Origin of the sequence: Pseudomonas sp. IT-232MI5, from assembly GCF_949767845.1 — a bacterium.
Classification (GTDB): domain Bacteria; phylum Pseudomonadota; class Gammaproteobacteria; order Pseudomonadales; family Pseudomonadaceae; genus Aquipseudomonas.
On record NZ_CATKQE010000033.1, the window covers coordinates 172,867 to 288,209 of the forward strand.

At 59.7% G+C, this 115,343-nt stretch carries 91 protein-coding genes and 1 pseudogene (2 of these 92 only partly in view); 43 read left to right on the forward strand and 49 right to left on the reverse strand.

The features are described from left to right. Together ACM6JQ_RS16785 and ACM6JQ_RS16790 are read right to left on the reverse strand one after the other, a co-directional pair. Positions 1-135, reverse strand: partial view of an SDR family NAD(P)-dependent oxidoreductase gene (locus ACM6JQ_RS16785; RefSeq protein ID WP_102899789.1) — the 5' end (the start) only. Its footprint begins 609 nt before the window's first position; 135 of the gene's 744 nt are visible here — the first part of the coding sequence; the start codon lies at positions 133-135; its stop codon lies off the left edge, out of view. A gap of 12 nt (positions 136-147) precedes the next feature. Further along, positions 148-555 carry a DoxX family protein gene (locus ACM6JQ_RS16790; RefSeq protein WP_102899788.1) on the reverse strand — a complete coding sequence of 136 codons (408 nt, stop codon included), beginning with the start codon at positions 553-555 and terminating at the stop codon, positions 148-150. Positions 556-651: 96 nt separating this feature from the next. Between ACM6JQ_RS16790 and ACM6JQ_RS16795 the strand changes: the two genes are divergently transcribed. Beyond that, positions 652-1,032: a winged helix-turn-helix transcriptional regulator gene (locus tag ACM6JQ_RS16795; RefSeq protein ID WP_090455787.1), complete on the forward strand. Its 381-nt coding sequence runs from the start codon at positions 652-654 to the stop codon at positions 1,030-1,032. Between the two features lie 91 nt (positions 1,033-1,123). Here the strand turns inward: ACM6JQ_RS16795 and ACM6JQ_RS16800 are convergent, their stop codons facing one another. The 3 genes from ACM6JQ_RS16800 to ACM6JQ_RS16810 all read right to left on the reverse strand — a co-directional run bounded on the left by ACM6JQ_RS16800 (position 1,124) and on the right by ACM6JQ_RS16810 (position 3,917). Next, a complete protein-coding gene (locus ACM6JQ_RS16800; RefSeq protein ID WP_258014136.1) occupies positions 1,124-1,639 on the reverse strand; it encodes a cupin domain-containing protein in 516 nt (171 codons plus the stop codon). 303 nt (positions 1,640-1,942) lie between these two features. Continuing rightward, positions 1,943-2,812 (reverse strand): isocitrate lyase/PEP mutase family protein, encoded by an 870-nt coding sequence (locus tag ACM6JQ_RS16805; protein ID WP_102899786.1) that lies wholly within the window; start codon positions 2,810-2,812, stop codon positions 1,943-1,945. 175 nt (positions 2,813-2,987) lie between these two features. Continuing rightward, positions 2,988-3,917 carry a LysR substrate-binding domain-containing protein gene (locus ACM6JQ_RS16810; RefSeq protein ID WP_102899785.1) on the reverse strand — a complete coding sequence of 310 codons (930 nt, stop codon included), beginning with the start codon at positions 3,915-3,917 and terminating at the stop codon, positions 2,988-2,990. Positions 3,918-4,146: 229 nt separating this feature from the next. On the opposite strand from ACM6JQ_RS16810, the gene ACM6JQ_RS16815 reads away from it, so the two are divergent. Next, positions 4,147-5,433, forward strand: coding sequence for a dicarboxylate/amino acid:cation symporter (locus ACM6JQ_RS16815; RefSeq protein WP_110718693.1), 1,287 nt, complete (start codon positions 4,147-4,149; stop codon positions 5,431-5,433). Positions 5,434-5,443: 10 nt separating this feature from the next. Beyond that, positions 5,444-6,943, forward strand: a complete 1,500-nt coding sequence (locus tag ACM6JQ_RS16820; protein WP_102899784.1) for an amino acid racemase — start codon at positions 5,444-5,446, stop codon at positions 6,941-6,943. Positions 6,944-7,072: 129 nt separating this feature from the next. Here the strand turns inward: ACM6JQ_RS16820 and ACM6JQ_RS16825 are convergent, their stop codons facing one another. Then, positions 7,073-7,729, reverse strand: coding sequence for a dTMP kinase (locus ACM6JQ_RS16825; protein WP_007913190.1), 657 nt, complete (start codon positions 7,727-7,729; stop codon positions 7,073-7,075). Positions 7,730-7,786: 57 nt separating this feature from the next. Beyond that, the gene (locus ACM6JQ_RS16830; protein WP_414894261.1) at positions 7,787-8,968 is read right to left on the reverse strand and encodes a XylR family transcriptional regulator; all 1,182 of its coding nucleotides are present in this window, start codon (positions 8,966-8,968) and stop codon (positions 7,787-7,789) included. A 176-nt stretch (positions 8,969-9,144) separates the two neighbouring features. On the opposite strand from ACM6JQ_RS16830, the gene xylA reads away from it, so the two are divergent. The 4 genes from xylA to ACM6JQ_RS16850 all read left to right on the forward strand — a co-directional run bounded on the left by xylA (position 9,145) and on the right by ACM6JQ_RS16850 (position 14,458). Beyond that, positions 9,145-10,461, forward strand: coding sequence for a xylose isomerase (gene xylA, locus ACM6JQ_RS16835; RefSeq protein WP_007913192.1), 1,317 nt, complete (start codon positions 9,145-9,147; stop codon positions 10,459-10,461). 149 nt (positions 10,462-10,610) lie between these two features. Next, entirely contained in the window at positions 10,611-11,612 is a 1,002-nt protein-coding gene (gene xylF, locus ACM6JQ_RS16840; protein WP_038361368.1) for a D-xylose ABC transporter substrate-binding protein, read from the forward strand. Positions 11,613-11,764: 152 nt separating this feature from the next. Next, positions 11,765-13,321 carry a D-xylose ABC transporter ATP-binding protein gene (xylG, locus tag ACM6JQ_RS16845; protein WP_414894262.1) on the forward strand — a complete coding sequence of 519 codons (1,557 nt, stop codon included), beginning with the start codon at positions 11,765-11,767 and terminating at the stop codon, positions 13,319-13,321. Then, a complete protein-coding gene (locus ACM6JQ_RS16850; protein WP_414894263.1) occupies positions 13,322-14,458 on the forward strand; it encodes a sugar ABC transporter permease in 1,137 nt (378 codons plus the stop codon). It begins immediately after the preceding gene. Positions 14,459-14,468: 10 nt separating this feature from the next. Here the strand turns inward: ACM6JQ_RS16850 and ACM6JQ_RS16855 are convergent, their stop codons facing one another. Continuing rightward, on the reverse strand, positions 14,469-15,386 hold the full coding sequence (locus ACM6JQ_RS16855) for a LysR family transcriptional regulator (protein ID WP_102899779.1): 918 nt from the start codon (positions 15,384-15,386) through the stop codon (positions 14,469-14,471). Positions 15,387-15,480: 94 nt separating this feature from the next. After that, entirely contained in the window at positions 15,481-16,680 is a 1,200-nt protein-coding gene (locus ACM6JQ_RS16860; protein WP_414894264.1) for an MFS transporter, read from the reverse strand. A gap of 295 nt (positions 16,681-16,975) precedes the next feature. Between ACM6JQ_RS16860 and ACM6JQ_RS16865 the strand changes: the two genes are divergently transcribed. From ACM6JQ_RS16865 to ACM6JQ_RS16885, 5 genes are all read left to right on the forward strand, one after another. After that, positions 16,976-18,256: a c-type cytochrome gene (locus tag ACM6JQ_RS16865; protein ID WP_414894265.1), complete on the forward strand. Its 1,281-nt coding sequence runs from the start codon at positions 16,976-16,978 to the stop codon at positions 18,254-18,256. Beyond that, positions 18,253-18,726 carry a (2Fe-2S)-binding protein gene (locus ACM6JQ_RS16870; RefSeq protein ID WP_414894266.1) on the forward strand — a complete coding sequence of 158 codons (474 nt, stop codon included), beginning with the start codon at positions 18,253-18,255 and terminating at the stop codon, positions 18,724-18,726. Before ACM6JQ_RS16865 ends, ACM6JQ_RS16870 begins: the two co-directional genes overlap by 4 nt. Continuing rightward, a complete protein-coding gene (locus ACM6JQ_RS16875) occupies positions 18,723-20,957 on the forward strand; it encodes a molybdopterin cofactor-binding domain-containing protein (RefSeq protein ID WP_414894267.1) in 2,235 nt (744 codons plus the stop codon). The genes ACM6JQ_RS16870 and ACM6JQ_RS16875 overlap by 4 nt, the downstream gene beginning before the upstream one ends. A gap of 169 nt (positions 20,958-21,126) precedes the next feature. After that, complete coding sequence (locus ACM6JQ_RS16880; RefSeq protein WP_150774241.1) at positions 21,127-22,239, forward strand: alkene reductase; 1,113 nt, start codon at positions 21,127-21,129, stop codon at positions 22,237-22,239. Positions 22,240-22,492: 253 nt separating this feature from the next. Continuing rightward, entirely contained in the window at positions 22,493-23,452 is a 960-nt protein-coding gene (locus tag ACM6JQ_RS16885; protein WP_123375253.1) for an EamA family transporter, read from the forward strand. A 29-nt stretch (positions 23,453-23,481) separates the two neighbouring features. Here the strand turns inward: ACM6JQ_RS16885 and ACM6JQ_RS16890 are convergent, their stop codons facing one another. From ACM6JQ_RS16890 to ACM6JQ_RS16930, 9 genes are all read right to left on the reverse strand, one after another. Beyond that, a complete protein-coding gene (locus ACM6JQ_RS16890; protein ID WP_414894268.1) occupies positions 23,482-24,411 on the reverse strand; it encodes a ZIP family metal transporter in 930 nt (309 codons plus the stop codon). Between the two features lie 63 nt (positions 24,412-24,474). Further along, entirely contained in the window at positions 24,475-24,723 is a 249-nt protein-coding gene (locus ACM6JQ_RS16895) for a hypothetical protein (protein WP_368965933.1), read from the reverse strand. A gap of 204 nt (positions 24,724-24,927) precedes the next feature. Beyond that, entirely contained in the window at positions 24,928-26,418 is a 1,491-nt protein-coding gene (locus ACM6JQ_RS16900) for an aldehyde dehydrogenase (RefSeq protein WP_414894269.1), read from the reverse strand. Position 26,419: 1 nt separating this feature from the next. Further along, positions 26,420-27,322 carry a dihydrodipicolinate synthase family protein gene (locus tag ACM6JQ_RS16905; RefSeq protein WP_095112152.1) on the reverse strand — a complete coding sequence of 301 codons (903 nt, stop codon included), beginning with the start codon at positions 27,320-27,322 and terminating at the stop codon, positions 26,420-26,422. Positions 27,323-27,452: 130 nt separating this feature from the next. After that, complete coding sequence (locus ACM6JQ_RS16910; protein ID WP_095112151.1) at positions 27,453-28,769, reverse strand: NAD(P)/FAD-dependent oxidoreductase; 1,317 nt, start codon at positions 28,767-28,769, stop codon at positions 27,453-27,455. Positions 28,770-28,895: 126 nt separating this feature from the next. Further along, a complete protein-coding gene (locus ACM6JQ_RS16915; RefSeq protein WP_095112150.1) occupies positions 28,896-29,954 on the reverse strand; it encodes a GlxA family transcriptional regulator in 1,059 nt (352 codons plus the stop codon). A gap of 87 nt (positions 29,955-30,041) precedes the next feature. After that, positions 30,042-31,064 (reverse strand): glycine betaine/L-proline ABC transporter substrate-binding protein ProX, encoded by a 1,023-nt coding sequence (gene proX, locus ACM6JQ_RS16920; RefSeq protein ID WP_163004748.1) that lies wholly within the window; start codon positions 31,062-31,064, stop codon positions 30,042-30,044. 43 nt (positions 31,065-31,107) lie between these two features. Then, positions 31,108-32,061, reverse strand: coding sequence for a glycine betaine/L-proline ABC transporter permease ProW (gene proW / locus ACM6JQ_RS16925; protein ID WP_102899766.1), 954 nt, complete (start codon positions 32,059-32,061; stop codon positions 31,108-31,110). A 50-nt stretch (positions 32,062-32,111) separates the two neighbouring features. Then, the gene (locus tag ACM6JQ_RS16930; protein WP_414894270.1) at positions 32,112-33,146 is read right to left on the reverse strand and encodes a quaternary amine ABC transporter ATP-binding protein; all 1,035 of its coding nucleotides are present in this window, start codon (positions 33,144-33,146) and stop codon (positions 32,112-32,114) included. Positions 33,147-33,513: 367 nt separating this feature from the next. Between ACM6JQ_RS16930 and ACM6JQ_RS16935 the strand changes: the two genes are divergently transcribed. The 4 genes from ACM6JQ_RS16935 to ACM6JQ_RS16950 all read left to right on the forward strand — a co-directional run bounded on the left by ACM6JQ_RS16935 (position 33,514) and on the right by ACM6JQ_RS16950 (position 38,593). Beyond that, the gene (locus ACM6JQ_RS16935) at positions 33,514-34,473 is read left to right on the forward strand and encodes a LysR family transcriptional regulator (RefSeq protein WP_034154055.1); all 960 of its coding nucleotides are present in this window, start codon (positions 33,514-33,516) and stop codon (positions 34,471-34,473) included. A 141-nt stretch (positions 34,474-34,614) separates the two neighbouring features. Then, positions 34,615-35,988 (forward strand): MmgE/PrpD family protein, encoded by a 1,374-nt coding sequence (locus ACM6JQ_RS16940; protein ID WP_414894271.1) that lies wholly within the window; start codon positions 34,615-34,617, stop codon positions 35,986-35,988. Positions 35,989-36,066: 78 nt separating this feature from the next. Then, positions 36,067-37,302: an aromatic ring-hydroxylating oxygenase subunit alpha gene (locus ACM6JQ_RS16945; protein WP_176472299.1), complete on the forward strand. Its 1,236-nt coding sequence runs from the start codon at positions 36,067-36,069 to the stop codon at positions 37,300-37,302. A gap of 139 nt (positions 37,303-37,441) precedes the next feature. After that, the gene (locus ACM6JQ_RS16950) at positions 37,442-38,593 is read left to right on the forward strand and encodes an MFS transporter (RefSeq protein ID WP_095112145.1); all 1,152 of its coding nucleotides are present in this window, start codon (positions 37,442-37,444) and stop codon (positions 38,591-38,593) included. Positions 38,594-38,601: 8 nt separating this feature from the next. Here the strand turns inward: ACM6JQ_RS16950 and ACM6JQ_RS16955 are convergent, their stop codons facing one another. The 3 genes from ACM6JQ_RS16955 to yddG form a co-directional block, all read right to left on the reverse strand. Next, a complete protein-coding gene (locus ACM6JQ_RS16955; protein WP_095112144.1) occupies positions 38,602-39,165 on the reverse strand; it encodes a hypothetical protein in 564 nt (187 codons plus the stop codon). 18 nt (positions 39,166-39,183) lie between these two features. After that, positions 39,184-40,116: a hypothetical protein gene (locus ACM6JQ_RS16960; RefSeq protein WP_095112143.1), complete on the reverse strand. Its 933-nt coding sequence runs from the start codon at positions 40,114-40,116 to the stop codon at positions 39,184-39,186. Positions 40,117-40,207: 91 nt separating this feature from the next. Next, positions 40,208-41,146 (reverse strand): aromatic amino acid DMT transporter YddG, encoded by a 939-nt coding sequence (gene yddG, locus ACM6JQ_RS16965; RefSeq protein WP_095112142.1) that lies wholly within the window; start codon positions 41,144-41,146, stop codon positions 40,208-40,210. A gap of 279 nt (positions 41,147-41,425) precedes the next feature. Here yddG and ACM6JQ_RS16970 point away from each other — a divergent pair, with 279 nt between their 5' ends. Beyond that, complete coding sequence (locus ACM6JQ_RS16970; protein ID WP_347710353.1) at positions 41,426-42,769, forward strand: MFS transporter; 1,344 nt, start codon at positions 41,426-41,428, stop codon at positions 42,767-42,769. Positions 42,770-42,811: 42 nt separating this feature from the next. Here the strand turns inward: ACM6JQ_RS16970 and ACM6JQ_RS16975 are convergent, their stop codons facing one another. Together ACM6JQ_RS16975 and ACM6JQ_RS16980 are read right to left on the reverse strand one after the other, a co-directional pair. Continuing rightward, on the reverse strand, positions 42,812-43,927 hold the full coding sequence (locus tag ACM6JQ_RS16975; protein ID WP_414894272.1) for a Rieske 2Fe-2S domain-containing protein: 1,116 nt from the start codon (positions 43,925-43,927) through the stop codon (positions 42,812-42,814). Positions 43,928-44,011: 84 nt separating this feature from the next. Further along, a complete protein-coding gene (locus ACM6JQ_RS16980; protein WP_095112140.1) occupies positions 44,012-44,623 on the reverse strand; it encodes a dTMP kinase in 612 nt (203 codons plus the stop codon). Positions 44,624-44,750: 127 nt separating this feature from the next. Here ACM6JQ_RS16980 and ACM6JQ_RS16985 point away from each other — a divergent pair, with 127 nt between their 5' ends. Next, a complete protein-coding gene (locus ACM6JQ_RS16985; protein WP_414894273.1) occupies positions 44,751-45,884 on the forward strand; it encodes an alanine--glyoxylate aminotransferase family protein in 1,134 nt (377 codons plus the stop codon). Between the two features lie 185 nt (positions 45,885-46,069). Next, the gene (locus ACM6JQ_RS16990; RefSeq protein WP_414894274.1) at positions 46,070-47,191 is read left to right on the forward strand and encodes an SMP-30/gluconolactonase/LRE family protein; all 1,122 of its coding nucleotides are present in this window, start codon (positions 46,070-46,072) and stop codon (positions 47,189-47,191) included. Between the two features lie 115 nt (positions 47,192-47,306). Here the strand turns inward: ACM6JQ_RS16990 and ACM6JQ_RS16995 are convergent, their stop codons facing one another. Beyond that, positions 47,307-47,816, reverse strand: a complete 510-nt coding sequence (locus ACM6JQ_RS16995; RefSeq protein ID WP_095112137.1) for a nucleoside deaminase — start codon at positions 47,814-47,816, stop codon at positions 47,307-47,309. A 31-nt stretch (positions 47,817-47,847) separates the two neighbouring features. Beyond that, positions 47,848-49,179 carry a nucleobase:cation symporter-2 family protein gene (locus tag ACM6JQ_RS17000; protein ID WP_414894275.1) on the reverse strand — a complete coding sequence of 444 codons (1,332 nt, stop codon included), beginning with the start codon at positions 49,177-49,179 and terminating at the stop codon, positions 47,848-47,850. 215 nt (positions 49,180-49,394) lie between these two features. Here ACM6JQ_RS17000 and ACM6JQ_RS17005 point away from each other — a divergent pair, with 215 nt between their 5' ends. Further along, complete coding sequence (locus tag ACM6JQ_RS17005; RefSeq protein ID WP_122607364.1) at positions 49,395-50,309, forward strand: LysR family transcriptional regulator; 915 nt, start codon at positions 49,395-49,397, stop codon at positions 50,307-50,309. Positions 50,310-50,360: 51 nt separating this feature from the next. On the opposite strand, the gene ACM6JQ_RS17010 is transcribed toward ACM6JQ_RS17005, so the two are convergent. The 4 genes from ACM6JQ_RS17010 to ACM6JQ_RS17025 form a co-directional block, all read right to left on the reverse strand. Further along, a complete protein-coding gene (locus ACM6JQ_RS17010; protein ID WP_414894276.1) occupies positions 50,361-53,450 on the reverse strand; it encodes an efflux RND transporter permease subunit in 3,090 nt (1,029 codons plus the stop codon). Continuing rightward, entirely contained in the window at positions 53,447-54,556 is a 1,110-nt protein-coding gene (locus ACM6JQ_RS17015) for an efflux RND transporter periplasmic adaptor subunit (protein WP_414894277.1), read from the reverse strand. Before ACM6JQ_RS17015 ends, ACM6JQ_RS17010 begins: the two co-directional genes overlap by 4 nt. Positions 54,557-54,880: 324 nt before the next feature. Further along, positions 54,881-55,507, reverse strand: a complete 627-nt coding sequence (locus tag ACM6JQ_RS17020; RefSeq protein ID WP_414894278.1) for a TetR/AcrR family transcriptional regulator — start codon at positions 55,505-55,507, stop codon at positions 54,881-54,883. 58 nt (positions 55,508-55,565) lie between these two features. Beyond that, positions 55,566-56,732 (reverse strand): MFS transporter, encoded by a 1,167-nt coding sequence (locus tag ACM6JQ_RS17025; RefSeq protein ID WP_414894279.1) that lies wholly within the window; start codon positions 56,730-56,732, stop codon positions 55,566-55,568. A gap of 94 nt (positions 56,733-56,826) precedes the next feature. Between ACM6JQ_RS17025 and ACM6JQ_RS17030 the strand changes: the two genes are divergently transcribed. Both ACM6JQ_RS17030 and ACM6JQ_RS17035 read left to right on the forward strand, forming a co-directional pair. Continuing rightward, complete coding sequence (locus ACM6JQ_RS17030; RefSeq protein ID WP_414894280.1) at positions 56,827-57,732, forward strand: LysR family transcriptional regulator; 906 nt, start codon at positions 56,827-56,829, stop codon at positions 57,730-57,732. Positions 57,733-57,817: 85 nt separating this feature from the next. Next, positions 57,818-59,071 carry an MFS transporter gene (locus ACM6JQ_RS17035; RefSeq protein WP_414894281.1) on the forward strand — a complete coding sequence of 418 codons (1,254 nt, stop codon included), beginning with the start codon at positions 57,818-57,820 and terminating at the stop codon, positions 59,069-59,071. Between the two features lie 257 nt (positions 59,072-59,328). On the opposite strand, the gene ACM6JQ_RS17040 is transcribed toward ACM6JQ_RS17035, so the two are convergent. Next, on the reverse strand, positions 59,329-59,838 hold the full coding sequence (locus tag ACM6JQ_RS17040) for a hypothetical protein (protein ID WP_414894449.1): 510 nt from the start codon (positions 59,836-59,838) through the stop codon (positions 59,329-59,331). A 237-nt stretch (positions 59,839-60,075) separates the two neighbouring features. On the opposite strand from ACM6JQ_RS17040, the gene ACM6JQ_RS17045 reads away from it, so the two are divergent. After that, complete coding sequence (locus tag ACM6JQ_RS17045; protein ID WP_414894282.1) at positions 60,076-60,888, forward strand: DUF1206 domain-containing protein; 813 nt, start codon at positions 60,076-60,078, stop codon at positions 60,886-60,888. A 134-nt stretch (positions 60,889-61,022) separates the two neighbouring features. Beyond that, positions 61,023-61,925, forward strand: a complete 903-nt coding sequence (locus ACM6JQ_RS17050) for a bestrophin family protein (protein ID WP_007913263.1) — start codon at positions 61,023-61,025, stop codon at positions 61,923-61,925. A gap of 43 nt (positions 61,926-61,968) precedes the next feature. Here the strand turns inward: ACM6JQ_RS17050 and ACM6JQ_RS17055 are convergent, their stop codons facing one another. Together ACM6JQ_RS17055 and solA are read right to left on the reverse strand one after the other, a co-directional pair. Further along, complete coding sequence (locus ACM6JQ_RS17055) at positions 61,969-62,748, reverse strand: MetQ/NlpA family ABC transporter substrate-binding protein (RefSeq protein WP_095112128.1); 780 nt, start codon at positions 62,746-62,748, stop codon at positions 61,969-61,971. Next, positions 62,745-63,923, reverse strand: a complete 1,179-nt coding sequence (gene solA / locus ACM6JQ_RS17060; RefSeq protein ID WP_414894283.1) for an N-methyl-L-tryptophan oxidase — start codon at positions 63,921-63,923, stop codon at positions 62,745-62,747. Before solA ends, ACM6JQ_RS17055 begins: the two co-directional genes overlap by 4 nt. Before the next feature lie 373 nt (positions 63,924-64,296). On the opposite strand from solA, the gene ACM6JQ_RS17065 reads away from it, so the two are divergent. After that, complete coding sequence (locus ACM6JQ_RS17065) at positions 64,297-66,702, forward strand: glucose/quinate/shikimate family membrane-bound PQQ-dependent dehydrogenase (protein WP_414894284.1); 2,406 nt, start codon at positions 64,297-64,299, stop codon at positions 66,700-66,702. 86 nt (positions 66,703-66,788) lie between these two features. Next, the gene (locus ACM6JQ_RS17070; protein WP_414894285.1) at positions 66,789-68,087 is read left to right on the forward strand and encodes a carbohydrate porin; all 1,299 of its coding nucleotides are present in this window, start codon (positions 66,789-66,791) and stop codon (positions 68,085-68,087) included. A gap of 63 nt (positions 68,088-68,150) precedes the next feature. Here ACM6JQ_RS17070 and ACM6JQ_RS17075 read toward each other — a convergent pair whose 3' ends face one another. Then, entirely contained in the window at positions 68,151-68,402 is a 252-nt protein-coding gene (locus tag ACM6JQ_RS17075; RefSeq protein WP_007913274.1) for a hypothetical protein, read from the reverse strand. Between the two features lie 176 nt (positions 68,403-68,578). Next, positions 68,579-69,226 (reverse strand): hydrolase, encoded by a 648-nt coding sequence (locus ACM6JQ_RS17080; protein ID WP_038361513.1) that lies wholly within the window; start codon positions 69,224-69,226, stop codon positions 68,579-68,581. 178 nt (positions 69,227-69,404) lie between these two features. On the opposite strand from ACM6JQ_RS17080, the gene ACM6JQ_RS17085 reads away from it, so the two are divergent. After that, on the forward strand, positions 69,405-70,328 hold the full coding sequence (locus ACM6JQ_RS17085) for a LysR family transcriptional regulator (protein WP_414894286.1): 924 nt from the start codon (positions 69,405-69,407) through the stop codon (positions 70,326-70,328). 31 nt (positions 70,329-70,359) lie between these two features. Further along, positions 70,360-70,821, forward strand: a complete 462-nt coding sequence (gene alaE, locus ACM6JQ_RS17090) for an L-alanine exporter AlaE (RefSeq protein WP_095112122.1) — start codon at positions 70,360-70,362, stop codon at positions 70,819-70,821. Positions 70,822-70,827: 6 nt separating this feature from the next. Here alaE and ACM6JQ_RS17095 read toward each other — a convergent pair whose 3' ends face one another. The 4 genes from ACM6JQ_RS17095 to ACM6JQ_RS17110 all read right to left on the reverse strand — a co-directional run bounded on the left by ACM6JQ_RS17095 (position 70,828) and on the right by ACM6JQ_RS17110 (position 75,641). Next, on the reverse strand, positions 70,828-71,481 hold the full coding sequence (locus tag ACM6JQ_RS17095) for a DUF1266 domain-containing protein (protein WP_007913282.1): 654 nt from the start codon (positions 71,479-71,481) through the stop codon (positions 70,828-70,830). Positions 71,482-71,491: 10 nt separating this feature from the next. Next, complete coding sequence (locus ACM6JQ_RS17100; RefSeq protein WP_414894287.1) at positions 71,492-72,712, reverse strand: hypothetical protein; 1,221 nt, start codon at positions 72,710-72,712, stop codon at positions 71,492-71,494. After that, complete coding sequence (locus tag ACM6JQ_RS17105; protein WP_095112120.1) at positions 72,703-75,027, reverse strand: hypothetical protein; 2,325 nt, start codon at positions 75,025-75,027, stop codon at positions 72,703-72,705. Before ACM6JQ_RS17105 ends, ACM6JQ_RS17100 begins: the two co-directional genes overlap by 10 nt. Before the next feature lie 317 nt (positions 75,028-75,344). Next, a complete protein-coding gene (locus tag ACM6JQ_RS17110) occupies positions 75,345-75,641 on the reverse strand; it encodes a DUF3144 domain-containing protein (protein ID WP_007913288.1) in 297 nt (98 codons plus the stop codon). A gap of 151 nt (positions 75,642-75,792) precedes the next feature. Here ACM6JQ_RS17110 and ACM6JQ_RS17115 point away from each other — a divergent pair, with 151 nt between their 5' ends. Further along, entirely contained in the window at positions 75,793-75,924 is a 132-nt protein-coding gene (locus ACM6JQ_RS17115) for a hypothetical protein (RefSeq protein WP_256588341.1), read from the forward strand. 23 nt (positions 75,925-75,947) lie between these two features. Here the strand turns inward: ACM6JQ_RS17115 and ACM6JQ_RS17120 are convergent, their stop codons facing one another. The 5 genes from ACM6JQ_RS17120 to ACM6JQ_RS17140 all read right to left on the reverse strand — a co-directional run bounded on the left by ACM6JQ_RS17120 (position 75,948) and on the right by ACM6JQ_RS17140 (position 81,310). Next, the gene (locus tag ACM6JQ_RS17120; RefSeq protein ID WP_414894288.1) at positions 75,948-77,294 is read right to left on the reverse strand and encodes a glutamine synthetase family protein; all 1,347 of its coding nucleotides are present in this window, start codon (positions 77,292-77,294) and stop codon (positions 75,948-75,950) included. A 21-nt stretch (positions 77,295-77,315) separates the two neighbouring features. Continuing rightward, positions 77,316-77,873 (reverse strand): helix-turn-helix domain-containing protein, encoded by a 558-nt coding sequence (locus ACM6JQ_RS17125; RefSeq protein ID WP_095112118.1) that lies wholly within the window; start codon positions 77,871-77,873, stop codon positions 77,316-77,318. A 25-nt stretch (positions 77,874-77,898) separates the two neighbouring features. Continuing rightward, complete coding sequence (locus tag ACM6JQ_RS17130) at positions 77,899-79,188, reverse strand: NAD(P)/FAD-dependent oxidoreductase (RefSeq protein ID WP_095112117.1); 1,290 nt, start codon at positions 79,186-79,188, stop codon at positions 77,899-77,901. Positions 79,189-79,256: 68 nt separating this feature from the next. Continuing rightward, positions 79,257-80,591, reverse strand: coding sequence for an ATP-binding protein (locus ACM6JQ_RS17135; RefSeq protein ID WP_007913295.1), 1,335 nt, complete (start codon positions 80,589-80,591; stop codon positions 79,257-79,259). Continuing rightward, positions 80,591-81,310: a response regulator gene (locus tag ACM6JQ_RS17140; RefSeq protein ID WP_414894289.1), complete on the reverse strand. Its 720-nt coding sequence runs from the start codon at positions 81,308-81,310 to the stop codon at positions 80,591-80,593. The genes ACM6JQ_RS17135 and ACM6JQ_RS17140 overlap by 1 nt, the downstream gene beginning before the upstream one ends. Positions 81,311-81,457: 147 nt before the next feature. Here ACM6JQ_RS17140 and ACM6JQ_RS17145 point away from each other — a divergent pair, with 147 nt between their 5' ends. The 4 genes from ACM6JQ_RS17145 (at position 81,458) to ACM6JQ_RS17160 (ending at position 84,423) form a co-directional block, all read left to right on the forward strand. Next, complete coding sequence (locus tag ACM6JQ_RS17145; protein ID WP_007913297.1) at positions 81,458-81,775, forward strand: hypothetical protein; 318 nt, start codon at positions 81,458-81,460, stop codon at positions 81,773-81,775. Further along, positions 81,775-82,434, forward strand: a complete 660-nt coding sequence (locus ACM6JQ_RS17150; RefSeq protein WP_095112114.1) for a DUF3313 domain-containing protein — start codon at positions 81,775-81,777, stop codon at positions 82,432-82,434. The genes ACM6JQ_RS17145 and ACM6JQ_RS17150 overlap by 1 nt, the downstream gene beginning before the upstream one ends. 249 nt (positions 82,435-82,683) lie before the next feature. Beyond that, on the forward strand, positions 82,684-84,186 hold the full coding sequence (gene proP, locus ACM6JQ_RS17155; protein WP_038361543.1) for a glycine betaine/L-proline transporter ProP: 1,503 nt from the start codon (positions 82,684-82,686) through the stop codon (positions 84,184-84,186). A 93-nt stretch (positions 84,187-84,279) separates the two neighbouring features. Further along, positions 84,280-84,423 carry a hypothetical protein gene (locus ACM6JQ_RS17160; protein ID WP_176472278.1) on the forward strand — a complete coding sequence of 48 codons (144 nt, stop codon included), beginning with the start codon at positions 84,280-84,282 and terminating at the stop codon, positions 84,421-84,423. On the opposite strand, the gene ACM6JQ_RS17165 is transcribed toward ACM6JQ_RS17160, so the two are convergent. Continuing rightward, the gene (locus tag ACM6JQ_RS17165) at positions 84,424-84,990 is read right to left on the reverse strand and encodes a hypothetical protein (protein WP_123375301.1); all 567 of its coding nucleotides are present in this window, start codon (positions 84,988-84,990) and stop codon (positions 84,424-84,426) included. 1 nt (position 84,991) lies between these two features. Further along, complete coding sequence (locus ACM6JQ_RS17170) at positions 84,992-85,780, reverse strand: DUF2092 domain-containing protein (RefSeq protein ID WP_095112112.1); 789 nt, start codon at positions 85,778-85,780, stop codon at positions 84,992-84,994. 251 nt (positions 85,781-86,031) lie between these two features. Between ACM6JQ_RS17170 and ACM6JQ_RS17175 the strand changes: the two genes are divergently transcribed. From ACM6JQ_RS17175 to ACM6JQ_RS17195, 5 genes are read left to right on the forward strand one after another with little or no spacing between them, the layout of a single operon-like run. Then, positions 86,032-97,344 (forward strand): VCBS domain-containing protein, encoded by an 11,313-nt coding sequence (locus tag ACM6JQ_RS17175; RefSeq protein WP_414894290.1) that lies wholly within the window; start codon positions 86,032-86,034, stop codon positions 97,342-97,344. A 45-nt stretch (positions 97,345-97,389) separates the two neighbouring features. Continuing rightward, entirely contained in the window at positions 97,390-98,928 is a 1,539-nt protein-coding gene (locus ACM6JQ_RS17180; protein ID WP_038361564.1) for a TolC family protein, read from the forward strand. Continuing rightward, the gene (locus tag ACM6JQ_RS17185) at positions 98,909-99,682 is read left to right on the forward strand and encodes an efflux RND transporter periplasmic adaptor subunit (RefSeq protein ID WP_414894291.1); all 774 of its coding nucleotides are present in this window, start codon (positions 98,909-98,911) and stop codon (positions 99,680-99,682) included. Before ACM6JQ_RS17180 ends, ACM6JQ_RS17185 begins: the two co-directional genes overlap by 20 nt. Then, positions 99,679-101,025 carry an efflux RND transporter periplasmic adaptor subunit gene (locus ACM6JQ_RS17190; protein ID WP_414894292.1) on the forward strand — a complete coding sequence of 449 codons (1,347 nt, stop codon included), beginning with the start codon at positions 99,679-99,681 and terminating at the stop codon, positions 101,023-101,025. Before ACM6JQ_RS17185 ends, ACM6JQ_RS17190 begins: the two co-directional genes overlap by 4 nt. Then, positions 101,025-103,121, forward strand: a complete 2,097-nt coding sequence (locus ACM6JQ_RS17195) for an HlyD family efflux transporter periplasmic adaptor subunit (RefSeq protein ID WP_414894293.1) — start codon at positions 101,025-101,027, stop codon at positions 103,119-103,121. Before ACM6JQ_RS17190 ends, ACM6JQ_RS17195 begins: the two co-directional genes overlap by 1 nt. A gap of 9 nt (positions 103,122-103,130) precedes the next feature. Here the strand turns inward: ACM6JQ_RS17195 and aspT are convergent, their stop codons facing one another. From aspT to ACM6JQ_RS17210, 3 genes and pseudogenes are all read right to left on the reverse strand, one after another. Then, positions 103,131-104,822, reverse strand: coding sequence for an aspartate-alanine antiporter (gene aspT / locus ACM6JQ_RS17200; protein WP_007913321.1), 1,692 nt, complete (start codon positions 104,820-104,822; stop codon positions 103,131-103,133). Between the two features lie 24 nt (positions 104,823-104,846). Continuing rightward, entirely contained in the window at positions 104,847-106,460 is a 1,614-nt protein-coding gene (locus ACM6JQ_RS17205; protein ID WP_414894294.1) for a mechanosensitive ion channel family protein, read from the reverse strand. Positions 106,461-106,556: 96 nt separating this feature from the next. After that, positions 106,557-107,677 (reverse strand): annotated as a pseudogene (locus tag ACM6JQ_RS17210) (AI-2E family transporter). 132 nt (positions 107,678-107,809) lie between these two features. On the opposite strand from ACM6JQ_RS17210, the gene ACM6JQ_RS17215 reads away from it, so the two are divergent. Next, positions 107,810-109,087 (forward strand): OmpP1/FadL family transporter, encoded by a 1,278-nt coding sequence (locus ACM6JQ_RS17215; protein ID WP_414894295.1) that lies wholly within the window; start codon positions 107,810-107,812, stop codon positions 109,085-109,087. A gap of 9 nt (positions 109,088-109,096) precedes the next feature. Here the strand turns inward: ACM6JQ_RS17215 and ACM6JQ_RS17220 are convergent, their stop codons facing one another. Beyond that, the gene (locus tag ACM6JQ_RS17220) at positions 109,097-109,702 is read right to left on the reverse strand and encodes a TetR/AcrR family transcriptional regulator (RefSeq protein ID WP_414894296.1); all 606 of its coding nucleotides are present in this window, start codon (positions 109,700-109,702) and stop codon (positions 109,097-109,099) included. Between the two features lie 157 nt (positions 109,703-109,859). Between ACM6JQ_RS17220 and ACM6JQ_RS17225 the strand changes: the two genes are divergently transcribed. The 4 genes from ACM6JQ_RS17225 to ACM6JQ_RS17240 all read left to right on the forward strand — a co-directional run. Further along, positions 109,860-111,242: an aspartate aminotransferase family protein gene (locus tag ACM6JQ_RS17225; protein ID WP_414894297.1), complete on the forward strand. Its 1,383-nt coding sequence runs from the start codon at positions 109,860-109,862 to the stop codon at positions 111,240-111,242. Positions 111,243-111,612: 370 nt separating this feature from the next. Beyond that, positions 111,613-113,316, forward strand: coding sequence for an amidase (locus ACM6JQ_RS17230; RefSeq protein WP_414894298.1), 1,704 nt, complete (start codon positions 111,613-111,615; stop codon positions 113,314-113,316). Between the two features lie 424 nt (positions 113,317-113,740). Next, positions 113,741-115,036 carry an OprD family porin gene (locus ACM6JQ_RS17235; RefSeq protein WP_414894299.1) on the forward strand — a complete coding sequence of 432 codons (1,296 nt, stop codon included), beginning with the start codon at positions 113,741-113,743 and terminating at the stop codon, positions 115,034-115,036. Between the two features lie 222 nt (positions 115,037-115,258). Continuing rightward, positions 115,259-115,343, forward strand: the 5' portion of a protein-coding gene (locus tag ACM6JQ_RS17240; protein WP_414894300.1) for a TonB-dependent siderophore receptor. Its footprint extends 2,144 nt past the window's final position; 85 of the gene's 2,229 nt are visible here — the first part of the coding sequence; its start codon is at positions 115,259-115,261; its stop codon lies beyond the right edge, outside the window.

Consider the following 115,343-nt stretch of genomic DNA (forward strand, 5'->3'; position numbering starts at 1 on the left):
ACCGGCCACATTCTCAGCCGTCCTTGAAACAACGGCGACCTTTGCACCTTCTTTTGCAAAGAGCTCTGCGGTAGCGCGACCAATACCACGACCGGCTCCGATGACAATGGCTACTTTTCCGTTTAGTCGGGACATTACGATCTCCAGTTATTTAGAGGTTAATGAATGAGCCGCAGCTACTTGTACGTAAGGTGACGGCACGTCACGAGCGGCATTTTGGGTGACAAAAGAAGTGATCAGCAGCGCGAGACAGATAGCCGCCGGTAAGGCTCCGCTAGGCTTGCGGACATTTAAATGCGCGAACGCTGAGAGCAGTAGGTGATAAAGCATGCCGGCGTAGGCGAGATCACTAAGCGAGACGTTAATGCGTAGAAGGATGGCAACCACGGCCAGGATCTTCACCGCAATGAGCAGCGGCATCAGGGTGGCGGGATATCCAAGGTCGGCGAGTGCTTGACGAACCCATTCCCTTTTGACCAGGTACATCGTCGCCGAAGCCAAATACAACAACGACAGAAGTGTTGTGCTGATCCAGTAAATGTAGATTTCAATCATGAGACTTTTCCTAAGCAGGCATTGATGCGTCGACTTAGGTCTACGATGTCGCCTAATATGAAAAGCTACAAGTAGGATGAAAAAGTGGTGCTTAGTATGGAAAACCAGACTATTGATGACGATCAGATCAACATGCATGAGGAAATGCGCCGTGCATTCGCGCTCCTCTCAGGCAAGTGGAAGCTGGAAATCATGTGGTTGTTGAACCAGCGAATCTATCGCTTCGGAGAACTGCGTAAAGCGATCAGCGGTATCACTCAGCACATGCTGACAGCACAGCTTCGTGAACTTGAAAACGATGGCCTGGTATCGCGAACAGTCTTCGCAGAAGTCCCCCCACGCGTCGAATATGAGATGACGGCAAAAGCCCGTGCGCTAGGGCCAACGATGGAGGCACTCGCGCTATGGTGGAGTGAGTATGGTAAAAGCGTACCGATGAAACCAAGCTCGCGGGGTCGTAAACCTAAAAGCGGTTGAGCCTGAGTGTCTCGCCCGATTGATCTTCGAATCGCTCTGAAGCAGGTATGCGCAAATCGCGACCAATACTGCGTTACCTGCCCTGGTCAATCTACCTCGTCCCTCTACACGGCAAGCACTTCCAATATTTACGTAAGGGGCCATGTGCGCCTTGCACCGGGTCTAGATCTGGAAACGGCAGTTCGTCAATCTTCACCAGTTGCGACTTGCTTGGTGCCGCGCGACAGATGTCCGCGTGCTGTGCCGCCGGGCAAGCGGAGACCACCAGAAAGTCGTCGCTGGAGCTCAAGTTGCACAGACCTGTGCCTGCGGGTAGCAACAATGCATCACCGGCCCTGGCTTGGATTACAAAGCCATCAGGGCCGCCCAGCATCAATCGAGCGTGGCCATTGGCGATGCCAAGCACCTCGTGCCCTTCAGCATGATAATGATGATAACCGTATACCCCGTTACGCCATTGCAGAGGCCAGCCATTAGTGCTGAAAGCTGCCTCAAACTGTGAAGCCAAATCGATGTGCTGACTTGCGATTGCGTTGAGGTATACGAGTACAGGTAGGTTCGGATTGTTGGGAATCCAGCCATTGTGCTCAAGCATCAGAATTTGCATAGCAACAGCTCCTGCTTGTGAGCCGAACATTGCTAGATCTCCGGAGCATGACAACGCTCGCTAGCAGTTAAAGTCATCTGCCGTACCCATTATCGAGCAGGCAGAAACACTCAGGGCTTCGAGCGCTTATTTGAAAAGAAAAAAGCTCCCGGATCGCTCCGGAAGCAAACTGCTGAATACGCAACTGAGGGTGACCAAACCGCATGAGTGCGAGTGCTCTTCTCGGCACGCAAATCATGCCTGCGGATTCAAGCAGGAGGAAACTTGTCGGCAGAGCAACAGGAGCTGATCAGGAGATTTTCATCACTCCTGAACATCCATGAAGTCCCTGGCCCAATTCAAATATGTTTCCGGCAATGTGTAGGTATAGGCCAGCTCGGTTGCGCTTAAGTTTGATGTGCTGCGAGTGAGCTGGCGTTGTTCACGAAGGCAGTCGTAGGTAGCCTTGATGGACGCGAAATATGCGCTATGACCTGCAACGATGATCCGCACTCCTAGCTTCGCTAGCCGTTCGTTATCGTTGAGTTTTGGGTTTCCGTAGGTGACCAACATTAATGGAATAGAGATGTACTCTGCGACCTGCTCAAGATGGGCAACATCTTGTATGCCAACGATACAAATTCCGTCCGCGCCAGCTTGTTCATAAGCACGCATACGGTGAGCGACCTCCTGCACCGATAAAGCTGATGCGTTAGTTCGAGCAATAATCGAAAGCTCCGGATCGACGCGTGCTTCTAGTGCTGCCCGAATTTTCCCTACCCCCTCATTAGTGCTAATGAGGTCTGTTGATCTACAGCCAAATTGAGCCGGAAGAAGAGTGTCCTCAATCGTGAGCGCGGCCACCCCTGCACGCTCCAACTCCTGAACAGTTCGCATGACGTTGAGTGCATTCCCATAACCGTGATCAGCATCAGCGATGACAGGCAACTGCGCCACACGGCCTATCCTGGCCGCCTGCTCGACAAATTCAGTCAAGGTAATCAGTGCGAAGTCTGGCGCGGCTAAAACCTGCAGTGATGCAACTGACCCACCCAGAATGCCCACTTCAAATCCGAGGTCGGCGGCAATGCGTGCTGACATCGGATCAAAGACAGAAGCCGTCTGAAAACAGTTACCGGACGCCAGCAGCACGCGAAATGAACGGCGTAATGCTTGATGGGAAACTCTGGGCACGATCGCTCCTCACTATGGCCTTCATCGTGGGAACGATCAGTGCCAATTCAAAAGTGCGACGAGACTATCACGCAGAAAATTGAGGGTGATGACGTTTCAGAATGGTTCGATGCGCAGATGTCATTACCATTGCTTGAGGGTACGATTTCACGTGATTCGAACCTTGGAGCTTCGATCAACTGGCTGCTTTTCCATGAAGATCGCGGGAGGCGCCTTCGAGTGTTTTCCATAAGCTGCGCATCGTAGGATTCTCATTAGTTATGGAGCAGTAGGAACGTATCTCCAGTCGTGTACTCCATTCATCACCACCCGCTTTCACCAACTGACCTCGCTGAAGCTCGTCAATTACAGCGCTCTGTGGCAACCATGCAACGCCGTATCCCTCTATCGCCATTCGCATCAAAAGCATCGCCATGTCTGCTTCATAGCAGCGCTCCAACACGCTCACAGATGGCCCATTTTTGATGACGATGTCTGCAACGCGTCCTAAGAAAGTGGTGGCCGTGTAGGCCAGGTGTGGAACAGGTTTGGTTGACGTGCCAGGCAAGCGATACAGCGGATGCCCTTTCTTGTCTGGTGCGCACAATGGAATGAAGGCGTCATGTCCCAACGTCAGGCTGCCGAACTTTGCTGGATCTAGAAGTATGGGCGCCAAAGGGTGGTGATAGACGATCATCAGATCGCACCCCCCTTCCTCCAACGCGATGACCGCGTCATGAATGTTCGCGGCGACGACTCGCGCATTAAACTGTTCATTGTGCTGCTGAAACTGAGTTAGCCACTTCGGTAAAAATGTCATCGACAAGCTGTGCCCGGCGGTCACCTGAATGGAGCGCCCTGGCATCCGCTCTACCTCCCGCAGACTCGAACGCAACCTCATTAGTCCCGCCAATGCTTCGCGGCTTTCCTCACAAAATGTGCGACCAGCTGGAGTCAGTTGGACAGGATAGGTACCACGATCCACCAACTCTGCGCCCACCCACTCTTCAAGCGACTTTATGCGCCTCGACAACGCCGACTGGGTCACACAGCGAACCTCGGCAGCCCGAGAGAAATTCTTCCACTCCGCGACCGCTAAAAGATCATCCAGCCATTTGATTTGCATAACCACACCTCATGTCCCGAGTGAGCAGTTTACGGCCCCGGAGTCAGCGCAAAGCAGCGATTTCGAAAACTATTCCAAAAACGCATGAGCCTATCGGGATTACTCATCATGCCCCTGCAAACCCGACCATAGAATCGAAATCGTAGAAGCGAGGCCGAAGAGCTTCGACCGAATGAGACTTGTCTCCTGCCAAGTAAAAAAAGCAAAAAAACCACTTGAGGATAGCTCCGTGAAGAAAAATAAACTTCCGCGTCGGATCGCAATTGGCATCGCCTTAGGCGTGCTTGTCGGTTGGGCGTGCCATCACTTCGCAGGGAGCGAACAAAACGCCAAAGAGATAGCGTCTTACTTCTCGATGGTCACTGACATCTTTTTACGCATGATCAAGATGATCATCGCTCCTCTGGTATTCGCCACCTTGGTCGGCGGAATTGCCAGCATGGGAAACTCTCGCTCCGTTGGCCGCATTGGCCTAAGAGCCATGGTCTGGTTCGTCACCGCTTCGGTGATCTCGCTGGCAATCGGCATGGGCCTGGTGAACCTGTTTCAGCCTGGCGCAGGACTGAACATGGGGGTCGTCCAGCACGCGGCGAGTCCCGTTGTAAACACCGGGGATTTCAGCCTCAAGGTTTTCATCAGCCACGTGTTTCCACGCAGCATCGCTGAAGCAATGGCCAACAACGAAATCCTGCAAATCGTGGTCTTCTCGTTGTTCTTCGGTTTTGCCTTGGCGGGTGTGAAGCGAGCAGGTTACACAACGATAGTCGATGGCATCGAAGAACTGGCCAAGGTGATGTTCAAGGTCACGGACTTTGTCATGGCCTTCGCGCCCATCGGTGTATTTGCAGCCATCGCATCAGCTATCACCACTCAAGGCCTCGGATTGATTGTTGATTACGGCAAGCTAATTGCCGAGTTCTACCTGGGCATTGTGATTCTGTGGTGTGTGTTGTTCGGTGCTGGCTACCTGTTCTTGGGCCGCTCGGTATTTACATTGGGTAAGCTGATTCGCGAACCTGTTCTGTTAGCGTTTTCTACTGCCAGTAGCGAGTCTGCATATCCCAAAACCATGGAGGCACTAGAGAAATTTGGTGCGCCAAAACGCGTTTCCAGCTTCGTTCTACCGCTGGGCTACTCATTCAACCTTGATGGTTCAATGATGTATCAAGCATTCGCCATCATGTTCATTGCCCAAGCCTACAACGTCGACCTGAGCTTCACACAGCAACTGCTAATCCTTCTGACGCTGATGATCACCAGCAAGGGGATGGCAGGTGTAGCGCGAGCATCGGTGGTTGTGGTGGCGGCGACGTTACCCATGTTCAACCTTCCCGAAGCAGGCATTTTGCTGATCCTCGGCATTGATCAATTCCTCGACATGGCCAGAACTGCCACCAACGTGGTTGGCAATAGCATTGCAACTGCAGTGGTTGCCAAATCAGAGGCACATGAAGAGGCTGAAGACGAGCCCGAAAACGCATCTGCAATCCCTACCCAAACTGTAGCCAGCGCTTGAGAGCATAGAGATGAAAGGTAAATCGAAGCCGTCCAGCAAGTCATCGTTTGCTCGCAAATTAGGTATCGTCGGCGGACTTGGATCACTGGCCGGCGGCGATCTTTTCTACAAGTTGGTGAAGTCCAGAGCGGTTTTGGAAGATCAAGGCCGCTACCACTTCCTGTTTGAGCAACACCCCTTCAAGGACGTCCTTATGCCCCTTGATCAGGGCGCCAACATGAGCTCCAGAAAGTTCTACGTGTTCCAGGTTTGCCAGACATTCGAGGCCAGCGAAGTAAACGCAGTATTACTGCCTTGTTTCGCCAGTCACACGTTTCGTGAGGAGATCCAGGAAGAGATAGGAATACCTGTCTTGGACATGATGACGGCATTGCGCAAGCACATCGATCATGTCGCGGAGCCTGGTACCACGTTGGGCATCGTCGCTTCGGACTATGTCAGGCACTCCGGGTTGTTCGAGCGCTATTTTGGCACCGACTTCAAGCTGGTCTATCCCCGTGACACCGAGCAGTCTGGGTTAATGGACGCCATGTATGGTGTCAACGGCATCAAAGATGGACACCTTGATGGTGTGCCAGTGGAGTGCGTGTATCAGGCATGCCTCTCACTTCAGGATCAGGGTGCCACGATAATTCTGCCCGGCATGACTGAGCTCTCATTGGTCTGCGGTGATCTTCAAAGACGTGGCCTGACTGTCCTGGATATCAACGAGATTTATGCGACTTTTGCCACCTTGGAAAAAGGCCAGTCAACCCGCCCGCCATTTAAACTTGGGATAGTAGGCGGAGTTGGGCCGGCGGCAACGGTCGACTTCATGGGTAAGGTCGTGGCACACACACCCGCAGGCCGCGACCAGGAGCACATCAAAATGGTGGTAGAACAAAACCCCCAGATCCCTGATCGCACGGCCAACCTGCTGAATGACGAAACTGATCCAACGATGGCGATGTACGCAACATGCAAGCGGCTGGAAAGCGCTGGCGCCAATGCCATAGCCATTCCTTGTAATACCGCTCATGCATTTGTTGAGCGCATCCAGGCACATCTTCGTGTGCCTATCGTGAATATGTTGACTGAGACAGTAGAGGCAATCGTGCACAGATATGGCGCAGGCAAAACCGTTGGCCTGCTTGCTACTTCCGGCACGATAAAAAGTCAGGTGTATCACGAAGCAGCGCGACGGGCTGGACTTCAAATCATCATCCCTGGCGCGAACTACCAAACGCTGGTGATGGATTCGATCTACGGAGATCACGGAATCAAGGCGGGGTTTACGGAGGGCATTTGTAGGGATCAGTTACTCACCGCCGCAGAGCATCTATGTGAACTGGGTGCAGATGTACTCATCCTGGGGTGCACAGAGCTTCCATTGGTGCTCCAGCATAGCGAATCCTACATGATCAGAAATCATGAGGTTGCATTGGTCGACCCGACAACCATTTTGGCATTGAAGTGCATCGAGCTAGCCCAAGAAAATACAGCAAAGCCAAGTCAGCCAAATGGCCTTTAGAGCTGGAAAACCTGCTCTCAATTCCAATTCCTCATCTAGCAAAAAGGCCCTTTTCGGGCCTTACCGAAAGGTGACCTTGTACCGCCGAGAGCACCGAAGTGGCAGGCCGTGTCCACTGAACTTCAAGGTCTACGCGATACCCTGAGCGCCAAGACTGGCATCCACTTCGACGTTCAACCCAAGCACCTCATAGACCCGAGAAACCACCAGCATCGTCGCCTCCTCAACCGTTCCTTCATTACGGCACAACATCCAACCGTGATCCTTGACCGCTTGCTCGAACATTTCCGTACACGCCACATGCTCTGCGTGCTTCTGGATCACAGTGCCGCCCAGTCCTCGTGATCGGTTAGCAGCTCTGGCCCATGAAATATCCGGATCGGTGACGACGCCGACATGCAGATCTGGCACCCGCACATCTCGCTCCATATTCAATTGAAGAATCTCGGCAAACGGGATGGTTTGGCGAAACGCCGCATCCGAGGGATACCAGCGATCGATCAAGATGATGCTGTCCAGCGGCTGCTTCGTCAGAACGTTCTGGGAGATCCAGCGACGGCTATCCGCAAGGCGCTGACACACAGCCCACTCCAGATCCCGGCAAGGATTTCTCGCCAGAGTGTTAACCAAGGCCATGGTTTCACCCCTGAACGGATCGCTTTTTCTCTCGCAAAGCCGGATGACTTTCTGGTTGCCCGCCCTCAGTACTTGCGTAACGGCCTCCAATAGTGTGGTTTTGCCGGTGCCTTTGGGCCCATCCAGAGAAACGAACAGCGGACGATTCATTGTTCACGCAACAATCAAGACATTGATGCCCACTCTAACCTCATTTCCGGTATTCCATCAGCGCATCCCTGCCCCTTGCTGATACTCCCGCGGCGTGCAGCCAAACTCCCGCCGAAACACCGTGTGCAGATACTGCGCAGATTTAAACCCACAACTGCGCGCAACGTCGGCAATCACTGAATCTGCATCTTTAAGGCCGCTAGTCGCCGCCGCCAATTTAAAACGCAAAATCTCGTCATGCACGCTACAACCACGCTCGCTGCGAAAATGCGCTTCAAGTGACGAACGCGAAACACCAACATAAGCCGCCACCTGCGCTGTTTTAATTCCTTGGCAGGCATATTGGCGAATGAACAACAGCGCCTGCATGACGTACGGATTGCCCAATGGCTGGTGCAAACTCGACACCTGCACGTTCACAGCATCCGGCGGGATCAGGATCTGCGTGCCGGTCGACGGCATGCCGTGCAGCATCTGGTGGAGTAATTGCGCGGCGGTTCGGCCCATGGTTTCCGTGCCCTGAATGACTGAACTCAGCGGGACTCGGGTCAGGCTGCGGGTCAGCGGATCATTGTCGATGCCGATCAAAGCCACCTGCTCCGGCACGGCAATCCCGGCGGTCAGGCAGGCTTGCAGTAACTGGCGCGCGCGGGCGTCGCTGACGGCGATGATGCCGATGGGTTTGGGCAGGCTTTGCAGCCAGGCGATCAGTTGTTCGACGGCGCTGTCCCAGAGCGGCGCGCTGGTGCCCATGCCGCGATAGATTTCGCCGTGCAGGCCGTCGCGTTTCATCAGTTTGCGAAAGGCTTTTTCCCGCTCCTGTGCCCAACGATTGGCTTGCGCTTCCGGCAGGCTGAAGCAGGCAAAGCGCTGCAGTCCTGCCTCGATCAAGTGCGTGTAGGCCAGCGTTATCAGTGCGTTGTTATCGGTGGCGACGTAGGGAATCGCTTTCGGATAGGCGCGTTTATCCTCGTACGAGCCCCCTACCGCTACCACCGGCATCTGGATATCGGCCAGTGCCTCGCCAATCAGCGGATCGTCGAAGTCGGCGATGATCCCGTCGCCCTGCCAGCGCTCGATGCCTTTCAAACGACAGAGAAAGTCCTCTTCGAGAAACAGGTCCCAGGAGGCGCGGGTGCTGCTCAGGTAGTTGCCGATGCCGCTGATGATGCCACGGTCGTAGATCTTGCTGCCGTTGAACAACAGGGCGATGCGGTGAACAGGCGGTACGGTTTTCATTGTTTTCAGGCTTGTTCGAGGCCCCCTTCTCAAGGAGACGGTTTGCACAGACTAGGCGCGTGGCCGAAGAAGCTCAATACGCAAAATCGCACCCCGTGTTGATGTTTTTCATAATCAGCGGGTACAGGGCCGTTGCTAGTATCGAGACACCGCCAAGAACAACAAGGACAAGGTCCATGCAGTATTTCCCCGATGTCGATGCGATTCGCTACGAAGGCCCAGACAGCGATTCTCCCCTCTCCTTTCGTCACTACGACGCCGACAAACTCATCCTCGGCAAACCCATGCGCGAACACCTGCGCATGGCCGCCTGTTACTGGCACACGTTCGTCTGGCCGGGTTCCGATGTGTTCGGTGCGGGGACGTTCAAGCGCCCTTGGCAACATGCCGGCGACCCGATGGAACTGGCCATCGGCAAAGCAGCCGCCGCCTTCGAGTTTTTCTCCAAACTGGGTATCGACTATTACTGCTTCCATGACACCGATGTCGCTCCGGAAGGCAGCTCTCTGAAGGAGTACCGCAACCACTTCGCGCAGATGGTTGACCACCTCGAGCAACACCAGGAAGCCAGCGGTATCAAGCTGCTGTGGGGCACCGCCAATTGCTTCAGCAACCCGCGTTTCGCTGCCGGCGCCGCGAGCAACCCCGATCCCGAAGTGTTCGCCTGCGCCGCTGCCCAGGTGTTCAGCGCCATGAACGCGACCCATCGCCTGAAAGGCGCCAACTACGTGTTGTGGGGCGGTCGCGAAGGCTACGAAACCCTGCTCAACACGGACTTGAAACGTGAGCGCGAACAGCTGGGCCGCTTTATGCGCATGGTGGTCGAGCACAAACACAAGATCGGCTTCACCGGTGATCTGCTGATCGAACCCAAGCCGCAGGAGCCGACCAAGCATCAATACGATTACGACAGCGCCACCGTGTTCGGCTTTCTCCAGCAGTTCGGGCTGGAGCACGAAATCAAGGTCAACATCGAGGCCAACCACGCGACACTGGCCGGTCATAGCTTTCATCACGAGATTGCGACGGCGGTCTCGCTGGGGATTTTCGGCAGCATCGACGCCAACCGTGGCGATCCGCAAAACGGCTGGGACACCGATCAATTCCCTAACAGCGTCGAAGAAATGACCTTGGCCACCTATGAAATCCTCAAGGCTGGCGGCTTCAAGAATGGCGGTTTCAACTTCGACTCCAAGGTTCGCCGGCAAAGCCTTGATCAGATTGATCTGTTCCATGGCCACGTCGGTGCTATGGACGTTCTCGCCCTGTCCCTGGAGCGCGCAGCGGCCATGGTGCAGAACGACGAACTGCAACGGCTCAAGGATCAACGCTACGCCGGTTGGCAGCAGCCGTTCGGGCAGGCGGTGATGGCGGGTGACTTCAACCTTGAGTCGTTGGCCGAGCACGCGTTCACCAACGAGTTGAACCCGCAAGCGGTCAGCGGCCGCCAGGAAATGCTCGAAAACGTCGTCAACCGCTTTATCTATCGCTGATCACACAGGGAGTCTGCGGGCGCATCGACGCGGTGACATTTCTACGACAAATCTGTGCCTGCGGCGCCGGCGGATTCTCTACAGTTTTACCAGCCCGATACTCATCGTCAGGCCGTGTCTTTCCAACAAAAATAAAAGGACGCCCCACTATGAAGAACGTAAAACGCACGCTATTGGCCACTGCCCTGGCGCTGCTGTCACTGCCGGTGATGGCTGATGCTGCCCACCCGAAAATCGGTTTCTCCATTGATGACCTGCGCCTGGAACGCTGGTCGCGTGACCGTGATTACTTCGTCGCGGCAGCGGAAAAAATGGATGCCAAGGTCTTCGTGCAGTCGGCCGATGCCAACGAACAGAAGCAGATTTCCCAGATCGAAAACCTCATCTCCCGGGGCGTCGATGTCATCGTCATCGTCCCGTTCAACGCCACGGTGCTGACCAACGCGGTGGCCGAAGCGAAGAAAGCCGGGATCAAAGTCGTCTCCTACGATCGGCTGATCCTCAACGCCGATGTCGACGCCTACATTTCCTTCGATAACGAAAAAGTCGGCGAAATGCAAGCCAGCGGTGTGCTGAAAGCGGCGCCCAAGGGTAATTACTTTTTGCTCGGTGGTGCGCCCACCGACAACAACGCCAAAATCCTCCGCGAAGGCCAGATGAAAGTGCTGCAACCGGCCATCGACAAGGGCGATATCAAGATCGTCGGCCAACAGTGGGTGAAGGAATGGAACCCGACCGAAGCGCTGAGCATTGTTGAAAACGCCCTGACCCGTAACGACAACAAAATCGACGGCATCGTCGCTTCCAACGACGCCACGGCCGGCGGAGCCATTCAGGCACTGGCGGCGCAGCAACTGGCCGGCAAGGTGCCGATTTCCGGACAGGATGCTGACCTTGCCGCAGTCAAACGTGTGATCGCCGGCACGCAAACCATGACCGTGTACAAGCCACTGAAACTCATCGCCACCGAAGCGGCGAAGCTCTCGGTACAACTGGCACGCAACGAAAAACCCGCCTTCAGTTCGCAGTACGACAACGGCAGCAAAAAGGTCGACACCATCCTGCTCACGCCAACCCCGCTGACCAAGGACAACATCGACCTGCTCGAACAGGACGGCTTCTACACCAAGGCGCAAATCGCCGGGAAGTGATCTCCGGTAATGCGAAAACCCTTGTGGGAGCGAGCCTGCTCGCGAAGGCGTTGTGTCAGTCAACGAAGCATTGTCTGAACCGACGCTTTCGCGAGCAAGCTCACTCCCACAGGTTTCGTGGTGTGTGAGTCTTTGATATACGAGCCCTGTCCATGTCCGACTATCTGCTGCAAATGAACGGCATCGTCAAAACCTTCGGCGGTGTCAAAGCCCTCAACGGCATCGACATCAAGGTCAGGCCCGGCGAGTGCGTTGGCCTGTGCGGCGAGAATGGCGCCGGCAAATCCACGCTGATGAAAATCCTTTCGGCGGTCTACCCTCACGGCACCTGGGACGGTGAAATCCTCTGGGACGGGCAACCGCTCAGGGCGCAATCGATCAGTGAAACGGAAGCCGCCGGTATCGTCATCATTCACCAGGAGCTGACGCTGGTGCCCGACCTGTCGGTGGCCGAAAACATTTTCATGGGCCATGAACTGACGCTGCCCGGCGGACGCATGAATTACCCGGCGATGATCCACCGCGCCGAAGCGCTGATGCGCGAATTGAAAGTCCCCGACATGAACGTAGCGCTGCCGGTGTCGCAGTACGGCGGCGGCTATCAGCAACTGGTGGAAATCGCCAAGGCCCTCAATAAAAAGGCCCGACTGCTGATCCTCGACGAGCCTTCATCAGCCTTGAGCCGTTCGGAAATCGAGGTGTTGCTGGACATCATCCGCGACCTCAAAGCCAAAGGCGTTGCCTGCGTCTACATCTCGCACAAGCTCGATGAAGTGGCCGCTGTGTGCGACACCATTTCGGTGATCCGCGACGGCAAACACATCGCTACCACCGCCATGGCCGACATGGACATTGCGCAGATCATCACGCAGATGGTCGGCCGCGAAATGAGCAACCTCTACCCCAGTGAGCCGCACGACATCGGCGAAGTGATTTTCGAGGCCCGGCACATCACCTGCTACGACGTCGACAATCCCAAGCGCAAACGGGTCGACGATATTTCCTTCGTCCTCAAACGCGGCGAGATCCTCGGCATCGCTGGGCTGGTCGGTGCCGGCCGGACCGAACTGGTGACCGCGCTGTTCGGCGCTTACCCCGGCCGCTATGAGGGCGAAGTATGGCTCGACGGGCAAGCCATCGACACGCGCACGCCGCTCAAGTCTATCCGCGCCGGCCTGTGCCTGGTGCCGGAAGACCGCAAGCGCCAGGGCATCATTCCGGATCTGGGCGTCGGCCAGAACATCACCCTCGCCGTGCTGGACAACTACTCGAAACTGACCCGCATCGATGCCGAAGCCGAACTGGGCAGCATCGATCGGGAAATCTCGCGCCTGCATCTCAAAACCGCCAGCCCGTTCCTGCCGATCACCAGCCTGTCGGGTGGCAATCAACAAAAAGCCGTGCTGGCGAAGATGCTGCTGGCCAAACCCCGGGTGTTGATTCTCGACGAGCCGACCCGAGGCGTGGACGTCGGCGCCAAATACGAAATCTACAAGTTGATGGGCGCGCTGGCCGCCGCCGGCGTGTCGATCATCATGGTCTCGTCGGAACTGGCCGAAGTGCTCGGCGTTTCCGACCGCGTGCTGGTGATCGGCGAAGGTCAGTTACGCGGCGACTTCGTCAACCATGAATTGACGCAGGAACAAGTGCTCGCCGCCGCCCTTAGCCAGTCTGGCAGCCATAACAATAATGATCGGAAATCCGCGTAAATGAATCAGGTCAAACAACTGTTCACTCGCTACAAAATGCTCGCGCTGGTGTTTGCCGTGGTGCTGATCTGGCTGTTCTTCAGCTGGCAGACCGAGGGCGGTTTTCTGACCCCGCGCAACCTGTCCAATCTGCTGCGGCAGATGTCGATTACCGGCATTCTTGCCTGCGGCATGGTGCTGGTGATTATCAGCGGCGAGATCGATTTGTCGGTCGGCTCGTTGCTCGGTCTGCTCGGGGGGCTCGCGGCGATTCTCGATGTGGTCTACCACATTCCGCTGTTGGCGAACCTGAGTCTGGTCGCCCTGTGTGGCCTGATGATTGGCCTCGCCAACGGCTACATGACGGCTTACCTGCGCATCCCCTCGTTCATCGTCGGTCTGGGCGGCATGCTGGCTTTTCGCGGGATTCTGCTGGGGATTACCGGCGGCACGACCATCGCGCCGGTATCGCCGGAGCTGGTTTACATTGGCCAGGGTTATCTGCCCCACGCGATCGGCACTGGCCTGGGCATTCTGTTGTTCGCCCTGACCGTGTTCCTCACCTGGAAACAACGGCGTAATCGCGCTCTTCACGGCCTCGCGGCGCATTCGTTAGTGCGCGACGTCATCCGCGTGTTGGTGATCGGCGCCGTGCTCGCCGGTTTCGTGCAGACGCTGAACAGCTATGACGGCATCCCCGTGCCGGTCCTGCTGTTGCTGATTCTGCTGGGCGTGTTCAGCTACGTGACCAGTCAGACCGTGTTCGGCCGCCGCGTCTATGCCGTGGGCAGCAATATGGAAGCGACGCGCCTGTCCGGGATCAATGTGCAGGCGGTGAAGCTCTGGATTTTCGGGGTCATGGGCGTGATGTGCGCCCTCGCCGGCGTGGTCAACACCGCGCGCCTGGCCGCCGGTTCGCCTTCGGCCGGCAGCATGGGCGAACTCGACGCCATCGCCGCGTGCTTTATCGGCGGTACTTCCATGCGCGGCGGCTCCGGCACGGTGTACGGCGCCCTCCTCGGCGCGCTGGTCATCACCAGTCTGGACAACGGCATGTCGATGCTCGATGTCGACAGCTACTGGCAGATGATCGTCAAGGGCAGCATTCTGGTGTTGGCGGTTTGGGTGGATGTGAGTACGCGGACCGGGCGCCGTTGAGCCGTAGGGGTCACGCTGCGGGTGCCGGCGACGGGCTGAGAATTTCCATGAGGAAATCGATAAACACATTGATCCGGCTGGAGCCACGGTGATTGGGTAAATACAACGCGTTGATGCAGGTGCTGGCACTGCCGGGATTGACCTCGTAATGCTCAAGCAAGCGGGTCAACCGGCCGGCTGCCACGTCGTCGCGCACCAGCCAGTCAGCCAGCAGCGTCACCCCGCCGCCACCGATGGCAGCTTCGCGCAGGATGTCGGCGTTGTTGCTTTGCAGGCGCCCATGGACATTGAGCTGAATGGGCGCGTCTTCATTCTGAAAGGTCCAGTGCTGGTGGGTGCCGCCGTAATCGAAACGCAGGCACTGATGCTCCAGCAAATCCCGTGGATGACCAAGCGCCGCGCTACGCGCCAGATACGCCGGACTGGCCACCACCCAGCGTTCAAACTGCCCCACGCGTTTGCTGACGATATCGTCACTGACCACCGACGATCCCAGCCGTACCGAAACGTCGATCTGCTCGCTGAGCAGGTCGCTGACCTGATCGCTCAGCGACAGACTGATCTCCAGGCCCGGATGCCGTTCAAGCAAACGGCTCAGGTGCGGCGCGATCAGGCGTCGGCCGAACTCCACCGGCACGCTGATGCGCAGACGGCCTTGCGCTTCGGCGCCACGATCGGCGACGACAGCATCGGCTTCGTCGATCGCGTCGAGAATCGCCACGGCTTTTTCGAAATAAGTCTGGCCGGCAACGGTCACGCTGGTGTTGCGCGTGGTGCGATTGAGCAGGCTCGCGCCCAACTCGTGCTCCAGCCCGGCCACTTGCCGTGTCACTGACGACGTGGATATCCCGAGTTTGCGCGCTGCCGAGGAATAGCCCCCGCAGCGCACGGTTTCCACAAACATCTTCAGTGCCAGCAACTTGTCCATAAGCGGGGTCCGGTCGAAAGGGAACGCTGACGATTGTGCATCACTGTTCCCCCGACGTCTTGTACCGCCGTGCTTGCCCGCACTTGCCGGATGTTCAGACATCGGCCTTGCGGCTCAGGAACAACCCGAGCGCCAGCGCTGGCAGCAGCGCCACCGCGACGGCGGACAGGTTCCAGCCGAAGTGCTCGTACAGCGGACTGGCGACCAGTGAGCCCAGCGCGCCGCCGACGAAAATGCTGGTCATGTACACGGCGTTCAGGCGCGCACGGCTGTGGGGATCGAGGGCGTACACCTCACGCTGGCCGAGCACCATGTTCAATTGCACAGCGAAATCCAGCAGCACCGCGCACACCACCAGCCAGACATAGCCGCTGCCCGGGAGTGCGGCGATCAACAGCGAAACCGGCGCCAACAGCAATGCGACCAGCGTGCCGCGACGACCATGCCCGGCATCGGCCAGACGCCCGGCAATCGGCGCGGCAATGGCACCCACGGCACCGACCAGCGCGAAGATCGCCACGTGGGCCTGAGTGAAGCCGTGGTGACGCATCAGTTCAATCGGTGCGAGGGTCCAGAACAGACTGAAACTGGCAAACAGTAAACCCTGATACAGCGAGCGCTGACGCAACAGCGGATAGCGTCGGGCCAAGGCAAACACCGAACCAATCAGCGCAGCATAAGAGGCCTTATGCGTCGGCAGTCGACGCGGCAGTGCCACAGCGGTAATCAGAGCGATGACGGCCATCAGGGCTGATGCGCTGTAAAACACCCCGCGCCAGCCGAACACTTCAACCAGCAGGCTCGACAGTGGCCGTGACAACAGAATGCCCAGCAGCAGGCCGCTCATGATATTGCCGACGACGCGGCCACGGCTGGCTTCGGGCGCCAGGTGTGCCGCCAGCGGCACAAGGATCTGCACGGCCACCGAGGTCAGACCGATCAGCAAAGACAACACCAGGAACAGTGACGGCGAATGGGTCAGTCCGGCGCACAACAGCGTGACGCTCGCCGCCAGGGTGAAACCAACCACCAGCCGGCGGTTTTCCATCAGGTCGGCCAGTGGCACCAGCAGCAATAGGCCCAGCGCGTAACCAAACTGCGTCAGCGAAACGATCAGGCTGGCATTGGCGCTGGAAAGACCGATCTGCGGTGCAATCAGTTCGACGATTGGCTGTGCGTAATAAAGATTGGCCACGACCGCGCCACAGCAGAATGCCAGGAACGCGACCATCAGGCCGGACAGTGAAGTTGGCTGTTCGGCGCTGGCCGCAACGGCTGGATTGCCCGTGAGCATGATGACACCTCATTGAGTTCAGGAAAGTGCGGCCAAGGCTACTGACCTATGGCGATACGCAGAATCCACGCGGCGGGCAACGCTGTGATGCGTCCGGCGCAACGGCGCAGGCGTTGCTTCTCGCGCAACGCGCTGTTGCGTGCGCCGCTGATTCTCCGACGCTGGTGGTTTCTCTACGCTTTGGCCTCTGGCGCTGTCGTCCCATGCGGCGCCCTTCCCCGGCCATCACAAGGAGCGTTTCCATGACCCGCAGCCCATCCGTCCTGTCATCGCCTGCCGCGTTTTTTCCTGTGCCATGAACAGCTCATTTCTGAAGTCCAGAACGCTATGGATCAGCGTTGCAGTCGCCGCCGTGCTCGGCCTGATCGGCGCCGTTTGGCTGATGTGGCGCCCGGCGATTGCGCCAATCGAGCGCTCGACACTGTTCGATGTTGCGCAGTTGAAACGCGGGGCGCGGGTGGTCGAGGCCGGCGACTGTGCGGTGTGCCATACCCGCCCCGGTGGTGAATATCTGGCCGGCGGACTGCCGCTGGTAACGCCGTTCGGCACGCTGTACAGCACCAACATCACCCCGGACGCTGAGACCGGTATCGGCCAATGGTCACTGCCGGCCTTCGAGCGGGCGATGCGTCAGGGCATTGCTCGCGATGGTCACTTGCTCTATCCGGCGTTCCCCTACGTGCACTACCGGCGCATGAGCGCAGCAGATATCGCCGACGCTTATGCCTACTTGATGAGCGGCCCCGCCGTGCACGCGCCGGCCGCGCAGAACCAGATGAATTTTCCGATGAACATTCGCCCGCTGGTGTCGTTCTGGAACCTGCTGTTCCTGCACGGTGAGCCACTGACGCCGCTGGCGGGACGTACCGAGGCATGGAATCGCGGGCGTTATCTGGTCGACGGCCCGGGGCACTGCGCCGGCTGCCATTCGCCGCTGAACCTGATCGGCGCGGAAAAATCCTCGGAGTATTTGCAGGGCGGCATCGTCGATGGCTGGCAAGCGCCCGCGCTGGTCGGCATGGGCCAGCGCGGCAACCCGTGGCGTCGTGAGCAACTGGTGGGCTATCTGCGCGCCGAGATCGTCGATGGCCACGGCACACCAGCCGGGCCGATGCGTCCGGTCAGTTTGAGTCTGGCGCGCTTGCCCGCCAGTGAAGCCGAGGCGATTGCCGAGTATTTGCTGAGCTTGGAAAACCCGCCTTCGGTGACAGAGACGACGGCGAAGACGCCTGCCAGTGAACCGGCAGACCACTCGACCGGCGCCCTGCTCTTCAGCAGCGCCTGCGCCGGCTGCCATGGCCCGGCGGCGCCGATGCGCAGCATCGATGGTCGCCCGGCGTTGCAAAACACCTCGGCGTTGCAAGCGGCCAGTTCGCGCAACTTCCTCAAAACCGTACTTGAAGGCTTGCCCGCCACACCCGGATCGCCCGGCCCGCTGATGCCTGCGTTCGCCGCCAGCCTCGACAACGCGAAACTCGGCGCACTGGCCGCGTATCTGCGTCAGCAAGCCAGCCCCGATCAGCCGTGGACCGACCTCTCTTCCACTATTGAAGCGTTACGTCAGGAGACGAAATGAGCCAGATCACCCTCAACGTCAACGGAGCCGCGCAACCGCTTGAGCTGGAGCCGGACATGCCGCTGCTGTATGCGCTGCGCAATCACTTGAACCTCAACGGTGCCAAATACGGCTGCGGTCTCGGGCAATGCGGTGCCTGCACGGTGATCGTCGATGATCAACCGGTGTTCGCCTGCCTGACACCCTGCGCCGGCCTCGAAGGCAAAAAAATCCGCACCGTGGAAAGCCTCGGCAGCGCGGAAAAACCTGGCCCTCTGCAAGCGGCGTTCATCGAGAAACAGGCCGCGCAATGCGGTTACTGCATTGCCGGCATGCTGATGCGCGCGCAGGCGTTGCTTGAGCACAATCGACACCCGGATGAGGCAACCATTCGCGAGCACATGGCCGGCAACCTGTGCCGCTGCGGTACGCATTTGCGGATCATCGAGGCGATCAAACAGGTGGCCGGGCACAACGGGAGCCTGACATGAGTGAGTCGAATGAATTGAACCCGAGCCGACGCGCCTTCCTGCGCGGCGGCGCGTTGCTGATGGCGTTCACCCTGCTGCCGGTGGCGCGGCGTGTGTTGGCGGATACGGAAGTCGATACGCTCGGCACCGTGGTCCTCGCACCCGACCTGCCCGGCAGCCTGCGCACCAACCCGTTTCTCGACGCCTGGATCCGCATCGGCGCCGACGGCATTACCGTCTACACCGGCAAGGTCGAATTGGGCACCGGGGTAAAAACCGCGCTGCTGCAAATCGCCGCCGAGCGTTTGCAGGTGCCGGCTACTTCCATCGACCTGCTCACCGCCGACACCGCGCTGACGCCCAACGAAGGCTACACCGCCGGCAGCCACAGCATTTTCGACAGCGGTACCGCGTTGTATAACGCCGCCGCGCAGGTGCGCGAAATGCTCGTCGATGCTGCTGCGCGCAGTTGGCAGGTTGATGCAGGGCTGCTGAGCACCCGCGACGGTGTGATCGAAGGCCCGGCTGGTCAGCGGATGAGTTACGCCGACGCGGTCAAGCATGTCGATGTGCATCAATATGCCAAGGCTCAGTCACCGGCGATGGCCGCCGCTGATTTCAAACTGATCGGCCATTCGTTACCGCGCCTCGACATCCCGGCGAAGGTCAGAGGTGGCGCGGCATTCGTCCAGGACATGCGTCTGCCGGGCATGCTGCATGCGCGGGTGATCCGCCCGCCCCGTCCGGGCTGCACGTTGCAAGCATTCGATACGGCGTCCATTGAGGCGTTGGCTGGCGTGGTCAAGGTGATCCGCGACGGCAACTATCTGGCGGTGGTCGCCCGGGATGAGTGGCAAGCGATCAAAGCCATGCGCCGTGCCAGCGAAGTCGCGCAATGGAGCGGCGGTGAGGCGATTCCCGAGGCGGCCGAGATTCATGGTCTGCTCAAACGTCTGCCCTCACGGCGCTATCCGATCAGCAATAGCGGCACGCCGAGCGGCGCGGCTGACACGCGTTTTCAGGCGCGGGTCACCAAGCAGTATTTGATGCATGGCTCGATCGGCCCGTCCTGTGCGGTGGCCTGGTTCAAGGACGGCACGCTCACCGTCTGGACCCACACCCAAGGCGTTTACCCGCTGCGCGCCGGCATTGCCGAAATGCTCGGTCTGCCACCTGAGCGGGTGCGCTGTATTCATACCGAAGGCTCAGGGTGTTACGGCCACAACGGCGCTGATGATGCCGCCGCCGATGCGGCATTGATCGCGCTGCGCGTGCCCGGTACGCCGGTGCGCGTGCAATGGATGCGCGAACAGGAAAATCTTTGGGAGCCATACAGCTCGGCGATGGTCAGCGAAGTCGACGCCGGCCTCAGCCACGGCCGCTTGCAGGACTGGGCCTACGACCTCTGGACCACGCCGCACAACGAACGCATCGTCAACGCCGGGCGTCTGCTGCCGGCACGCTTGCTCGCGCGGCCTTTCGCCTCGGCGCCCTCCGTGCCGATCGCCCAGCCCGAAGGCGATGGTGATCGCAACGCGGTGCCGCTGTACGAGTTGAACTCGACGCGCATCAACATGACCTTCGTCACTCAGATGCCCTTTCGCACCTCGGCCATGCGATCGCTGGGCGCGCACATCAACATCTTCGCCATTGAGGCAAGCATCGACGAACTGGCGATCAGGGCAGGTATCGACGCAGTCGCCTTGCGTCTGGCCCATCTCAGCGATCCGCGTGCTCGCGCGGTCGTAGAACGTGTGCGTGATGAGATCGGTTGGCCGCAAAAAAACAGCGAGCCCGGCGCCGGTATCGGTTTCGCCTTTGCCCGCTACAAAAACATCATGGGTTACTGCGCCATCGCGGTGAAGCTGCGGGTGCATCCGCAGACCGGCGAAATTCGCATCGATCACGTGGTGACGGCGGTGGACGTCGGCCAGATCGTCAGCCCCGACGGCCTGCGCAATCAGGTCGAGGGCGGCATTGTGCAGTCCGCGAGCTGGACCCTGTACGAAAAAGTCGCCTACGACGCGGGGGGCATTCGCAGCTACGACTGGAGCGGTTATCCGATTCTGCGTTTCACGCAACTGCCGAAAAAAGTCGACGTGCACTTGCTCGACCAACCGGGACAACCCTTTCTCGGTGCCGCTGAAATCGTTCAGGGGCCGATGGCCGCCGCCCTTGGCAACGCCGTCGCCAATGCCACCGGCCGGCGCTGGCTGAACCTGCCGCTGACCCGTTCCAACCAGCCCGCCTGAGCCACGCCCGTGTTCATCGCTGATGAGCACGGGCGCCGTTGCGTTGCGCGCAAAACAGCGTAGCGCCGGTCACCGATTATCACCCCCACAACACACGGTTAAGTTAGCGGCACTGGTTCGCGGCCCCGCTGCCGCGCTTGATTTTCCTTTATGAAATCTGGAGCTACCCATGACCCGTCGCCTGTTCCAACCCCTCGCACTCGGTCCTTACACCCTCGCCCATCGCGTGGCAATGGCGCCGTTAACGCGCTCACGCGCCGGCCAACCGGGCGATGTGCCGACACCGATGAACGCCGAGTATTACCGCCAGCGGGCCAGTGCGGCGCTGATCATCACCGAGGCCACGCAAATCTCCCGGCAGGCTCAGGGTTACGCCTGGACGCCGGGCATCTACAGCCCTGAGCAAGTCAGGGCGTGGCGTGACGTCAGCGCGGCGGTGCACGAGGCCGGCGGGTTGATCTTCATGCAACTGTGGCACGTCGGTCGGGTGTCCCATCCCAGCTTTCAACCCGATGCCGGCCTGCCGGTTGCGCCCAGCGCGCTGCCGGTGCCGGGCAAGACGTTTATCGTCGACGAAAACGGTAACGGCGTCTGGGGTGATGTACCGGTGCCGCGCGCGCTGGAAACGGCGGAAATCGCCGGCATCGTCGAGGACTACCGCGTGGCCGCGCGCAACGCATTGCAGGCAGGCATGGACGGTGTAGAGATTCATGCCGGCAACGGTTACCTGCTCGACCAGTTTCTTAACAGCAACAGCAATCAGCGTGACGATGCCTATGGCGGCAGCGTGGAGAATCGCGCGCGGTTTCTGCTGGAAGTGGTTGCGGCCGTGGCTGAAGAAGTCGGTGCCGAGCGGGTCGGCGTACGCCTGACGCCGATGGGGCGTTTCATGGGCATGGGTGATGACACTCCGGAGGCGACCTTCGGCCACCTCGTCGAGGCGCTCAACCAATGGAATCTGGCCTACCTGCACCTGGTCGAGCCGGCGATGGTCGGCACAGTCAAAGATGAAAATTTCGACCCGCGCTGGGACGCGATCATTGCCCAGTTGCGCAAAACGTGGAACGGCGTGCTGATTCTGGCGGGCGGCTACGATGCGCAATCTGCCGAACAGGCGCTGATTGCCGATCGTGCCGACATCATCGCGTTTGGCCGGCCGTTCCTGGCCAACCCTGACTTGCCGCGTCGGCTGCACGATGGCCTGGCGCTCAACGCGCCGGATCCGAGCAGCTTTTTCGGTGGGGATCAGCGTGGGTACATCGATTATCCATTTCATGCCTGAACAAATGCAGACCCGCATCTCATGAATGTGTAAATCCCTGGAAGCAGGGGCCGATGCGCCCCTGCCCTATCAAGTCATACGATCTCTACATTTAATCAAATAGGTAAAAATCCACCATAACGCTGAACTTATGCGTAGCTGTGCGCTTTCAGGTCTATTGCCCGACGTCGCCGAATGCGATAAAACGGGCTGGTTGTACGACAACCTAATAAAAACCAAGTCGTTCGAACGGCTAACAATCCTGAGATCTGCCATGCCTCGCCCTACCGCTGCGCAAACCGTACCGCCACCCTTCCCTCGCTTTCTCGCCGTAATCATTCTGCTGTGCATGGGCTGTGCGTTTGCCGGCAATCATGTGGCGGCGCGAGTCGCATTTGATGATGGTGCGGGAGTGTTGCTGGCGATTTTGATGCGTTCCGGCGGGACCTTGCTGGTGCTCGCCATCCTGGTGCTGTGGCAAAGACAAAGCCTGCGTTTGCCGGCGGGCGCCTGGCGTTGGCAACTGTTGCTGGGGTTGCTGATCACTGCGCAGAGTCTGTGTCTGTATTCCGCTGTCGCGCGGGTGCCGGTGGCGCTGGCCCTGCTGGTGGCGAATGTATTCCCCATTCTGCTGGCATTGCTCACCTGGGCGCTGGGTGGCCCGCGACCGAGCGCACGCACCGCGATATTGATGGGTTTGATTCTATTGGGCCTGGTGTTCGTGCTGGATGTCCCCGGGCGCCTCTCGACCACGACAGACGTCAGTGCGCAATGGCTGACCGGTGTCGCGCTCGCATTCTGCGCCGCCAGCGTGTTCGCCTGCGCGCTGTGGATCACCGACCACAAGTTGTCTCAGGTACGTGGCTCGGTACGCAGTCTGCTGACCATTTTCATCGTGTTCAGCAGCGTCAACCTGGCAGGGCTGACGGGCGCCCTTCCCGGCGGATTGAACCTGCCCGCCACCTCGACCGGATGGCTGGCCCTCGCCACTCTGGTGGTGCTGTACGGCACAGGTTTTATCGTCCTGTTCATTTCGGTGCCTCGCCTCGACATGCCGCGCAACGCGCCGGTCATGAACATCGAGCCATTGGCAACGCTGCTGATGGGCTGGATTGTGCTGGACCAGATGCTCAGTAAAGGACAGATTCTCGGCGGGGTGATCGTGGTCACGGGCATCGTTCTGCTGACTTATCGTAAATCAGTGGTCAAGGCTGAGGTTAAAGCCAGTGCGTGAGGGGTTCTCGCCATTGGTCAGGTTCGCGATTAACCCAAAGCAGTATCGAGGAACATCATCACTCCGAAGCCGAGCATCAGTCCCAAGGTCGCCGGGGTCTCATGACCGTTGCGATGAGTCTCGGGAATGACCTCATGGGATACCACAAAAATCATCGCCCCGGCGGCCAAACCGAGTGCAATGGGATATCCCAACGCAAAGCTGCTGGAAATACCCAGTCCGACAACTGCGCCAATCGGTTCCATCAACCCAGAACCCACCGCAATCAGTGCTGCGCGCAGTGCGGAGATACCGGTTACGCGTAATGCCAGGGCGACTGCCAGACCTTCGGGAATGTCCTGAATGGCGATGGCAGTCGTCAGCGGCAGTCCCACCTTCATATCGCCGTTGGCAAAGCTCACGCCAATCGCCATGCCTTCCGGCAGGTTATGCAGTGTGATTGCCAGCACGAACAACCAGACACGATTGATGCGCTGCGCATCCGGCCCGCGGCGTCCGCTTTTCTCGTGTTCGTGAGGGACGAAACGATCAAGGCCGACCATCAGCGCAACGCCCAATCCCAATCCTGCAACGACGACGCAAGCTGCGAGCAACGGGTTACCGCAAAGCGCCTGAGCCGCTTCTATGCCCGGCAGAATCAGCGAAAACGAACTGGCGGCCAGCATCATTCCGGCGGCGAAGCCGAGCATGATGTCTTGGGTTCGGGCGGCGATGTCTCGTAACGCGATCGCTACGACAGCACCGATTGCCGTGGCAGCGAAGCCGGTCATGCCACCGATAAAGGCGAAGTACAGATTCTGTTTGTTGGTCCCGACGAAGGCACCATACCCGCTAATCAGCAGGAAGATTGTCACGCCGATCAGAATTGACCAGAAGACGCGCCCGCCCCACCCGGAGCCTGAGAATCGGGCGAACCAGGAGCGAGCGGGTGCGGCTGATGAGGTCAACGGCTCGGGCATGGAAATCTCCTGTTTTGTTGATTCGATATTTTCAGCGGATGCGGATAACCAACGTACATGACCTCAGTGGTAATCGTCTCCAGCGACTGCGCGCAGGTACGCAACGTCTGCTTCTCTGCGCAGGTCGCGCCACTCGTCCCAGCTGAGCATGCCCAAGCGGTCCATTTCATCCGACTGGCGCAGCAGTTCGTCGTGATAGGCGTCTGGACAGTCCCTTCGCAGTTCAAGGTTTTCCAGTGCACGTTGCCAGGCCGCCAAAGCGAGTAGTTTGGTTTCTTGTGCGAATGTCAGTTGATTTTTGAACGCGTTCATTTCGCCCACCCCGAACATTTCCCGGTTGAGCCACCGATATCGAGTTAGGTTCAAAATGTCTGCAGAAAAGCGGATGACTGAAAGCTTTCTGCTGACGTGGCCACTAACCAGTCCAGCTCATGGATGGGGGTTACGGTATGTGGCAATCGCCCCGCCACTCAATTCAGTGGTCGGGGCGATGCGATTTGTTGCGTCAAGGCGTTATCAGGAAGCATCAATCCAGATGGTTTTGATTTCAGTGTATTGATCGTGCGCCCAGATCGACTTGTCGCGCCCGCCGAACCCCGACTCCTTGTAGCCGCCGAATGGCGTAGAGGCATCGCCTTCACCGAAGCAATTCACCGTGACAATCCCGGCACGGATGCCGCGCGAGAGTTTCAGTGCATGGCGCAGGTTGCCGGTGTAAGCCGATGCTGCCAGGCCGTAGGCCGTGTCGTTGGCCAGCTCAATCGCTTCGTCAACGGTCTGGAACGTGGTGACGCTCAGTACCGGGCCAAAAATCTCTTCCTGGAACAAACGGCTATCGCGACTCACGCCGTCAACGATAGTCGGTTCGACGAAAATATCCTGGCGGGTTTTGCCGCCCACCAGCACATGCAGGTTTTCGTCGCGGGCCACGTCAAGGTAGGAGCGCACCTTGTCGAAATGCGCTTTGCTGATCATCGAACCCAGGCGGTTTTCAGGATCCAGTGGATCACCCATTTTCCAGTCACCCAAATGAACCTGCACACGCTGCAGCAGTTCATCCTTGACGTCGGCGTGGACGATCAGGCGCGAAGAGGCCGAGCAGTTTTCACCCATATTCCAGAACGCGCCGTTCACCACGTGCTGAGCGACGAGGTCGATGTCTTCGACATCATTCATCACCACGGCAGGGTTCTTGCCGCCACATTCCAGCACGATGCGTTTGAGGTTCGATTCGCTGGAATATTTCAGGAACAGCCGCCCGGTGTCGGTTGAGCCGGTGAAGCTGACCATGGCCACATCCGCGTGACGCCCCAGCGGTTCGCCCGCCTCTTTCCCTCCCCCGGGCACGACGTTGAACACACCGGCGGGAATCCCCGCCTGATGCGCCAGTTCGGCGACGCGCAAAGTGCTCAAGGTAGTTTCCTTAGCCGGTTTGACCACGATCGAACAGCCCGCGGCCAGCGACGGGCCGATTTTCCAGGCGAGCATCAGCAGCGGGAAGTTCCACGGCAACACCAAGCCGACAACGCCAATCGGTTCACGCACAACCATGGTCACCGCACCCGAGCCGACCGGCGCCGTAGCATCGTAGATCTTGTCGATCAGCTCGGCATGCCAACGCAACGTATGAATCGTTTCCGGCACGTCGATGTTCTGGCATTCGCGAATCGGCTTGCCACTGTCCAGGCTTTCGAGCACCGCCAGTTCATGGGCGTTGTCTTCCAGTAACTGGGCAAAGCGCTGCAATACCGATTTGCGTGCGGACGGCGCCAGTGAATGCCAGCGTGCGTCATCGAAGGCTTCCTTCGCAGCGGCGACGGCGGCATCGACGTCGTCGGCATCGCACGCGGCGATCTCGGTCAATACCTGTTCGGTGGCCGGGTTGGTCGTGGTGAATGTCTTGCCCGATCTGGAGGCGCAGAACTGGCCGTTGATGAACGCTTGGTTGCGAAATTCGAGTTTCGCAGCCAGTTCGAGGTATTGCTCTTTGCTCAGCAGGTCTGCCATTTCAAGCCTCCTCGACGATACGCGCGACGTTTTTCTGCAGGGTTTTGATCACGCTTTCCAGCGCTAGCTTCTCGGAAGGCTCCAGCGGTTGCAGTGGCGCCCGCACACCGCCGGCACGCAGGCCACTGAGTTCGCTACCGTGTTTGATCGACTGCACGAACTTGCCGCTCTCGAGGAAATCCATCAACGGCAGCATCGCCGACATGATCCGCCGGCCTTTATCGAAGTTCTTCTCCAGTACACAGGCTTCGTAGAGCGCGATGTGTTCGCGCGGGATGAAGTTCGAGCCGGCGCATACCCAGCTACGCGCGCCCCAGGCGAAAAACTCCAGCGCCTGATCATCCCAGCCACAGGACAACTGGATCGACGGATGGGCGTGAGCCAGACGGTGCAGGCGACTCATCTCGCCCGAACTTTCCTTGATCGCGGCGATGTTCTTGCAGCCAGCGATGGCTTCGAAAAACTCGTCGCCCATCGCCACGCCCATCCGCGACGGATAGTTGTAAAGCATGATCGGCAGCCCGGCCGCCTTGTCCACGGCGAGCACATGGGCGGCAATTTCCTTTTGCGTCGGCAAGGCATACGGTGGCGAACCGACCAAAATGGCGTCCGCTTCGAGTGACTTGGCTTTTTCGGCGAAGTACACCGAGTCTTCGGTACGAATGCCGCCAGTGCCGATGACCAGAGGCAAACGTCCGCGGATCACGTCTTTGGCGCGCTCGGCGACGGCCACGCGTTCCTCGGCGGTGTGCGCGTAATACTCGCCGGTGGAGCCGCCAATAACGATGCCGTGAACCTTGGACTCGATCAGATATTCGAGCACGTCGGAGAACGCCGAATAGTCGATCTGGCCATCAGCGGACAACGGGGTAATGGCAGGGGTAAAAATTCCGTCAAAGTTCATAGCGTTTTCTCCAGTGGTTCAATGTTCAATCCGTGCACCCGACGGCATGCCGGGCAGACCTTGGTTTGGCGGTGCAAGCCTTCAGGACGGCAGCGGAGCGACGAGGCTGCAGCGACCGGCCAACGCAGACTCAGCTTTCTCTCCCGGCGCGGTACTGCCCCCACTTGAGGTTCATGTTCACCCCAAGCGAAAGGAACGGTTCTGGCGGGTTGCTGTTGGGCCCCGGCGCCTGCAGCAGGAAGTCAATCAGTGGGTCACGCTGCCCCGCCAGCCAGTCAGCAAGCAACTTGCCGGTGACGGTTCCGCGCGTGACACCCAGACCGTTGCATCCGAGCGCGCCATAAACATTGGGCGCCAGTTCACCGAAGAAGCCGTTGTGGTTGCGCGACATGGCCAAGGCGCCGCCCCAGGTGTAGTCGAACGTCACCTCCGGCAACATCGGGAAACGCTGATCGAATGAAGCCTTGTGCCGGCGCACGAAACGTTCGTTGTATTTGCTGTTGCTGCGGCCATCCGGGTTGAAGGTGAAACTGTTGCGGATCAGCAGGCGGTTATCCGGGGTACGCCGCACCGTAGTGCCGAAGGGATCGGCTGGAATGGCGCCCCAGAACGGTTTGCCGCCCAGGCGCGCCTGTTCCTCTTCGGTCAGCGGTCGCGTGATGCTGGCGTAGGTGTAGATCGGCAACATCCGCCCTTGCAGGAAACCGAAACGCATGCCGAACGAGTTGTTCGCCAGAATCAGCTTGTCGGCGGTGATGCTGCCGTGGGCATGTTTGAGGAGCGTCTTGTTACCGTATTCCACTTCCAGAATCGGCGTGCGCTCATACAGCGTGACGTTCGATGGCAAGTTGTCGGCGAGGCCTTTCACCAGTCCGGACGGTTGCAGTAGCACCGCACCCGGGGTGAACAATGCCTGGCGGTAAAACCGCGTGCCCAAATGTTCGGGCAACTCATCGGCATCAATCATCTGAAAAGGCTGATCGAGTTTTTCCAGGCCCCGGCGATAGGCATCGAGTACGGCGATACCGCGGTTCTCTACCGCCGCCTGATATTTGCCGCAGGCTTTCATCTGACAGTCGATGCGGTATTGGTCAACCAGCTCGCGAAGTATCGATTGGCCGGCCAGATTGAGTTTCAAACTGGTGCGTGCCAGTGCGATGTCACCGATGTAATCCTCAGCGCCAATATCATGGGGAAGATCAATGGCAAAACCGGCATTACGCCCCGACGGCCCCAGTCCGACTTCCTGTGCTTCGATGAGCACCACTTCATCGTCGGGAAAATTCAACGCCAGTTGTCGCGCGCACGCCAGCCCTGTGAAACCGGCTCCGATGATCACCCAGCGCGCTGAACGGTGCCCACGGTGCGCCGGCTCGGGACTGCGTGGCTTGCTCAAATGAAACCAGCCACAACTATCATCATCGGCGGGTAATGAACTGACTTTCATAGTGTTAAACCGTTAATCGTTGAAGTTGCAAAACGCACGCAGCACAAAGCAAACGCACGCAATGGCGTTGATCCGGAAACTTGCAAAACTGGCACTTACACAAACAGTGACGATTGACTGTTTGTTTTAAAAATTCGCCGCCACGGCATAACGTCCGCTACTGGCATAGTCGTTGGCGTAGTAGTAATCCCTGAAGGTCATGGGCGGTAAGCCAAACAGATCCTTGAAGCGTTTATAGAAGTGCGGATAGCTGACAAACCCGGTGGCCAGTGCCACATCCGTCAACGAACGATCACTTTGCACAATCAGTTGCCGAGCCCGAGTCAAACGCAGTTCCAGGTAGTATCGATTGGGTGCGGCATTGAGATAGCGGGCAAACCTTCTTTCCAATTGCCGGCGAGACACGCCAACCTGGCTGGCGATTGCGTCAATTTCCAACGGTTCCTCAATGTTTTTTTCCATCAAGTCGAGCGCGATGTTCAAAGGCTTGGGAATCGCTGAACAGCGCAGACTGTCGGCAGTCTTCGGTTGAAGATGTCCAGACTGGTGAACCCTTTTTATTTCATCAACCAATGGCGCATCGTTGTGCGCACCCAGTTCCTGCATGATCGCCAAGGTCATATCCAGAGCTGAATGAGCGTTGGCGCAAGTGGCCCGGCGCTGTGTGCAAATAAACTCGCGAGTCGATACCTTCAACTGCGGGAAATATTCATGGAGCAGACCGCAGCTGTCGCTGTGACAAGCAAAGTCTCCAGTCTCGAGCAAACCGGCATCGGCCAGATAAAACGCGGCATTCCAGCAACCGGCAACGATCCCTTTGCCCGAGGACTTCTTCAGCACTCGGCGCAGCACTGGCTGCGCGGCAAGCCGCACGCGCTGGCCTCCGACGACAATCACTGCATCATGACTGAAGCCTTCCGCCACCAGTCTTTGCGAGGCCAGCGACACGCCGATATCACTTTCAACCAGCCCGCCCTGCAGTGAGTAGGTCGACACCTGGTAAATCGTTTCGCCATTGATCAGGTTTCCAGTGGCCAGGGCATCCATCGCCGTTGAAAGGGTCGTCAACGAAAAATGATCGAGCAGGATAAACGCCACCCGCACCACACGTTCATGGCCCGACATCACGGTGGATGGGCGAAAGCCGATGTTCTGTTGTTTCAACGGACTCTGGAACGTTTCCATCTTGCGTCACCCGCTCACCTTCACTGAAACGACAACTTTGGGGTGTGGCGACTGGCACCGCCCGCCGCCAAACCGTGGTCGAACCGATTACTTCGCTGCCGCCCGGGCGTCACTCAACCAACCGTCATAGGCTTGCTGGTTGGCCTTGATCCATTCCGCGGCATGACGCTTGATGTCAGCGAGCGACTTTTCACCGTTCTGCATGCGCAGGTTTTGCGCACTTTCAGCGGCTGTCGGGATGCTGACCTCAGAGAGGAATTTGCGCGCCACCGGGTTCTTCTCGGCGAACTCTTTGTTCATCACGGCATTGATCGTGTCCACCGGGAAACCGAGGTTCTTGCCATCATGGAAGGTGTCCTTGCTTTCCTTGCCATCCGGCAGCGAAGTGAAAGGCACCGGCAACCAGACCACGTCACGCCCTTCCACCAAAACACTGGCGATCCATTGCGGAACCCAAGTGAAAAACAGCACGGGTTTGCCTTGCTGGAAGCGCGCAATGGTGTCTGCCATCAACGCGAAGTACGAACCGCGGTTGTCGACCACGGTTGGGCCCAAGCCATAGGCTTTCATGTGGTGTTCGACCATGATCTCGCAGCCCCAACCCGGGTTGCAGCCTGTCAGGTCAGCCTTGCCGTCACCGTTGCTGTCAAAGAGTTTGGCGATTTCGGGTTTCTTCAAGTCCGACAGATCCTTGATCTGATAAGCCTCGGCCGTCTTCTTGTCGATCATGTAGCCCTGCAACACGCCTTTCATGACTTGCCCGACTTTGACCATCACGTCATCGCCGCCGGCCTTTTCATAAAACGCTTGGTGCAGGTGCTCCCATTCATGCACGGTGAAGTCCGCATCGCCGTAAGACAGTGCGAGAAACATCGCCGGGTAGTCGACTTCTTTTGGCTGTTTGACGTCGTAGCCCAACTCCTTGAGGCCGGCGATCACCACCTCACCACGAAAACGCTCTTCGGCGATCGTCGGGAAGATCGGCGTAATCGAAACGCCGGCACCGGGTTTGTTGGCGTCGGCCGCGTAGACCGCCGAGCACAACAAGGTGCCAAACACTGAAGCCACGAGGCTCGCAACCACGCTTTTCTTGAGATTTGTCAGTTTCATGTTTCACCACGCTTGGAATTTTTAATGGGGTGAGCAGGCCAACTCAATTCGTCACTGGACGTGCAACGTTCTTCTTTTTCTTCAGTTTCATGACCAGCCCCACAGGGCCGCTTTCATACCAGCGCTGACCGGAGGCCAGATCGCTGCTGCGCTCACCCATTGCCTGGGTCAGTCGGTCAAGGAATACCGCGAGCAGCACCAGCCCCGCGCCGCCGACGCTGGCCAGGCCCATGTCGAGGCGGCCGATGCCGCTCAACACCATCAAGCCGAGACCGCCCACCGAAATCATCGAGGCGACCACAACCATCGATAGCGACAGCATCAAGGTCTGATTGAGGCCGGCCATCATCGTTGGCGCCGCCAACGGCAACTGCACCTTCATCAGCATTTGCGTGGCCGTGCAGCCGAACGCTCGGGCGGCTTCGACCTTGTCCGCAGGGACTTGGCGAATACCAAGGTTTGTCAGCCGCACCAGCGGCGCGACGGAAAAGATGATGGTGACGATCACACCGGGTACGTTGCCGATGCCAAAGAGCATCACCACCGGCACCAGATAGACGAACGCCGGCAGTGTCTGCATGGCATCCAGCACCGGACGGATGATCATTTCCGTGCGATCACTGCGTGCACACAGGATGCCCAGCGGTATGCCGATCACGGCGCAGAACAACAGCGATGTCAGCACCAGGGCCAGTGTGACCATCGCATCACTCCACACACCGATCAGTCCAAGCCCGGTGAGGGTGGCGACGCTGAAAATGGCGATGCGCTTGCCGCCAATCTGCCAACTGATCAGCCCGGCGATGATGATGAACACCGTCGGCGGAACCGACAGCAGTCCCCACTGCACACCGTCCAGCACTTGATCGACCGGCCAACGGATCGAGCGAAACACTTCCCTGAAGTTATGCACCAGATATTTAAGGGCGGTTTCCACCCAGGATCCCAAAGGAATATTTAAACTTTGGAAAGGATCTAGAAAATTGAAGTCTGACATGGTGCTACCTCGCCCTCAGAAGCGTTAAATCAATTCTGATTATTCGCAGTTCAGCTATTACACAGACAGCTCAGAAGATGGCCTTGCGAAATCGAACCTTTATAAAGCCCAACTTCATCCACCACCGGCATGGGCGTTGCCGAGGCGGCAACCAGATGAAAGATGTCGCGAAGAGACGCTTCGGCTTTAATCGGTATTTGCCCGCCCGGTATATAAGCGACATTGCAATCCTGTTGCGCGATATCACCCGCTTTCAGAATGCGACTGGTGTCGAAACCATTAAAGAAATCACGCACATATTTATTCACCGGGTTGCACAGAAGTTCACGCGGCGTGCCGATTTGCACCACCCGCCCGCCTTCCATGATCGCAATGCGGTGACCGATGCGAACCGCTTCTTCTATATCGTGGGAGATGAAAATGATCGTGCGATCCTGCTCGGCCTGGAGCTTGATCAGCTCGCCCTGCATCTCGCTGCGAATCATCGGATCAAGTGCCGAGAACGCTTCGTCCATCAGCAGAATGGCGGGATCATTGGCCAGCGCGCGGGCCAGGCCGACACGTTGTTGCATGCCGCCGGAGAGTTGGTGAGGAAAGCTCAGTTCCTGCCCTGAAAGCCCGACCTGCTCCAGTGCGCCCATCGCGCGGCAATAGCGCTCTTTCTCGCTGACCCCGCTGATTTCCAGACCGAAGCTGACGTTGTCGATAACGCTCATGTGCGGCATCAATGCAAACGACTGGAAGACCATGCCCATGTCTTTGCGGCGAACCTGCAACAAGTCCTTATCGCCCAAGCCGGTGATTTCCTTGCCATTGAGAAAGATCTGCCCGGACGTCGGTTCGATCAGCCGGTTGAACAATCTGACCATGGTCGATTTGCCGGAGCCGGACAAACCCATGATCACGAAAATCTCACCACGGCGAACCGAGAAGTTGGCATCAAAAACACCAATCGCCTGACCGGTCTTTTTGAATACTTCAGCTTTTGTTGCACCTTCTTTAACCATTTTCATGGCAAGTGCTGGCTGCGTACCGAAGACTTTGAAAACATTCTTTACGCAGATGATCTCGTCGGAACTTGTCATACCTTGCCTCCTTCGCATCGTGCGTCTTTCGCATTAAGCGACAGGCAAACGAGCAAAAATAATTGTAAGCGGCAGCGGTAATGAATAAATGTCTTCACGACGGGCTTCCTTTTATTATTTTTGAGGTCCCAGGAAAAAGGGATGTTTCAAATCTATTAGCATCACCCTGCTTAATCCAACTACATTTACAGGGACAATTCGATAACGTCGGGTTATCGGTTGCGACGACAGCCATTGCCGAGTGCCGCGTCAGCACCATGAGCGACCGGGTCTATCCCCACAGCGACGCTCGCGTAGCCCTCCCCGCACGGTTCCGTTACCCTCCTCGCGCTTCGTTGGGGAGTTGTATCGTTAGGAGAGTGTACGAATGAGCAAGCATGTCGACCCTGACACCATCCTGCTGAAAATGCCGTCCTTGAGGGCTGTGAAGGCATTTGTCGCCGCGGCCAAATATGAAAGCTTCACCCGTGCGGCGGAGGCGTTGTGCGTTTCGCAAGCCGCGATCAGCCGGCAGATCCGTGAGCTGGAAAGCTATCTGGGCGCGCAACTGTTTACCCGGGTCGGCCGGGCGGTGGAACTGACGGCCGCCGGTGCGGTGTTCTTCGATGCCGCGCAGCTGTCCTTCGTCAACATCGCCCAGGCTGCCGAACGCATCCGCAGCAGCCAGTCGACCAAGAAGGTCCTCACCGTCTGTTGCTCGCCGGCCTTTTCCGCGCTGTGGCTGTCGAATCATCTGCAGGAGTTCTTCGCCCAGTGCCCGGATATCGAACTCAACCTGATCACTACGCAGAACTTTCTGACCATGGAACCCGGTGTGCAGCCGGACATCTTCATCACCAAGATTTCGCGCATCCGCGACGGTTATAGAAGCTACCCGTTGTGCCACGACGTGATTTACCCGGTGTGCACCCCGCAGTATCTGGAGAAACACCCGGAGATTGCGACGATCGAAGGCGTGCGCGATTCGGCCCTGCTCAACCTGAGTCCCTATGGCCGCTCGCAAGTCGCCGAACATGTCGACTGGGGCGTGTGGCTAGCATTTCAGGCCATCGATATCGATGATCGTCCGCCGAACAGCCCGCAAATCTTCAATGCCAACGACTACAACCTGCTCATCAGCATGGTCCTGACGCATCAGGGCATTGCGCTGGGCTGGAATCACCTGGTCACGGGATTGGTACAGCAAGGTTTGCTGGTACGACCGATCGAGCAACAGGTGCAATTGCGCAATAGCTGGCACTACTTGAGTTGTCGCGAAAGCTCCGAAAACGAAGATGAACTGCGGCGTTTTCGTGAATGGATTCTGGCGAAGTTTCCCCGCCGTTAATCCGCACCGCACCGTCGTCGGATGATTTGGTTATCAATAGCCCGACGAAAATGTTGCTAGAGCGGCACCCTCCCCGTGGCTCATTGTTGAGTTGCGCCGGCCATGATCGGCCCGGCGCAACTCACAGGAAGGGATTGTTGAATGTCACTCTTCGAATTCTGTCGCGATTTTGATTTCCTCGATGCCCCGCTCAAGACTCGTGCAATCGTGCAGGACAGTCTGCTGGATATCGTCGGCGTCATGGCCGGCGCGGCCAGCAATGACACCAGCAGCGCCATGCGGCGTTTTGCCGAACAGCATTACCCGGCGGGCGCCTATAGCAGTCGCCTGATCTTTGCCGGGCAACGTGTCAACGTGCTCGGCGCAGCGTGGGCCGGAGGGTTCAGCGCTGACAGCCTCGACGCCCACGAAGGCCACTTCAAATCCAAGGGGCACGCCGGAGCGACCGTTGTTCCCGCCGTGCTTGCCCTCGCCGATGCGCTGCATCATCAAGGCCAGTCGATTAGCGGTCATGAGCTACTGACCGCCCTGTGCATCGGTTATGAAACGGCGCTGCGGGCCGGTTCCGCCTTGATGGCGACCTCGCCGACTTATCACGCATCCGGCGGTTTTTCCGCGCTGGGTTTGGTCTGTGCCGGAGCACGTTTGCTGGGTTTTGATGAGCCGACGTTTCGCCATTCCTTGGGCATCGCCGAGTACTTCAGCGCACGCTGCCCGATGATGCGCGTGGTGCAAGCGCCGACGATGCTGCGCGATGCCCACGGTGCAGGCGCATTTGCAGGTTTGAACGCCCTGCTCATGGCTCGGGAAGGCATCACCGGTGCACCGGCAGAATCGGTTGAAGACATCACCGTCGCCGAATACTGGAACGACATCGGTGCACGCTGGGAGATCGACAGTCAGTACTTCAAACCCTGGCCGGTCTGCCGTTGGGCGCAACCGGCACTGACCGCCATGCTCGAACTGCAGCGGGAAAACCCTCAGCTCGATGCCGACTCGATTGAAACCGTTCGCGTGGAAACGTTCTACGAGTCGATGTGCTTACAGGGTCATACGCCGAGTGACGCCGATGAGGCGCAGTACGCCCTCGCCTTTCCGCTGGCCGCACTGATTGTGCGGGGCAAGGTCGGTCCGGAAGAAGTCACCGGGGCGGCGATTTTTGCCGAAGATATTCTGGCACTGAGCCGCCGTATCGAAGTCGTCGAAGCCGCCGATATCTCGGCCAGATTCCCAGCCGAAATCCTCTCCCGATTGACCATTACCCTGAAGAACGGCGGCGTGCTGGTGAGTCCGATCACTGCCGCGCGGGGCGACCCCGAAACGCCCCTCAGCGCTGAAGAGCTGAGCCAGAAATTTGATCTGTTCGCCAGCGGTCTCGGTGTAGAGCGCAGTGCCGAGGTGAAAACAGCGATCAAACACATTGCACAATCCAGCTGCGCCATTACGGTTCTGGAACCGATTTTTCACCCAGTGCTGGCACGCCAGTCAGACATCATCGATAACCCCAACGCATGAATTGCCCACAGCAAATGTCGTTTGTGATCGCTGTCCTGCGCCCTATAGGCTGAGGGCTATGTCGCCCCTGGGAGGATAATAATGAATAAAGAAAGCGTTTTTGACCTGATCGCACAGCGCAAACCCTGGCATTCGCTGCCGGGCGCCCTTTACAGCAATGAAAGCGTTTACCGTCAGGATCTTGAGCAGATCTGGCACAAGGACTGGATCTTCGCCGGCCACACCTTTGAAATCACCAAGCCGGGGCAGTATTTCACCCTGCAGATCGGTGACTACCCCGTTGCAGTGGTGCGCGGCAAAGACGGCGAGGTCCGGGCGTTCCATAACGCCTGCCGTCACCGTGGCGCAAAAATCTGCGAGGCCGATCACGGCAAAGTGGCGAAGATGGTTTGCCCGTATCACAAGTGGACGTACGAGCTGGATGGCAACCTGTTGTTCGCCGGCAACATGGGCCAGGATTTCGACAAATCCCAATACAGTCTGAAAAGCGTTCACTGCGAGATCGTCGATACCTACATTTATGTCTGCGTGGCCGCCAAGGCTCCTGATTTCGAAGGTTTCCGCAAAGCCGTCAGCCCTTTCATCGCGCCGCACTATCTTGAAAACTGCAAAGTAGCGTTCGAGTCGAACATCATCGAGAAAGGCAACTGGAAACTGGTCTTCGAAAACAATCGCGAGTGCTATCACTGCGACGGGTCGCACCCGGAGTTGCTGCATTCGTTCGTCGATAACCTGTCGGTGGGCGGCGTCAGTGGCGAAGATGATCCAGAGCTGTCGGCTTACTGGTCCAAGTGCGAGAGCGCCGGACTGCCAAGCCGTTTGGTGATGGATATCAATGGTCAGTTCCGCATGACCCGTATTCCGCTGTCATCCGGCGCCGTCAGCTACACCATGGATGGCAAACCTGCCGTTGCCGGGCGTCTGGACAAGACAACTGAAGCGGACATCGGCGCGCTGCTGTACTTCCACTACCCCTCCACCTGGAATCACTTCCTCGGTGACCACGCGTTGAGCTTCCGGGTGCTGCCGATCAGCGCCACTGAAACCCTGGTCACCACCAAATGGCTGGTACCCGACAGCGCAGTGGAAGGCGTGGATTACGATCTCGAACGGCTGACCAAAGTCTGGATTGCCACCAACGATCAGGACCGCACGCTGGTCGAAGGCACCCAGCGCGGTGTGACCTCGCCGTCGTACGAGCCGGGGCCTTATTCGGAAACCGCCGAGACTGGCGTTTGTCAGTTCGATGACTGGTATTGCGCGACCATGATGGATCGGCTCAAAGGCCCCATCCCTTTGAAGTCTGTTGGCTGATCCGTTCTCCTCACCAGTTCCATCCCTCTTCCCTTCAGCATCCCGACGGATGCTGGAAGGGACTCTTGTGTCTCGAAAAGCTGTTGTTCCGGTTCGTCGCCAAAAAAGCCGGGAGACACCGATAAGGATATCCGCATCAATGAACGCCTCGACATCATCCCTGGCAGCTTATGCAAACTACGGCGAGCGCGTGTCGACGCGCATCGTATTTTTGATCACCGGCATTGTCATGTCGGCTTGGGCGCCACTCGTTCCGTTGGTGAAAGCCCGTACCGGACTGGACGACGGCGGACTGGGCCTGTTGTTGCTGGGATTCGGTATCGGTTCGATCGTCGCCATGCCGTTTGCCGGTTATCTGACTGCACGTTTTGGCTGCAAACCGGTGATCATCTGCTCGACTGTCGCGTTGTGTTCGGTGCTGCCGATGCTGAGCCATCTGACGTGGCTGCCGGGGCTGGCGCTTGCCGTACTGGGGTTCGGCGCCAGCATGGGCATGCTCGATTGCGCGATCAATATCCAGTCGATCATTGTTGAAAAGCACAGCGGCGAAACCCTGCAATCCGGGTTCCACGGGCTTTACAGCGTCGGCGGTATCGCCGGGGCCGGGGCCATGACGGCGATGCTCAGCCTGGGACTGAATCCACTGCTGTCCGTGCTTTGCCTGGTGGCGATTATCCTCGCCGCGCTGTACAAGGCTGCGCCAAGTTTGTTGCCCTATGGCACCGAGAGAGACGGTCCGTTGTTGGCGATGCCACGGGGGATCGTGCTGCTATTGGGCGTCCTGTGTTTCATTGTTTTCCTTACGGAAGGCGCCATGCTCGACTGGAGCGCGGTTTTCCTTGCCTCGCAACGCGCAATGGAACCCAGCTACGCAGGCTTGGGTTATGCCAGCTTCGCGGCGGCGATGACGCTCGGGCGCCTGACCGGAGACGCCATCGTCAGCCGACTGGGTGGCGTTCGCGTGGTAGCGCTGGGCGGGGTCTGCGCGGCGGCGGGCATGCTGGTTTCGCTAGTATTCGATAGTTGGCAGGCGGCATTGCTGGGCTATGCCTTGGTCGGTATCGGATGCTCGAACATAGTCCCGGTGCTGTTTACGGCGGCGGGTCGACAACAGCGCATGCCCCAGCGCACCGCGATTCCGGCGATCATCTCGATGGGCTACGCCGGCATTCTCATGGGCCCAGCGTTCATCGGCATGGTTGCGCATCTCAGTACGCTGGTGGTCGCATTGGGTGGCTTGGTTTTCCTGTTGTTGTTTGTCAGTTACGCCGCGAGATTTTTGAAGGCCTGATGCGCCGGTCACAAGCCTTTGGAACATTGATCGGCTTGAAGGAAATCTTTTAGCGAAGCCTGATAAATGGCCAGTGGTCGTTTCTCGGGCTCAAACAGCGCAAACGGAATCATCACGAGATGGGAAACCGTTGTGGCGCTGACTGAGTAAGTTCTTTGCCTGCAAAAGCCGTTATCTTTATTCAGGGTGAAATCAAACTTGTACAGGTCTGGCCTTGTACACCAACTCGGAATCAAACCAAAACTCAACCCCGTCAAATACTCTTGTGTGCAAGCGCCACCCAATGAAAATTCCGAGACTTTGATTTCCAGTGCAGGGAGGCTCGAGGCTACAGGGCTGGAGCTGTGATCCTGTGCATGTGGAAACATGCTTTTTGTCTGCGCGTAGGCGTCTTTGCCAAGGCGACTGTTTTTCCAGGGAGAGTCTATTTCGTAGCTGAAGCTGGAGATGATTTCCTGGGTTGCGGTTCCAGCGTGTTCGTTGATTGTCGGCACGGTCGCATAGGAGGTACATCCTGAACACAGCATCGCAACACTGACGACAACACATCCATGAGTTATTAAGCGGCGCATTCTAAATTTCAGTCCCCACTATTGATCAGCCATTGCACTGGCGTTTTTCTGGCCTGCTTCGGCCAGCTTCTTTTGCACATAAAAAAGCATCAGCACCGAGTTTCTCTGAGCCTGCCGAGACTGTTGTTCGAACAACGCCACAAGCTCTTCTTCACGCTTGCACCCAGCATTGACATTGCCCTTTGCAAATTCGCAGGTACCGTATTGGCCCCAACCTTTGCGGGCTTCATCGGTGTTTCGCGCGGGGTAAACCCAATATGCGTTCCATGCACCGTCGACGACAGGTTTACCGGCCGCGTCTATCTGCTCTATCGCTTGCAAGGTTGCTGTGGCAGCGGCGTCCAGAAAACGTCGAGGGTTGGCATCGGCTTTATCCGCCTCATCACGAAGCGCCTGACACTGCACGTCAGACAAGTCGAACACTGGCAGCGCTTCAATGCTCTCGAACTCATCAAATGGATCGGAATGATTGCCCGGTAACTTTGCGTGGTAAGCCGGCACCACATGGCCGGGGACGCTCATGTCCTGTATGTAATGCAAAACCCTTCCTGCTTGCTCGTAGACCGCAACCGGGTCGGCATCAGGTTTCACCAGCAGCTCGTTCAGCTTCTTGATGCGTTTGTTGAAAATCGCGTCCAGATTGCGCTGGACCAACCAGAGTGGCTCAAGCTTTTCGTTGCGGTTGTAGAAATGCCAGTGGGTGATGCGTTGAAGGATCGTCAACGGGCTTGAGTCTTCTGCGTCCGTTCCATCAGCCAAGGCCTCGCCCAACTGCGCAGGAAGCTTTACTCCCGGGCAGCGCTGAAACGCCTGCGCCGCTTTCAGCGCGTAAGCCGAATGCAGCTCGGGGTTAAAGGCCATGGCCGGGGTTGAGGGGTTGAGCAGCAGTGATAAGCCCAGCACTGCCAAGTAACGGCTCGGGGCTGAACGGTCTACCGGGGTGGCTTCCATGCTGTTGCTCTCCATAAACCCGCGTGATTGGGGGAGACTTGCGTTGCGACGCTAATTTAGCATCCGGTAAGGGAGGCCGCTAAGGCCTGTTTCAGTGAGAGTTCTCGCGCACGCTGACCTTGATCGGTGTTGTCTGGGTTACGTCGCGCTGCCGGGTCGCATGCCAACACAGCAGCGAGCCCACCGTCACCAGCACGGCGCCCTGCCAGAACTGCATCTGCAAACTGACGCCAAGCCACACCGCAGCGAATGCTGACGACAGCACCGGCGCGGAGTAGGACGCGGTCGCCAGCAAGGTCAGGTTTCCCCGCAGGATGCCGATGTTCCAGAGAGCGTAGCCACCGGCCATGGCGATTCCCGCCGCCAGCAGTTCCAAAGAGTTTACCCAAGTGAATGGCGGAATCCGTTCGAGGCTGAGGTACCACTTCAACCACAACACGACGGACGTCAGCACGAAAAACAGCGCCACCAGATTCTGCCCACCGGCATAGCGACGCGTGACATTGCAATACAGGGCAAAGGTAATCGCACAGGTCAATGCAAGGCTGTAGCTCAGCGGGTTGGACTGAACATTGCGCACAATCCCCGGCAACGATAATCCCTCGCTACTGACGACCCACAAGATGCCGAAGATCGCCAGCGCGGAGCCTGGAATGATGAACCAGCGGGTCTTCTGTCCATTCATGACAATCGCCAGCACCACGGTCAGGCACGGCCACAGATAATTGACCACGCCCAGTTCGATGGCTTGATGCCGATCACTGGCGAAACCCAATGCCAACGACAGGCACACCTCATAAGCGACGAACAATGCGCTGCCGAGCAGCAGATAGAGCCTGGAAGTCGAGCGAATCCGCGGGCGGCCGAGGAACACCAGCAACAGCATGGCGCCCAGCGAATAGATCAACGCAGCGCCCCCCAACGGGCCGAAGTGCTCGCTGACGCCTCTGATCAATCCGGCAGCGGTACTCCACAAAACGATCGCCACCAAACCACACACCGTGGCGGCCCGCTCACCCTTGATCAGCATCATGACTCCTGGCACAAAATGGCAAACCGACCGCACAGGCTAACCAGCGCAAGAGGATCAATAAAGGAACATTTTTGCCGTGCAAAGGATGAGCTGTAGTTATGACTCAGCCTTGATTGACCTGCGTCCAACTGTCGCAGCAAACAGCCATTGGAAAATTCCGCGCAAGCCTTAGAATCCGCGCGCTCTTGCAGTCGCCGGATCTGGTGACCGAAACGTATCCAACCGCCCTGCCCGTCTGGCAGGCGCCCGCACCACACACCCCGGCTTGGCAATCGCATGCGCAGAGGCGCACGTTGCGCTGTTCGATCTTTAGAGGTTTTTATGTCTCCGCGTTTGCTGGCCATGGCGCTGGCGCCCCTGCTCGGGCTGTTCATTGTTGCGCTGGGCAACGGTTTCATGTCGTCGCTGACCACCCTTCGACTGGACGCTGCCGGTGCCTCGACCACGATGATCGGTATCGTTTCATCGGCCTACTTCATCGGCCTGACCCTGGGTGCGGTGTTCAATGACCGTTTGATTCTGCGCATCGGCCATATCCGCGCCTACGGCAGCTTTGCTTCGCTGATCGCCGTGACCATCCTGCTGCAAGGGTTGTTCTATGACACCTGGGGCTGGTTCGCCCTGCGCCTGATCAACGGCTGGGCCACGGTCGGTGTGTTTCTGGTGATCGAAAGCTGGCTGCTGCTGGCCGGCGACGCGAAGATTCGTGGGCGCTTGCTCGCGTTGTACATGATCGTCCTGTATGGCGCCGGTGTTCTGGGTCAGGCAACGCTGGGAAAAATCACCGGGTTGAGCGACAGCGCACCGTTCATGGTCGCCGGCATGCTTGCCTCGTTGTCGGTGTTGCCGATCGTGATCCTGCCGCGCGTGTCGCCCTTGCTCGATCAGGTTGAACCGCTCAAGCCAAGGCAACTGTTGGGCGTGACGCCGACCGGGCTGGTCGGCTGTTTCGGTTCGGGTGTGACCATCGCGGCGATTTACACCTTGCTGCCGTTGTATCTGCAACGCAGCGGTCTGAATGTCGGTGAGGTCGGCAGCATGATGGCCTGGACGATCCTCGGCGCGATGCTCCTGCAATACCCGGTCGGACGCTGGTCTGATCGCAAGGATCGCTTGCAGGTGCTGACGATTCTGACAGTGGCGTGCACGGTGTTGTCGCTGTTGATCGTCCTGGTGCCGTTGTCCTCGACAATGCTCGCGGTGATGTTGTTTCTGCTCGGTGGCGGCGTATTCGCGCTGTACCCGGTTGCCGTCAGCCATGCTGCTGACCGTGCGCCTGCCGAAGCCTTGGTGCCGATGATTCAGGGCTTGCTGCTGATCAACTCACTGGGCTCGGCGATCAGCCCGATGATGATCTCGCCGGTGATGAACTCGTTCGGTGCCAATGGTCTGTTCTGGGTGTTTGCGCTGGTCAATCTGTGCATGGTTACCTTCTTCCTGTGGCGCCGTGGCAAACGCCCGGTTCCGGCCAATCCCGCGCCGTTTGCGGCAGCAGCGACGTTCTCACCGACAGGTGCAGAGCTGCGAGTGACCGAGGACTTGCGTCAGGCGGTGCAGGAGCATCCGCCGATGGTGGATGCATTGAGCGGCGAGCCTTCGCCGCAATGTGAGACGCGCTGAGGGTTGCGCCAGTCTGCGTCAAGCGCAGGCTGGCTCGCAGCACTAGTCAGGTTCGTGGGTGATATCCACGAGCGGAATCGGCTCGATCGCCCAAGCGCGAATCTGACGACGTTCAGGGCTGGGTATCGCGCAAGCCTTGCGTCCGGTGAAGTTTCGAGCGAGGCGGTCTTCATCGATCCGCCAACCGCGCTGTTCCAGTGCCTGTACGTCTCGGCGAAAGGCAATCTGCAGCGCGTCGGATTTCAGCGAAACCTCCTGCTGAAAAGAGTCCGGCACACGTTCGGGCCTGACGTTTTTCAGCACGGCATGATCTTGTTCGAAGATACGGATATTGCTCGCAATGAACCTGCGATCCAGCAGCCGTGAGCGCAGGAACGTTCTGCCCATCATCCACCAGGTGCGCGTGCGATTGGCGTCAATCGGGACATGCGCCGAGACGATGTAGATCCGCCAGCCGTTCGGTAATTCAAGTTCCAGCGTTGTACACGGACCGGACAGGTGAAACCCCGGAACAGTCACCACACTGACAAACTCGGTGGAGGATTTACGCCGCAGCAGCCCTTTGCGTGCCGGCCTGCGCATAAGCATTTGCGCGCTGCCGCTCCACGCATCGCTGTCGACCTCGAACGATTCAATCTCGGGATGATCCGGATCACCGAAGGTTGAACCATGGACAAACGGTGCGTGCGCGAAGTCCAGACCGTTTTCAATAATCCGGTCCCAACTGGCCTGCCAGTCAAAGTGGCCCGAGACCACGCGGATGGCGGGATCGTCAACCCAGTCGAGCGTCGGCAACGGCGGACGCTCAGCCTCCGGCAGATCACCTAAAAATGCCCAGATCCAACCGTAGCGTTCAAGCGTCGGGTACGCATCGACGCGAGCCTTGGCGGGAATCCGCAGGTCGGGCTGCGCCGGTATCTGCGTGCAAACGCCGTCACCGCCAAACCGCCAGCCGTGATAGGGACACTGCACGCTGTTGCCGACCTTGCTGCCGGCGGACAGTGAGCCGCCGCGATGCACGCAAATATCCGACAGCACGTGAGCGACACCCGCGTCATCGCGGAACGCCACAAAAGGTTGTCCGAGCAATTGAACCGGCATCAATCCATCAGTCAACTGCGACGATGGGAGAACGACATACCAGAGGTTTGTGAGCATGGGGGGCGTGTGATCCGTCAGTACAGTTAGCTCAGATCAGAGAAACCTGAAATTCAAATTAAACCAGCGCCTGCACATCGACAATCAGCCAAGCACTTTATAGATCTCTGCAACTACCTGAGTCGTTGCGGCTTCGATGGTTCCTTCGTTACGGCACAACACCCAGCCGTTATCGACAACCGCCTGCTCGAACATCTCGCTACAGGTGACGTGCTCTGCGTGTTTCTGGATCACCGTGCCTCCCAGGCCTCGCGATCGTGCCGTCGCCCTCGCCCATGAAATATCCGGCGCGGTGACAACGCCGACATGCAGATCCGGCACGCGCACGCCTCGCTCGATGTTCAACTGCAGAATCTCGGCAAACGGCACGCTATGGCGAAATGCGGCATCCGACGGATACCAGCGGTCGATCAGGATGATGCTGTTCAATGGCTGTTTGGGCAGTACCTCCCGGGAAATCCAGCGACGGCTATCCGCAAGGCGCTGACACACCGCCCACTCCAGATCCCGCGAGGGATGTCTGGCGAGTTGATTGACCAAGGCCATGGTTTCGCCGCGGTACGGATCGCTTTTTTTCTCGCAGAGCCGAATGACTTTGTGCTTGTCTGCCCGTAGTGCGGCGGTGACGGCCTCCAGCAGTGTGGTTTTGCCGGTGCCCTTGGGCCCGTCCAGAGAAATAAACAGCGGCAGCTTCATGGTTCACGCAACGATTGAGACAGTGCTGAGCACTCTAACCTCATTTGCGTAATTCAATGAGCTGTTCCCTGCCCTTTGCCTACACTTGCTTGCCAATGATGTTTAGCCCTCTGCCAAAGGAGTCACCATGTCCAAGCTCTATCCGAGCATCGATCCCGAGGGATTGGTCGAGTATTCCGTGGTCTACACCGACCGCTCGCTCAATCACATGTCGCAGTCCTTTCAAGGCGTGATGAGGAACATTTCCACGACCCTGAAACAGGTCTACAACGCCGAAGCGGTAGCGGTGGTTCCGGGCAGCGGCACATTCGGCATGGAAGCGGTGGCGCGGCAGTTCGCCACCGGCCAGCAGTGCCTGGTGATACGCAACGGCTGGTTCAGTTATCGCTGGAGCCAGATCCTTGATATGGGCAATATTCCGGCGGCCACCACGGTGCTCAAAGCCCGGCCGGTCGAGACGGGGCGCCAGGCAGCCTACGCCCCGCCACCGCTGGACGAAGTGCTGGCGGCCATCGCGGCGCAGAAGCCGAAAGTGGTCTTCGCCCCCCACGTTGAAACTTCATCCGGGATCCTCCTGCCCGACGAGTACCTGCGAGCCGTTGGCGACGCCGTGCATGCGGTGGGTGGTCTGTTTGTGCTGGACTGCATCGCCTCCGGCACGATTTGGGTGGATATGCACAAATGCGCCGTCGACCTGCTGATCAGCGCCCCGCAGAAAGGCTGGAGCGCCTCCCCTTGCTGTGCCCTGGTAATGTTCAGTGCTGGGGCGCTCGAGCGTATCGAACACACGCAAAGCAGCAGCTTCGCCTGCGACCTGAAAAAGTGGCTGCAAATCATGCGGGCCTACGAACAGGGCGGACATGCCTATCACGCGACGATGCCCAGCGATTCACTCGCGCGGTTCAACGACGTGATGAAAGAGACACAAGCGTACGGGTTCGACAAGGTTCGCGATGAACAACAGGCGCTGGGTGATCGGGTGCGTGCGTTGTTGACCGGCAGAGGTTTCAAAAGCGTGGCCGCTGCGGGCTTTCAAGCCCCCGGCGTCGTGGTGAGCTACACCGATGATGCCGATATCAAGAGCGGCAAGAAATTTTCCCAGCACGGCCTGCAGATCGCTGCCGGCGTGCCACTGCAATGCGATGAGCCGGCCGACTTCCAGACCTTCCGCCTCGGGCTGTTCGGGCTGGAGAAGCTGCAGAATATCGAACGCACGGTCAGCCTGCTGGAGCAGGCACTGGATGAGGTGATGGTTGACTAAAAGCTGTCCTTGCCCGCAGGACACGACGTTATCGCTTGCCAATTCTAAGGTGGAGGCCATTATGCTTACTGGCTTCCACTGCTACCTACGCCCATTGGCGTCGCGCAACGAACAACTTGTACGATGTCTTATCACGAGGTATTACTACGTCTCCCACATAAAAATAAAACCACGGAGATCGCTACATGGACTCATCCCTGTCCGCTCGACCTGAAAGCCCTGACCGAGCGCAAGGCAACACCCGCCGCAGCTTCCTGAAAAAATCCCTCGCCGTTTCCGCCACGCTCGCCACCGTCGGCAGCACCGCACTGACGCGGATCGCCGAGGCCGCCGAACCCTTGAGTCAGCGCTACCCAGATCCGCTGATTCACATCCTCGACGACAGCTTCCTCGAGCTACGCGTTTTCAACGCCAGTGTCGAAAAACTTGCCACCGGTATGCGCTGGGCCGAAGGACCGGTCTGGGTCGGTGATGGCCGCTATTTGTTGGTCAGCGACATTCCCAATAATCGCATCATGCGCTGGGACGAAATCACCGATACCTTCTCCGTTTACCGCGAACACTCCAACTTCTCCAACGGCATGTGCCGGGATCGCCAAGGGCGTTTGATCGTCTGTGAAGGCTCTACCACCACCAGCGAAGGCCGGCGCATCACGCGCACCGAAGCCAATGGCACGATCACTGTGCTGGCCGACAGCTTCGACGGCAACCCCTTCAACTCGCCCAACGACATCGTCTGCAAAAGTGACGGATCGATCTGGTTTACCGATCCGCCATTCCAGACCAGCAACAACTACGAGGGTCACAAAATCACCCCGAGCCAACCCCACGCCGTGTACTGCATCGACGGCGAAACTAAAAAAGTTACGCGGGTCATCGACGACCTCAACGGCCCCAACGGCCTGTGCTTTTCTCCCGATGAGAAAACACTGTACGTCGTTGAAGGTCGCGCCAAGCCCAATCGCCTGATCTGGGCTATCGCGGTGAAGGACGATGGCACACTCGGCGAACGCCGCAAGCACATCGAAGGGCTGGACTATGCCGCGATCGACGGCATCAAATGCGACGAAGCCGGCAACCTGTGGTGCGGCTGGGGCGGCAATGGTGATCCCAAAGCCGACCTGGAAAAACTCGACGGCGTGCGCGTTTTCAATCAGCAGGGCAAGGCCATCGGGCACATTTCCCTGCCAGAGCGCTGCCCGAATTTGTGCTTTGGGGGGCGCGAAGGCAATCGGTTGTTCATGGCCAGTAGTCACTCGATCTATTCGCTGTTTGTGAATACCCGTGGGACTACGTTTGCGTTGTAAAAGCGCGGTTCGTCTCGCGATGGATTCGTGAGAATTGCCGCGCATCCGAGAATGCGCGGCATTCAAGCTCGTTTACCGTCCCCGCCTCGCTGGACCTTGTGACGCGGACAGCAGTTTACGACCAGAAGCCTTTATGCGGTGCAGCCGCCTCCCCCTCCAGCATCGGCCCCACCACACTGACCTTACGCTGCCCCTTGGCGAACACCTCGCGGCACGGAAGCGAGAACGTCGGGTTCTCCGGATGATCCCCCGTCAATCCCAGCAAGGCATGCTCCGACAAGGCATAAACCACTCGCCCGATTCCGGTCCAATACACCGCGCCGGCGCACATGCAGCAAGGTTCGGCGCTGGTGTACAGCGTGCACAGTTCCAGCTCTTGCGGCGACAGCAATTTTGCCGCTGCGGCGGCCGCCACCAACTCGGCGTGCTGCGTCGGATCGCCTTCCGGCGGCATCGAGTTATTCCCCGCTTCGACAATCACCTTGCCGTTGCGGTCGGCCACCAATGCCGCGAACGGATGGCGACCGCGTTGTTTCGATGCCTCGGACAAGGCGATGGTCTGGCGCAACAACGCCAGATCCAGATCGCTGACGCCAGCCGGGATGAGCTGAGTGAATTGATTCATGGGTAACTCCTGGGCAGTGGAAAACAAAAGGTCAGTCGGCCAGTTCAGCGCCGAGGGTTTCGGTCGATTTTTTTTCGTTGTTGAGCAGGATGTTGAGGGCGATGGCGGTGATCGCTCCGAGGAAAATCCCGCTGTCGAGCACCAGTTTCAACGTCGGACCGACGTGTTCGAACAGCGCCGGAAAGGACATCGGCAGCACCCCGACACTCACCGAAACCGCAACGATGATGCCGTTGCGCGTCCCCTCGAATTGCACCCGTGACAGTTCTTGAATGCCCGCCACCGTGGTCATGCCGAACATCACGATCGCGCAGCCACCGAGCACTGGCGTCGGCACGGCGGCGATCAACGCGCCGAGTTTGGGGAACAGGCCCATCAGCACCATGATTGCCCCGGCGGCGGCCACGACGAAGCGGCTTTTCACGTTGGAAAGCGCGATCAAACCGGTGTTCTGAGTGAAGGCGTTGTAGGGAAAGCTGTTGAACAAACCGCCGAGCATGGTCGACAAGCCGTCGGCGCGGAACGCGTTGCCGAGAGTCTGTTGCGTGGTCGGTTTGCCGGTCAGTTTGCCGATCGCCAAGCAGTTGCCGGTGGTCTCGGCCATGATCACCAGCATCGCCAGGGTCATGATCAGAATCGGCACCGGTGCGAATTCCGGCGCGCCGAAGGCGATCGGCGCACTCAGCTCAAACCACGCGGCTTCGCTGACCCGATTGAAGTGAGTCATGCCGCAAGCCGCTGCGATCAGACTGCCGACAAACAAGCCGATGAGCACGCTGAGGTTGCCGAGGAAGCCCTTGCATTTGGCATAGATCACCAGCGTCACGCTGACCGTGGCCAGACCCAGCAACAAGTTCGCCGGATTGCCGAAATCCGCCGAGTCGGGATTGCCGCCGCCCAGCCAGATCGCCGCCGCCGGCATCAGCGAGATGCCGATAATGGTGATCAGGCTGCCAATCACCACCGGCGGGAAAAACCGTAGCAAGCGGCTGAACACTGGCGCTAGCGCAATGGTGATAAAGCCCGCGGCAATCACCGCCCCGAAGATCTGGCTGAGTCCGAACTCTTTGCCGATCATGATCATCGGCGCCAGGGCAATAAACGAGCAGCCCTGAATCAGCGGCAGCCGCGCGCCGAACTTCCAGAAGCCGAGGGTTTGAATCAACGTCGCCACACCCGAGGTCAACAGGTTGGCGTTGATCAGCAACACCACCTGCGCCGAGGTCAGCCCCATCGCGCTACCAAGAATCAGCGGCACCGCCACCGCTCCCGCGTACATCACCAGAACATGCTGCAAGCCAAACGTGAACAACTGTCGCAGTGGCAAAACCTCGTCCACCGGATGAATGCGTTGTGGGGTCATTTCACACGCTCCTGAAGGTGCGGCATCTGTTGAGATCGCGGGCATGCTCAGGGGCGTTTGAAAGTCGGATCCGCCCCGGAGATCGTTTGACGCGGGGCCATAGTTGAACGTTTATTGCGATGAACAAAATTAGCAACCATCGCTTTTTTCGATGGCACGAATCTGGCATTGGTTATCTGCTTTAAACCCCCATCCTCGACCCGGGAGTTCACCGCTTGCGCTTCTCACTCGATCAACTGTTGATGTTCGTCCAAGTGGTCAAAAGCGGATCGTTCTCCGCCGCCGGGCGCAAACTAGGCAAGACTCAATCGACCATCAGCGCGGCGATTGCCAACCTCGAAACCGACCTTGGCGTCGACCTGTTCGACCGCAGCAACCGCAGCCCTGCGCTCACCGCCAGCGGCCACAAATTGCTGGTTCAAGCCGAAGCCGTGCTCGAACGCTGCATGACCTTCGAAGCCCACGCCGATTGTCTTTCGGACAACGTCGAAACCAGCCTGACGCTCGCCATTGAAACGCCGTACGGGCCAATCATGCCGGTGCTCAAAGCCTTCGAAGCCGCGTTCCCCTTTGTCGACCTGATCATCCGCCATCCGGTTTACGGCGACGTTAGCGAACTGGTCAGCAGCGGCGAAGCGGTACTCGGTGTGGCGTTCTCACAGCCCGGCTATCCCAAGGAGCTGGCGTTTCAGCAACTGGGCAAACTGATCATGCTGCACGTCTGCCACCCCGAGCACCCATTGGCGCAACTCGATAACGTCACGTTCGACGACCTGCACGTCCATCGGCGCCTGGCCTTCAGCGCCCACGCGAGCAAACTGCCGAGCAGCGAATACCTGCGCTCGACCCAGTTGTGGCAAGCGGAAAGCTATCTGGCGTTACTGGAAATGGTCCGCGCCGGGCTCGGCTGGGCCACCCTGCCCCGCCAGCTCGTTCAGCGCGAACTGGCCAAGGGTGAGCTGGTGGAATTGCAGCTCTCGGCGTATCCGCATACCGACTGGCAGATTGGTGTCGATTTGCTGTGGGCGCGGCAGCGGCCGCTGGGCAAGGCCGAGCGGTGGCTGAAGGAGAAATTGCAGGGCAACAAGGTGTATGAACTGGATCGCAATGGGCAGATCACCACGCTTTGACGTGGGGACAACAAGGCCCGCCAAAGCGGGCCTCGATTGCAGGCGTTGTCACTACGCCAGTCTGACTGTTTCAGTCTGAACCTTGTGCTCAGAGCGGATCTTGAACCAGATGGAATACATCGCCGGCAGGAACACCAGCGTCATGATGGTGCCGACGAATGTGCCGCCAATCAGGGTGTAAGCCAGCGTGCCCCAGAACACCGAGTGTGTCAGGGGAATAAAGGCCAGGATGGCCGCCAGCGCCGTCAGCAGGACCGGTCGCGCACGTTGCACCGTGGCTTCGACCACAGCGTGGAACGGGTCCAGTCCTTCCAGCGTGTTGTGATGGATCTGCCCAATCAGAATCAGCGTGTTGCGCATCAGGATTCCCGACAGCGCAATCAACCCGACCAGCGCATTGATGCCAAACGGCTGATTGAAGATCAGCAGCGTCGGCACCACTCCAATCAAGCCTAACGGCGAGGTGAGGAAGACCATGATCATCGCCGCGATCGAACGCACCTGCACCATGATGATCAGCAACGTCATGGCGATCATGATTGGCAGCAAGGGCAAGATCGCCTTGCCCGCTTTGCCGGACTCCTCGATGGCACCCGCCTGCTCGATGCGGTAACCGGACGGCAGTGTCTCGATGATCGGCTGCAGCTGCTTGAGGAGCACGCCCGAAACATCCGGTGGCTGCAAACCTTCGGCAATGTCGCCCCGCACGGTGATGGTCGGCGTGCGGTCGCGGCGGCGCAGAATCGGGTCCTCCATGCGCACATCGACCTCGCCGATTTGCGACAACGGGATGCGTTGCCCTGCCGCGCCGACCAGGGTGAAACCTTTGATTTGCGCCGGGTCGAGCCTGATATTGCCGGCAGCACGTCCGACGACCTGCACGGAACGAATATCCTCGCGAACCGCCGTTATCGGTACTCCGCTCAGCAGGAACTGCAGTTGCTGGGCAACCGCATTCGAGGTCAGCCCCACTGCTTGCAGGCGGTCCTGATCGAGACTGAAATGCAAGGTCGGGGTCAGCGGTCCCCAGTCAGTGTTCACTGTTCTCATCATCGGGCTGTCTTGCAGCACGCCGCGAACCTGCTCGGCGATATCGCGTAGCTTCGCCGGATCAGGCCCCATCACCCGATAGGCAACCGGAAACGGCGAATAAGGACCAAAGACAATTTGCGTGGCCCTGACACGGGCCTCCGGTGCGAGGCCTTCGGCAACTGCTTCGCGCAGCCGTAACTTGAGGGTTTCGCGTGCTTCCTGACTGTCCGTGAGCACCACGATTTTGGCAAAAGAAGGATCGGGCAGTTCTGGCGCCATCGCCAGGAAGAAACGTGGCGCACCCTGGCCGATATAGGCGGTGACGATTTTGGCCTCATCCTGCTTTTGCAACCAGGCTTCGACCTTGGCGGCCGTGGCGCTGGTCTGCTCGATCGAAGTGCCGTAGGGCATCTGCACCTCGATCATCACCTCGGGGCGGTCAGAGGTTGGGAAGAACTGTTTCTTCACCAGTCCCATGCCTGGAATGGAGACGAAAAACAGCGTGACCACCGTACCTGCCACCAGCCATTTGCGAGCAATCACCGCGGTCAGCAGTCGGCGGAAACGGTTGTAATTCGGCGTATTGTAGATCGCCGCGTGGCCACCTTCGACCTTCTTGATGTCCGGCAACAACTTCACGCCCAGATACGGGGTGAACGCCACCGCGACGACCCAGGACGCGATCAACGCGATACCGACAATCCAGAACATGTTGCTGGTGTACTCGCCGGCAGTGGACTGGGCAAAACCGTTCGGCAAGAAACCGATTGCGGTCACCAGCGTGCCGGACAGCATCGGCGCCGCCGTATGGCTCCAGGCATACGCGGACGCTTTGATGCGGTCGTAGCCTTCCTCCATTTTCACCACCATCATTTCAATGGCGATGATCGCGTCATCGACCAACAGCCCGAGCGCGAGGATCAATGAGCCCAGGGTGATGCGATCGAAGTTTTTGCCGGTGGCGGCCATTACCACGAACACGATCGCCAGGGTCAACGGCACAGCCGCAGCGACCACCACCCCCACCCGCCAGCCCATGCTGAGAAAACACACGAGCATGACCACCAGCAGCGCGACAAAAAACTTGACCATGAACTCGCCGACAGCGGAGTCGATATTGACCGCCTGGTCGGTGACTTTGGCGAGGGTCATGCCCAATGGCATTTGCGCATTGATCCGCGCGGTCTCCGCATCCAGCGCCTTGCCCAGATCCAGACCGTTCCAGCCCTCGCGCATCACCACGCCCAGCAGCAAAGCGTCTTCACCGTTATTGCGCACAACAAAAGTGGCCGGGTCTTCATAACCGCGTTCAACCGTCGCCACATCAGAGAGCTTGAGTGTGCGGCCCTGCACGGAGACCGGTGTGTCGCGAATTTTCTGCACCTTGTCGAAAGCACCGTCGAGACGCAGAAACACCTGCGGCCCACTGGTTTCGATGGAGCCGGCGGGCGTCAGCACGTTCTGACTGTTCAGCGCGGCGAAGATGTCCTGCGGTGACAAGCCGAGAGTCGCCAAGCGGTCATGGGAAAACGAAACGTAGATGCGCTCGGCTTGCTCACCGATGATGTTGACCTTCTTCACCCCCGGCACATGCAGCAGACGCTGGCGCATGGCTTCGGCATCACGCACCAGCAAGCGCTGCGGCTCGCCTTTGGCTTTCAAGGCGAACAGCGCGAAAGTCACGTCGGAAAACTCATCGTTGACCATCGGCCCGATTACACCGGCCGGCAGCCTGATGGCTTCATCGTCGAGCTTCTTGCGTGCTTGATAGAACTCTTCCTGCACTTGCGAGGGCGGCGTGCTATCGAGCAACGACACCATCGTGAACGCCAGCCCCGGACGGGTGTAGGTTTCCGAGCGATCGTACCACTTGAGTTCTTGCAGGCGCTTTTCAAGGGGTTCGGCGACCTGATCCTGCATCTCTTGCGCAGTCGCACCGGGCCACGCGGTAATGACCGTCATCTGTTTGACCGTAAACGGTGGATCCTCCGCACGTCCCAGTTGAAAGAACGACAACGTCCCCGCAACGGCAATCAGAAAGATCAGGAACACGGTGATCGCCCGCTCACGAACCGCGATGGCCGAAAGGTTGAAGCGCCCCTGGCTCATGGGCGACTCCCGGCAACGCTGGCTTCGCTCTGTTGCGGCAATCGCACCTCTTCGCCATCGCGCAGCAGATGTGCGCCCAACGCTACAACCTGCTCACCGGCAGTGAGGTCGCCGGCGATGCGCGCCGAATCATCGCTCAACCCCAGCACCTTAACCGCTCGCCAAGCCACCTTTGCCGGTGTTCCGGTGATCACCCACACACCGGGTCCTTTGCCCGGGTCGTAAATCGCGGCGATGGGGACTTGTAACGCCTGTGTCTGGGAGGCGCCCTCGGCAATGCTGAGGGTGACGGTCGCACCGATCGGCGCGTTGGCCAGCGGCCCCTCAAGCACATAGCGCGCTTCGAATGTGCGCGTCGTGCGGTCCGCGGAGTCCGAAAGCAGCCGCAGTTTTGCCGTCACCGCCGCTGAATTGACCCCGTAGAGGCTGGCTTGTGCGGTGGAACCGGCTGCCGGACGCAACGTTTCGGGCAGATGCACGATGGCTTCGCGCTGACCTGCGCGCGCCAGTCGAACCACCGGTTGTCCCGGGCTTACCACTTGTCCAGGTTCAGCGAGTGTTTCCACTACCACGCCGTCCGCATCAGCAACCAGCAACGCATAACCTGAAGCGTTACTCGCTACGTCCGCTTGCGCCTGCGCGGCGTTGAGCTGCGCCTTTGCAGTCTCCGCAGCGGCTCTGTACTGGTCGTAGGCTGATGCCGAAATGGCGCCAACGCCGACCAGTTTGCGATAGCGAGCCTCGTCGTCGGCTGTCTGTTTGGCGCTGGCGCGAGCCGCTATGACCGCCGCCTGCTGCGCCCGCGCTTGCAGTCCAAGGTCGATCGGGTCAAGACGCATCAGCGGCTGCCCTCGCTTGACGACCTCCCCCGTATCAACCAGACGTTCGAGCACTTTGCCCGACACGCGAAAACCCAAGTCGCCCTGAACGCGCGCCGCGACCACTCCGGTGAAAGAACGAGCGACATCGGGTGACGCTTGAACCGCAGCGGATCTGACCAGCGGCGCCTGGGTACGGGGATCTGCAACGCTGGAAGATTCGCCGCAGGCGCTCAGGGCGAGAGGCAGCAAGCATGCGGCAATGGGGAAAGGTCGGAGCCGGCGCATAGATTCCCTTACTGAGGAATAGGATGATCATCATATTCTCAGCCTTGTGACCAATATCGTCAATGGTCACAACCTGAGAAATAACTGCATCCTGGCCATCAGCAACATCGGACTACGGATCGACTGACGGGCCTGACTCGCTATTGCTAGGTCACCTGGCATCTAGACTTGTATGTAGCCATATCACTCATATGACCAACTCCGATAATGGTCACTTCCAGTTGAATGTATAGCTCTCCCGCCGCTCATGTGCAGGGAACAGGAACCATGATAAGAGGATGTCGCCTTGAATTGACTCGCCTGAAAATTCTGCTCAGGGAAGGGTCAAGGCATGAGGCTGCGCAGGATGAGGTTGGTCGTCAGCGTGGGCGCTTGTTCGATCAAATCCAGATTGTGTTGCAACAGCAGCGGGTTGACGAAAGGTCGCAACGCCAGATTGATCGCCTCGACCGTCTCGTCCAGCGGAGTCTTGCGCTCGAACTCCCCCGCTTCTCGCCCTTGACGCACGATATCGAGGATAAAGCCCTTGATCTGCGCTTCATACACTTGCGCACTGTTCCAGCGCTCCGAAGCGGAAAACGCCGCGATGTCGTAAAGCTTGCGGTCGTTGAAGAACAGATCCACACCCGTAGCGATCACGGTTTTCACCAACCTGCGCAAACGCTCGGTGGCTGAAACCGCTTCGGTATTAATCGCTTGTTCGACCGCCGCAGCAATTTGGCCCAGACAGTTGGCGCAAATGGCCTCGCCAATCGCTTGCTTGGAATCAAAGAACTTATAGATGTAGGCCTTGGAAAAACCGATGGCCTTGGCCAGGTCGGAAACCGTGGTTTTACCGTAGCCGTATTGGCTGAAGTGCTCATTGGCCGCGGCGACAATCTGGTCACGAATGTCGTGTTCGGCGGGGCCGCGAGTGCTCGGCGAGGAGGTAGATAGGGATGGCTGATTCATGGGGGCAGCTTACTCATCCTCTCGAATACTGACAACTCGCCGAGCATTGTTGAACGTGTTACACCACGGCGGCTTCAACCGTTCTGGAACGCCACGCAAACGCCAACACCATCAGCAGTCCCAGGCCAGCCATTGCCGCGCCGGCCAGGGAGATCGCGGGATAACCCAGCCCGCTGCTGATCACCGCGCCGCCCAGCGCCGCACCAATCGCATTGCCGAAGTTGAAGGCGCCGATGTTCACCGCCGAGGCCAGATTGGGCGCGTCCTTCGCCGCTTCCATCACACGCATCTGCAGCGGCGGCACCAGGGCGAAGCTGGCAATACCCCAGATCAGAATGGCCACGGCGGCCGGCAGCGGCCAGCGCATCAGTACGGTGAACGCCAACAAGACCAGAATCAGCACGCTCAACGAGACGATCAGGGTGCGATCGATTGAGCGGTCAGCGGCCTTGCCGCCCCACATGTTGCCCAGTGTCAAACCGACACCGTAAAGCATCAGCATGGCGGTGATGAAGGCGGTGGACGCATGGGTCTCGCTGCTGAGGATCGGTGCGATGTAGGTGAAGACGGTAAACATTGCACTCGAGCCGACGACGGTCAGGGCCAGCGCGGCCAGCACGGGGCCACGCCCCAATACTCGAATTTCCGCCATGACACCGACACTTTGCGGCGCGCGCACGTTGGGCAAGGCGAACCACAACGCGGCCATGGTCACCACGCCGAGGCCGGTAATCCCCCAGAAAGCGGTGCGCCAACCGAACATTTCGCCAAACCAGGCGGCCAGCGGCACACCGCCGATGGTCGCCAGCGTCAGGCCCATGAACATCGCCGCAACTGCTCCGGCACGTTTCTCCGGGGCGACCAGGGTGGCAGCGACGACGGAGCCAACGCCAAAGAAGGCACCGTGGTTCAGTGAGGTCACGACCCTGGCAACCATGAGGCTGTAGTAATCGGTGGCCAACGCTGACATCAGATTACCCAAGGTGAAAATCGCCATGAGCCCGATCAGCAGATAGCGCCGGGGAATCTTGCCGGTGGTCAGAGTCATCAGTGGTGCGCCGAGCAATACGCCCAACGCATATGCACTGACCAGCAAACCGGCAGCGGGAATGGAAACACCCAGATCCGCAGCGATACCCGGCAACATGCCCATGGGGGCGAATTCTGTGACGCCGATGCCGAAGGCACCGATGGCGAGTGCAACAAGTGGTGGATTGATACGCATGGAAAACTCCTTATCTATGCCGCCAATGCTACGATCCCGTCTTTTCAGGCGGTAGATAGCATTTTTGGCAATCACCTTTGCGTAGGAGGCACAAGTGGATTTCAACGGCAGGTCAGGTGAAATGAGCGTGTTCACCACCGTGGCGCAGGAAGGCAGCCTGTCGGCCGCCGCGCGTGCACTGGGCCTGACACCTTCGGCAGTCAGCAGGATCATCGCGCGCACCGAGCAACGGCTTGGCACCCGCCTGCTATTGCGCACCACCCGAGCGATCACCTTCACGGCCGAGGGCGAAGCGTTCCTGCGCGGCGCCCGGCGTATCCTCGCCGACATGGACGAGGTCGAAGACGCCATCGCCGATCAAGGCGTACCCAAGGGGCGATTGCGGGTCAGTGCCGCCCTTGGTCATGGACGCCTGGCCATCGTGCCCTTGGTCGCAGCCTTCAGCGCCCGTTACCCGAACATCGTCGTCGACCTAACCCTCGGCGACGAAGTGGTCGACATTCTCGGCGGGCAGGCCGACGTCGCGGTGCGCTTCGGCCATCTGCCCGACAGCCCGCTGACCGCACGCAGGATCGGCACCACCGGCCAGGTCGTGGTGGCATCACCCGAGTATCTGCAGCGCCACGGCGTCCCGCAGGAACCGGAAGACCTGCTCCAGCACAACTGCCTGCGCTTCAATTTCAAGCGTGCCGAACCCAACTGGCCATTCATCCGCGATGGCAAAGCGTTTTCCCTGAAGGTCAGCGGCAACATCGAATGCAGCAGTGGTGAAGCGCTGGCACAATTCGCGCGAGTAGGTGCCGGCATTGCCCGTATCGGAGAGTTCAGCGTGAGTGAGGATCTGCAGCGTGGCGACCTGATTGCGCTGTTGCAAGACTGGAATCCGGGGGATCAGGAACCGATTCATGCGGTGTTCGTCGGTGGCGCGGCGATGCCGGCGCGGGTGCGGTTGTTCGTCGATTTCTTGCTGGAACATCACCGGATGTCAGCGCAGGTATAAGCTGATATGTGCGCAGCGGTTGCGGGTAATTCGGCGCGGGCGAATGACATCCCGAACACAAGGTGCGGAGCAAGGAAGTCACCCATTGAGTACATTTCGAAAGTATCTTTGCCTGGACTTGTTACTTTGGATCTACCTCGGTTGCTGGAATACCACGCTACCGCTGATCATCGTGCAGCGAGGAAGCCTGCTGGAGCTGGCCGCCTACGAAACAGCACTCGCACTCGCGGCTATCATTTCAATGTTGTGCCTGGCGCCGCGTGTTGAGTCGATGCGCCGCAGTACGGCGCTTAAGGTCGGCTGTTTTGCGGTATTGATAGTGAGCGTATTGCGATACTTTTGTGCCGCAAACTGGTATTCGCTTGATGCGCTGATACTGATCGATGTGATCGCTGCATCGGTATTTGGAATGATTCAGCCTCTTTTGGGCATCTATCCTGCGGAAACCCTTGATAAACATCGTGCGCAGGCTGCATTTCGCGTCCGGCGCATCGTTGTTACTGTCGGCCGGGTTGCGGGGCCTTTGTTGGCAGGTATTGTGATTACGGTTTATTCACTGGAAATCTCGCTGCTATTCGTGTCGATCGTGGGATTGGTCATCGTGGTTTTAGGCATGGCGTTACCGGTCAGCGCAGCCCCTGCCCTGCAACCCCGAAAATCCTCAACCGATCTTGTTAATGACATGCTCTTGGGGCTTAAACTCAAATGCGTTCTACCGCCAGAACAATTTTTGACGTTTTCCGGATTACTGCTTGGTCTGGCCGTTACCGCGACTGTACCGATGCTGGTGCCAGCGCTCATACACACGCACGGCCTTGCTGAAGGTAGCGTTGGCTTGTTCAATGCGGTGTTCGCGGGTGGAGCCGTTGCAGGTGTGTTCTTTTTAAGCCCGCTGATTAGCAAAAAAGAAAATCAGCGCAACAAGTATCTTGGATGCTGGGCACTGTTAACGTTTGCACTCTGTGCAGCGACACCAGCCGACGAAATCTGGCTGTTGGGTACTTGCCTGTTTTTTGCCGGAGCGGCGAGTGCTTGCATTACGATGGTCGGAATGGACAAGAGGCTCATGTCGATCCCATCCGGCGTACGCGTACGACTAATGGCATCCACGTTAGTGATCAGTCAGCTAGGAAGTTCGGTTTCATTCATGATGACGGGCGCCATCATGTCCAGATCCGGCGCAACCAGTTTGATGTGGCTTTATCTCGGGGTATTTCTGATTATCGTCATGTATTCCGTGCGATCAAAAAAGATATGGCACTTCCTGGAAGATGACGCCGAGTCAGAGCTGTATTACGCGAAAAACCATCCGAAACTGGCGGCGATCATGAGTCCATGAAATTCGGTTGAGATATTGCTCACTCAAGGCGTCGATGTCCTGGAGAAGTCACTCAAGGTACTCAGCCCTGGCGACCAACTGATTCCATTTCTGGGCCAACGACCGGGCAATTCGCACGGGAGCCAGGGTTGTCCCAGTGTTCATTATCCGGCGTGGAGGAATTGATTCCACAAGCGACCTTTGTGCGAATGCATAAAAAAGGGCGCCTTTTCAGACGCCCTCTTTATTTACAGTGGGTGTTGCAGAGAAATAGCGGATCAGTGTGATTTCTTTGCTGTCGACGCTCCAGCTTTGCTCAACCCTTTCGAATTGTGATCCCCTGGTGTCGTGTCGGAGATGGCCGTCGCTTTGGTCACGCCGCGCGTATCTTTGGAATGGGCGACGCCTGAAGTCGTTGAGCCGTGACCGCTGTCACCATTGCGATCACTGCCATAGTGGTTACCGCTTTCGCCATGGTCGCGAGTGGCCTTGCCGGCATGATCACTACTGAGCCCATTGCCACGGCCGCTGCTATTGGCACTTCCGTGATCTGAACCGCTATGACCGCCACCCGTACCGCCGCCATGGCCACCGCCGTTACCACCACCATTGCCGCCGCCGTTGCCACCACCACCACCACCACCACCACCACCACCACCACCACCACCACCACCGTCCTTCGCGTAGGCAGAGTTCATGACAGAGATGTCAGCAGGGAGTAATGGGGCGGCTGCAAGCATCATGGCGCAGGACATGACAGCAAGGAGACTCTTATTCTTCAAAAGCATGATTGCTTCCATAGGGTTGATTTCGCGAAAGTTAAGACGCAATCCGCCCCTTATGGTTCAAGTCCTGCGACAGACGGAAGTCACTGTGCAGGCCCGATTCTGGGGGCAGCGAGTATGACTTGAGCAGGGCTCGCAGGACGTTCTCGATCTCTAAGCCCCTGCAGTGTTTTGACGGCTCATAGAACCCCTCCCGGCAAGAAGGGTCTGCTCTCCTATGACCTCTCAGGAATACGTCCCATGTCCGCGCAACACAACCTTGTCATCCTCGCTCGGGGAGGCTACGCCGCCCGGGGAATGCTGTATTTGATCATCGGTATCTTCGCGTTGCTCGCAGCTCATGACTCGACCAAACCAAAGGACAGCCACAAGAGTCTGGAGGCGTTGCTAAGCCAGCCATTCGGCTATTTTCTGGTGGGACTTGTCGTGGCGGGACTGCTGGCATTCGCCGCCTGGCGTGTCCTGCAGGCCACGCGCGATGTCGATCATCACGGCAAAAAACTCAAAGGTCTGGTGATTCGCACAGGGCTGTTTGTCGGAGGCTTGGTCAACGGTGCTCTGGCGTTCTTCGCATTGGGCCTGCTCATCAGCGGGATTAAAAGTTCGGGCAATTCCGCAGGACAAACCAAAGACTGGCTGGCGCATCTGCTGTCCTGGGAACACTCGAACTGGCTGGTGTACCTGATCGCCCTCATTCCGCTTGGGGTCGGCATTGCTCACATCTTCAAGGGCTGGAAAGCGTCGTTCGAGAAGTATTTCGAGGCCGACGAGGATGTCATGCGCTACGTCCGCCCGGTCTCCCAGTTTGGTCTGATCGCGCGCGGAGTGGTGTTTATCGAGATTGCATTGCTGCTGGCGGTCAGCGGTTCCACCTATCAAGCCATGGATCCACCTGGAATGAAGGAAGCGCTCGATGCGCTGCAGAATCTGCCCGCTGGCTGGCTGATTTTGATGGTGATGGCTTTGGGGCTGATTGCCTTCTCGGTCTACAGTTTGTCGGAAGCTTTCTGGCGCAAGATCAATATGGATGTGCCGGGCGTAGCGAGAACGTAAGGTTTAACGCCTTTAGCGATGATCACCCCGGACTAGTCGAGACGCCGATTGCCAGACTATTGACCGAACCTTTCCCCCGAAAACAGCGTCCGAGCTAAGGCGTTAACGCTTACCGCTCACCACGAGGTTTCCGTTTGAAAGCTGCCATCGTCAGAAAATACCGTTTGATCATCAAGACCCTGGGCTATGTCGGCTGGGCGTTGTTCTGGCTGCTGCTCTGGGACATCGCCGTCACCGTCGACTTCATGCTGTTCCTCAACGCTAAACTGAATCTGCCATTAATGCCCCTGACCTTATTGGGTTCGGCATTGATCGTGCTGATCAGTTTTCGCAACAGCAGCGCTTACAACCGCTGGTGGGAAGCACGGACGTTGTGGGGGTCGATGATCAACAATTCGCGCAGCTTCGCCCGCCAGGTGCTGACGTTGCTGGATGATCCCGATGGCGAGGTCAATCCGGTCAAGTCGACCCTGTTGCGCCGCCACGTCGCCTATGTGAATTGCCTCGCGGCGCATCTGCAAGGGCAGCCTTGCCCTGAGGAAGTCCGCGCGTTTATTCCCGCCGATGAGTTTGCCCGCAGCGGCACGACCAACAACTTTGCCAATGACATCCTCACCGGTTCCGCGACTTTGCTTGCACGGGAATACAAGGCCGGACGTCTGGACAGCATTCGCCTGGCGCGGCTGGAATCGACGCTGGTGGATTTGTCCAACAGTCAGGGCGGCATGGAGCGGATTGCCAATACACCGCTGCCCTACCCTTATGTGTATTTTCCACGGCTGTTTATTTCGCTGTTCTGCCTGATCGTCCCGGTCGGACTGGTGGAATCGTTGGGCTGGTTCACGCCGCTGGCCTCGACCGTGGTGGGTTTTATGCTGCTGGCCATCGAACGCATCGGCACCGACCTGCAAAGTCCGTTTCGCCACAGCGAGCATCAGATTCAGATGGAAGCGCTGTGTGAAACCATCGAAAAAAACCTGCAGTCGATGCAGCGTGATTCCTTGGGCGATGTGCGCAGGTTTGAAGAGATCGCTTGAGGATGTCGGGAGCCGTCAGCATTTCTGGCGGCTCCCGACGGCGTCAGAACGCCGGCACCACATCACCGTGATAACGCTCAAGAATGAACTGCTTCACTTGCGGTGAGTTAAGCAATGCGCCGAGTTTCTGCACCGCCGGCGCGTTGGCCTTGTCGCGACGCACGTACAGATAATTGGCGTACGGCGATTCCGAACTTTCGATAAACAGCGCGTCTTTGTGCGGCACCAGTTTGGCTTCCAGCGCGTAGTTGGCGTTGATCAACGCCATGTCGACCTGATTCAACACCCGCGGCAGCATAGCCGCTTCGAGCTCCTGGAACTTCAGATGCTTGGGATTGCTGACAATATCCAGGCGCGTGGCCATGATGTTGTCAGGATCCTTCAGGGTGATCAGGCCTTGTTTGGCGATCAGCAGCAGCGCCCGACCGGAGTTGGTCGGGTCGTTGGGAATGGCAATGGTCGCGCCATCCTTGAGTTCGCTGATGTTTTTGATCTTCTTCGAGTAGGCACCGAACGGTTCGATGTGCACGGCGACGATCGGCACTTGGTCGCTGCTCGGGCGGTCTTTTTTGTAGGCCTCGTAATACGGTTTGCTCTGGAAGTAATTGGCGTCGAGCAAGCCTTCATCGGTCTGCCGGTCGGGTTGAATGTAGTCGGAGAAGACTTTGACATCCAGCGTCACCCCTTCCTTGGCCAGTTCCGGCTTCAAGAACTCCAGAATCTCGGCGTGGGGCACAGGCACCACGGCGATTTTCAGGGTTTCGGCATAGGCATTGCCCATGGCGGCGACCAGCAGTGCTACGGAGAGCGCGACGCGTTTCACGATAGTTTTCCTTCGAAGCGTTTTAGGGAGAAAGAGGACAGATCCAGGTCGCTCGAGCCGCGCATGCACCACTGGGCAAATGCTTCGCCGAGCGCGGCGGAATGTTTGAAGCCGTGCCCGGAGCACGCAGAGACGAACAGGGTGTGTTGCAGCGACGGATGCTCGTCGATGATGAAATGCCGGTCTGGCGTCACGGTGTAGGCGCAGACCGCTGACTTGAGCACTGTCGAGGTCACGCCGGCGATGCGATCGTGTACCTGGTGCTCGTACATGTCCTGCGCTTCGGCCGCTGAAACCGTGCGATCGATGGCCTGCGCTGACGTTGAGGTGTGGTACTGCGCGGTGGCGATTTTCATGCTGCTTTCGCCGGGTAGCGCGGGAAAGCCGTAGTTGATTTTGTCGTCACCGCGACCGTGGGTGAAGATGAACGTCGGTGAGTGGCCGACCAGTCCGGCGTTCTCTTCCAGCTCGAACCAGAACAGCTTCTGCCGGTAAACGCTGAGCAGATTCTGATAGGGCTCACCGAGCAACTCGCCGTTCCAGTTGCCTGCGCTGATCACCAGTTTGTTGGCAAACAGCGTGCGGCGGTCCGTGATGACCGTGACATCCTCATCGTTCGAGCTGATCCCGGTGACGGTCTCGCCTTTATAAAGCGTCGCACCGTGTTGCTCGGCCAGTTTGAGCTGAACATCGATGCAGCGCTCGGGGCGCACGAAGCCTCCGCCCGGTTCAAAATAGCCGATGGCCGAGTCGTGCACGTTGGCGAATTGTGGGAAGCGCTGGCGAATCTGTTCGGCGGACAGGACTTCGTGCTCGATGCCGTAGGTTTGCGCCAGGCCGATGGTGCGCAGGGTGAAGTCGGTCTGATCTTCAGGATCGAATTCGGCGCTCGACGTCAGCACCAGCAACCCCGATTGCTCGAACAGCGATTCCCCGGTCAGGGCCTCCAGCTCACGCCAGATGCGATGAGAATTGCGCACGATCGGCACATATTGCGCGCCCTCGCCGACCGAAAGCCGGGTGATTCGAGTATCGCCATGGCTGGAACCGAGGTTGTGCGGCGGGTAATGACGATCAATACCGACAACGTTCACGCCCGCTTTCGCCAACTGATAAACCGTCGCCGCGCCCATCGCGCCCAAGCCCAGAACCACCACCTCATACCGCTCGGACATAAATAGCTACCTATCAAAAAGGCGCCAGTTGAGCGGTAAACCGTGGCGAATTCCAAGATTAAAAAAGCATATCCATATAGCTCAGCGCATCCATTGACCGCTCTGGGTCGGGCTACCTGGCGGTTATTCGTCGCATTTACAACCCCGCGCAAATGAATTACGCCTGAGGGCGCGGCATCCGATATCTGTCACAAATCACAATCAATCTGACAGAACAGCGATTCTTGTGCGCATTTCGACAGACATTTCCACATCTGAGTCCTCTGCAGGCGCGAGCCGAAACCTCGAACTACGCTTCACGTTGAAATTTGTGATTTAACTAGGTAGTTACCTAACTATATAATGCGCGCCTCATTTCAACGGGACACTCAACGTGAAGCAGAGTCAACGCCTCTCGGGCATATCAAAATTCATTCTGATCGGGCTGGGCGTCGTCATCGCCCTGCTCGGCTTGGCGCTGGCTGCGGGCGGCGTGAAGTTGGTCAGCCTGGGAGGCTCGTGGTACTTCCTGGTGGGTGGCTTGGTCATGGCCGTTTCCGGTCTGCTGATCGCGCGCTTCAAGCCTGCCGGCGCGTGGCTGTTTGCCGCGTTCCTGGTCGGAACTGCGATCTGGGCGGTGAGCGATGCCGGGCTGGTGTTCTGGCCGGTGTTCTCGCGCCTGTTCATGTTCAGTGTGATCGGCCTGGTCGTGGCGCTGGTTTATCCGCTGCTCAAGCGTGCCAACGGTGGCGTTGCCGGTCGCGGCGCTTACGCCGTGGCTGCGGTGCTGGCGGTCGGCGTGGTTGTGGCGGCCGGCAACATGTTCGTCGCCCATCCAACCGTGGCAGCAACCGGCACTGGCCCGGGCCTGACTCCGGTCGAGTCGGACAAGGCGCAGAAAGACTGGGCGCACTACGGTAATACCGAAGGTGGCAGCCGCTTCGCTGCGCTGGACCAGATCAACCGCAGCAACGTCGACAAGCTGAAAGTCGCGTGGACCTACCACACCGGTGACGTCGCCGAGAGCGATGGCAACGGCGCCGAAGACCAGCTCACCCCGCTGCAGGTCGGCAACAAGGTGTTCATCTGCACCCCGCACAACAACCTGATTGCCCTCGATGCCGACACCGGTAAAGAGCTGTGGAAGAACGCGATCAACGCTCAGTCGAAAGTCTGGCAGCGTTGCCGTGGCATGGCCTATTTCGACGCCACCAAAGCGATTGCTCAGCCGAGCAACTCGTCGATCATCGAAGCCAAGCCTGCGCCGGCCGCCAACTGCCAGCGTCGTCTGCTGACCAACACCATTGATGCCCGTTTGATCGCGGTCGATGCTGACACTGGCGAGTTCTGCCAGGGTTTCGGCAACAACGGTCAGGTAGATCTGAAGGCTGGCCTGGGTGATGTCCCGGACAGCTACTATCAGCTGTCGTCCGCGCCGCTGATGGCCGGTACCACTGTGGTAGTTGGCGGTCGCGTAGCTGACAACGTGCAAACCGACATGCCCGGCGGCGTGATCCGTGGTTTCGACGTGATGACCGGCGCCATGCGCTGGGCGTTCGACCCGGGTAACCCGCAGGATAAAAACGCACCGGCCGACGGCAGCACTTATGTGCGCAGCACGCCGAACAGCTGGGCGCCGATGTCCTACGACCCGGCGACCAACACCGTGTTCCTGCCGATGGGCAGCTCGTCGACCGACATCTATGGTGTCGAGCGCAGCAAACTCGATCACACCTACGGCGCGTCGATCCTCGCGCTGGACGCCACGACTGGCGCTGAACGCTGGGTATTCCAGACCGTGCACAACGACCTCTGGGACTTCGACCTGCCGATGCAGCCGAGCCTGATCGACTTCACCAAAGACGGCAAAAGCATTCCGGCGCTGGTCATCGGCACCAAGGCCGGGCAGATTTACGTGCTCGACCGTGCAACCGGCAAACCGCTGACCGACGTGAAAGAAGTACCGGTGAAAGCGGCGAACATCCCGAACGAACCGTACTCGCCTACTCAGCCGAAATCGGTAGGCATGCCAGAAATCGGTGCTCAGCACCTGACCGAATCGGACATGTGGGGCGCCACTCCGTACGATCAGTTGCTCTGCCGCATCGACTTCAAAGGCATGCGTTACGACGGTCTGTACACCGCACCGGGTACCGATAAATCGCTGAGCTTCCCGGGTTCGCTGGGTGGCATGAACTGGGGCAGCATTTCCACTGACCCGGTGCACGGTTTCATCTTCGTCAACGACATGCGTCTGGGCCTGTGGATTCAGATGATCCCGTCGCAAAACAAAGGCCAGGCCGCTGGCGGTGGCGAAGCACTGAACACCGGCATGGGCGCCGTACCGCTGAAAGGCACGCCTTACGCCGTGAACAAAAACCGCTTCCTGTCGGTAGCCGGCATTCCTTGCCAGGCGCCGCCGTTCGGCACGCTGACTGCCATTGACATGAAGACCCAGAAAGTTGCTTGGCAGGTTCCGGTCGGCACTGTTGAAGACACCGGTCCACTGGGCATCCGCATGCACCTGCCGATCAAGATCGGTCTGCCAACCCTCGGCGGCACCCTGTCGACCCAAGGTGGTTTGATCTTCATCGCCGGCACTCAGGACTTCTACCTGCGTGCGTTCAACAGCGGCAACGGTGAAGAAGTCTGGAAAGCACGTCTGCCGGTCGGCAGTCAGGGCGGCCCGATGACCTATGTTTCGCCGAAAACCGGCAAGCAATACATCGTCATCACCGCCGGTGGTGCGCGTCAGTCGACCGATCGCGGCGACTACGTGATGGCTTACGCCCTGCCATAAATCACGGTGTCCACGTAAAGCGCGGCACCTTCGGGTGCCGCGCTGCTTTCCCCCCTATTGCTCAAGTTTTCTGCAGGAAGATTTACATGCTATCGGCTGTTGGTTTTTCGCGTTCCGACCTGTTCAAAGGCCTGTTGCTGGGCGTCGCATGCACCACCACCCTCCCCGCGCTGGCCGACAACGATTCCGATCTGTTGACCCGCAGCACTCTCACCGGTGACTGGGGTGGATTGCGTCACCAGATGGATGAACAAGGCATCAAGTTCACCGGCGATTACAGCGGTGAAATGGCATACAACGCCGACGGCGGTTTGCATCGCTCGGCGCGCTACTCGCAGAACATCAAACTCGGCGTGCAGTTCGATCTGAGCAAACTGTACGGCGTCGACAATGCCGGCAAGGTCCAGTTGACCATCAACGACCGCCGCGGCAACAGCGCTTCGGAAGACCTCGTCGGCAACCGTCTGCCGATTCAGGAAAACTACGGCGGCCTGTACACGCGACTGACCGAACTGAGTTACGAGCGCAGCCTGTTTACCCCGGCGCTCAACGTGAAGCTCGGTTACATGGCCATGGGCAACGACCTCGGTGGCCTCGACAGCGGCATTCTGTGCAACTTCATGAACGCCGGTTTCTGCGGCCATCCGCTGAACATGTCCGGCGGTAGCGGCTGGACCAACTACCCCAACGCCCACCTCGGTGTGCGGGTGAAATACGACCTGTCGTCCTCGTGGCAACTGCGCGTGGCCGCGTTCAACGTCGATCCGGAAAGTAACGGCAACTCCAGTCGCGCCTGGCACCTTGGGCCAAAACACACCACCGGCACCGTGGTGCCGATCGAGTTGGTGTACAAACACGCAGGCACCCTGCCCGGCGAATACAAGCTCGGCTACTACTACGACAGCTCCGACGTAAAGCGCATCGGCAGCGACGACGAAGTCTCCGGCCGTGGCGGTCATTACCTGCTGATCGATCAGGCGGTCTGGAACTCGCCAACTTCCGAAGGCCGCAGCCTGCATGCATTCGGCCAATACTCGGCGGCCAGCGAAGCGGCTTCGCCGTTCAGCAAGTGGTACGGCACCGGCGTGGTTTTGTACAAACCGTTCGAAGGTCGCCCGCGTGACACCGTCGCGCTGGGTTACGGACGCGCCGTGCCTAACCCGCGCAGCCGCGACGTGCTGCAGGACGCCGCATTGAACAACGGCACGGCGTTCCCGAACCTGGACAGCGCCGAGCAATTGATCGAACTCGGCTACGGATATCAGGCAACGCCTTGGCTGACCCTGCGTCCGAATGTGCAGTACATCATCGAGCCGGGCGCGTTCTCCGGGCAGGACATCGACAATGCGTTGGTGTTTGGCTTGCAGGTGAAAGCGGCGCTCTGAGGCCCCGAATAGCAGGCAATAAAAAACCCGGTTTGAATGCCGGGTTTTTTATTGTCTTCAAGATCACTTTTTCTTTTTAGCCGGCTTGTCAGCCTTCTTCGAATCCTTGGCCTTCTCAGGCTTGCTATCGGCTTTCTTGGCAGATTTCTTCGGCTCGGCGTCTTTCTTCTTGTCTTTCTTGTCCTTGTCGGAGGACTTTGAAAGCGCCGAAGCCGCTGCTGATTTCTTCGCAGGTGACGACTTTTTGTCCTTCAAATCCTTGCTGGCTTTCGAAGCGTCAGCTTTGTCTTTGCTTTTCTTTTCGTCTTTAGCCACGTTGACCACCTCTCGGAGTGTGCCGGAATTGGCACATCGCCTGTGCGATTGACCACAAGCTAATCATTAGGCGAGCAGGTCCTAAAGCGGTTCAGATTATTTTCAGGCGTTTGAAACAGGCCAAATGAAGGCAGCGCCGGCGATTGCCAGCGCCACCTTTAACAACGGCCCGTTACTCAGGCCTTGTTGCCAGCCTCTTGCAGCGCCTTTTCAGCATTGAATCCGTCGAAGTTTTCGAACACGCCCATAAAGCCCGGCACGGTCACCTCTCGCGCCCAGTCGCGCTGCAGTTCGCAGTACATTTGCACGCGGCTGATGAGCTTCGCACCCGCCTGTTCCATTCGGCGCAACGCCGCCTCGTGTGCGGCGAGCGAAGTGCCGCCCACGGCATCAATCGGCACATAAACCTCATAGCCTTCCTGGATCGCGTCGAGTACCGGGAAGGTCAGACAGGCTTCAGTCCACAGCGCGGTCATGATCAGTTTCTTGCGCCCGAGCGCTTTGACTGCCTGCTTGAACTCGGTGTCCTCCCAACTGTTGATCGACGTGCGGTCATAGGTCGGCAGATGACCAAGCACCGCTTGCAACTCTTGAATCGGTGGTTTGTTGCGGCCGGTCGCGACATTGACGGTCGAGTGGATGATCGGCAGGTTGTAGTTGACCGCCGCCTTCGCGACGCTGGTGATGTTGAACACCAGTTCATCGCGTGGCATCGAGCGGATCGAGGACACCTGAACCGGTTGATAGTCGATGACGATCAATGCTGAATTCTCGGGCGTCAGCAGTTGATCGGTGTGGGGGTTGCGGATTGCTTCGCTTGCCATTTGCAGGTCCTTTTGTATGGGTAACGCACGCGGGTGAAACGGCCGGAGCCCGTGCGGTTTGTGATTCCAGAACGCACGCGAGTGACGCCGTGCCTGGAAAACCCATTGTGCTGTTCCCCTATTCGCGGCAGTAGTAGCATCCCGAGGCGAACTGTGTCGCGCCAAGGGGAACGCAAAAATGGATATCGAAGAACTGCAGACCTTCGTCGAAGTGGCGGATGCCGGAGGTATTTCACAGGCTGCGCTGCGGCTCGGGGTCTCGAAATCAATCGTCAGCCGCCGGCTGGCCCGGCTTGAAGCAGAACTGGGCGTGCAACTGCTGGCACGCTCGACGCGCGGCGCATCGCTCACCGAGGCCGGCGCGACGTTCCGCGATTACGCCGCCCGAGTCTGCAGCGAAATCGATATCGCCAGGGAAACCATCCTGCCCGCAGGCGCCCTGCGTGGCCGCCTGCGAGTAGCAGTGCCATTGTCGTTCGGGCCGACGCACTTCGCCCCGGTGCTGGCGGAAATGGCTCGCCGTCACCCTCAGTTGCACATGCAGACCTGCTACAGCGATCGCTTCGTTGACCTGATTACCGAGGGCTACGATTGCGCCATTCGCGTGGGTTATCTGCAGGACTCCAACTTGATCGCCAGGCGTATCGGCCCGGTTTACACCAAGCTCGTCGCGAGTCCGGACTACATCAAAGCGCACGGCGCCCCCGAAACCCCGGACGAACTGCACGCCCATCAGGCACTCATGCAAGGCACCGAAGCCTGGCAATTCATGGCGGCTGACAAGGTCATCACTGTTCGCCCGCAAGGACGCTTCAAGGCTGACAACGGCACCGCGCTCGCTGCGGCCGCAGTTGCCGGTCTCGGCGTCGCCTACTTGCCCGATTGCCTCACCCACGAGCACATCGCCACGGGTGCACTCGTGCCGATCATGACCAACCATCCACCGCCCCCTGCCGGTGCCTACCTCCTCCGCGCGCCAGGCCCCCATCCCGCGCGCAAGATCCGCGTGCTCACCGAACTGCTGATCGAGTACTTCGGCGAATCTCCGCACCTCGCGGTGCAGCCGCTGTCACATCACGATGAAGCGCCGGCGTTTAACTGAAGAAAGCTGAAGCCATGAAAGGAGAATTGAGGTGCCGCAACGCCTGCAACAGCCAACGCGTCGGACTGCATTCATCGCAGACACCACAGCGCTGATCCTGTTTTTCACCACCACCGGCATCATCAATGAACGTTTGATTGCCGGCATGACGTGGGATCAGGTTCTCCAGGCGCGCCTGCTGGGCGCGGTGCTGATGATTCCAGTCGCGCGACCTTACGGCCTATGGCGCGATTGGGTGATGACGCGAGCCAGTGAGGGTCGGTTGTCCAGAGTGCTCTGGGACAGTGTTGCCCTCGTCAGTTTTCAGGTGCCTATCTATGCGGCGATCATTGCCTTCAGTGGTGCATCAGGAGCCGGCCTGCTGCGTGGCACGCTTGGCGCGGCGGTGATGATGCTCGTGCTGGGGCGACCTTATGGGGCGTTTCTTAACGGCGTGCGCAAGCTGTTTGGCCTGCCGCCGGGCGGGGACAGGCCGATGTCATTGAAGGAGTAGTCGGGGTTACCTCACCAGAACCGGGTTCAACGCTGCTGGCGTTCGCCAGGTTACGTCAGCCCAAGCCCCACCGCCGGGCGCCAGCAGCTGACGCAGTTGCGGCTCGTCAAACGCTTCGCCCAGCGAGTCGACGCGAAACGTCGCGACCCATTGCTTGCGCCCCGACTGATAGGCCTTGCCGAAATCTTCCCAACTGTCGAAACAGTCCTGCGCCCGCTGCGCATTGAGCAGCAGCACGCGCCAGGCAAGGTCAGGCTCGAGCCAACGCATAAGCAGCGCACACCGGACCAGAAACGTCACCCGCACGCAGGCAAAAGCCATGGCCGCACGCGGGTCATCGGTGGCTGTCAGCGCCTGCAAATCGAGGCCAAACCACTGCTGATCGAGCGTCGCACTGAAGTGCGCCCGCACCGCCTCGTCATTGCTGTTGCTGCGGATCCCGGCCTGGTGCAGCAACGCTGCCCGCAGGATCGTCTGCGATTGCTCGGTGAAGTGATCGCACGCCGGGGAGTAGAAACCCTCGACGGCCATCGCATCGACCATGGGCCGGGCCAGCAGCAGCGACCAGTGTTTGCGCGGGCTGAACAATGAGGCGCCGCGAGGTCTGAACGCTCGCCACAACAACCAGCTTGAAACAACCACTGTGATAAGCAAAAACATGTCGGTTTCCTTACCTTGCCCGCGCCTGCCAGGCCTGGATTTCCTCCACCAGCCGCGAGGACATGTCCGGCCACGGCACACCTTCGGTCAGGTACTGCGGGTCATTCGGCTGATGCTCAATGCGCTTGCTGAAAATTTGCCGGGTCGCGTACCTGACCGATACCGCTTGCGGGGCCACCTGCAAGAACTGCTGCGGCTGACGTCCGGCCACCAGCCATTCGACCATGGCCGAAGGCGCATCGAGGCGCTCGTACAATTGCGGATAGCGGGCCACCAGCCGAGTCTGGGCGGTCGGGTCGTTGACCTCTTCGATGCGCAGCCAGCCCGCGTCGGTGCGCACAATGCCGATGGCGATGCAGTCGGCGGGCGTCTGCTCGTCGGTGTCCAGGGCATTCAGACACTGAAGCAGGTCCGGGTAATAACGCTCGACCGGCGGCCGGTTCTGCTTGCCCTTGACCTGCTCGACAGTCAACGTACCGTCGTCCTGGACGATCAGGCTGATAGTAATGTGCGGCTGGCCTTGGCCGTCGCGCAGACTGAACACGCGCATGCGCTGCTCTTCCACTGCTTCGGCGTAGCGTTCACCGTAGCCGCCGGTCAAGGCGCGGCGATCGGCAAACTGGCCCAGGCAGTGGCGCATCACGTAACTTTCAAAGGCCATTTCCGCACGCAGCAAATCACTCTCGGGCCGCAGCTCCTGCAATACGTGCTCAGCGGTGGTCACTCGCGTGAGCAACGCCTCAGGCTGGCTCTGACACCAGCCCTGCTCGACCCGCGCAGCCATTTGCGCATGCTCCTTTTGCCACAGTGCCAGTGCCTGCGGGCAGTTGATCCGGTCAAGCTTGCCTGCCAGCGCGGTGCCCTGACGCGAGGTCAGGAACTCCACCAGCAAGGTCTCCTCGGCCAGCAGCGGCGATTGCTGCGGATCGACCCAGACCAACGGCGCGAACGCCTGCTGCGAAGCTTTGCCGGCGTCGCTTAAATGTTTGGCCACCCAGGACGGCGGCTCGGCGCCCAATGCCTCGACAGCCTGCTCCAACGTCAGGATGCGCCGCGCAGGTTCGAAGTTACCGACCAGATGACGATAGAAATGGTTGAGCAACCATTTGCTCACCTCTGGCGCATCTCCGCGAGCCTTACTGCGCTCGGCAATGCCGCGCTTGAGTTGATCGGCATTGAGTGCGTTGCGCGGGGCGTAACCGGACTGGCGCTGCGCAGGTGTCACTTCCATATCTGCCACCAGGCCTTGCCGGCCGATTTTGCCGGCGCCTGCAGTTCGGCGATGAACTGGCGAAACTTTTCATTGTTGCCCTGATCCACCTGGCTGTTCGGATCACTGCGCAGGATCGCGCGCTGGTAATAGGCCACGGCCTCTTCTTTGCGCCCGAGTCCCTTGAGCACATCACCGGCACAGCCCAGCAGGGTTGGTTCGTCGCCTTCGTTGATGAGCTGCGCGTAACGCAACCACAGGCTGGTGGCCGCCTCCGGCAGGCAGTACGACAGGTAAAAGGCAATTTTCATCCGTGCGAACAGCGGCGAATACTCCAGCTCTTTGTCGCTGATTTCGCGCTCTTCCTGCCATTTGAGAATGCGCTCCAGCCAGACCGGAATCTCGCGTTCGCGGTCCAGCCAGTACAGGGCGCGGGTGACGTCCTGTATGTATTCTTCTGGATCGTGACGGCTATAGCCGTAGTCGGCCGCGTAGTGCCAAAGCTGTTCGGCGGCGTCGGCGATGCCCTGGTTATCCTTCAGTTCGATGCGGTTGCGGAGGATGCCCTGATAATGTTCGGCGAACGAGCTGGCGGCGATGCCGCGGGTATGCAACTCAAGGGCCTGCTCAACGAGTTGTTCGTTGTAGCAGCGGTAATTGATCGCGAGGTTGTTGCACAGCATCGAGTACAGGTGCGCGCAGGCATCGAAGCGATGTCCGCGGCCGCTGGCGAAGCATTGCTCCATACGGGCCTGGCCGAGTTCATAGGCAAGTTTTTGGACTTCGCGCAGCCGCCACCAGGTCGGCTCGGCCTCCTCGCTCGTGAGATCCTCGACATGCGTTTCGACCAGGTCCTCGAGGGCATTCGCGAACTGGTAGTAGTACATGCCAGCGGCCATGGGCGGCAAAGGCTGGCGCAGGGCATCGGCAATGCCGTGCACATCGGCGTGGGCACTGAACAGGCTGAAGACGCTGCGGTTGTCCTGCATAGCGCCGGCCGAGACGGCCTCGCGCAGCATCGTCAGTTGAGTGTTGGCGTCGATGCGACCGGCCTGATGTTCGCGCACCGCCATCAGGCGGGTAATCCATGGGTGGTTCGGCGAGCGGCGTTCGGTCTCTGCCAGCGCTTGGTCGAAAACGTTGTCGATTTGTTCAAGGTCATTGCGCGCAGCATGTAGAGCATCGAGCAACGGGCCCAGCGACGGTGTCGACTCGTCACGCCACGGCAGGCCGGAAAGGAACTGCTCCAGCACCGTTTGATCGTCACAGGCACGCATCACGCACAACGGCCACCACGCGGACTGATCCTCGGCATCAAGCAGGCGATCGTGGACCCAATAGGCCGTGCCCGGCCACAATTCGCCGCGCATTTCATAGATTTCCATGAACGCACGTTGCCCGGCCTCTTCGATCTGGCCGTTTTCCAGCAGCCAGGGCAGATGGAAATCAACGAAGTTGTCACCGCCGCTGGATTCCAGGCTCAGGGTTGCCACTTCACAGATTGCCAATGCGCCGGCCAGGTTGCCCTGAGCCTGCAGGGAGCGCGCGGCCAGACGCGCCAGACGCACTTCCCATTCCCGGCGCTGGGGCAGCGACAATTCGGCGATCAAGCGCACCACCGGTTGCTCGAACATCGCCAGACGCAATGGCACGATTTCGATCAGCGCATTGCCCAGCCACAGCCAGTCGTTAGCGTCGACGTCCTGCTCTTCGTCAGCGGTGCGCAATGCGGCAATTGCCGCCAGCGCGGCTTCGCGCGCCTCTTCCTCACGTTCATGGTTGGCCAGCACCTGCGCCCGGCGCCGGTACTGATCAGCATCGTCCCAGGCCCGCAGGGCGTGACGGTCCGGGTTGACCTGGGCCAAGGTGTGACGCACCTCGATAGCCTTGAGGGCGACGTCGACGGTGGCGTGCTGCAGATCATCGAAAATGCGGTAGCGCCGGTACTGCTCGATATCGAACGGCAGGGGCTCGTGGGTCAATTGCTGGAGGGTGTCGAGCGTCAGCAACAGGCCCTGCTCGTCTTTGAGGTAGTTGCCCAGTCGCAGCTGGTAAATCAGCAGATTGACCTTGAGCTCGTTGCGCGCGTCGTCAGGCGTAATCTCGATCAGTGCCTGTCCGTCGTCGGCCAATACCGCTTTGGCCCTGTCAGCATCACCGGCGTTGACCCACAGCCCGTGCAGACGGCCAATCGACTCCAGCGAGGCCGCCCTGAGCGGCTGGGCGCGCAACTGGTCCAGCAGATAGTCGGCACCGTGTTCCTCATGCTCGACCTCAAGACGATCCATCAATTGATCCAGCTGGATGCCGGACAGCACGGTACTGTTTTGCGTCATTGTGAACTCCATTTGCGAATGACTGTGCATCGCCCGATGCATCCTGCGTCGGCGCCCTCGAGTGGGCAGCGGGGACTCGTTTACGTCTGCCAGTGACCGGCAAAATGACGACAAGGATCGGGTAATACAGCGAGGTGGCGCACGCTACCAGTTGGCGTTTGAAAAACCAAGTGTGCGGGTGGGGCGCAATCAGTGATTGGAGTGCAAACAGTGGACGGGCACGATATCACTGGTTTGACAGCTCACTGCAAACGCTCCTTCGATCAGGACCATTGAGATCAGGCTGTACCTCATCGATTGAGGACCTGCCCTACCTGTCAAACGTTTTTCGCGGTCATGTACTGGCTGAAATTGTTGATGTGGTCGTCAAGGTTATCCTCAAGCATCATCCGGTACTGCTCACAGAAATACTTCAACATCGCTTCGCGAGCCTGTGCCATTTCTTCGCCCGACTTGAAACTGCGCGCGCTCACCCAGGCGTTGAATCGAGTGGTGCCGAACATCATCGACGCGCTGACTTTGCCAAGGTTTTCGAACACTTTCAGCTGCTCGTTCGACAGGTTTATATGCGCATCGGCGCGATCGTAGAATGCATCATCGGTCGTATCGGTCATTGCTGATTACCTGTCTGTCAGTGTCGGGAAATTGCGTAATTGGAACACTTCCCGCTTTGGCTCGCTACGCCCCAAGAGTGCTGACAAGCACGTCAGTGGCCTGTATCACTGTGTGCTCCCCATCCAATATTCCACGCCCGGGCGCCAATCCATGAATACCTTCCAAGCCGCAAATGGCCATCTGATGATTGAATTAGGCGACTTGTCTGATGCCGACTGGAAGGCGCTGGAGCGCAAACTGGTGAATGTCTGGGGGTTTCGCTGCAAACGTCACCACTGTTGACGCCCTCGTGACGATCCCGTCACTCACAAATACCAGCGATATTCTCGCGCACTGATTTCCTGCATGAATGCCAAATGATCCTGGCGCTTGTTCTCGCAATACACATCGACAAACTCTGCGCCCAAGCCCCCACGCAACTGCGGCTGATGCTGCATCGCACGCACGGCTTCGAACATCTCCTTGGGGAAATCGATCCCGCTGTTGCGGTCTTCATTCAGCGGTACGATCGGTTCTTTACCCGACTCCAGCCCATGCTCCAACCCCGCCAAAATCGCCGCCAGTACCAGATACGGATTGGCATCCGCCCCCGCCAAGCGATATTCGACCCGTAGGTTTTTCACGTCCGACTCGGGAATGCGCAAGCACGCGTCACGGTCTTCAAAACCCCAACTGGCTTTGCTCGCCGTGTTCACCGTACCGCCCAAACGGCGCATCGCATTCTGGTTCGGCGCAAAGATCGGCATGCTGTGCGGCAGCAGTTCCAGGCATCCAGCGATTGCATGGCGTAGCGGCTGCTGCTCATTCGCGGCTAGCAGATTATTGCCCGCCGAATCGTAGAGACTGACATGCACATGCATACCGCTGCCCGGATGTTGCAAGTAAGGCTTGGCCATGAAACTGGCGCGGTAGCCGTGTTTAAGCGCAACGCCCCGCGTGCTGCGGCAGAACAACGCCGCCCAGTCGGCGGCACGCAAACCGTCGTCGAGATGGCCGAAGTTGATTTCAAATTGACCGGGACCCAGTTCAGCCGTAATCACGGTAGCGTCGATGCCCTGTGCCCGCGTCGCTTCGACCATGTCATCCAGCACCGGCGCGAAGCGTGAGAGGCGTTCGATGTGCAGGTTCGGTTGATCATCGGCGTCGTCAGTCAGGTCGTCGCGGGGGAATTGCGGCAGACCGTCGCGCAGCTTTTTATCGAACAGGTAGAACTCCAGCTCGAAGGCCACCACCGGATGAATGCCTTTGCGCGCCAGGCGCTTGAGCACTTGCGCGAGGACTTCACGCGGTTCGAATTCGATCGGTTTTTCGGTGCCGTCCGACGTGATCAGCATCTGCCCCAGCGGGCTCGCTTCCCACGTCACCGGTTTCAGTGTGCCCGGCACCAAGCGGCGCACGGCATCCGGGTCGCCGTCGTTGAAGCAGTAATCGCCAATCGGGAACAAACCACCCTGCACGCCCAACAGTACGCAATTCTGCGGCAGCTTCAGTACGCTGCCGGCGGCGACTTTTTCGAGCATGTCTACCGGGTAACGCTTGCCGTAAAAATGCCCGGGAATGTCCAGGCAAATCAGGTCGACATAACGCACCTCGGGGTAGCGTTGGCGAAAGGCACGCACTTCGGCGAGCAGGTCAGCGCAGACAGCGTCCATCGTGTTCATCCTTTGTTGTGATCAGGTGTAGACCCAGAGCACGCGAGTCAGCTGCTCGGTGAGGTTGCCGTAACGGCAACGGGTATGACTGTCGAATTGAAAGCTGTCGCCGGCCTTCAATGTGACGGGTTCTTCGTCGTCGCCCAGCCACAACGTCAGTTCCCCTTCGAGGACGTAACCGCCCTGCTCCGAGCTGTCGGTCAGATGGCGATCACCGCTGCTCGCGCCGGCTTCCAGATGACTTTCGAGCATGGAGAACGAGGCGCGAATCTGCGGCGACACCAGAATGTCGGTGATGCCGTTGGCGTAATACAACGTGCGGCGCTCGTCCGGGCGCGTGACCCACGGCAACTCTTTAGGCTTGGGCAGGCTGTAGAAGTAAGTGGTCGGCACGCCGAAGGTTTCACTGATCGCGGTGAGATCCGCCACGGTTGGCCGCGACAAGCCGCGCTCGACCTGCGAGAGGAAACCCACCGAACGGCCGATCTTGTCGGCCAGTTCCTTCAGGGTCCATTTCTTGTGCTTGCGCAGGTCGTGGATGAGGATCGCCAGCGCGGCGATTTCTTCTTGCTTGTTCATGCCATGGATTCCGAAAAAGGTCTCATCAAATACTGTCGCGCAGGCGATACCAGGCTTTGCCAATCGCCTCCAGCGGTGCCGCGAAATGTTTGCCACCGGGGAAACGGCCATTACTCAGGCCCTGGTACAACGCCAGTTCATCGGCATCACCGAGAATCGCATCGGACACCGCACGCGCGGCGGCCAATGTCGGCAGAACGCCGTGGCCCGAGTAGCCTTGCAGCCAATATCGACTGCCCGCGCCGCCGACATCGGGTGTGCGGTTCATCGTCAGGTCGATATGCCCACCCCAGGCAAACTCGATGCCGACGCCCTTGAGCTGCGGGAATACCCGCTCAAGAAACGGTCGGGTCGCTGCCGCGATGTCCTTGGGCATGCCACCGAGATACGTGCAGCCGCCACCGAACAACAAACGGTTATCCGGCGTGCGCCTGAAGTAATCGAGGACGAACTGGTTGTCGGTCACGCAGACATTGCGCGGCAACAGCGCGGTGGCCTGCTCGGATGTCAGTGGTGCGGTGGCCACTTGGTAGGTGCCCACCGGCAGAATGCAACTGGACAGTTGCGGGTCGAGTTCATCGAGGTAAGCGTTGCACGCCAGCACCAGCACATCGGCGCGCACCGCACCGCGCTCGGTGTTGACGCGGAAACCGTCGCGCTGCTCCTGATAACTCAACGCTTTGCTTTGTTCATGGATACGCCCGCCGGCTCGCTCGATAGCGTCCGCCAGGCCCAGCGCCAGTTTCAGTGGATTGAGGTGCGCGCCCTCAGGGTCGTAAAGCCCGGCCTGATAGCGATCGGTGGCCACCCATTCCGGCAGTTGTTCACGGGGAATGAACTGCAACCCATCGTGGCCCCATTTGTGGCTGGCCTCGTGTTGCCATTCGCTGAGCAGACTGACCCGCCGTGGCATCACCGACGTCCACAAATGCCCGGGACGATAGTCGCAATCGAAACCATGCCGCCCGGGCAAGTCGCGTAATTCCCCGGCGGCCCAGCGCATGCCATCCCAAAGCCGTCTGGCCCGTTCATGGCCCAACGCAGCTTCCAGCGGCGGCATGTCACATGACCAACCAAGAATCGCCTGCCCGCCGTTACGCCCCGACGCGGCCCACGCCACGCGACTGGCTTCGAGCACCACCACGCGTTTGCCGGCCAACGCCAGACGCAACGCCGTGTGCAAGCCACTGAAACCGGCACCGATGATCACCACGTCAGCGTCATGCTGGCCTTCCAGCACAGCGCGGTTGCTCAGAATATCCGCGCAACTATGGGCGTAATAGCTGTCGACGTGCTGGCTGGATTGCTGAAACATGCGCGACCTCATGAAATTATCTTTTTATAATTTCATGAAAATCTACAGAATAAATTTCACGCCAGCAACTATCCGTTACGCGGCAACTCAACCCGCGCCAGCAATCCTTGGCCGCTACGGTTGCTCAACGTCAGTTCTCCGCCCTGCTCGCGCACAATCGCCCGCGCCGCCGACAGCCCCAAGCCTACACCTCCGGTGTCGCGGTTGCGCGAAGCCTCCAGGCGAAAGAACGGATCGAACACCTGCTCCAACGCCGCTTCGGGGATACCGGGGCCTTCGTCGCTGACCTCGATACAGATCGAATACTCATCACACTTCAACGCAATGCCCGGACGCTGCGCATACTTCAGCGCATTCTCCAGCAGATTGACGATCACCCGTTTGATCCCCAGCGGTCGCCCTTCGTACACCAGATGCGCCGGGCCATCGAAATCGACATTGATGTGCTGATCGCGGTAGTCGTCGACGATGGTTTGCAGCAGCTCCGACAGATCGAATGCCGTGGTCTGCTCGCGGTGCGTGTCTTCGCGGAAGAACGCCAGCGCGGCGTTGATCATCGACTGCATCTCTTCAACGTCGCGAATCAATTTGCCCTGATGATCGAGGTCTTCCATGAATTCACTGCGCAAACGCATGCGTGTCAGCGGTGCGCGCAGGTCGTGGGAAATTGACGCGAGCATGTGCGTGCGCTCGGCGATGAAGTGCTGGATCTGTGCCTGCATGGTGTTGAAGGCGATGATCGCCTGACGAATTTCGTCGGGGCCTTCGAGTTTGATCGGCGGTGCGCGCAGGTCAGTGCCGAAGCGTCTGGCGGCACGCGTGAAACGCTGCAACGGATTGGCCAGTTGCCGGGTGGCGACCCAGGCGACGAGCAATGTGGCAATCAGTCCCAACGCGATGACGATCACAATACGCACGCCAAATTCCAGCCCCCAACTGCGCTCCGGCGGGATAAATGACAACCAACTGCCATCGACCAATTGCACGACGGCGGCGTAATGCGCCTGGGGACTGCCATTCGGCCAGTCGCCTGGGCTGAACACCTCGATTTTTCGATCATTGCCCAGCAGTTGCTGCAGCACCGGCACCCTGCTCGCTGGCAGGCGAAGGCCGTCATTGGGCAGATCGAAATCCGCGCGTTGTGCTTGCCACGACACGTGCAGCATGGCGCTGCTCGCGGCGGCGGCCAGTTGCGGGCGCAGGTTGGCCGGGGCCGCTTCGATCACCCGCGAGGTCGCGGCAATCTGCTCCAGCAGGCCGGTGCGTTCAATCGGTGGCCGCGCCCAGATGCCGGCGACTTGCACGAACAGCGCATTCAACGCCAGTGACGCGACCATCGCCGCCACGATGGTCAGGGCGATGTGCCGGCGCAGGGTGTCGCCGCGCAACAGTCGGCGGATCATCAGCGGCTGACCTTGGCAGTGAACAGATAACCGCCGTTGCGCACCGTACGAATCAGGTCCGGGCGCTTGCTGTCCGGTTCGATCTTGCGGCGCAGGCGGCTGACTTGCACATCGATGCTGCGATCAAAGGCGTCATGGCCGTGGCCGTGGGTCAGGTCGATCAACTGTTCGCGGGTGAGAATGCGCTGCGGGTGATCGAGGAAGACCACCAGCAAATCGAACTCGCCGCCGGACAGCGGAATCATCACGTTTTCCGGCGAGCGCAATTCGCGACAGGTGATGTCCAGATGCCAACCGGCGAAACCGATCACCGGGCGTGAAGGCTCGACCGGATTGCGCTGTTCGCCAGCGCGGCGCTGCAAGGCACGTATGCGAGCGAGCAATTCCTGCGGGGCGAAAGGCTTGGTCAGGTAATCGTCGGCGCCCAACTCCAGACCGACAATGCGATCGCTCAGCTCGGCCATGGCCGTGAGCATGATGATCGGAATGCCCAGTTTCGCGCGCACCTTTTGGCACAGACTCAGGCCGCTTTCGCCGGGCATCATCAGGTCAAGAATGATCGTGTCCGGACGGTTCTGCGCGATCGCCGCCCACATGGCCTCGCCGTGCGGCGCCACGTCGACTTCATAGGCGTGCTGCACGAAGAACTTCTTCAGCAGCGCGAGAATTTCCACGTCATCGTCGACGAACAGCAGTCTGCTCACAGTTACAGAATCCATGCACCAAAAAAAGCCAATCTAAAGCCATTTCGCCGCCCGGGTCATTTATTTCAATCGAGCAACATTTCTACCCGCCAGACATCAAGCGGACATTCTCTGGCAAAACCTCGCGGGCATTCTGCGGCCATTCCAATCCAGGGGGTTCGCATGAAGCTATTGAACGACAACCATTGCGCCGGGGGGCACAACAGCAATCGTCCCTTGATCCTCAGCCAGCGCACCGCGGCGCTCGGCCCTGATACGCCGATCGTGTTTCAGGAGTCTTGCCTGAGCGTGTCCAGCGATCAGAGCCGGATCGTCTTGCGCCGCTACTTCGAGCAATTCAGCCCGACCAATGCGCACTGGGTCGAATACGTCCACAGCATTGCCGCCGCCGACTTGATCCAATGGATCATGAGCCACGGCCAGTTGCACATCGAATGCTCGGATAGCATCGCCACGCAACCTCACAAGGAAACCCGTTAATGACCCGCACGCATTCGCTGTCGCTGGCCCTCGCCACCACCCTGAGCCTGTCGGCCTGCAGCAGTAACAAGGTCGAACACAGCGGTTTTCTGCATGACTACAGCGTGTTGAGCGAGCGCCAGTCACCGTCCGGTCAGCCTGTATTGGCGTGGGTCAGCCCGGCCCTCGCCCGGGGTCGATACACGCAGGTTTATCTGGCGCCGAGTCAATTTTACCCGAGCGCCGAGCCGACTCTGCGGATTCCGCTGAGCACATTGTCTGGGGTCACCGACTACTACGACGCCGCGCTCAGGCTGGAGTTGGGCAAGGTCATGCATCTGGTCAATCAACCGGGACCGAATACGCTGGTGGTGCGCCCCGCCATCACCCAAGTGGCGACCAGCACTCAGGGTTTGCGCTTTTATGAGTGGCTGCCCGTCACCCTCGTCGCTGCGGGCGTAAGCACGGCGACCGGTATCCGTGATCAGGACAGTCAGGTCGCTACCGAGGTGTCGTTCGAGGACGGTTCGACCGGCGAAGTGATTGCCGAAGTTATACGCAAAGGCACTGGTGTGCCGCTGGAGAACGACAAACAGGTGCTGACTGCCGACGACGTCAAAGTGGTGCTGGATGGCTGGGCCAGCGACCTCGGTAAATCCTACGCAACCCTGCGCCGGTAACCACATTCCCCTGTAGGAGCTGCCGAAGGCTGCGATCTTGTTGGGACGCGGAGCTTCCCCGGCTGCATTCCCACGCAGAGCGTGGGAACGATCAATCGCAGCCTTCGGCAGCTCCTACACAGGTGCGTCAGGAAAAAAAGCGCCGAGCAGTGAATTATTTCGTGTCCTCATGTATCTGAGCCAAAGAGTACGCGCCATCAAAAAGATGGCATCTACGCGGCACGATGGATCAGCAAAGAGAAGACCCGGATGAAATCACGCAAGAAAACCGTCAAGCCGATCGGCCTGAACGACATCACCATTGTCGACGACGCCAAGATGCGCAAGGCGATCACCGCCGCCGCACTGGGCAATGCCATGGAATGGTTCGACTTTGGTGTCTATGGCTTCGTCGCCTATGTGCTCGGCAAAGTGTTCTTCCCCGGCGCCGACCCCGGCACGCAAATGATCGCCGCGCTGGCGACCTTCTCGGTGCCCTTCCTGATCCGGCCGCTGGGTGGCTTGTTCTTTGGCGCTCTGGGCGACAAGTACGGACGACAGAAAGTCCTCGCCGCGACCATCGTGATCATGTCGCTGAGCACCTTTGCCATCGGCCTGATTCCGTCCTATGCCTCGATCGGCATCTGGGCACCGATCCTGCTGTTGCTGGCGAAAATGGCTCAGGGTTTCTCGGTTGGTGGCGAATACACAGGCGCTTCGATCTTCGTCGCCGAATATGCGCCGGACCGTAAACGCGGGTTCCTCGGCAGTTGGCTGGACTTCGGCTCGATTGCCGGTTTCGTCCTCGGTGCCGGGGTGGTGGTGTTGATCTCGACGACGCTGGGCGAAGCCAAGTTCGAGGAATGGGGCTGGCGCCTGCCGTTCTTCCTCGCCCTGCCGCTGGGCATGATCGGCCTCTACCTGCGTCACGCCCTGGAAGAAACCCCGGCATTCCAGCAGCACGTCGAAAAGCTTGAGCAAGGCGATCGCGAAGGCCTCGCCGGCGGCCCGAAAGTCTCGTTCAAGGAGGTCGCGACCAAGCACTGGCGCAGCCTGATGACCTGCATCGGCGTGGTGGCGGTGACCAACGTTACCTACTACATGCTGCTCACCTACATGCCGAGTTACCTGTCGCACAACCTGCACTACAGCGAAAACCGGGGCGTGTTGATCATCATCGCGATCATGGTCGGCATGCTCTTCGTGCAGCCGGCAATCGGCTTTATCAGCGACAAGATTGGCCGCAAACCCTTCATCGTTGTCGGCAGCATCGGCCTGTTCATTCTGGCGATCCCGGCGTTTATGTTGATCAACAGCGGCAAGATCGGGTTGATCTTCGCCGGCCTGCTGATGCTGGCCGTGTTGCTGAACTTCTTTATCGGCGTCATGGCCTCGACCCTACCGGCGATGTTCCCCACGCACATTCGCTACAGCGCGCTGGCAGCGGCTTTCAACGTTTCAGTGCTGATTGCCGGTCTGACGCCGACCGTGGTCGCGTGGCTGGTCGAGAGCACCAACGATCTGTACATGCCGGCGTATTACCTGATGGTCATCGCCGTGGTCGGTCTGGCCACCGGCGTGACGATGAAGGAAACCGCCAACAAGCCGTTGCGTGGCGCTGCGCCGGCCGCCTCCGACCTTGAAGAAGCGAAGGAACTGCTGCAAGAACACCACGACAACATCGAGCAGAAAATCGAAGACATCGACGCCGAGATCGCCGCACTCGAAGCCAAGCGCAAGGAACTGGTGCAGCAGCATCCGCGAATTAACTGATTCCGCGCAACCACCGCAAACCCGGCACTGGCCGGGTTTGTGCCATCTGCAGCACGGGCGCCGCGGCGCTCATCCCTTTTTTATCAGCTAGCCTTGAATCCGGTCGCACGTCATTCAAGGAGCCCGGCCGCACACGTCATTAGCACCGACCTGTCGTGGCTGACCCTGGCCACCGGCTTGCGCCGTGGCGGTCGTGGCATGCTCGCGCAGATGCAGCCGTGGGTGCCGAAAGCCTGATCACGGCGCGTTGACCACCACATACGTCACATCACTGCCCTGATACTGCGGCTGGTACCAGGTCGAGCCGCACTGCATGTAGGCGACGTTGTAGCGAATCACCTGCACACAACTGCTGGGCATTTGCGCCGGGGTAAAGATCGCTCCCACCACCGCTGCCGTGACCGCCACGGTAGCTGTCACTGCCGCCGCCGTCGCTACCGGATGGTAGTGATCGTCGTAGCCATAACGGCCATGGCCGTCGACATCAATATCGACATCGCGACTGTTGTCGATGTTGACGTTGCGGTTGCCGTTGTTGACGTACCTGCGATTGCCGACGTTGTTGCCGGCGTTGACCCGATTGCCCGAATTGACCCGATTACCGGCATTCACGTGATTGGCGCGTTGCGGCGCATTGATCCGCTGCGCCCGTTGCGCGTTCGGCGCCGGCGCGCGGTTGACGTTGGCGCGGGCATGCCCCTGAGCGCGTTGCCCCCGGGCATCGGCTTCGGTGACATATCCTGCGGTCAGCAGCGTGGCGGCGGCCAGCGATAACAACAGACTCCACGTCATCGACTTGTTCATGTCACTGCCCTCCCTGATCACTGGCTTTTTTAAACGCAATCGCCACATCGCCCTTGCCCGGTTTGAAGGTGAATTGCGTGTCCGGAATGGTCGGCTTGAGGTTCCACTGATACACCGCGCTGTACTCGGGAAAGCTCTTATCGTCGGTGGTGGTGATCACCAGTTTGCACGGCAAGGGTTTGTCGGAGCGGGTCAGCCACAACTGCCAGTCAATACCTTCCTGGCGAAACGCCAAATGGTCGCAGAGCTGGCCCTTGATGACCGACGGCCCTACGTACAGCGCGGCTTTCAAGGCATCGATCTGCGCCTGATCACTGCCGAACAGAAACAGGTCCTCCATCGGCACCTGCACACCGTAGTAGCTCTCGACCTTGTGCAGGGTTTCCGCGACGGTGGCCGGCGCATCGACGGTGGTGTAGTACTTCAGGTACGGCGAATACTGGGTGAGCTTCTTGCCGTTATAGAAGAACTCGCGAGTGCGCACATCGCCTTCGCTTTTCGCATACAGGCGATCATGGCCGACCACTTTCAGGGTGTTGGCGGACTCGGTCTTGATCTTCTGCCCGGACTCCAGAACCGTGTCGCGCGAGACTTGGGCATCGACCTGAAATTTCGGCAGGCTGCGCAGGTAATTGCCCATGTCGATCAACTTGTCGACCACTTGCGGATTGATCAACGGCGCATCGTCCGTGGCCTCGGCAGTGGGCGCAGGCGGCGGGTCTTCAGCGCGGGCTCCCGGCGCGAGCACCAGCGTGAACATCAGGCAGACAATACTGGCTGGGGCTTTCATCGGTTGCGCTCCTGTCCCTGCGTTGGGCGTTGCGCCGCATGGGCGACTGACTGACCAGCCTAGACCTCACCCTTGCTGTGCGCCAATACGCACAGACACACCGCGCATTGATGGCAATAGGCTGTTATCGCGCCCCGTTGCAAGTCCCTGAAGTTCGCTGGAAAAGCGTAAGAAACGTCCTACGCTGAATTTGTCCGTCGCCCGGCGTCGGTACTCATTGGATGGATTCAGCAGGCAGTACGAGGCCGATCATGCAAGGTTCACGCAATGGATTGTCCGGCGCCCATTGGCGCCCGCAACGTCAGTCACTGGCGTTGGAACCGAGAATTCTGTTCGACGGCGCCGCCGCTTCGGCGGCCGCCGATCAACATCACAGCGATCCCGCCGCGCCACCGGCCGCCGTGGACGCCCAGGTTCCTCACAGCACGCCCACCGAGGGCCGCGCCAGCGAGCCAGCACCCTCTGCTGCACGCAGTTTGCTGGTGATCGACAGCCGCATTGAAAACCGCGATCAACTGGTCGCGCAGTTGCCGGGTAATGTCACCGCGATTGTGGTGAATGTCGGCGAAGACGGTCTGGCGGCGATCTCTGCGGCGTTGGCGCAACTGGGCAAGGTCGATTCGATCCAGATCATGTCCCACGGCGCCTCCGGGCAATTCACCCTGGGCAACCGCACGGTCAGTTCGGACAACATCGACTCGCTGGGCAAGACCCTCGGACAATGGCGCAACAACCTGACCCAAGGCGCGGACATTCAGCTCTACGGTTGCGATGTCGGCGCCGGTGCGGCCGGGCAAACCCTGGTCAGCGAACTGGCACGCTGGACCGGCGCCGATGTCGGCGCCTCCAGCAATGACACCGGCAGCAGCAAGGCCGGCGGCGACTGGACCCTGGAAACCCGCGTCGGTGACCTCGACAAGAGCATCGCCATCAGCAGCCTCGCGATGGCGCATTTCGACGGATTGCTGGCCGATGCCGCGCCGACCGCGACGGTGTCCACCGGCGGCAGCGATGTACTGCTTGGCGACCGTTTCACGTTCACCGTGAACTTCAGCAACACCTCGACCCAGGTGGGTTACGCGCCATTCATCAACCTGGCGATGCCGGTCACCGGCAAGGATGGCGACGACGGCGTCAATTTCATTTCGGCCACCTACCTTGGGCAAAACCTCATCAGTCACGTGGTGACCTTCGATGCCAATGGCAACGCCACGCATCCACTGGCCAAAGACGCCAACGGCAACTTCCTGATCATCAACGCCGCCACCTACGGCATGCGCGCCGGCGACAAACTGGTGGTGATCGAGTTGCCTTTCGCCAGCGTCACCAACCAGCAACCGGTGATTGGCGTGCAGATCACCGCCAGCCTGAGCAATCTGGCCGACACGGCGTTTTCCAATGGCAGCCCCGACCTGACCATCCGCGCCAGTGGCGGCTTCGAATTCGGCAATGACGCGCTGGACAACCCGACCAACGATCCGAGCCTGATCCAGGCCGGCACTGCGGCTTTCGTCGTGCACCCGACGGTGATTACCGTCAGCGAAACGATCAATACCCCGGAAGGCGAAACCGCCACCGGCCCCAACTACGTGCGCACGCTGACCCTGTCGGCGACGCCCGCGCCGGGCCAGACGTTGAGCAACGTCGTCGTCACCCAACCCCTGCCCGACAACATCCAGGTCAACTCGATCACCCCCGGCGCTGGCGGTCGGCTGACCTCGATCACCCTGCACGACGGCACCGTGGTAACCAATGCTGCGCAAATCGCTGTGCTGATTGCGGCCAACGACGTCTACATCAATTCGTTCACCGTGGAGTACGCCAGCCTCACCGGCAAGACCGACACCGTGGTCGCGTTCTACGTGCCGGAAGTCGACGCCAACGGTCAACCGGTGATCAACCCGGTCACCGGCGACGCGGTGACCGTGACCCTGGGCCCGCCGACGGCTTCGGGGCAATGGGTGCCACTCGATCCTCGCGACGTCACCGCACCGAACACCACCATCGATTTCAGCGGCACCGGCCAGAGCACACAGTTCATCGCCAAATCGATCACGCTGCTGAAAACCGCAACGATGCAGAACGACATCGGCCACAGCGGCATCAGCCCCGGCGACACCCTGCAATACACCCTGAACCTGGCGATTTCCGACTACTTTGCCTTCGGCAAGGACTTCTTCAACGAAGGCCAACTGGTCATCCGCGACCAACTCAGCGATGGCCAGACCCTCAGCGGCACGCCGACCCTGACGGTGACGATCAACGGTGTCGCGCAGACCATCACCCTGGTCACCAGCGTGGTGAACAATGCCGACGGCAGCACCTCGATGGTGTTCGATATCGCCCAGTCGCTGCGCAATGCGTTCAACAACATTCGCGGCTGGCTCAATGGCGACCTGGCCTTCGACGACACGTTGCAGGGCGCCGTGGTCGCGGTGTTGAGCTATTCGGCCATCGTCGGCCAGACCTACAAGCCGCCTTCAGGCAACCCGCACCCGGACATCAACGAAGGTGACGAACTGGGCAACACCGCCACGGTAGACGGCACGCTGTTGGTCGATCGCTTCAACCTGACGGGCGAGAGCGAAACCGATGGTTCCACCACCACCAGCGTGATCCCTACCAGCAACGTCGATATCAATCTGGTCGAGGTCAATAACGGCGCACCGCCGGGCAACGGTGAACTGCGCCCCGGCGATGAAGTGACCTTCGAGCTGAGCTACGACTTGATCACCGGCGACTACGAGCAGTTCAAACTCACCGCGTACCTGCCGCTGCCGCTGTTCAATGTCAGCGGGATCACCTGGGGCTCGGGCAGTGATGTCGGCCAGTGGCAACTGGGCGCGGGCAATACCAATGCCGGCGGTGTGGTCAGCGTCACCAGCGCCGACGGCAACTCGGTGGTGTTCGATTTCGGCAGTTTTGCCACCAACACCACCACCGGCAGCCGCATCGTCATTCGCTTCACGGTCCGGGTCGGCGATCAGCCATTTGCCGACCAGCGCTCGCTCGACGTCCTCGCACAATCGAGCCAGCAGACCACCCTCACCGACCGCACGCTGATTTCCTCCGACGTTGTCGCGATCGTGTCGGTCGCCGAGCCGGTGCTCAATATCAAGCACGGCGTGGTGTCCGGTTCCAACGGCACGGTGACCGGCACCAGCGGCAGCTGGAATCCGCCGGGCATCACCGGCAAGCCGTTCAATGGCAACGTCACCGACCTGTCGGCGGTCGACGGCAACATCAGCAATATCGACGGCGCCGACCGTTTGCGCCTGGTCACGGCGATTGAAAACAGCGGTGGTGGCGGCGCATTTGACGTCAGCACCAGCATCACCCTGCCCTCTGGCTTGAGCTTTGTCGGCGGCAGCCTGGCGGCGGCCAACCTGCAGATTTATCGCGGCGACGGCACGCTGCTGGTGTTGGGCACCGACTACAGCGTCAGCGGCAACCAGATCACCTTTCTTGATGCGGGTGGCCAGGCCAGTCTGTTGGCCGGGCGCAGCGGCACGGCGGCCGATACCAGCGGCGCCAACGTCGTGGTAATCAGCTATGACGTCGTGGTCAGCGCAACCATTGAGGCCAGTCGCAGCCTGCAATCCACCGCGACCCTGAGCAATTACGCCAGCGTCAACGGCGGTACCGATTTCACCCCGACCGACCTCACCGATCTGGCCAGCCAGCAGATTGCCGCGCCGGTCATCAGCAAAGTCTTTGCCGACGGCACACTGGACAATGGCGACTCCAGCGCCAGCCACACCAATGGCAGCGATCTGGTGGTCGGCGAAAGCATGCGCTACGACATTGTCATCACCCTGCCCGAAGGCACCACACAAAACCTGCGCATCGAAGACCTGATTCCGCCGGGCATGCGCCTGGACACCAGTTTCAACGGTGGCCTTGGCTACCAGATCATCACCACCCGCGCCGGCAGTGGCGCGCTCGGCGCCGATTTCGCCGGCAGCGTGCTGGTCGGTGGTTTCGCCGGGATCGGCGGTACATTGGGCAGCGACGGGGTCGATGGACGCTGGACTTTCAGCGTTTCCAGCGTTTCGGCGGACAACCAGACCGGCAACAACACCTTCGTGATTCGTCTGCAACTGGTGGCCAACAACGTCATTGCCAATCAGGCCAACGTCTCGCTGCAGAACAATGCACAGTTGGTTTACAACGACCCGGATGGCGACACGCCGAACGGTGCGGTCACGCTGGATCGCAACGTTGCCCTGAGCGGTGGCCAACCCACCGTGACCCTGCGCGAACCGACCTTGCAGATCAATCAGGTGATCACCTCGACCTCGGGCCTGGGCGGTTATGACCAGGGCGACACGGTGACTTTCAATATCACCATCACTAACGGCAATGGCAGCACCGATTTCAGTGCGTTCGACATCAGTTTCCTCGACACCCTGCCGACCCAGCTCAGCAACGTCACGCTGGTCGGCGTGCTGTATCAGAACGGCGCCACCAACAACGGCGGGGTTGCCTTCGAAATCGTCGGCGGCCAGTTGCGCACCGCCAGCGGCGCCAATATCGACATCGCCAAGGGCGGCAGCATCGTTTTGCAACTGCGCGGCATCGTCAATGCCAGCGCCGCAGCGTTATCTAACATCGCCAACGTCGCCAGCGTGCAATGGACCAGCCTCGACGGCGGCAATGCCGGCGAACGTACCGGCGTTGATGGCGTGCTCAATGGCGGCACGCTCAACGATTACCGTAACCTGTCGACTTTGTTGATTCCTGTGGCTCAGGCCATCGAAATATCCCGTGTCGGTGGCCTGCCGGACACGGCGGCGCCGAACCCGACCTCCGCAACCGTCGAACAAGTCACCGTCGGCGAAGTGATTCGCTACCGCGTGGTGGTGCTGGTGCCCGAAGGCAACAACCCCAACTATCAGGTGCAAATCACCCTGGCCAACGGCTTGCAGTTCATCTCCCCGGATGCGCTGGTCAATGCCCTGCGCATTGCGTTCATTTCCAACGGCGGGCTGACCAGCGACGCCAACCTGATCGTCGGCGGCACGCTGAATATCGACGGCAACGAAAACAGCCCCGAGGCCCTGCCGATCACCGCCGACCTGTCGGGTCTGGCGCCGCAAGGCATCTTCGACCCCAGCCGGCTGACCGTCGTCACCAACCCCGATGGCAGCCAGGTTGTGACGTTCAACCTCGGCAACGTGGTCAACGGCAATGGCAACGACGACGATCTGGAAGGCATCTCGATCGAGTTCAACGTGCGTGTGACCAACATCGCCGCCAACATTGCCGGCGCGCAACTGGCGGTGACCGCACAGGAAATCGTCAACGGTGCCGGGCGTGCGGTCAGTGACACGGTGTTTGAACGGGTGGTCGAGCCGAGCTTCAGCGGCCTCGACAAGCAGATTGTCGCGTTCAACCCAAACCCTGCCGGCAGCACCGGCAACGCGACGGTGCAACTGAGCTTTACCCAGAACGGCGGCCTGCCGGCGTTCGATGCGCGCGTCAGCGACGGCTTTGCCGGCGGCAGCAATTACACCCTGCTCAGCGTCAGTATCAATGGCGTGAGTTACGGCCCGGGCAACCTGCCGGCGGGCATCAGCTTCAGCACCAGCGGCGGTTTGAGCGTCAACTTCGATCAACTGAATGTCGGCGCGCAGATTCAGGTGCGCTACTCGGTCGACTTGCCGAACTCGACGATTATCGCCAGCAGCAACGCGACACTGACCTGGAGCAGCCTGCCCGAAGACTTCACCAGTTGGGGCGGCAACAGCGTCGGGGTCGATGGTACCGCCACCGGCGAGCGCGACGGCAGCGCCGTCGGCCCGAACCAGTACATTTTGCGCGACACCGCCGGGCTTGGCGTGATCACCGGCACCTTGTGGAACGACACCGCCAGCCCGACCGCCAGCGCCACACCGGACGGCGCCGGTCTGGCCGGGCAAATAGTGACCCTGACCTGGGCCGGCGCCGACGGCCGCCTCGACACTACTGCCGACAACCTGCAATTCACCACCACCACGGATGCCAACGGCCAGTACCGCTTCGGCGTGTTGCCGCTGGGCGTGTTCCGTATCGATGTGCCCGCAGGGTTGGTCAGTTACCCGCAACCGGTGGGCGATCTGCGCGTGCGCGTCGACAGCGATGCCGGCACTCTCGGCCAGATCACAATCACGTTGGGCGATGCCGACACGCAAAGCGCCAACGCCGGTTACGTCGAACAGAACGACGCGCCGGTCAACACCCTCCCCGGCACGCAAAACGGCCTGGAAGACGTGGTGCTGAATATCGGCGGCATCAGCGTTGCCGATGTCGATGCCAGCCGTGATCCGAACGTCAACGACCGCGCCATCAGCGTCATTCTCACGGTCACTCACGGGACACTGTTCCTCGGCGCGACAGTGCCGGGCGTCACGGTAAGCGGGGCCAATACTGCGAGCATGACCCTGACCGGCAACCTCGCCGATATCAATACCGCGCTGGCCAGCCTGCGTTATCTGGGCAATGCCAACTTCAATGGCACCGACACCCTGACCGTACTGAGCAACGACCGGGGCAACTATGGCGATGCCGATGGCGACGGCATTCCCGGCACGGCCGCCGATGCGCTAACCGACACCGACACCCTGCAAATCGTCCTCGCCGCCGTCAATGACAACCCGGTCGGTGTCAACGACAGCGCCACGGCACTGGAGGCAGGCGGCAGCAACAACGCTTCCGCTGGTATCGACCCACGCGGCAATGTGCTGAGCAATGACACCGACGTCGACATCGCCACCAACGCCGACCAACTGCACGTGGTTTCGGTCGGCCCCGGCGCCGGCATTCAGACGCCGGTGCTCGGTGTCACCGTGATCAATGGCCTGTACGGTCAGTTGGTGATTGGCAGCAACGGTTCGTACCAATATGTCGTCGATAACAACAATGCGGCCGTGCAGGCCTTGCGCGTGTCGGGCCAGACCTTGCAGGACAACTTCAATTATGTGCTCGCGGACCTTGCCGGTGAGACTTCGACGGCCACGCTGACTGTCACCTTGCAGGGCGCCAACGATACGCCGCAGGGCATCGACGATGACGGCGTGGCCGTCGAGGCCGGCGGTGTCAACAACGGCACACCGGGCAGCGATGCCACCGGCAATGTGTTGACCAATGATCAGGACGTCGACAGCGCCGCCAATGGCGAAACCCGCACCGTGACCGGCATCCGCCCGGTGGCCGAGGCCGGTTCTGGCAACTTCACGGCTGTCAGCGGCGCTACGGCGATTGCCGGGCTCTACGGTACGTTGACCATCAATCCCGACGGCACTTACAGCTATGTGGTCAACAACAGCAACGCCACGGTTCAGCGGCTCAGCGCAGGTCAACAATTGGTCGAGTTCTTCAGCTATCGGCTGACCGATACCGGTGGGCTCGACGATGTCGCGCAACTGCGCATCGTCATTCAGGGCGCCAACGACAACCCGGTTGCCAGCGATGATGCGGCGTCGGCACAAGCCGCGTCGAGCAATGGCGCAGCCTCGGAAAGCAATCCGAGCGGCAACGTGATTCAGTTCCCCAGCCGCCCCGGACCGATCACCCAACCCGGCGGCAACGGCGTCGATCAGGACGTCGATGCCAATGACCAGCCGAGCAGCCAGTTGCTGGTCAATGGCGTGATCAACAAAAGCGAAGCCAGTTACAACCCGGCCGTCGACGTGCTGAGCGGTGTGGCCACCGGCACCACCTCAGCCAACGGCACCTTGGTGACAGGCCTTTACGGCACCTTGCGCATTGGCGCCGATGGCTCGTTCTTCTATGACGTCGACAGTACCAATGCGGCGGTCCAGGCCTTGGCGCCAGGGCAGACATTGACCGAGTTCTTCACCTACCGCGTGACCGACACCTCCGGCCTGACCGACACCGCGCAACTGGTGATTACCGTCCACGGCGTCAACGATCCACCCGTGGCGCAAAACGTCATCGCCGTTGCCACCGAAGCCGGCGGGATCAACAACCTGACGCCGGGCGTCAACCCTTCGGGCGACGTCACGGCCAACGATACCGACCCCGATGGCGACCCGTTGACGGTCACGCTGATCAAGTCCGGCGCGAGCGGCGACCCGGGCACACCGATTGCGGTGAATCTCGGCGGCACGGTGATTGCCGGGCTGTACGGCACGCTGACGATTTTCCCCGACGGCAGCTACGTCTATGAAGTCGACAACAGCAACCCTGACGTTCAAGCCTTGCGCCGCAGCGCCGATCTGCTTTCCGAGCGCTTCACCTACACCGTCAGCGATGGCGTCGGTGCTACACCGCAAACCGACACCGCGGAAATCATCGTGCTGATCCGCGGGCAGAACGACAACCCGCTGGCCAGTGATGATTCCGGCGTGGCTATCGAGGCCGGAGGCCTGAACAACAGCCAGCCCGGCCAGGATCCCACCGGCAACGTGCTGGATAACGACGGCGACGTCGACGGCGGCGAAATCCCCGGCGATCTCCCCAATTACGACTATGGCGAGACCCGCGCGGTGTCCTCGGTGCGCACTGGCAGCGAAGCCGGAACCGGTAACGCTGGCGTTCTCGGCACCGAATTGCGTGGCACTTATGGCTGGTTGACGCTGAATGCCGACGGCAGCTACAGCTATCGCCTCGACAACAGCATGGCCGCCGTGCAGGCCTTGCGCGCTGGCAATACGTTGCTCGACGCGTTCAGCTACGAGGTGATCGACGCCGCCGGCGCCAGCGATCGCGCGACGCTGAACATCACCATTCAAGGACGCAATGACACGCCGATCGCGCAGAACGACAGCAACACCGCCGTTGAGGCCGGCGGCTTGAACAACGCCACGCCAGGCACCAATCCGAGCGGCAACGTGCTGAGCAATGACAGCGATGTCGACGGCAACGGCGAAGTGCTCAGTGTCATCGGGGTCAATCAAGGCTCGTCGGTGGGCCTGATCGGCAGCGGGTTCAATGGCACCTACGGCGTTCTCACCCTGAATGCCGATGGCAGCTACAGCTATGTGGTCGACAACCTCAATCCGCTGGTCCAGGCGCTGCGCAATAATGCCGACACCCTCACCGAAACCTTTACCTATCAGATCCGCGACCTGGCCGGCGCCACCAGCAGCGCGACGCTGACCATAACCGTGCGCGGGGCCAACGACAACCCGATCGCCAGCAACGACAGTGCCGTGGCGGTCGAGGCCGGCGGAACGTTCAACGGCACGCCCGGGGTCAACCCAAGCGGCAATGTGCTGAACAACGACAACGATGTCGATGCCAACGACGCCAAACTGGTCACCGGCATCCGCACGGGCAGCGAAGCGGCCGGCGGTGCCTTCACCACCGTTGCCGGCGCACAGACCTTCAACGGTTTGTACGGCACGCTGACCGTCAACACCAACGGCACTTACAGCTACGTGGTCAACAACAACCTCGCCGCCGTGCAGGCGCTGAAAGTCGGCGATTCGCTGGTGGAAACCTTCACCTATCGCCTGCGCGACATCGCCGGGGCCACCGACACTGCGCAACTGAGCATTCGCATCGACGGCGCCTGGGATGCGCCGGTCGCGGCCAACGATACCGTGCTGGCCGTGGCGGACAACGGCAAGGGCAATGGCGTGAACCCAAGCGGCAACGTGCTGCCCAATGACACCGACGTCGACCAGGGTGACAGCAAGACCGTTACCGGCATTCGTTTCGGCACGGAAGACGCCGGCGGCAGTCTGGCCGGGGTCACGGCTGGCACCGACAACAGCAACGGCACGCTGATCAACGGACTCTACGGGCAGTTGATCATAGGCGCCGATGGCAGCTTCACCTACAACCTCGATTCGAACAATGCGGCGGTGCTGGCTTTGGGGCCGCTGCAATTTCTCAATGAGCGCTTTACCTATCAGGTCAGCGACCGTGGCGGGCAGAACGATCTGGCGGAAATCCACATCATCATTCGCGGGCGCAACATTCCACCGGTGGCCAACACCGACACAGCGACGGCGATCGAGGCCGGTGGCAGCAACAACGATCAACCCGGTCTCAACCCCGGCGGCAATGTGCTGGACAACGACACCGATGCCGAAAGCGATCCGCTGTCGGTGATCGGCATTCACACCGGCACCGTCAACGCTATCGGCGCGGTCGGCAGCGTCGGCACCTCGTTGCGCGGTTTGTATGGCGACTTGCTGATCAATGCCGACGGCAGCTACACCTACACCGTCGACAACAACCTTGCTGCCGTACAGGCCTTGCGTCAGAGCGGCCAGACCCTGAATGAAGTGTTCACCTACACCATCGTCGATCGCTGGGGCGACACCAGTACCGCCGAATTGCGCATCACCGTCGATGGCCGTAACGACACACCAGTCGCCACCGATGACAGCGCCACGGCGATCGAAGCCGGAGGCGTCAACAACGGCACGCCGGGCAGCAACGCCACCGGCAACGTGCTGGACAACGATACGGATGTCGACAGCGTCGCCAATGGCGAAGGCAAACAGGTGCAAAGCGTCAGCAATCAGGCCGGCCAGTCAACCGGTGCCGGACAGGTGTTGATCGGTCTCTACGGGCAACTGACGCTGAATGCCGATGGCAGTTACACCTACGTCATCGACAACAACAATCCCGTGGTGCAGGCCTTGCGCACTGCGGGCGAAACCCTCAGCGAAACCTTCACCTATCGCATGCTCGACGCGGCGGGCGCGACCTCGGACGCACGGCTGACGGTGGTCATTCAGGGCGCCAACGACGCACCGGTCGCGCAGAATGACAGCGGGTTTGCCAGCGATCAGTCCCCTGCCCCGCAAACCACCGGCAACGTGCTGCCCAACGATGGCGACATCGACGGCAATGACAGTCTGGTAGTGGTCGGCGTACGCACCGGTGCTGAAGCCGGTTCCGGCACGGAGGGCGTGATTGGCCAGCCGATCATTGGCTTGTACGGAACACTGGTACTGAACGCCGACGGCAGTTACACCTACACCATCGATCAGAACAACCCTTCCGTACTCGCCGCCGCCGGCCTCGGGCAGATTCTGCGCGACGTGTTCACCTACACGATCAACGACCGTGCCGGCGCCAGCGATCAGGCCGAACTGGTGATCACCCTCGACATCGCCACGCCGTTCATACCGGCACCCGGCGGCAATAACTTCGAGCGTGATCCGAACACTTTGAACCGCAACTTGCTGATTCCTGATCCACAGCCGGCAATCTTCGTCACCCCGGTGGTCGAGCGCGCCGCTGAAATCTCCGAACTCTCAGCCTGGGGCGTCGATGGCAGCAACCTGCGACTGGCGGCGGTCGGCGAGTTCACCAGCGAATCAGTGGGCAATGGTCTGGGCCTGGTGCCGGGGCAATTCGTCGCGCAAGCGGTGCGTACCAGTCGCCTCGAAAGCGAACTGGACCTGCTGTGGATTCAGGGGCGTCAGGGCCGTACCGGTTTGAGCGCCGATGGCTTGTTGAGCGACCCGTCGCTGTTCACCTTGAACCCGGCCGACCTGACACACAGCCCGGCACACGCAGAAAAGCCTCATGAAAAACCACGGACCAAGGGCTTCAGCGCGCAATTGCGCGATGCAGCGCAACGGCGCACGCCACGGTAAAGCGGTCGACCTGAAGAAAAATTCGAAGAATGCAAAGGAATGAACATGCGCCTACACGCGAACCGGCTTCTCAGTACCGCCATCGCTTCTGCACTGTTGCTCAGTGCTTGCTCATCAACGGAGCCGAAACCCTCCACCGACGAAGAAAACCGTCAACGCATCATCGCCGACCAGTCACGCATGTATTCCGGTCAGGAGCCGGTCACCGCGCCGATCACCTTTTACGAAGCCGCCGCGCGGGCCCTGAAATACAACCTCGACTACCGTCTCAAACTCATGGAAAGCGCGCTTGCCTCGGACCTGCGCGATGTTTCCAGCCATGAAATGCTCCCGCGTCTGGTTGCCTCGGCCGGTTATGCCGGGCGTGACAATGATTCCGGCGGCACCTCGATCGGCATCGAAGACCGTCAGGTCAGCTTGCGTCCATCGACCTCCGAAGAACGCTATCGCGAAGTCTACGGTCTGGGTTTGAGCTGGAGTCTGCTGGATTTTGGCGTCGCGTATTACCGTACCCAGCAGAAATCCGACCAGATCCTCATGGCCGAAGAGCGCCGGCGCAAAGTCGCGCAGAACGTGCTGCAGGACGTGCGCAATGCCTATTGGCGGGCGCTCGGCGCCCAGCGTTTGATGCCGGAAGTCGACAAACTGCTGATGCGCACCCACACCGCACTGACCTCGGCCCGCCAGGCGGAAACCCGTGGCCTGCTGCCGCGTCAGGAAATCCTCGCCTATCAGCGCGCGCTGCTCGATTCGATCTACTTGCTGACCGTGCGCCGCCAGGATCTGGAGTTCGCTCAAGCCGAGCTATCGGCGCTGATGTCGCTGCCGCCGGGTTCGAAAATGATCCTCGCCGACATGCCCGACCCGCCGCTGCCGGAAGTGCGCCAGAGCATGGCGCGGCTGGAACAGCTGTCGTTGGAAAATCGCCCGGAAATCATGGAAGAGTGGTACCGCAAACGCGTCAATCAAAAGGATCTGGAGATCGCCAAGGCGCAGCTATGGCCGAACGTCAGCGTCGATTTCGGCTACAAGTACGATTCCAACAAATACCTCTACAACAACGACTGGATGAGCACCGGTCTGCAAGTGTCGATGAACCTGATTCGTCTGCTGCAACTGCCGTCGTTGAACGCGGCGGAAAAATCCCAGAGCGAAACCGACGACACCCGGCGCGTGGCGCTGTCGATGGCGATTCTCACCCAAGTGCGGGTCGGCACCCTGCGCTATCAACTGGCGCGGCAGGAGGTCGAGTTTGCCGAAGACAGCCTGCGCGTCGATCGCAGCCTGCTCGATTATGCGCAAGCGGCGAAAACCGGTGCGTTGGGCTCGGAACTGGAAGTGATTCGCTCCGAGGGACGTTATCTGCTCTCGCGTTATCAGCGTGAAGCGGCGTTCTCCAGTGCGCAGGCCGCATGGGGGCGGATGTACAACTCGGTCGGGCTGGACGTGCTGCCCAAGGAAATCTCGCAACACGACATCAAGACCCTGGCCCGGGAAATCCAGCGCACCTTGAACGAACAAGAACAACAACGTCTGCTCGCTGCCACTTCGCAAGGAACGCCGAATGCGCAAAATCGCCCTTGAGTGCCGTTTCGGGGCCCTGTTGTTGGCCAGTCTGATCGTCCCTGCCCACGCTGAAGAAACGACTTCGGCACCCACACTGGAAAGCGCCAGTGCGATTCGCGTGTTGCTCGCCGCCGAACTGGAAACCACCCTGTCCAGCCAAATGGCCGGCACCTTGGGCGAACTGAAAGCCGGGTTCGGCGAACAGGTCGCCAAGGCCGAATTGCTCGCCCGCTTCAACTGCAATGAAGCCGAAGCGCGCGCGAAAGTCGCGGCGGCGGAGCTGGCCATGGCCAAACAGAACCTGCAGGCCAAACAACAACTGCGCCAGCTCAACGCGGTGGGCGATATCGAAGTGTCGATGGCCAACACCGAAGTGCAAAAGGCCGACGGCGCGCGGGCCATGGGCGCGGCGCAAAGCAGTTACTGCCAGGTGCTCGCACCGTTTTCCGGGCGTGTGGCCAAGGTTTACGTCAAGCCTTACCAAACGGTTACGGCCGGCACGCCGCTGTTCGATCTGGTCAGTGACGGTGCACTGAAGGTGCGCCTGAACGTACCGTCCAACCTGCTGAAAACCCTCAAGCCCGGCCTGCCGCTGCAGGTCAGCATCCATGAAACCGGCAAGACCTATCCGGCCCATGTCAGCGGCATCAACTCACGCGTCGATGCAGTAGCGCAAACCGTTGAACTGGAAGCGAAGCTCGACAACAAGTACCCCGACTTGATGGCCGGCATGAGCGGCACCGCGCAGTTCGAGCAAGACGCGCGCCCATGAGCATGAACGAGCCGTTGCCTCACCCTCACCTGCTGCTCGAACTCGATGCGCTGCGTGATAAAGCCATGGCCGCTGACTCGCTGAACAGCCTGGCGTTCAGCATGGCCAACGACCTGTACCCGCTGCTGCCCTTTCATCAGGCGCTGGTGTTCGCCCAGCGTGAGTCATCGCTGGAGCTGTTGAACGTCTCGGGGCTGTCACGGCCCAGCGAAGACTCGCCCTATCTGGTGTGGCTGCGGCGCGCCAGTCGCTGGGTCGCGGCGCAAGTACCCGATGCAGAGCCGGTGTGGCTGTCCCAGGACAGCGCCAGTCCACCGCTGGACATCGCCGAAGGCTGGAACGAATGGTGGCCGTCGGGGCTGTGGTGCGTGCCAGTGCAGGATCGCGACAATCAACGGTTGGGCTTATTGCTGCTGTTGCTGGAGCAGGAACCGCCGGCGCTGTTGTGGCACCACCTCAAGGGGCTGGTCAGCACCTGGGCCTATTGTTGGTCAGCGCTGACCCGGCGCAAGGGCTTGCGGCGCTGGCGGCCCAATCGCAAACAACTGCTGTTGGTGTTGATCGTGCTCGCGGCCCTGCTGCTGTTGCCGGTGCGGCAAACGGCTTTGGCGCCGACTGAAATCGTTTCGCGGCAGGCGCAGATCATCAGCTCACCGATTGATGGCGTGATCGAAAAGATACAGGTTCGACCCAATCAACCGGTGGAGGCTGGCACACCTCTGTTTGCGCTGGACGAAACCACCCTGCGCAGCCGCGCTGAAGTGCTCGGCAAAGAGGTCGCGGTGGCAGATGCCGAGTTGCAGGCAGCCAGCCAACGGGCCTTCGATAACCCGCAGAGCAAAAGCGAACTGACCTTGCTCGCCGGTCGCGCGCAGCAACGCCGGGCTGAGTTGGCAGCGGTGCAGGCGCAACTGAAACGTACACAAGTGTTGTCGCCAAAGGCCGGCGTCGCGGTGTTCAGCGACCCCAATGACTGGCTGGGCAAACCGGTGGTGACCGGCGAGCGCATCCTGCAAGTGGCTGACCCGACGCAACCGGCCATGCTGATTCAACTGGCCGTGGCCGATGCCATCGCCCTGGAACCGGGCGCCGAGGTCACGCTGTTTCTCACCGCCTATCCGCTGACGCCCCTCAAGGGGCAGATTCTGGAAACCAGTTATCAGGCGCGGCCCAGCGATGAGGGTGTGGTCGCCTACCGCTTGCTCGCCAGCATTGAGGGCGCCCCCGAACATGCGCGCCTCGGCCTGCACGGCACGGCGAAGCTCTACGGTGGGCGAGTCATGCTCGGTTATTACCTGCTGCGCCGGCCCATGGCGACGCTACGTGCCTGGAGCGGCTGGTAATGCTCGACCCGGCCGATCTGCCGGTGCCGCCGCTGCGCGAAGACTTGCGCCTGAGCGAAGCAGCCAACGGCAGCAACGGCGAACCGGCGTGGGTGATTCAGGACACGGTGATCAACCGTTTCTACCGCATCGGCTGGCTGGAATTCGAGTGCCTGCTGCGCTGGGGCCAGTCGCCGCGTCAGATCAGCGAGCAGATCGCCGAAGGCACCGCGCTGAAACCGGATGTCGAGCAAGTCCTCGATTTTCGCCAGTTCCTTGAACAGCATCAGTTGCTGCGCGCCGGTCCCGCTGCGCTTGAACGGCTCAAGAACAAAAGCGCAGAAGGCAGTTGGCTGACCTGGCGCTGGTGGCTGCACCATTACCTGTTTTTCCGCATACCGCTGCTGCGCCCGCAACAGCCGTTGCAATACCTGGCGCGAGCGCTGGGTTGGCTGTTTCATCCGCTCACCGGAATTATCGTGCTGAGTCTGAGCCTGCTTGGGATCATTCTGGTGTTGCAGCAGTGGGATGTGTTCACCAGCGCGGTGGTCGAGTCGTTTTCCACCGAGGGCCTGTTCAGTTTTGCCCTAGCGCTGATCGTCGCGAAAACCCTGCATGAACTCGGCCATGCCTTGGTCGCGACCCGGCTCGGTTTGCGCGTCGGGCACATGGGCATTGCGTTTGTGGTGATGTGGCCGATGCTCTACACCGACACCGGTGAGAGCTGGAAACTCAGCCGTTCACGGCAACGTCTGGCGATCGCTTCGGCGGGAATCGTGACCGAGTTGTCGCTGGCCGGACTGTCGACGCTGGGCTGGGCGTTGTGTGATCCCGGCGCATTGCGCAATGCCCTGCTCTATCTGGCAACCACCAGTTGGCTGTTATCACTGGCGCTGAACGCCAGTCCGTTCATGCGCTTTGACGGCTACTTCATCCTTTCCGATTTGCTCGACTTTCCCAACCTGCATGAACGCGCTTCGGCGCTGGCGCGCGTCACCCTGCGGCGCAATCTGTTGGGCTTGCAGGAAGACTGGCCGGAAACGTTTCCGAGCGGTCAGCGGCGTTTGCTGGTGACCTTCGCAATCATCACCTGGGTTTATCGGCTGGTGCTGTTTCTGGGGATCGCGCTGGCGGTCTATCTGTTTTTCTTCAAGCTCTTGGGGATTTTCCTGTTCATGGTCGAACTGTCGTGGTTTATCGCCCTGCCCGTGATGCGCGAGCTGGGCCACTGGTGGAAAAACCGCGCGGCGATTCCGAGCCGGCGCAAAGTGGCGTTTTACGCGATGCTGCTGTTGATTCTGCTGGGTTTGGCGATGCCATGGCGCACGCAGATCGATGCGGTCGGCGTGGCCCGCGCCGAGCACCAGTTGCGCGTGTATGCGCCCTACCCGGCGCGCTTGCAATCGATTCACCCGCACGGCCCGGTCAAGGCTGGGGAAACCCTGATTACCCTGGACGAACCGGACATCGCCTCGCGCCTGCAAACCAGCGAAGCCAGTGCGCGCAGCTATGAGGCGCGGCTGTCCGGGTTGATCGCCGATCCCGGCGGCCTGGCCGAAGACGCCGTGACTCGCCAGCGCCTCAACGTGCAATTCGAAGAAGCCCGCGCCGCGCGCTCGGAAATCGCCCGGCTGAACCTGCAAACGCCGTTTGCCGGGGTTTGGCTAGACGTCAATCCTGACTGGAAAGCCGGGCAATGGGTCGGCCGTCAGGAGTCGCTGGGTATGCTGATTGATCCGCGCAGTTGGCAGGTCGATGCTTATGTCGCGCAGGATCAGGTGCACCGCATGGCTACCGGAGATCACGTGCGTTTCTATGCCGATGGCCAGACCACGCCGTTGTCCGGCCGGGTCGTGCAAATCGGCAGCACCCGCGCCAGTCAGCTATCGCACCGCATGTTGTCGTCACGCTTTGGCGGGCCCGTGCCGACGACCAATGCCGAACATGCGCTGATCCCGAGCAACGCGCTGTTTCAGGTGTTGATTCAGCTCGATGAGCCGTTGCCGAGCCTGCGCGAAACCCGCGGGCACCTGAAGATTGAGGGTGAGCGGCGCAGTTGGCTCGCCGACGGCGCGACTCATGTGCTGGCGGTATTGATGCGCGAAAGTGGTTTCTGACAATCCGCTCTAGCCAGCAACCACGAAGATGATAATCGGCCCGCACACCGCCAGCAGCACATTGGAAATCGCATAGCACACGGTGAAACCGATTACCGGAGTATTACTCCCCGACTGCTCGATGATCTTGTTCATCGATGCCGCTTCCGTCTGCGCGCCGGCCAAGGCACCGAACAGGATCATCGGGTGCAAGCGCAGCACATAGCGACCGAAATACAACGCCACCAGTGGCGGCAAAATCGTCACCACTGCGCCGGACAGCAGCAATGCCAGCCCCTGCTCTTTCATTGCGGCAAACGCCGCCGGCCCGGCAAGCAAACCCACTACCGCACCAAACGCCGTCAGGCCAAACTCGGAAAACGCCCATTGCGCTGCGGGCGGCAGCGCGCCGATTTCCGGGTGGCGCGAGTTGTACCAGCCAATCACCAGCGCGGCGACCAACACCCCGCCGCCAATGCCCAGTTCCACCGGGATCATGCCGACATGGGTCGAGAGCAATCCCAGCAGTGAGCCGAGGACCATGCCCAGGGTGTGCATGGCGATATCGCTTTTGTAGTTGTTCTTGCGGATCCGCCCCAGGCGTTTGGCAATCGCCTCGACACTGGCAGTGCGCCCGGTCAGCGTCAGCACGTCGCCTCGGCGCAGCACCGTGTTGGGCAGCAGCGGCAGCTCGTAGCCCTGGCGGGAGATGGTGTTGACGAAACAGCCCAGGCGTCCATCACTGGCCAGCCGGGTTTTCGCTGCATGGATAGTCTTGCCGGCAAACTCGGCTGAAGTCAGGACGATGTCCACTTCGCGGGTGGGGAATGACAAGGACTCGGGGTGGTCGATTTCCGGCCCGACCCAGTGACTCAGCGTACCGACGGCATCACGCAAGGCATACACGCCAAGGACATCGCCGGCCATGAGAACGAAACTTTCATCACGCTCGATGATTTGCCCGGCCCGCACCACGCGCTCAACCGTCAATGAGTCATGCAGTTTTTCAAAATCGATGATGCGCTGGCCATCCGCCTGGCCATTGCTCGCCACTTGGTGAGCCCGCACGACGATGCGCGTGTAGGGCACGGTGATCGCCTCTTCTTCCTTGGCGATGCCCAATTCCAGCTCCAGTTCACGCGCCGATTCGCGCAGATTCACCCCCAGCAGTTTCGGCGCAATGCTGCCGACAAACACAATCAGCCCGATGGTGCCGAACAGATAGGTGATGGCATAGGCAATCGCCATGTGGCTGTTGAGTTGCGCCTTGGCCGCCGCATCAATCGTCAGTTGATTGATCGCGCTGGTCGCGGTGCCCATGATCGCCGTGTCGGTCAGCGCCCCGGCACCGAGGCCTGCGGTGAACCCGGCGTCGAAATCGAACAGCGAGTACATCAGTAGAATCGCCCCCAACGCAGTGGCGCACAGCACCACCGAGAGCAGCACCAGTTTCAGTGTGCCGCGATTGAGGCTGCCGAAAAACTCCGGGCCACTCTTGAACCCGACGGCGTAGATGAACATCACGAAAAACACTGACTTCAGGCCCGCCGGCACTTCCAGACCGATCTGCCCGATCAGCAAACCCATCAACAGCGCACCGGCCACCGAGCCGAGGTGGAAGCTGCCGATGTGAATCCGGCCGACGAACACGCCCAGGGCAATCGCCAGGAACACCGCGATTTCCGGGTCGGTGCGCAAGGCGTGCAGGATGAATTCGAGCATGGGGCGAACTCCTTTGAGCGGCGGTCACTGATCCTTCGGTTCTTGCGCGGGTGCTGTGTACCACTTTTCTCGCGGCACCCACTTTTCGCTCTGCGGATCGCCCAGATAGTGCGGCGACATGATCTGCACACCGTATTCGTTGAACACGTCCTGGATATTGGCGTGGAGCATGCTCAGCAGCACCGCACGCGGGCGCGGCTGGCTTGGGATCGCTTGCGCGACCAGCCGGTATTCCGGGTAAAAATCCGACAATGCGGTCTGGAATACCTGCGCCGCAGGATCTTCGAGAATCCCCGGCGTACGCTTCGCCGCTTCCAGCAGCATCGCTTCGACCTGACGCCACGGCGTGTCGTAGCCGATGGTCACCACCGTATCCACCACATAACCGGGGCCTTGCACGGTGCGCGAGTAGTTTTTGGTGACCGTGCCGGTGATCATCGAATTGGGTAGCGTCAGCACTTCCCCCAGACCGGTGCGAATGCGCGTGGTGAACATGCCCAGCTCGGTGACGGTGCCTTCGTACTCGCCGATTTTGACGAACTCACCCGGACGCAAGGTGCGCGTGTAAGTGAGGATCAAACCAGCGGCGGCCTGCCCGACCACACTGGTCGCGCCGAGGGAAATCATCAGGCCGATCAGCACCGACAAGCCTTTGAACGCATCGGTACCGGCACCCGGCAGATACGGATAGGCCATCGCCAGAGCAAACAACCAGACCGCCAGCGCCGTCAGGCGTTGGGTCGGTTGCAGGGTTTCGTGATTGAGCCAGCTGAATGTTCCCGGCGTAGCCATGCGCCGCAGGATGCGTCGGGTGAACGCGGTGACGCCACGGGCGATAAAGAACATCGCCAGGGCTACGCCCAGTCCGGGAATCGCATCGACGATGCCTTGCAACAAATACCCGGCCAGCTCGAACAGATAGTTATTGAGGCTTTCGCCCCATGGCCGCGTGTAGGGAAAGCGCGACAGGACGAAACCCAGCCATTCATAGGTCAACAGCAAAATCAGCAGCCAGCGCAGCAGCAACAGCAGACGGCTGACCAGCGGATACAGGAAGTTGGAGTCGATCAGTTGCACCCGCCCGACCTTCAGTGCCTGAGTGTGGCGATCCATCAGTTCGGGGAGTTTTGCCAGCAGTTTGCGGCGCAGATACGCCAGGCCCCAAAGCAGCGCAAGGTAAATCAGCGTGGCCACGGCAGCCAGTGCCAACGAGCGCAGAATCAAGTCGAGACTGCGCGCTTCGCGGGTTTCATTGACCACTTGGCGGAGTTTTTCCGCCGCGCCCTCGGCAGCATGTTGCACCGATGAATAGGCCAGCGTGTCGATGTCCTTGGGCGCGACGATGAAGGCGCGTTTAGAACCGATCAGCACCAGATAGCTGTTCTGGATCGGATCAATGCTGACGTTGAGGTCCTCGCCTTCATCCAGCGCCTCACTGATGACCATTTTCGCCCGTTTGACCCGCGAGGCCGGCGCTTCGCCGAGGATGGTGGCGCGAAACAGCATGATGCTGCGATTGGCGACCTTCAGCTCAACCGCCTCGTCGGCCGGTTTTGTCGCCTCATCAGCCGCCCAGCCGAGCCCGCTCCAGAGCGCCGCGAACAGCACTATCCATACCGCCAGCAGCCTGCTTCGCATGCGCCTGTTTCCTTACGCCCAAGTGTCAGAGAGGGATACGTAAGGCAGCGTAGTTGAGCGATGAACGGTTGTCAGATTCCCGCGCACCGATAAATGTCACGGCAGATTTTCTTTGCGCTGGCTCTCCAGAAGCTCGGTGACATCGGCCGGTTGATACACCCAGCCGATGAACAACTCATAACCGACCGCCAAAATCACCGGGCCGATGAACAGACCAATAATACCGCTGGTGACCATGCCCCCGAGCGCACCGATCAGCACCACCGGCATCGGCACCGCAACGCCGCGTCCCAGCAACATCGGCTTGAGCACATTGTCGGAAAGCCCGGCAATCGCCATCCACACCGCAAAGATAATCGTGCTGGCGCTGACCCCGTCCTGCGCGAAGACATAAATCACGATGGGCAGCGTGATCAGCAGCACCGGCAATTGGGTGATGCCCAACAGCAACACCATCAAGGCGAGAATACCGGCCGCCGGTACACCCATGACCACCAGCGCCACGCCGACCAGCAGCATCTGAATAAACGCGATGCCGACTACGCCCTGCGCCACGGCGCGGATGGTTGCCGTGCACAGTTCGGCGATTTGCGGGCCACGCACCGGACCGGACCGGAAATGCGTGTGGTGATGGCCACTGCCGTGCGATGCCCGCGCTCGCCGTGGGTCATGACCAATCCGGCGATGATCAGCGCAATCACAAACACCACGATCCCGGCACCGACGCCAGCGGCTTGATGCAATAACACTTTGCCCCAGTTGGACAGGTGCGGTGCCAGCTCCTTGAACGCCCAGCTCAAGTCTTGCGAGGCGTGTTGCCAGATGCCGTAAACCGGCGCACCGATCAGCGGCCAGTTCTCGACGCTGGCCGGTGGTGGCGGGATCTCGAACTGGCCTGCCTCCATCGTGTGCATGCCGACTTTCACCGAATCGGCAACGGAAGCCCCGAGCAGGCTCAGCGGCACCATCAGAATCAGCAACCCCAGCAGCACCAGCAAGATCGCCGCCCAACCGTAGCGGTTGCCTAGCTTTGCGCCGAGCTTCTGATTGAGTGGATACAGGGTGATCGCGAGGATCAGCGCCCACAGCATGACATTCAGAAACGGATGAAAGATGTCGTAGCAGAACAACACCAGAATGGTGATCAGACCCGCGCGTATCAGTACGTCCAGCAGTGCTCTGGAACTGTGAAAGGTGATCAGCGGTTTGTCTTCCATGTCGGCGCTCCTGAGTGGGCCATCGATGAACCGCTGTGAGCCTAGTTCACATCCGGCTCATCGTCTCGACTGGTGCGCACGCCAAATCGCGACTAAACCTGAAGGCTGATCTGCATTGATAAGGAATTCGCGATGAAGTCGACGCACTCACTGATCATTCTTGCGCTGGCAGGCACTGGCGGTCAGGCACTGGCGGGCGGTATCGATCTGTATGAAGCAGGTCAGGAAGGCGCCGGTCTGGCCAATGCCGGCTCGGCGGCGCTGGCCACTGACCCGAGCGTGTTGATGAGTAACCCGGCCGGCATTGCTGCACTCAAGGGCACGCAAATCAGCTTGACCGGTCAGGCCATATTTGGCGGCCTGGGTTTTGATCGCGACAGTGACAACGACTTTTCCGGCAACGAGGGCGGCAATCCGCTGCCGCTCCTGCCGGGCACCAGTTTCTTTATCAGCCATGAGCTCAATGATCGCGCCAGTATCGGCTTCGGTATGTACGGCAACTTCGGCCTGAGCGTGAAATACGACGATGACTGGGCCGGCCGCTACTTCAGCCAGGAATCGACATTGATCGGCATTTCGATGCAGCCGACCTTCGCCTACAAGATCACCGACGATCTTTCGATGGGCATCGGACCGCGTCTGGTCTATGGCTACTACTACACAAAAATGGCCATCGACAATAACGCCTTCCTGCCGGGCACACCGTTTCAGGAGGATGGCAAGTTGCAGTACAAGGACACCGACATCGGCACCGGGATCAACCTCGGCCTGCGCTATCAGTTAAATGAACGCACCACTGTCGGCCTGGCTTACACCAGCAAGGTCAAACTTGAGTTCAAGGACTCACCTTCCGTGCATGGCATTCGCAATCCGCTGCTCAATCTGGCGCTGTCTCGGCTGGACGTCGACGACCTGGAAATCGACATGAACATCCCGCAGACCGCGACCCTGAGTATTGCCCATCAGTTGAACGAACAGTGGACGCTGTTGAGTTCGGTGAACTGGCAGGACTGGAGCGACTTTGCCGACATCGGCGTGTCGGTGGATACGGCGGCAGGCGACGTTTCACGTTCGGTCGACCGCAAGTATCAGGACACCTGGCACCTGTCGATCGGCGCACAGAACCAGATCAGCCCGAAACTGCGCTGGAACATGGGCGTGGGTTACGACAGCTCCGCCGTGAAGGACAAGGATCGCACCGTCGACAACCCGATGAACGAGACCTGGCGGCTGGCGACCGGGCTGAGCTACAAACTGGCCGAAGACACCGACCTCAACCTCAATTACACGCTGGTCTGGCTGGGCGACATGGATGTGCAACAGACCAAACGCAATGGGCAGACGCTGTCGGGGAGTTATCCCAATAGCGCGCTGCACATTGTTGGCGGTGGCGTGACGTGGCGATTTTGATCGGGGCGCTCAGCGCTCCAGCATGCCGTGACACAACAGGTTCAAAACCCCGCGCATGTGCAAGGCATGCGCGGCCCTGTCCGGGATTTCCTGCGTTGCCAACCGAATGAACGCCATGTTCGCGTATTGGTTGAACAGGGTTGCCACCACGTCAAGATCGATCGATTCGCGCACTTTTCCCGCTTGCTGGAAATGCAAAAGCAGCGCTTTGGTCTCTTCGATCACGGCCGCGTTCCATGGACTCATCGCCTCGGCCAGCTCACCGGTCAGTAGAAACGGCGCCAGTTCCCGCCACAACGAAGCCGGCATTGCCTGTAGCTGGTAATCGGTCATCAGCCCTTCGAACTCGCACAGCGCCTCCAGGGGATCGCTGTCCTCGTCCAGATTGGCCCGCGCCTCGCGCATGGCTTGCTCGTCGGGTTGCTTGAGCAAGGCCAGCAGAATCTCCTGCTTGCCGCCGAAATAATTCACCACTGTGGGTGCGGAAACGCCCGCCTGGACCGCGATCTGCTCCAGCGTGGTCGCCGCAAAGCCATTGCTTTTGAACAGCTCAAGCGCCGCCTCGGCAATCACCTGCCGGCGCTGTTCCTTCTGCCGCTCTCTGAGTCCGCTCATGTTGCCTCTGATGATCCTTGCCAATGGCTCTCAGCCTACGGAGATCTTTTTTCACCGACAAATATTTTCTTTACAAAAATATTTTTAGATGACAAAACTTTGTCCGTGCAGCGCTGCGACGAACGCACTCACTTGCCCTTTGCTCTGGAGATCCGCCATGTCCGCCGAATTCGATTCGACCCGCAGTACCCGCGATTACCAAGCCGCTGACGCCGCCCACCACATCCACGCGTTCGTCGATCAGAAGGCCCTCAACGAGGAAGGCCCGCGGGTGATGGTCAGCGGCGATCGGCTGGCGTTGTGGGACAACGACGGCAAGCGTTACCTGGACGGCATGTCCGGCCTGTGGTGCACCAACCTCGGTTACGGGCGCAAGGATCTCGCCGCTGCCGCCACCGCGCAGCTGGAACAACTGCCCTACTACAACATGTTCTTCCACACCACTCACCCGGCGGTGATCGAGCTCTCCGAACTGCTCTTCAGCCTGCTGCCCAAGCACTACAGCCACGCGATCTACACCAACTCCGGCTCCGAAGCCAACGAAGTGCTGATCCGCACCGTGCGCAAGTTCTGGCAGGTGATGGGCCAACCCGAGAAGAAAATCATGATCGGCCGCTGGAATGGCTACCACGGCTCGACCCTGGCTGCGACGGCGCTGGGCGGGATGAAATTCATGCACGAAATGGGTGGCAGCATTCCCGATGTCGCGCACATCGATGAGCCGTACTGGTTCGCCCATGAAGGCAACCTCAGCCCGGAAGAATTTGGCTTGCGCGCGGCGCGGCAACTGGAAGAGAAGATTCTCGAACTGGGCGCCGACAAGGTGGCGGCGTTCGTCGCCGAACCGTTTCAGGGTGCGGGCGGCATGATCATTCCGCCGGCGACGTACTGGCCGGAGATCCAGCGTATCTGCCGCCAATATGACGTGTTGCTGTGTGCGGACGAAGTGATTGGCGGTTTCGGCCGCACCGGTGAATGGTTCGCGCATCAGACATTCGGGTTCGAGCCCGACACCCTGTCGATCGCCAAAGGCCTGACCTCCGGCTACATCCCCATGGGTGGCCTGATTCTGTCGCGGCGCATGGCCGAAGCATTGGTCGAGAAAGGCGGCGTGTTTGCCCACGGCCTGACCTACTCCGGCCACCCGGTCGCGGCCGCCGTGGCGATTGCCAACCTCAAGGCCTTGCGTGATGAAGGCGTGGTGACTCAGGTGAAAACCGACACCGGCCCGTACCTGCAAAACTGCCTGCGCGAAGTGTTTGGCAATCACCCGTTGGTGGGTGAGATTCAGGGGGTTGGTCTGGTGGCGGCGTTGCAATTCGCTGAGGACAAGGCCACGCGCAAGCGCTTTGCCAATGAAAACGATATCGCCTGGCGTTGCCGCACGATTGGTTTTGAGGAAGGGCTGATCATTCGGTCGACACTGGGGCGGATGATCATGGCGCCGTCGCTGGTCGCCACGCGTGCGGAGCTGGATGAGCTGATCGACAAGACGCGGATTGCGGTGGATCGGACGGCGCGGGAGTACGGGGTGCTGTGATCGTCTGAGGACGTACCTGTCTTCTGGGAACGCAACAAATTCCTGTGGGAGCTGGCTTGCCAGCGATGGCGATAGTTCAGACACTTCATTATCGAATGGGCTGGCCCCATCGCTGGCAAGCCAGCTCCCATATGGATCTACAGCGGACACGAATTCTGCATACCCCGCAGCCCCCTGTAGGAGTGAGCCTGCTCGCGATGGCGTCGGTCGGGTTGAAAACAGGCAAGAGATCAATCCCGCCGATTACTCCGCACGCCGCTTGGTGTTAAATAGGCGCCAGTCTTAACCTTGTCGCTTATAGCTGTGCAACGAGAACCGATATGAACACCCATTCCAGGAAAAACACCCAAATTCAAACAGCGGTGAGCGCATGATCGAAGTCACCGAGGTTTCCATTGCCCAACTGCGTGCCGCCCTTGAGTCCGGGCAGACCACCGCAGTCGAGCTGGTCCAGGCCTATCTGGCCCGTATCGACGCCTACGACGGTGCCGACACAGCAACGGCGCTGAATGCCGTAGTCGTGCGCAACCCTGAAGCGTTGAACGAAGCACAGGCCTCCGATGCCCGTCGCGCCAAAGGCGAAACCCTCGGCCCGCTCGACGGCATTCCTTACACCGCCAAGGACAGCTACCTGGTCAAGGGCCTGACCGCCGCGTCCGGCAGCCCGGCCTTCGCTGATCTGGTTGCCTATCGCGATGCCTTCACCATCGAACGCCTGCGTGCGGCCGGGGCGATTTGCCTGGGCAAGACCAACATGCCGCCGATGGCCAATGGCGGCATGCAACGCGGCGTCTACGGTCGCGCTGAAAGTCCTTACAACGCCGATTACCTGACCGCGCCGTTTGCCTCCGGCTCGTCGAACGGTGCCGGCACCGCCACTGCTGCGAGTTTCGCTGCATTCGGTCTGGCGGAAGAAACCTGGTCGAGCGGGCGTGGCCCGGCGTCGAACAATGGCTTGTGCGCCTACACTCCGTCGCGCGGGGTGATCTCGGTGCGCGGCAACTGGCCGCTGACGCCGACCATGGACGTGGTCGTGCCTTACGCACGGACCATGGCTGACCTGCTTGAAGTCCTCGACATCGTCGTGGCCGAAGACCCGGACACCCGTGGTGACCTCTGGCGCCTGCAACCGTGGGTGCCGATCCCCAGCGTCAGCGAGGTGCGCCCCGCCGCTTACGCCGATCTGGCGGCAGATGCCAAAGCCTTGGCCGGCAAACGTTTCGCGGTACCGCGCATGTTCATCAATGCCGACCCTGAAGCCGGCACCAGCGAAGCTCCGGGTATCGGTGGCCCGACCGGCCAACGCATCAATACCCGTGAGTCGGTGATCGAGTTGTGGAAACAGGCGCGTCAGGCACTCGAAGCTGCCGGTGCCGAAGTCATCGAAACCGATTTCCCGCTGGTCTCCAACTGCGAAGGCGATCGTCCCGGCGCGCCAACCGTGTTCACCCGTGGTCTGGTCTCGAAAGAGTTCCTTCACCATGAGTTATGGGATCTGACCGCTTGGGCGTTCGACGACTTCCTGCAAGCCAACGGCGACCCGAAACTCAATCGTCTGGTTGACGTCGACGGGCCGAAAATCTTCCCGCACGACCCGGGCACCCTGCCCAACCGTGAAGGCGATCTGGCTGCCGGCATGGACGAATACGTGCGCATGGCCGAGCGCGGCATCACGCCGTGGAATGCAATCCCCACCGTACCCGACGGCCTGCGCGGCCTGGAACAGACTCGGCGCATCGACCTCGAAGACTGGATGGACACACTGGGCCTCGACGCCGTGCTGTTCCCGACGGTTGCTGATGTCGGCCCGGCGGACGCCGATGTAAACCCTGAGTCGGCCGACATTGCCTGGAGCAACGGTATCTGGGTGGCCAACGGCAACCTTGCAATCCGCCATCTCGGCGTACCGACCGTGACCGTGCCGATGGGCGTGATGGCCGACATCGGCATGCCGGTCGGCCTGACCTTCGCCGGCCGCGCCTACGACGACTCGAACCTGCTGCGCCTGGCTGCAGCGTTTGAATCGACCGGCAGCAAACGCCAGATCCCGCCACGTACGCCGCCATTGTCGTAACGCGCTTAAAACTGTAGGAGCGAGCCTGCTCGCGAAAGCGGTGTGTCAGCTTGGATAAACTTGACTGACACACCGCCATCGCTGGCAAGCCAGCTCCCACAGATTTCAGCTCCAGTCACAAAATCCACATTCAACCCAAATCCCTGTAGGAGTGAGCCTGCTCGCGAAAGCGGTGTGTCTGCCGACAGAAATATCGCCTGATGCACCGCCTTCGCGAGCAGGCTCGCTCCCACAGTTTTTTGTGTGATGCCAAGATCGGTGGGTACACCATAGATCCCTGTGGGAGCTGGCTTGCCAGCGATGGCGTCAGCGCATTCACAACCTCATGACCTGACAGCCACAGCAATTCAGCACATCCGCTCAATCCCCCTCCCCGCAATCCCTCGATCATTCAGGCCATCTTCATTGCCGCTGGCCACCGACCATGATCGACCGCGCCTCTTCACGCCTCACCCTCCTCGCGCTGCTCTGCGGTCTGAACTCAACCGCCCACGCCAGCGGTTTTTTCGACGATGCCAAAGGCGAAGTGCTCACCCGTAACTTCTACCTGAGCAACGACTATCGCTCGCCCTCACCCTCCGGCAAAAACTATAAACAAGAATGGGCTCAAGGCTTTATCGGCACTTTCTCATCCGGTTTCACACCTGGAACGATCGGTTTCGGCATCGATGCCCACGCCTTCGCCGGGCTGAAACTGGACGGTGGCAAAGGGCATTCCGGGACCGGTCTGCTGCCGGTCGACAGCGAAGGTCGCAGCGAAAATGACTACTCCAGCGCGGGCGGCGCACTCAAGCTGAAAACCTCGCGCACCACCCTCGCCTTCGGTGAAATGACCGTCGAAACCCCGGTGTTCGACACTTCCGACAAACGCTTGCAACCGGAGTACGCCACCGGTTTTCTGCTCAACAGCGCCGAGTTCGATCACCTCAATCTGGTGGCCGGGCATTTCACCGCGTTCAAGAATCAAGACAGCTCATCCGGCAAAGGCGATTTCTACGGCTATGGCGCCAATACCGAGGCTGGCGGGATCAGCTTTCTCGGCGCCGACCTGTTCAGCGATAGCCCCGTCGGCGGCGCGCTGTATGCCTCGGAACTCAGCGACACCTGGCGTCAGTACTACGGCAATCTGCACTTCAAGCAATCGGGCGTACTTCTCGACGCCAACCTCTACCACACCCGCGATACCGGTCGAGCACTGGCCGGCGCGATCGACAACACCGCGTTCAGCCTCTCCGGCAAATACACCTTCGGCCCCCACGCGGTGATGCTTGGCTGGCAAAAGATCAATGGCGACACGCCGTTCGACTTCGTCGGTGGCGACTCGATCTACCTCGCCAACTCGATCAAATACGCCGACTTCAACGGCGCCAACGAACGCTCCTGGCAGGCGCGTTACGACCTCGACCTCGGCGCCTTCGGCATCCCCGGCCTGAACTTCATGACCCGCTACGTCAGCGGCAGCCACATCGATGGCACCCATGCGCCAAAGGGCGGCGCCTACAACCCGTTCGATGCTGACAGCGGAAACTACCAGCCACAGCAAGGCGCTGGCGGCAAGCATTGGGAGCGCGATATCGATTTGAAATACGTCGTGCAATCGGGCGCGGCGAAGGACCTGTCGGTGCAGGTCTCGCATGTCTCGCACCGGGCCAACGAGGCGCAGGCGGGTGATGATATCGACCGGATCTATGTCGTAATCCAGTACCCGCTGGGCTTCTGACTCAACACGAATCAGGGCCAGACCACGTTGCGTTTTTTGGATCAAAAGATCGCAGCCTTCTGCGCGCCTACAGATCTCCGTCCAGGCGCGCAGAAGGCTGCGATCCTTTGCTTTTGCAATACCTGCAAATAACAATATTTCTCGTTTGACACTAAATCCCCGCCCTCCCCCTCGTCTTTGAACAAACGGAATTTTTCCCTCAAAGACAAGGAGTCGGCTGCGATGTTCGCGCCCATTACCCGTTCCATGACCCTCACCCTCGGCCTGTGCAGCGCTGCATTCAATGCCGATCTACTGGCTGAAACCG

Coding starts and splice junctions, on each gene's coding strand:
- ACM6JQ_RS16790 (WP_102899788.1), bottom strand. CDS start 555: ATGATTGAAATCTACATTTACTGGATCAGCACAACACTTCTGTCGTTG.
- ACM6JQ_RS16795 (WP_090455787.1), top strand. CDS start 652: ATGGAAAACCAGACTATTGATGACGATCAGATCAACATGCATGAGGAA.
- ACM6JQ_RS16800 (WP_258014136.1), bottom strand. CDS start 1,639: ATGCAAATTCTGATGCTTGAGCACAATGGCTGGATTCCCAACAATCCG.
- ACM6JQ_RS16810 (WP_102899785.1), bottom strand. CDS start 3,917: ATGCAAATCAAATGGCTGGATGATCTTTTAGCGGTCGCGGAGTGGAAG.
- ACM6JQ_RS16820 (WP_102899784.1), top strand. CDS start 5,444: ATGAAAGGTAAATCGAAGCCGTCCAGCAAGTCATCGTTTGCTCGCAAA.
- ACM6JQ_RS16825 (WP_007913190.1), bottom strand. CDS start 7,729: ATGAATCGTCCGCTGTTCGTTTCTCTGGATGGGCCCAAAGGCACCGGC.
- ACM6JQ_RS16830 (WP_414894261.1), bottom strand. CDS start 8,968: ATGAAAACCGTACCGCCTGTTCACCGCATCGCCCTGTTGTTCAACGGC.
- xylA (WP_007913192.1), top strand. CDS start 9,145: ATGCAGTATTTCCCCGATGTCGATGCGATTCGCTACGAAGGCCCAGAC.
- xylF (WP_038361368.1), top strand. CDS start 10,611: ATGAAGAACGTAAAACGCACGCTATTGGCCACTGCCCTGGCGCTGCTG.
- xylG (WP_414894262.1), top strand. CDS start 11,765: ATGTCCGACTATCTGCTGCAAATGAACGGCATCGTCAAAACCTTCGGC.
- ACM6JQ_RS16850 (WP_414894263.1), top strand. CDS start 13,322: ATGAATCAGGTCAAACAACTGTTCACTCGCTACAAAATGCTCGCGCTG.
- ACM6JQ_RS16855 (WP_102899779.1), bottom strand. CDS start 15,386: ATGGACAAGTTGCTGGCACTGAAGATGTTTGTGGAAACCGTGCGCTGC.
- ACM6JQ_RS16860 (WP_414894264.1), bottom strand. CDS start 16,680: ATGCTCACGGGCAATCCAGCCGTTGCGGCCAGCGCCGAACAGCCAACT.
- ACM6JQ_RS16865 (WP_414894265.1), top strand. CDS start 16,976: ATGAACAGCTCATTTCTGAAGTCCAGAACGCTATGGATCAGCGTTGCA.
- ACM6JQ_RS16870 (WP_414894266.1), top strand. CDS start 18,253: ATGAGCCAGATCACCCTCAACGTCAACGGAGCCGCGCAACCGCTTGAG.
- ACM6JQ_RS16875 (WP_414894267.1), top strand. CDS start 18,723: ATGAGTGAGTCGAATGAATTGAACCCGAGCCGACGCGCCTTCCTGCGC.
- ACM6JQ_RS16880 (WP_150774241.1), top strand. CDS start 21,127: ATGACCCGTCGCCTGTTCCAACCCCTCGCACTCGGTCCTTACACCCTC.
- ACM6JQ_RS16885 (WP_123375253.1), top strand. CDS start 22,493: ATGCCTCGCCCTACCGCTGCGCAAACCGTACCGCCACCCTTCCCTCGC.
- ACM6JQ_RS16890 (WP_414894268.1), bottom strand. CDS start 24,411: ATGCCCGAGCCGTTGACCTCATCAGCCGCACCCGCTCGCTCCTGGTTC.
- ACM6JQ_RS16895 (WP_368965933.1), bottom strand. CDS start 24,723: ATGAACGCGTTCAAAAATCAACTGACATTCGCACAAGAAACCAAACTA.
- ACM6JQ_RS16900 (WP_414894269.1), bottom strand. CDS start 26,418: ATGGCAGACCTGCTGAGCAAAGAGCAATACCTCGAACTGGCTGCGAAA.
- ACM6JQ_RS16905 (WP_095112152.1), bottom strand. CDS start 27,322: ATGAACTTTGACGGAATTTTTACCCCTGCCATTACCCCGTTGTCCGCT.
- ACM6JQ_RS16910 (WP_095112151.1), bottom strand. CDS start 28,769: ATGAAAGTCAGTTCATTACCCGCCGATGATGATAGTTGTGGCTGGTTT.
- ACM6JQ_RS16915 (WP_095112150.1), bottom strand. CDS start 29,954: ATGGAAACGTTCCAGAGTCCGTTGAAACAACAGAACATCGGCTTTCGC.
- proX (WP_163004748.1), bottom strand. CDS start 31,064: ATGAAACTGACAAATCTCAAGAAAAGCGTGGTTGCGAGCCTCGTGGCT.
- proW (WP_102899766.1), bottom strand. CDS start 32,061: ATGTCAGACTTCAATTTTCTAGATCCTTTCCAAAGTTTAAATATTCCT.
- ACM6JQ_RS16930 (WP_414894270.1), bottom strand. CDS start 33,146: ATGACAAGTTCCGACGAGATCATCTGCGTAAAGAATGTTTTCAAAGTC.
- ACM6JQ_RS16935 (WP_034154055.1), top strand. CDS start 33,514: ATGAGCAAGCATGTCGACCCTGACACCATCCTGCTGAAAATGCCGTCC.
- ACM6JQ_RS16940 (WP_414894271.1), top strand. CDS start 34,615: ATGTCACTCTTCGAATTCTGTCGCGATTTTGATTTCCTCGATGCCCCG.
- ACM6JQ_RS16950 (WP_095112145.1), top strand. CDS start 37,442: ATGAACGCCTCGACATCATCCCTGGCAGCTTATGCAAACTACGGCGAG.
- ACM6JQ_RS16955 (WP_095112144.1), bottom strand. CDS start 39,165: ATGCGCCGCTTAATAACTCATGGATGTGTTGTCGTCAGTGTTGCGATG.
- ACM6JQ_RS16960 (WP_095112143.1), bottom strand. CDS start 40,116: ATGGAAGCCACCCCGGTAGACCGTTCAGCCCCGAGCCGTTACTTGGCA.
- yddG (WP_095112142.1), bottom strand. CDS start 41,146: ATGCTGATCAAGGGTGAGCGGGCCGCCACGGTGTGTGGTTTGGTGGCG.
- ACM6JQ_RS16970 (WP_347710353.1), top strand. CDS start 41,426: ATGCGCAGAGGCGCACGTTGCGCTGTTCGATCTTTAGAGGTTTTTATG.
- ACM6JQ_RS16975 (WP_414894272.1), bottom strand. CDS start 43,927: ATGCTCACAAACCTCTGGTATGTCGTTCTCCCATCGTCGCAGTTGACT.
- ACM6JQ_RS16980 (WP_095112140.1), bottom strand. CDS start 44,623: ATGAAGCTGCCGCTGTTTATTTCTCTGGACGGGCCCAAGGGCACCGGC.
- ACM6JQ_RS16985 (WP_414894273.1), top strand. CDS start 44,751: ATGTCCAAGCTCTATCCGAGCATCGATCCCGAGGGATTGGTCGAGTAT.
- ACM6JQ_RS16990 (WP_414894274.1), top strand. CDS start 46,070: ATGGACTCATCCCTGTCCGCTCGACCTGAAAGCCCTGACCGAGCGCAA.
- ACM6JQ_RS16995 (WP_095112137.1), bottom strand. CDS start 47,816: ATGAATCAATTCACTCAGCTCATCCCGGCTGGCGTCAGCGATCTGGAT.
- ACM6JQ_RS17000 (WP_414894275.1), bottom strand. CDS start 49,179: ATGACCCCACAACGCATTCATCCGGTGGACGAGGTTTTGCCACTGCGA.
- ACM6JQ_RS17010 (WP_414894276.1), bottom strand. CDS start 53,450: ATGAGCCAGGGGCGCTTCAACCTTTCGGCCATCGCGGTTCGTGAGCGG.
- ACM6JQ_RS17015 (WP_414894277.1), bottom strand. CDS start 54,556: ATGCGCCGGCTCCGACCTTTCCCCATTGCCGCATGCTTGCTGCCTCTC.
- ACM6JQ_RS17020 (WP_414894278.1), bottom strand. CDS start 55,507: ATGAATCAGCCATCCCTATCTACCTCCTCGCCGAGCACTCGCGGCCCC.
- ACM6JQ_RS17025 (WP_414894279.1), bottom strand. CDS start 56,732: ATGCGTATCAATCCACCACTTGTTGCACTCGCCATCGGTGCCTTCGGC.
- ACM6JQ_RS17040 (WP_414894449.1), bottom strand. CDS start 59,838: ATGCTTTTGAAGAATAAGAGTCTCCTTGCTGTCATGTCCTGCGCCATG.
- ACM6JQ_RS17045 (WP_414894282.1), top strand. CDS start 60,076: ATGTCCGCGCAACACAACCTTGTCATCCTCGCTCGGGGAGGCTACGCC.
- solA (WP_414894283.1), bottom strand. CDS start 63,923: ATGTCCGAGCGGTATGAGGTGGTGGTTCTGGGCTTGGGCGCGATGGGC.
- ACM6JQ_RS17070 (WP_414894285.1), top strand. CDS start 66,789: ATGCTATCGGCTGTTGGTTTTTCGCGTTCCGACCTGTTCAAAGGCCTG.
- ACM6JQ_RS17080 (WP_038361513.1), bottom strand. CDS start 69,226: ATGGCAAGCGAAGCAATCCGCAACCCCCACACCGATCAACTGCTGACG.
- ACM6JQ_RS17085 (WP_414894286.1), top strand. CDS start 69,405: ATGGATATCGAAGAACTGCAGACCTTCGTCGAAGTGGCGGATGCCGGA.
- ACM6JQ_RS17095 (WP_007913282.1), bottom strand. CDS start 71,481: ATGTTTTTGCTTATCACAGTGGTTGTTTCAAGCTGGTTGTTGTGGCGA.
- ACM6JQ_RS17100 (WP_414894287.1), bottom strand. CDS start 72,712: ATGGAAGTGACACCTGCGCAGCGCCAGTCCGGTTACGCCCCGCGCAAC.
- ACM6JQ_RS17105 (WP_095112120.1), bottom strand. CDS start 75,027: ATGACGCAAAACAGTACCGTGCTGTCCGGCATCCAGCTGGATCAATTG.
- ACM6JQ_RS17110 (WP_007913288.1), bottom strand. CDS start 75,641: ATGACCGATACGACCGATGATGCATTCTACGATCGCGCCGATGCGCAT.
- ACM6JQ_RS17115 (WP_256588341.1), top strand. CDS start 75,793: ATGAATACCTTCCAAGCCGCAAATGGCCATCTGATGATTGAATTAGGC.
- ACM6JQ_RS17120 (WP_414894288.1), bottom strand. CDS start 77,294: ATGGACGCTGTCTGCGCTGACCTGCTCGCCGAAGTGCGTGCCTTTCGC.
- ACM6JQ_RS17125 (WP_095112118.1), bottom strand. CDS start 77,873: ATGAACAAGCAAGAAGAAATCGCCGCGCTGGCGATCCTCATCCACGAC.
- ACM6JQ_RS17130 (WP_095112117.1), bottom strand. CDS start 79,188: ATGTTTCAGCAATCCAGCCAGCACGTCGACAGCTATTACGCCCATAGT.
- ACM6JQ_RS17135 (WP_007913295.1), bottom strand. CDS start 80,591: ATGATCCGCCGACTGTTGCGCGGCGACACCCTGCGCCGGCACATCGCC.
- ACM6JQ_RS17140 (WP_414894289.1), bottom strand. CDS start 81,310: ATGGATTCTGTAACTGTGAGCAGACTGCTGTTCGTCGACGATGACGTG.
- ACM6JQ_RS17145 (WP_007913297.1), top strand. CDS start 81,458: ATGAAGCTATTGAACGACAACCATTGCGCCGGGGGGCACAACAGCAAT.
- ACM6JQ_RS17150 (WP_095112114.1), top strand. CDS start 81,775: ATGACCCGCACGCATTCGCTGTCGCTGGCCCTCGCCACCACCCTGAGC.
- proP (WP_038361543.1), top strand. CDS start 82,684: ATGAAATCACGCAAGAAAACCGTCAAGCCGATCGGCCTGAACGACATC.
- ACM6JQ_RS17165 (WP_123375301.1), bottom strand. CDS start 84,990: ATGAACAAGTCGATGACGTGGAGTCTGTTGTTATCGCTGGCCGCCGCC.
- ACM6JQ_RS17170 (WP_095112112.1), bottom strand. CDS start 85,780: ATGAAAGCCCCAGCCAGTATTGTCTGCCTGATGTTCACGCTGGTGCTC.
- ACM6JQ_RS17175 (WP_414894290.1), top strand. CDS start 86,032: ATGCAAGGTTCACGCAATGGATTGTCCGGCGCCCATTGGCGCCCGCAA.
- ACM6JQ_RS17180 (WP_038361564.1), top strand. CDS start 97,390: ATGCGCCTACACGCGAACCGGCTTCTCAGTACCGCCATCGCTTCTGCA.
- ACM6JQ_RS17185 (WP_414894291.1), top strand. CDS start 98,909: ATGCGCAAAATCGCCCTTGAGTGCCGTTTCGGGGCCCTGTTGTTGGCC.
- ACM6JQ_RS17190 (WP_414894292.1), top strand. CDS start 99,679: ATGAGCATGAACGAGCCGTTGCCTCACCCTCACCTGCTGCTCGAACTC.
- ACM6JQ_RS17195 (WP_414894293.1), top strand. CDS start 101,025: ATGCTCGACCCGGCCGATCTGCCGGTGCCGCCGCTGCGCGAAGACTTG.
- aspT (WP_007913321.1), bottom strand. CDS start 104,822: ATGCTCGAATTCATCCTGCACGCCTTGCGCACCGACCCGGAAATCGCG.
- ACM6JQ_RS17205 (WP_414894294.1), bottom strand. CDS start 106,460: ATGCGAAGCAGGCTGCTGGCGGTATGGATAGTGCTGTTCGCGGCGCTC.
- ACM6JQ_RS17215 (WP_414894295.1), top strand. CDS start 107,810: ATGAAGTCGACGCACTCACTGATCATTCTTGCGCTGGCAGGCACTGGC.
- ACM6JQ_RS17220 (WP_414894296.1), bottom strand. CDS start 109,702: ATGAGCGGACTCAGAGAGCGGCAGAAGGAACAGCGCCGGCAGGTGATT.
- ACM6JQ_RS17225 (WP_414894297.1), top strand. CDS start 109,860: ATGTCCGCCGAATTCGATTCGACCCGCAGTACCCGCGATTACCAAGCC.
- ACM6JQ_RS17230 (WP_414894298.1), top strand. CDS start 111,613: ATGATCGAAGTCACCGAGGTTTCCATTGCCCAACTGCGTGCCGCCCTT.
- ACM6JQ_RS17235 (WP_414894299.1), top strand. CDS start 113,741: ATGATCGACCGCGCCTCTTCACGCCTCACCCTCCTCGCGCTGCTCTGC.